At 72.4% G+C, this 115343-nt stretch carries 100 protein-coding genes, 5 tRNA genes and 1 riboswitch (2 of these 106 cut by a window edge); of the genes, 50 read left to right on the top strand and 55 right to left on the bottom strand.

Going from position 1 to position 115343, the window contains the following annotated elements; all coding sequences use genetic code 11:
• Positions 1-303 carry the 3' end of a glycoside hydrolase family 3 N-terminal domain-containing protein gene (locus AB0G79_RS06635; protein ID WP_360801138.1) on the top strand. 1509 nt of this gene lie to the left of the window's left edge, so 303 of the gene's 1812 nt are visible here — the last part of the coding sequence; the start codon falls outside the window, past its left edge; it ends in the stop codon at positions 301-303.
• A 72-nt stretch (positions 304-375) separates the two neighbouring features.
• On the opposite strand, the gene AB0G79_RS06630 is transcribed toward AB0G79_RS06635, so the two are convergent.
• From AB0G79_RS06630 to speB, 5 genes are all read right to left on the bottom strand, one after another.
• Complete coding sequence (locus AB0G79_RS06630; protein WP_360801135.1) at positions 376-1836, bottom strand: aminopeptidase; 1461 nt, start codon at positions 1834-1836, stop codon at positions 376-378.
• 99 nt (positions 1837-1935) lie between these two features.
• Positions 1936-2391, bottom strand: a complete 456-nt coding sequence (locus AB0G79_RS06625) for a hypothetical protein (RefSeq protein ID WP_360801132.1) — start codon at positions 2389-2391, stop codon at positions 1936-1938.
• A gap of 82 nt (positions 2392-2473) precedes the next feature.
• Positions 2474-6250, bottom strand: a complete 3777-nt coding sequence (locus tag AB0G79_RS06620) for an ABC transporter ATP-binding protein (RefSeq protein WP_360801129.1) — start codon at positions 6248-6250, stop codon at positions 2474-2476.
• Positions 6251-6380: 130 nt separating this feature from the next.
• Entirely contained in the window at positions 6381-8063 is a 1683-nt protein-coding gene (locus AB0G79_RS06615) for a thiamine pyrophosphate-binding protein (RefSeq protein WP_360801126.1), read from the bottom strand.
• 111 nt (positions 8064-8174) lie between these two features.
• Positions 8175-9158 (bottom strand): agmatinase, encoded by a 984-nt coding sequence (gene speB, locus AB0G79_RS06610; protein WP_360801123.1) that lies wholly within the window; start codon positions 9156-9158, stop codon positions 8175-8177.
• A 129-nt stretch (positions 9159-9287) separates the two neighbouring features.
• Here speB and AB0G79_RS06605 point away from each other — a divergent pair, with 129 nt between their 5' ends.
• Positions 9288-10769 carry a PucR family transcriptional regulator gene (locus tag AB0G79_RS06605; protein WP_360801120.1) on the top strand — a complete coding sequence of 494 codons (1482 nt, stop codon included), beginning with the start codon at positions 9288-9290 and terminating at the stop codon, positions 10767-10769.
• Here AB0G79_RS06605 and AB0G79_RS06600 read toward each other — a convergent pair.
• Complete coding sequence (locus AB0G79_RS06600; protein WP_360801118.1) at positions 10763-11368, bottom strand: hypothetical protein; 606 nt, start codon at positions 11366-11368, stop codon at positions 10763-10765. The genes AB0G79_RS06605 and AB0G79_RS06600 overlap by 7 nt on opposite strands.
• A 178-nt stretch (positions 11369-11546) precedes the next feature.
• On the opposite strand from AB0G79_RS06600, the gene AB0G79_RS06595 reads away from it, so the two are divergent.
• The 4 genes from AB0G79_RS06595 to AB0G79_RS06580 all read left to right on the top strand — a co-directional run bounded on the left by AB0G79_RS06595 (position 11547) and on the right by AB0G79_RS06580 (position 15749).
• The gene (locus AB0G79_RS06595; protein WP_360801115.1) at positions 11547-12641 is read left to right on the top strand and encodes a helix-turn-helix transcriptional regulator; all 1095 of its coding nucleotides are present in this window, start codon (positions 11547-11549) and stop codon (positions 12639-12641) included.
• Positions 12642-12723: 82 nt separating this feature from the next.
• Positions 12724-13881 (top strand): acyl-CoA dehydrogenase family protein, encoded by a 1158-nt coding sequence (locus tag AB0G79_RS06590; RefSeq protein ID WP_360801112.1) that lies wholly within the window; start codon positions 12724-12726, stop codon positions 13879-13881.
• On the top strand, positions 13882-14751 hold the full coding sequence (locus tag AB0G79_RS06585) for an acyl-CoA thioesterase II (RefSeq protein ID WP_360801109.1): 870 nt from the start codon (positions 13882-13884) through the stop codon (positions 14749-14751).
• 23 nt (positions 14752-14774) lie between these two features.
• Entirely contained in the window at positions 14775-15749 is a 975-nt protein-coding gene (locus tag AB0G79_RS06580) for a cation diffusion facilitator family transporter (RefSeq protein WP_360801106.1), read from the top strand.
• 29 nt (positions 15750-15778) lie between these two features.
• Here the strand turns inward: AB0G79_RS06580 and AB0G79_RS06575 are convergent, their stop codons facing one another.
• Both AB0G79_RS06575 and AB0G79_RS06570 read right to left on the bottom strand, forming a co-directional pair.
• Positions 15779-16552, bottom strand: a complete 774-nt coding sequence (locus AB0G79_RS06575; protein WP_360801103.1) for a phosphatase — start codon at positions 16550-16552, stop codon at positions 15779-15781.
• Positions 16553-16621: 69 nt separating this feature from the next.
• On the bottom strand, positions 16622-17206 hold the full coding sequence (locus tag AB0G79_RS06570) for a TetR/AcrR family transcriptional regulator (protein ID WP_360801100.1): 585 nt from the start codon (positions 17204-17206) through the stop codon (positions 16622-16624).
• Positions 17207-17320: 114 nt separating this feature from the next.
• Here AB0G79_RS06570 and AB0G79_RS06565 point away from each other — a divergent pair, with 114 nt between their 5' ends.
• The 11 genes from AB0G79_RS06565 to AB0G79_RS06515 all read left to right on the top strand — a co-directional run bounded on the left by AB0G79_RS06565 (position 17321) and on the right by AB0G79_RS06515 (position 31740).
• A complete protein-coding gene (locus AB0G79_RS06565) occupies positions 17321-18928 on the top strand; it encodes a carboxyl transferase domain-containing protein (protein WP_360801097.1) in 1608 nt (535 codons plus the stop codon).
• A 13-nt stretch (positions 18929-18941) separates the two neighbouring features.
• Positions 18942-20894 (top strand): biotin carboxylase N-terminal domain-containing protein, encoded by a 1953-nt coding sequence (locus AB0G79_RS06560; protein WP_360801094.1) that lies wholly within the window; start codon positions 18942-18944, stop codon positions 20892-20894.
• The gene (locus tag AB0G79_RS06555) at positions 20891-21820 is read left to right on the top strand and encodes a hydroxymethylglutaryl-CoA lyase (protein WP_360801091.1); all 930 of its coding nucleotides are present in this window, start codon (positions 20891-20893) and stop codon (positions 21818-21820) included. Before AB0G79_RS06560 ends, AB0G79_RS06555 begins: the two co-directional genes overlap by 4 nt.
• 8 nt (positions 21821-21828) lie before the next feature.
• Positions 21829-22989 (top strand): acyl-CoA dehydrogenase family protein, encoded by a 1161-nt coding sequence (locus tag AB0G79_RS06550; protein ID WP_360801088.1) that lies wholly within the window; start codon positions 21829-21831, stop codon positions 22987-22989.
• Positions 22990-23195: 206 nt separating this feature from the next.
• Entirely contained in the window at positions 23196-24260 is a 1065-nt protein-coding gene (locus tag AB0G79_RS06545) for an ABC transporter substrate-binding protein (RefSeq protein WP_360801086.1), read from the top strand.
• A 3-nt stretch (positions 24261-24263) separates the two neighbouring features.
• Positions 24264-25112: a siderophore-interacting protein gene (locus AB0G79_RS06540; RefSeq protein WP_360801083.1), complete on the top strand. Its 849-nt coding sequence runs from the start codon at positions 24264-24266 to the stop codon at positions 25110-25112.
• Positions 25113-25283: 171 nt separating this feature from the next.
• Positions 25284-26723, top strand: coding sequence for an aspartate aminotransferase family protein (locus AB0G79_RS06535; protein WP_360801080.1), 1440 nt, complete (start codon positions 25284-25286; stop codon positions 26721-26723).
• Positions 26710-28008: a SidA/IucD/PvdA family monooxygenase gene (locus AB0G79_RS06530; RefSeq protein WP_360801077.1), complete on the top strand. Its 1299-nt coding sequence runs from the start codon at positions 26710-26712 to the stop codon at positions 28006-28008. Before AB0G79_RS06535 ends, AB0G79_RS06530 begins: the two co-directional genes overlap by 14 nt.
• Entirely contained in the window at positions 28005-28553 is a 549-nt protein-coding gene (locus AB0G79_RS06525; protein WP_360801074.1) for a GNAT family N-acetyltransferase, read from the top strand. The genes AB0G79_RS06530 and AB0G79_RS06525 overlap by 4 nt, the downstream gene beginning before the upstream one ends.
• Entirely contained in the window at positions 28550-30343 is a 1794-nt protein-coding gene (locus AB0G79_RS06520) for an IucA/IucC family siderophore biosynthesis protein (RefSeq protein WP_360801071.1), read from the top strand. The genes AB0G79_RS06525 and AB0G79_RS06520 overlap by 4 nt, the downstream gene beginning before the upstream one ends.
• A 179-nt stretch (positions 30344-30522) precedes the next feature.
• Positions 30523-31740 carry an FG-GAP-like repeat-containing protein gene (locus AB0G79_RS06515; RefSeq protein ID WP_360801068.1) on the top strand — a complete coding sequence of 406 codons (1218 nt, stop codon included), beginning with the start codon at positions 30523-30525 and terminating at the stop codon, positions 31738-31740.
• Positions 31741-31753: 13 nt separating this feature from the next.
• Here the strand turns inward: AB0G79_RS06515 and AB0G79_RS06510 are convergent, their stop codons facing one another.
• Positions 31754-33379: a beta-N-acetylhexosaminidase gene (locus AB0G79_RS06510; protein ID WP_360801065.1), complete on the bottom strand. Its 1626-nt coding sequence runs from the start codon at positions 33377-33379 to the stop codon at positions 31754-31756.
• 186 nt (positions 33380-33565) lie between these two features.
• Between AB0G79_RS06510 and AB0G79_RS06505 the strand changes: the two genes are divergently transcribed.
• Together AB0G79_RS06505 and glmS are read left to right on the top strand one after the other, a co-directional pair.
• Positions 33566-33841 carry a hypothetical protein gene (locus tag AB0G79_RS06505; RefSeq protein WP_360801062.1) on the top strand — a complete coding sequence of 92 codons (276 nt, stop codon included), beginning with the start codon at positions 33566-33568 and terminating at the stop codon, positions 33839-33841.
• A 61-nt stretch (positions 33842-33902) separates the two neighbouring features.
• Positions 33903-35720 carry a glutamine--fructose-6-phosphate transaminase (isomerizing) gene (glmS, locus tag AB0G79_RS06500; RefSeq protein ID WP_360801059.1) on the top strand — a complete coding sequence of 606 codons (1818 nt, stop codon included), beginning with the start codon at positions 33903-33905 and terminating at the stop codon, positions 35718-35720.
• Positions 35721-35902: 182 nt separating this feature from the next.
• Here the strand turns inward: glmS and AB0G79_RS06495 are convergent, their stop codons facing one another.
• Together AB0G79_RS06495 and AB0G79_RS06490 are read right to left on the bottom strand one after the other, a co-directional pair.
• Positions 35903-36463 carry a GPR1/FUN34/YaaH family transporter gene (locus AB0G79_RS06495; protein ID WP_360801056.1) on the bottom strand — a complete coding sequence of 187 codons (561 nt, stop codon included), beginning with the start codon at positions 36461-36463 and terminating at the stop codon, positions 35903-35905.
• A 140-nt stretch (positions 36464-36603) separates the two neighbouring features.
• Positions 36604-37125, bottom strand: coding sequence for a universal stress protein (locus AB0G79_RS06490; protein ID WP_360801053.1), 522 nt, complete (start codon positions 37123-37125; stop codon positions 36604-36606).
• A gap of 403 nt (positions 37126-37528) precedes the next feature.
• Here AB0G79_RS06490 and AB0G79_RS06485 point away from each other — a divergent pair, with 403 nt between their 5' ends.
• From AB0G79_RS06485 to AB0G79_RS06440, 10 genes are all read left to right on the top strand, one after another.
• Positions 37529-37900 carry a hypothetical protein gene (locus AB0G79_RS06485; RefSeq protein WP_360801050.1) on the top strand — a complete coding sequence of 124 codons (372 nt, stop codon included), beginning with the start codon at positions 37529-37531 and terminating at the stop codon, positions 37898-37900.
• Positions 37901-38320: 420 nt separating this feature from the next.
• Positions 38321-39493, top strand: coding sequence for a helix-turn-helix domain-containing protein (locus AB0G79_RS06480; RefSeq protein WP_360801047.1), 1173 nt, complete (start codon positions 38321-38323; stop codon positions 39491-39493).
• Between the two features lie 131 nt (positions 39494-39624).
• Complete coding sequence (gene orn / locus AB0G79_RS06475; RefSeq protein WP_360801044.1) at positions 39625-40227, top strand: oligoribonuclease; 603 nt, start codon at positions 39625-39627, stop codon at positions 40225-40227.
• Between the two features lie 117 nt (positions 40228-40344).
• Positions 40345-40417, top strand: a tRNA-His gene (locus AB0G79_RS06470).
• A 346-nt stretch (positions 40418-40763) separates the two neighbouring features.
• Entirely contained in the window at positions 40764-42110 is a 1347-nt protein-coding gene (locus AB0G79_RS06465) for an extracellular solute-binding protein (protein ID WP_360801041.1), read from the top strand.
• Positions 42111-42132: 22 nt separating this feature from the next.
• Complete coding sequence (locus tag AB0G79_RS06460; protein WP_360801038.1) at positions 42133-43113, top strand: sugar ABC transporter permease; 981 nt, start codon at positions 42133-42135, stop codon at positions 43111-43113.
• A complete protein-coding gene (locus tag AB0G79_RS06455; protein ID WP_360801035.1) occupies positions 43113-43979 on the top strand; it encodes a carbohydrate ABC transporter permease in 867 nt (288 codons plus the stop codon). The genes AB0G79_RS06460 and AB0G79_RS06455 overlap by 1 nt, the downstream gene beginning before the upstream one ends.
• 160 nt (positions 43980-44139) lie before the next feature.
• Complete coding sequence (gene aspT, locus AB0G79_RS06450; RefSeq protein WP_360801032.1) at positions 44140-45822, top strand: aspartate-alanine antiporter; 1683 nt, start codon at positions 44140-44142, stop codon at positions 45820-45822.
• Positions 45823-45838: 16 nt separating this feature from the next.
• A complete protein-coding gene (gene aspT / locus AB0G79_RS06445; protein WP_360801029.1) occupies positions 45839-47542 on the top strand; it encodes an aspartate-alanine antiporter in 1704 nt (567 codons plus the stop codon).
• A gap of 57 nt (positions 47543-47599) precedes the next feature.
• Positions 47600-49249, top strand: coding sequence for a bifunctional aspartate transaminase/aspartate 4-decarboxylase (locus AB0G79_RS06440; RefSeq protein ID WP_360801026.1), 1650 nt, complete (start codon positions 47600-47602; stop codon positions 49247-49249).
• Between the two features lie 103 nt (positions 49250-49352).
• Here the strand turns inward: AB0G79_RS06440 and AB0G79_RS06435 are convergent, their stop codons facing one another.
• The 3 genes from AB0G79_RS06435 to AB0G79_RS06425 form a co-directional block, all read right to left on the bottom strand.
• Complete coding sequence (locus tag AB0G79_RS06435; protein WP_360801023.1) at positions 49353-50900, bottom strand: cellulose binding domain-containing protein; 1548 nt, start codon at positions 50898-50900, stop codon at positions 49353-49355.
• Positions 50901-51034: 134 nt separating this feature from the next.
• On the bottom strand, positions 51035-52435 hold the full coding sequence (locus tag AB0G79_RS06430; protein ID WP_360801020.1) for a HAMP domain-containing sensor histidine kinase: 1401 nt from the start codon (positions 52433-52435) through the stop codon (positions 51035-51037).
• Complete coding sequence (locus tag AB0G79_RS06425; protein ID WP_360801017.1) at positions 52432-53133, bottom strand: response regulator transcription factor; 702 nt, start codon at positions 53131-53133, stop codon at positions 52432-52434. The genes AB0G79_RS06430 and AB0G79_RS06425 overlap by 4 nt, the downstream gene beginning before the upstream one ends.
• A gap of 87 nt (positions 53134-53220) precedes the next feature.
• Between AB0G79_RS06425 and AB0G79_RS06420 the strand changes: the two genes are divergently transcribed.
• Positions 53221-53913, top strand: a complete 693-nt coding sequence (locus AB0G79_RS06420) for a hypothetical protein (protein WP_360801014.1) — start codon at positions 53221-53223, stop codon at positions 53911-53913.
• Between the two features lie 29 nt (positions 53914-53942).
• Here the strand turns inward: AB0G79_RS06420 and AB0G79_RS06415 are convergent, their stop codons facing one another.
• Positions 53943-54809 carry a fused MFS/spermidine synthase gene (locus AB0G79_RS06415; RefSeq protein ID WP_360801011.1) on the bottom strand — a complete coding sequence of 289 codons (867 nt, stop codon included), beginning with the start codon at positions 54807-54809 and terminating at the stop codon, positions 53943-53945.
• A gap of 34 nt (positions 54810-54843) precedes the next feature.
• Positions 54844-55239, bottom strand: coding sequence for a hypothetical protein (locus AB0G79_RS06410; protein ID WP_360801008.1), 396 nt, complete (start codon positions 55237-55239; stop codon positions 54844-54846).
• Between the two features lie 224 nt (positions 55240-55463).
• On the opposite strand from AB0G79_RS06410, the gene AB0G79_RS06405 reads away from it, so the two are divergent.
• Positions 55464-56750 carry a tetratricopeptide repeat protein gene (locus tag AB0G79_RS06405; protein ID WP_360801005.1) on the top strand — a complete coding sequence of 429 codons (1287 nt, stop codon included), beginning with the start codon at positions 55464-55466 and terminating at the stop codon, positions 56748-56750.
• A gap of 27 nt (positions 56751-56777) precedes the next feature.
• On the opposite strand, the gene AB0G79_RS06400 is transcribed toward AB0G79_RS06405, so the two are convergent.
• The gene (locus tag AB0G79_RS06400; protein WP_360801003.1) at positions 56778-57374 is read right to left on the bottom strand and encodes a histidine phosphatase family protein; all 597 of its coding nucleotides are present in this window, start codon (positions 57372-57374) and stop codon (positions 56778-56780) included.
• A gap of 98 nt (positions 57375-57472) precedes the next feature.
• Between AB0G79_RS06400 and AB0G79_RS06395 the strand changes: the two genes are divergently transcribed.
• The 6 genes from AB0G79_RS06395 (at position 57473) to AB0G79_RS06370 (ending at position 62890) form a co-directional block, all read left to right on the top strand.
• Positions 57473-58627, top strand: a complete 1155-nt coding sequence (locus tag AB0G79_RS06395; RefSeq protein WP_360801000.1) for a hypothetical protein — start codon at positions 57473-57475, stop codon at positions 58625-58627.
• Complete coding sequence (locus AB0G79_RS06390) at positions 58618-60204, top strand: hypothetical protein (protein WP_360800997.1); 1587 nt, start codon at positions 58618-58620, stop codon at positions 60202-60204. The genes AB0G79_RS06395 and AB0G79_RS06390 overlap by 10 nt, the downstream gene beginning before the upstream one ends.
• A complete protein-coding gene (locus AB0G79_RS06385) occupies positions 60201-61538 on the top strand; it encodes an AAA domain-containing protein (RefSeq protein WP_360800994.1) in 1338 nt (445 codons plus the stop codon). The genes AB0G79_RS06390 and AB0G79_RS06385 overlap by 4 nt, the downstream gene beginning before the upstream one ends.
• Positions 61539-61678: 140 nt before the next feature.
• Positions 61679-62035 (top strand): hypothetical protein, encoded by a 357-nt coding sequence (locus AB0G79_RS06380; RefSeq protein ID WP_360800991.1) that lies wholly within the window; start codon positions 61679-61681, stop codon positions 62033-62035.
• Positions 62036-62196: 161 nt separating this feature from the next.
• A complete protein-coding gene (locus AB0G79_RS06375; protein ID WP_360800988.1) occupies positions 62197-62826 on the top strand; it encodes a hypothetical protein in 630 nt (209 codons plus the stop codon).
• Positions 62817-62890 (top strand) — tRNA-Lys (locus AB0G79_RS06370). The genes AB0G79_RS06375 and AB0G79_RS06370 overlap by 10 nt, the downstream gene beginning before the upstream one ends.
• 64 nt (positions 62891-62954) lie before the next feature.
• Here AB0G79_RS06370 and AB0G79_RS06365 read toward each other — a convergent pair.
• A complete protein-coding gene (locus tag AB0G79_RS06365) occupies positions 62955-64238 on the bottom strand; it encodes a M6 family metalloprotease domain-containing protein (protein WP_360800985.1) in 1284 nt (427 codons plus the stop codon).
• 370 nt (positions 64239-64608) lie between these two features.
• Here AB0G79_RS06365 and AB0G79_RS06360 point away from each other — a divergent pair, with 370 nt between their 5' ends.
• Entirely contained in the window at positions 64609-66495 is a 1887-nt protein-coding gene (locus AB0G79_RS06360; protein ID WP_360801836.1) for an EAL domain-containing protein, read from the top strand.
• A 50-nt stretch (positions 66496-66545) separates the two neighbouring features.
• On the opposite strand, the gene AB0G79_RS06355 is transcribed toward AB0G79_RS06360, so the two are convergent.
• The 4 genes from AB0G79_RS06355 to AB0G79_RS06340 all read right to left on the bottom strand — a co-directional run bounded on the left by AB0G79_RS06355 (position 66546) and on the right by AB0G79_RS06340 (position 70901).
• Positions 66546-66734: a DUF397 domain-containing protein gene (locus tag AB0G79_RS06355; protein WP_360800983.1), complete on the bottom strand. Its 189-nt coding sequence runs from the start codon at positions 66732-66734 to the stop codon at positions 66546-66548.
• Positions 66731-67636, bottom strand: a complete 906-nt coding sequence (locus tag AB0G79_RS06350) for a helix-turn-helix transcriptional regulator (protein ID WP_360800980.1) — start codon at positions 67634-67636, stop codon at positions 66731-66733. The genes AB0G79_RS06355 and AB0G79_RS06350 overlap by 4 nt, the downstream gene beginning before the upstream one ends.
• Before the next feature lie 206 nt (positions 67637-67842).
• Positions 67843-69552, bottom strand: a complete 1710-nt coding sequence (locus tag AB0G79_RS06345) for a glycosyl hydrolase family 18 protein (protein ID WP_360800977.1) — start codon at positions 69550-69552, stop codon at positions 67843-67845.
• Positions 69553-69833: 281 nt separating this feature from the next.
• Entirely contained in the window at positions 69834-70901 is a 1068-nt protein-coding gene (locus tag AB0G79_RS06340; protein WP_360800974.1) for an LLM class flavin-dependent oxidoreductase, read from the bottom strand.
• 251 nt (positions 70902-71152) lie between these two features.
• On the opposite strand from AB0G79_RS06340, the gene AB0G79_RS06335 reads away from it, so the two are divergent.
• Positions 71153-71911 (top strand): IclR family transcriptional regulator C-terminal domain-containing protein, encoded by a 759-nt coding sequence (locus tag AB0G79_RS06335; protein ID WP_360800971.1) that lies wholly within the window; start codon positions 71153-71155, stop codon positions 71909-71911.
• 121 nt (positions 71912-72032) lie between these two features.
• Positions 72033-72106 (top strand) — tRNA-Lys (locus AB0G79_RS06330).
• A gap of 104 nt (positions 72107-72210) precedes the next feature.
• Here the strand turns inward: AB0G79_RS06330 and AB0G79_RS06325 are convergent.
• From AB0G79_RS06325 to AB0G79_RS06300, 6 genes are all read right to left on the bottom strand, one after another.
• Positions 72211-72873: a response regulator transcription factor gene (locus AB0G79_RS06325; RefSeq protein ID WP_360800968.1), complete on the bottom strand. Its 663-nt coding sequence runs from the start codon at positions 72871-72873 to the stop codon at positions 72211-72213.
• Positions 72816-74117: a sensor domain-containing protein gene (locus tag AB0G79_RS06320; RefSeq protein ID WP_360800965.1), complete on the bottom strand. Its 1302-nt coding sequence runs from the start codon at positions 74115-74117 to the stop codon at positions 72816-72818. Before AB0G79_RS06320 ends, AB0G79_RS06325 begins: the two co-directional genes overlap by 58 nt.
• A 107-nt stretch (positions 74118-74224) precedes the next feature.
• Positions 74225-75895, bottom strand: a complete 1671-nt coding sequence (locus AB0G79_RS06315) for an AMP-binding protein (protein WP_360800962.1) — start codon at positions 75893-75895, stop codon at positions 74225-74227.
• Between the two features lie 52 nt (positions 75896-75947).
• Positions 75948-76544 (bottom strand): lytic polysaccharide monooxygenase, encoded by a 597-nt coding sequence (locus tag AB0G79_RS06310; RefSeq protein WP_360800959.1) that lies wholly within the window; start codon positions 76542-76544, stop codon positions 75948-75950.
• Between the two features lie 208 nt (positions 76545-76752).
• Complete coding sequence (locus tag AB0G79_RS06305; RefSeq protein ID WP_360800956.1) at positions 76753-78762, bottom strand: SPFH domain-containing protein; 2010 nt, start codon at positions 78760-78762, stop codon at positions 76753-76755.
• A gap of 427 nt (positions 78763-79189) precedes the next feature.
• Positions 79190-80689 carry a peptidoglycan-binding protein gene (locus AB0G79_RS06300; protein WP_360800953.1) on the bottom strand — a complete coding sequence of 500 codons (1500 nt, stop codon included), beginning with the start codon at positions 80687-80689 and terminating at the stop codon, positions 79190-79192.
• A gap of 183 nt (positions 80690-80872) precedes the next feature.
• On the opposite strand from AB0G79_RS06300, the gene AB0G79_RS06295 reads away from it, so the two are divergent.
• A tRNA-Lys gene (locus tag AB0G79_RS06295) sits at positions 80873-80946 on the top strand.
• 52 nt (positions 80947-80998) lie between these two features.
• Here the strand turns inward: AB0G79_RS06295 and AB0G79_RS06290 are convergent.
• From AB0G79_RS06290 to AB0G79_RS06230, 13 genes are all read right to left on the bottom strand, one after another.
• On the bottom strand, positions 80999-81655 hold the full coding sequence (locus AB0G79_RS06290; RefSeq protein ID WP_360800950.1) for a class F sortase: 657 nt from the start codon (positions 81653-81655) through the stop codon (positions 80999-81001).
• A 1-nt stretch (position 81656) separates the two neighbouring features.
• Positions 81657-82229, bottom strand: a complete 573-nt coding sequence (locus AB0G79_RS06285) for a hypothetical protein (protein ID WP_360800947.1) — start codon at positions 82227-82229, stop codon at positions 81657-81659.
• Between the two features lie 82 nt (positions 82230-82311).
• The gene (locus AB0G79_RS06280; protein WP_055643299.1) at positions 82312-83091 is read right to left on the bottom strand and encodes an HAD-IIA family hydrolase; all 780 of its coding nucleotides are present in this window, start codon (positions 83089-83091) and stop codon (positions 82312-82314) included.
• Between the two features lie 91 nt (positions 83092-83182).
• Entirely contained in the window at positions 83183-84721 is a 1539-nt protein-coding gene (locus tag AB0G79_RS06275) for an alkaline phosphatase family protein (RefSeq protein WP_360800944.1), read from the bottom strand.
• Between the two features lie 29 nt (positions 84722-84750).
• Positions 84751-85809 (bottom strand): 2-aminoethylphosphonate ABC transporter substrate-binding protein, encoded by a 1059-nt coding sequence (locus AB0G79_RS06270; protein WP_360800941.1) that lies wholly within the window; start codon positions 85807-85809, stop codon positions 84751-84753.
• Positions 85810-85864: 55 nt separating this feature from the next.
• Complete coding sequence (locus AB0G79_RS06265) at positions 85865-86683, bottom strand: ABC transporter permease subunit (protein WP_360800939.1); 819 nt, start codon at positions 86681-86683, stop codon at positions 85865-85867.
• On the bottom strand, positions 86670-87560 hold the full coding sequence (locus AB0G79_RS06260; protein ID WP_360800936.1) for a 2-aminoethylphosphonate ABC transporter permease subunit: 891 nt from the start codon (positions 87558-87560) through the stop codon (positions 86670-86672). Before AB0G79_RS06260 ends, AB0G79_RS06265 begins: the two co-directional genes overlap by 14 nt.
• Complete coding sequence (locus AB0G79_RS06255; protein WP_360800933.1) at positions 87553-88614, bottom strand: ABC transporter ATP-binding protein; 1062 nt, start codon at positions 88612-88614, stop codon at positions 87553-87555. The genes AB0G79_RS06260 and AB0G79_RS06255 overlap by 8 nt, the downstream gene beginning before the upstream one ends.
• On the bottom strand, positions 88611-89300 hold the full coding sequence (locus AB0G79_RS06250; RefSeq protein ID WP_360800930.1) for a phosphonatase-like hydrolase: 690 nt from the start codon (positions 89298-89300) through the stop codon (positions 88611-88613). Before AB0G79_RS06250 ends, AB0G79_RS06255 begins: the two co-directional genes overlap by 4 nt.
• 5 nt (positions 89301-89305) lie before the next feature.
• Positions 89306-90442, bottom strand: a complete 1137-nt coding sequence (locus tag AB0G79_RS06245) for a TIGR03364 family FAD-dependent oxidoreductase (protein ID WP_360800927.1) — start codon at positions 90440-90442, stop codon at positions 89306-89308.
• A 135-nt stretch (positions 90443-90577) separates the two neighbouring features.
• The gene (locus AB0G79_RS06240; protein ID WP_360801833.1) at positions 90578-91336 is read right to left on the bottom strand and encodes a GntR family transcriptional regulator; all 759 of its coding nucleotides are present in this window, start codon (positions 91334-91336) and stop codon (positions 90578-90580) included.
• 72 nt (positions 91337-91408) lie between these two features.
• Positions 91409-92593: a hypothetical protein gene (locus AB0G79_RS06235; RefSeq protein WP_360800924.1), complete on the bottom strand. Its 1185-nt coding sequence runs from the start codon at positions 92591-92593 to the stop codon at positions 91409-91411.
• A gap of 125 nt (positions 92594-92718) precedes the next feature.
• Entirely contained in the window at positions 92719-93993 is a 1275-nt protein-coding gene (locus AB0G79_RS06230) for an ROK family transcriptional regulator (protein WP_360800921.1), read from the bottom strand.
• A 56-nt stretch (positions 93994-94049) separates the two neighbouring features.
• On the opposite strand from AB0G79_RS06230, the gene AB0G79_RS06225 reads away from it, so the two are divergent.
• On the top strand, positions 94050-95153 hold the full coding sequence (locus AB0G79_RS06225) for a Gfo/Idh/MocA family oxidoreductase (RefSeq protein ID WP_360800918.1): 1104 nt from the start codon (positions 94050-94052) through the stop codon (positions 95151-95153).
• A gap of 10 nt (positions 95154-95163) precedes the next feature.
• Here the strand turns inward: AB0G79_RS06225 and AB0G79_RS06220 are convergent, their stop codons facing one another.
• From AB0G79_RS06220 to AB0G79_RS06200, 5 genes are all read right to left on the bottom strand, one after another.
• Positions 95164-96705, bottom strand: a complete 1542-nt coding sequence (locus AB0G79_RS06220) for a choice-of-anchor A family protein (protein WP_360800915.1) — start codon at positions 96703-96705, stop codon at positions 95164-95166.
• Positions 96706-96874: 169 nt separating this feature from the next.
• Positions 96875-97732: a fumarylacetoacetate hydrolase family protein gene (locus AB0G79_RS06215; RefSeq protein WP_360800912.1), complete on the bottom strand. Its 858-nt coding sequence runs from the start codon at positions 97730-97732 to the stop codon at positions 96875-96877.
• Between the two features lie 137 nt (positions 97733-97869).
• The gene (gene yidC / locus AB0G79_RS06210; RefSeq protein WP_360800909.1) at positions 97870-98586 is read right to left on the bottom strand and encodes a membrane protein insertase YidC; all 717 of its coding nucleotides are present in this window, start codon (positions 98584-98586) and stop codon (positions 97870-97872) included.
• A 106-nt stretch (positions 98587-98692) separates the two neighbouring features.
• On the bottom strand, positions 98693-98986 hold the full coding sequence (locus tag AB0G79_RS06205) for a DUF1418 family protein (RefSeq protein ID WP_360800906.1): 294 nt from the start codon (positions 98984-98986) through the stop codon (positions 98693-98695).
• Between the two features lie 74 nt (positions 98987-99060).
• On the bottom strand, positions 99061-99852 hold the full coding sequence (locus AB0G79_RS06200) for a class E sortase (protein WP_360800903.1): 792 nt from the start codon (positions 99850-99852) through the stop codon (positions 99061-99063).
• 184 nt (positions 99853-100036) lie between these two features.
• On the opposite strand from AB0G79_RS06200, the gene AB0G79_RS06195 reads away from it, so the two are divergent.
• The 3 genes from AB0G79_RS06195 (at position 100037) to AB0G79_RS06185 (ending at position 104615) form a co-directional block, all read left to right on the top strand.
• Positions 100037-101053 carry an SEC-C metal-binding domain-containing protein gene (locus tag AB0G79_RS06195; RefSeq protein WP_360800900.1) on the top strand — a complete coding sequence of 339 codons (1017 nt, stop codon included), beginning with the start codon at positions 100037-100039 and terminating at the stop codon, positions 101051-101053.
• Between the two features lie 69 nt (positions 101054-101122).
• Complete coding sequence (locus AB0G79_RS06190; RefSeq protein ID WP_360800897.1) at positions 101123-104263, top strand: DUF3427 domain-containing protein; 3141 nt, start codon at positions 101123-101125, stop codon at positions 104261-104263.
• Positions 104264-104315: 52 nt separating this feature from the next.
• Positions 104316-104615 carry a hypothetical protein gene (locus AB0G79_RS06185; protein WP_360800894.1) on the top strand — a complete coding sequence of 100 codons (300 nt, stop codon included), beginning with the start codon at positions 104316-104318 and terminating at the stop codon, positions 104613-104615.
• 167 nt (positions 104616-104782) lie between these two features.
• Here AB0G79_RS06185 and AB0G79_RS06180 read toward each other — a convergent pair whose 3' ends face one another.
• The 4 genes from AB0G79_RS06180 to AB0G79_RS06165 all read right to left on the bottom strand — a co-directional run bounded on the left by AB0G79_RS06180 (position 104783) and on the right by AB0G79_RS06165 (position 108716).
• Positions 104783-106051 carry a DUF445 domain-containing protein gene (locus AB0G79_RS06180; RefSeq protein WP_360800891.1) on the bottom strand — a complete coding sequence of 423 codons (1269 nt, stop codon included), beginning with the start codon at positions 106049-106051 and terminating at the stop codon, positions 104783-104785.
• Positions 106045-107073, bottom strand: coding sequence for an ATP-binding cassette domain-containing protein (locus AB0G79_RS06175; protein ID WP_360800888.1), 1029 nt, complete (start codon positions 107071-107073; stop codon positions 106045-106047). The genes AB0G79_RS06180 and AB0G79_RS06175 overlap by 7 nt, the downstream gene beginning before the upstream one ends.
• Before the next feature lie 13 nt (positions 107074-107086).
• Positions 107087-107851, bottom strand: coding sequence for an ABC transporter permease (locus tag AB0G79_RS06170; RefSeq protein ID WP_360801830.1), 765 nt, complete (start codon positions 107849-107851; stop codon positions 107087-107089).
• A gap of 61 nt (positions 107852-107912) precedes the next feature.
• A complete protein-coding gene (locus tag AB0G79_RS06165; protein WP_360800885.1) occupies positions 107913-108716 on the bottom strand; it encodes an ABC-2 family transporter protein in 804 nt (267 codons plus the stop codon).
• Positions 108717-108851: 135 nt separating this feature from the next.
• Here AB0G79_RS06165 and AB0G79_RS06160 point away from each other — a divergent pair, with 135 nt between their 5' ends.
• Positions 108852-110978: a transglycosylase domain-containing protein gene (locus tag AB0G79_RS06160; RefSeq protein WP_360800882.1), complete on the top strand. Its 2127-nt coding sequence runs from the start codon at positions 108852-108854 to the stop codon at positions 110976-110978.
• Here the strand turns inward: AB0G79_RS06160 and AB0G79_RS06155 are convergent.
• From AB0G79_RS06155 to AB0G79_RS06145, 3 genes are all read right to left on the bottom strand, one after another.
• Positions 110972-111292, bottom strand: coding sequence for a multidrug efflux SMR transporter (locus AB0G79_RS06155; RefSeq protein WP_360800879.1), 321 nt, complete (start codon positions 111290-111292; stop codon positions 110972-110974). The two genes, AB0G79_RS06160 and AB0G79_RS06155, sit on opposite strands and share 7 nt — an antisense overlap.
• 35 nt (positions 111293-111327) lie before the next feature.
• A riboswitch (guanidine-III (ykkC-III) riboswitch) is annotated at positions 111328-111397 on the bottom strand.
• A gap of 50 nt (positions 111398-111447) precedes the next feature.
• Positions 111448-111786: a co-chaperone GroES gene (locus tag AB0G79_RS06150; protein ID WP_267043836.1), complete on the bottom strand. Its 339-nt coding sequence runs from the start codon at positions 111784-111786 to the stop codon at positions 111448-111450.
• A gap of 46 nt (positions 111787-111832) precedes the next feature.
• Positions 111833-112153 carry a DUF3618 domain-containing protein gene (locus AB0G79_RS06145; RefSeq protein WP_360800876.1) on the bottom strand — a complete coding sequence of 107 codons (321 nt, stop codon included), beginning with the start codon at positions 112151-112153 and terminating at the stop codon, positions 111833-111835.
• A 160-nt stretch (positions 112154-112313) separates the two neighbouring features.
• Here AB0G79_RS06145 and bcp point away from each other — a divergent pair, with 160 nt between their 5' ends.
• From bcp to AB0G79_RS06125, 4 genes are all read left to right on the top strand, one after another.
• Positions 112314-112781 (top strand): thioredoxin-dependent thiol peroxidase, encoded by a 468-nt coding sequence (bcp, locus tag AB0G79_RS06140; RefSeq protein ID WP_360800873.1) that lies wholly within the window; start codon positions 112314-112316, stop codon positions 112779-112781.
• Between the two features lie 153 nt (positions 112782-112934).
• Complete coding sequence (locus AB0G79_RS06135) at positions 112935-113576, top strand: HNH endonuclease signature motif containing protein (RefSeq protein WP_360800871.1); 642 nt, start codon at positions 112935-112937, stop codon at positions 113574-113576.
• The gene (locus AB0G79_RS06130; RefSeq protein WP_360800869.1) at positions 113573-114256 is read left to right on the top strand and encodes an HNH endonuclease signature motif containing protein; all 684 of its coding nucleotides are present in this window, start codon (positions 113573-113575) and stop codon (positions 114254-114256) included. Before AB0G79_RS06135 ends, AB0G79_RS06130 begins: the two co-directional genes overlap by 4 nt.
• Positions 114257-114265: 9 nt before the next feature.
• Positions 114266-114340 (top strand) — tRNA-Leu (locus AB0G79_RS06125).
• Between the two features lie 44 nt (positions 114341-114384).
• Here the strand turns inward: AB0G79_RS06125 and rdgB are convergent.
• On the bottom strand, positions 114385-114993 hold the full coding sequence (rdgB, locus tag AB0G79_RS06120; protein ID WP_360800866.1) for an RdgB/HAM1 family non-canonical purine NTP pyrophosphatase: 609 nt from the start codon (positions 114991-114993) through the stop codon (positions 114385-114387).
• Positions 114994-115030: 37 nt separating this feature from the next.
• Positions 115031-115343, bottom strand: the 3' portion of a protein-coding gene (locus AB0G79_RS06115) for a hypothetical protein (protein WP_360800863.1). It continues 71 nt past the right edge of the window; the window shows 313 of its 384 coding nt (coding positions 72-384); its start codon lies beyond the right edge, outside the window — the gene reads right to left on this strand; the stop codon is at positions 115031-115033.

The following is a 115343-nucleotide window of genomic DNA, read 5'->3' as shown; positions in this document are numbered from 1 at the left end:
GTCGTGGGCACGTACAACGTCTCCGCGACCAGCCCGCAGCGCACCCTCGTCGCCCGGCTCGTCGCCACCGGCGTGCCCGTCGTGACGATCGCCATCCGGAACCCGTACGACATCGCCCGGATCGGCGGCCAGCGGGCCACCCTCGCCAGCTACTCCTGGACCGACGTCGAACTCCGCGCCGCCGTCCGGGTCCTGGCCGGCCGCGCCCGGCCGCTCGGCAGCCTGCCGGTCCCGATACAGAGCGCGGACGACCCGGACCGGGTGCTCTACCCGGTGGGTCACGGCCTGTCGTACGACGAGTAGCGCGGCCGGGGGACGAAGGTGCCCGGCGTCGTCCTCACGGACGGCCGCCGGGCACCTGTCGTGCGGAAGGGGTTACGGCCGCAGGCCGTGGCCCCGCTCCACGTCCTCGTCGACCTTCTTGTCGATCCGGGCGTCGAAGCGCGCCAGCGGCTCCGCCGCCTGGACCGTCGGGGCGGACAGGCCGGCCCACTCCAGGATGCGGGCGGTGGCCGCGTCACGCTCGGCCGGGACGAGACCGGCGACGTTGGCGCCGTGGTTCATGCCCGGGGCGGTGTAGACGTAGCTGTCGCGCGCGCCCTTGTCGACGCGGAACGGCTCGGCGCCCCACGGGTCGTTCTGGCCGTAGACGAAGAGCATGTGGTGCGCGTTCTTGCGGACCCAGTCGTCGACGTCCCGCATGACCTGCGGCTGGAACTTCATCGGGATGTCGCCCGGGACGAAGTTGCGCGGCGGCTGGTAGCCGTAGCGGCTCAGGCCGTCCAGGTGCGGCTGCTGGATGGTGGGCGCGCCCAGCTGGGTGCCCGCCTGGTAGTAGTACGGCGTGTAGTACTCGAGGCCCTGGTCGGTGTAGGCGGACCAGCCGGAGTACGCGTCGATCGTGTCGTAGACGACGTCGTCGGTCGCGGTCGCCGCGTCCGGGATCTCGGAGCAGACGCTCTCGCCGTAGTACTGCCAGAAGCCCCACACGAAGTCGAGGACGACGGCCTCGTACGCGCGGTCGAGGGAGCCGATCGTGTTGAAGGTCGCGCCCTCGGACTCGGCCCACGCCTTGTACTTCTTCTCCAGCGGCTCGCGGCGGACGAGCGCCTCGCGCTGCATGGCGTTGAGCCGGTCGCGGCACTCCTCGGTGCCGACGTTCTCGAAGAACCGGTCGTAGGCCGAGTCCTCCTTGTTCACCACGTCGTTCGGGGCGACGTAGGCGACGACGCCGTCCATGTCACGCGGGTAGAAGCGCTCGTAGTACGTGGCGGTCATGCCGCCCTTCGAGCCGCCCGTGGACAGCCAGTTCTTGCCGTAGATCGTCTTCAGCGCCTGGTAGATGCGGTGCTGGTCGCTGGCCGCCTGCCAGATGTCGAGCTTCGACCAGTCGGCCGGCTGCGGGCGGGACGGCGTGAAGAAGCGGTACTCCATGGATATCTGGTTGCCGTCGACGATCCGCGTCGGCTCGGCGCGGCTGGGCGTGGTGCTCAGTCCGTAGCCGCTGGTGCGGAAGACGTTCGGGCGCCCGGTGTCCTTGTGCAGGACCGAGAGCCGCTGCTTGAACGTGCCCTGCCAGGGGCGCCGGTGGTCGATCGGCTGCTCGTACTCCAGGACGAAGAAGCGGTAACCGGCGTACGGCTTCTCCTCGATCAGGCTCATCCCGGGGATCGCCAGGATGCGGTCCTTGATGTCCGCGCTCTGCGCCTCCGCGGACTGCGCGTCGGCGACGGCCGTGGCGTCGGTCTCCGTGTCCGCGGCGGTGGCCACGCCCGTGGAGCCGACGGTGCCTATCAGCACCGAAAGCGACACCAGCCATCTGAGCGACTTGCGCATGCGTCCTCCCCTTGGTTCACAACGGTGACGCGAACCTAGCGGGGGCACCGTGCGGACCGCCAGAGCAAAACGCTCCTTACCTTTGGACTTTCCTGTGCTTCAGCAGAGGATCCAGACGGTGGACTTGCCCTTGCCGGAGACCGAACCGTACGCGCGGACGCAGCGGTTGAGCGCGTGGACCGTGACGGGGCCCGCCTGCCGGGTGAACTTGCCGGACCGAACGGCGGCCCGGCCGCCGCGCGGCTGGAGCGACACCGTCATGGGGCGGCGGGCGGCGGGACCCTTGGCGACGGTCGTGGCGCAGGCGTAGTGGCGGGTCCGGTAGAGGCGCAGCTCGCCGGTGGCGAAGGTGTACGTCCTGGCGGGGCGGCCCTGGCAGACGGAGGCGGCCTCGGCGGTGCCGGCTCCGGGGCCGATGCCGGCGGCGCCGCCGGAGCCGAGTCCGGGCAGCGGGACGAGGAGCAGGGCGAGGGCTGCGAGGAGGGGGCCGAGGACACGGGCGAGCAGCCGGCGGCGGAGGCGGTGCGGCGGTGCGTCAGGCGTGTCCTTGGGCATGGGCCCCTCCCGGGCGTGTCGATGCGTCGTACGGGCGTACGACGCACGAGCACCCGGAATGGTTGCCTCCGGGCCGGTGGGGTCAGACCCGCTCCGGCTCCGCCTCCTCGCTCCCGGTCTCCTCCGCCTCGCCGATGAACGTGCTCCACAGCGCCGCGTACCGCCCGCCCAGGGCGAGCAGCTCGTCGTGCGTGCCGTCCTCCGCGACCCGCCCGTGGTCCATGACCACGACCCGGTCCGCGCGCGAGGCCGTCGTCAGACGGTGGGCGACGACGAGGGTCGTACGACGGCCGGCGAGCCGCTCGGTGGCCTGGTTGACCTGCGCCTCGGTGGCGAGGTCGAGGGCCGCCGTGGCCTCGTCGAGGAGCAGGACGTCCGGGTCGACGAGCTCGGCGCGGGCGAGCGCGATGAGCTGCCGCTGACCGGCGGACAGGTTCCGGCCGCGCTCGGCGACCTCGTGGAGGTAGCCGCCGTCGAGGGTGGCGATCATGTCGTGGGCGCCGACCGCGCGGGCCGCCGCCTCCACCTCGGCGTCGCTCGCGCCCGGACGGCCGTACGCGATGGCGTCGCGGACCGTCCCGGGGAAGAGGTACGCCTCCTGGGGGACGACGCCGAGCCGGTGGCGGTAGGCGGTCAGGTCGAGCTCCCGCAGGTCGGTGCCGTCCGCGGTGACCCGGCCGCCGGTCGGGTCGTAGAAGCGGGCGACCAGCTTGACCAGGGTGGACTTGCCCGCGCCGGTCTCGCCGACGAAGGCGACGGTCTGCCCGGCGGGGATCCGCAGGTCGATCCCCGTCAGCGCCTCCTCCTCGTCGCCGTACGCGAACGACACGTCCTCGAAAGCGATCTCGCCGCGCAGCTCGCGGACGTCCCTCGGCTCGGCGGCCGGCGCCGTCGAGGTCGGCTCCTGGAGGAGCTCCTGCATGCGCGTGAGGGAGACGGCGGCCTGCTGGTAGCCGTCGAAGACCTGCGAGAGCTGCTGGACGGGGGAGAAGAAGAGGTCGATGTAGAGGAGGTAGGCGACGAGCGCGCCCGTGGTGAGGGTGCCGGCCTCGATGCGGTTCGCGCCGACGATCATCACGGCGGCCGCCGCGACCGAGGAGAGCAGGGTGACGAAGGGGAAGTAGACCGAGATCAGCCACTGGCCCCGGACGCGCGCCTCGCGGTACTCGGAGCTGCGCGTGCCGAACCGCTCCACGCCCGCCCGCTCGCGGCGGAACGCCTGCACGATGCGCAGGCCGGACACGGTCTCCTGGAGGTCGGCGTTGACGACGCCGATCCGCTCGCGCGCCAGCTCGTACGCCTTCACGCTCGACCGGCGGAAGAAGTACGTGGCGACGGCGAGGACCGGCAGGGTCGCGAAGACGACCAGGGCGAGCTGGAGGTCGAGCACGAGCAGCGCGACCATGATCCCGAAGAAGGTGACGACGGAGACGAACGCGGTGACCAGGCCCGTCTGCAGGAAGGTCGAGAGCGCGTCGACGTCGGTCGTCATCCGGGTCATGATCCGGCCGGTGAGCTCGCGCTCGTAGTAGTCGAGACCGAGCCGCTGGAGCTGGGCGAAGATCTTCAGGCGCAGGGCGTAGAGGACGCGCTCGCCGGTGCGGCCGGTCATCCGGATCTCGGCGGTCTGCGCCGCCCACTGGACGAGGACGGTGAGGAGCGCGAGCGCGGAGGCCGCCCAGACGGCGCCGAGCGCGAGCCGGTTCACGCCCTCGTCGATGCCGTGCCGGATCAGGACCGGCAGCAGGAGGCCCATGCCCGCGTCGAGGGCGACGAGGCCGAGGCTGATGAGCAGCGGGAGTCCGAAGCCGCTGAGGAGGCGGCGCAGGCCGTAGGTGTCCTCGGGGGAGACCGCGCGGACCTCGTCGACGTCGGGGGTGTCGGTGGCGGGCGGCAGCGCCTCGACGGCGGCCAGCAGCTCGGGCGTGGCTCCCGGGGCGTCGCTCTCGCGGTCGGCGGCGCCGTCCTCCCGTACCCAGAGGGCCGGGGTGATGCCCCGCTCGGCGTCGAACTCGGCGTCGAGCTCGGCGCGCAGGGCGGCGTCCTCGGCACCCTCGGGGCCGTCGGCCGGGAGCGCGTGGCCGGGCGAGACGGCGCCGAGCTCGTCGGGGTCGGTGAGGAGGCGGCGGTAGAGCGCGGAGCGGGCCTCCAGTTCCTCGTGGGTGCCGATGTCGGAGAGGCGTCCCCCGTCGAGGACGGCGATGCGGTCGGCGAGGCCGAGGGTGGAGCGGCGGTGGGCGATGAGCAGGGTCGTGCGGCCCGCCATGACCGACTTCAGGGCCTCGTGGATCTCGTGCTCGACCTTGGCGTCGATCGCGGAGGTCGCGTCGTCGAGGAGGAGGAGCCGGGGGTCGGAGAGGATCGCGCGGGCGAGGGCGACGCGCTGGCGCTGGCCACCGGAGAGGGTGAGGCCGTGTTCGCCGACCTTGGTGTCGTACCCCTCGGGGAGCTCGGCGATGAAACGGTCCGCCTGCGCGGCCCGCGCCGCCGCCTCGACCTGCTCCCGGGTGGCGTCCGGGACGCCGTACGCGATGTTGGCGCGGACCGTGTCGGAGAAGAGGAAGGAGTCCTCGGGGACGAGGCCGATCGCGGCGCGCAGGGAGTCGAGGGTGAGCTCGCGGACGTCGTGGCCGCCGACGAGGACGGCGCCGTGGCCGACGTCGTAGAAGCGGGGCAGGAGGAGGGAGACGGTCGACTTGCCGGAACCGGAGGCGCCGACGAGGGCGACGGTCTCGCCGGGCCGGATGGAGAGCGAGAACCCGTCGAGGACCGGGCTGGTCTTGCCGTTGGCCCCCTCGTACCCGAACGACACGTCGTCGAACTCGACCGTCGCGGGCGCGTCGGCCGGGAGCTCCTTCGTGCCGTCCTCGATGGCCGGCTCGGTGTCGACGAGGTCGAGGACCCGCTCCACGCCCGCGCGGGCCTGCTGGCCGACGGTGAGGACCACGGCGAGCATGCGGACCGGGCCGACGAGGGAGGCCAGGTAGGCGGAGAAGGCGACGAAGGTGCCGAGCGTGATCTGTCCGCGCTGGGCGAGCCAGCCGCCGAGCGCGAGGACGACGACCTGGCCGAGGGCGGGGACGGCCTGGAGGGCGGGGGTGTACTTCGCGTTCAGCCGGATCGTCCGCAGGCGCCCGGCGAAGAGCTTCCGCCCGGCCTCGCGGATCTTGCCGGTCTCCTGGTCCTCCTGGCCGAAGCCCTTGACGACCCGGACGCCGGTGACGGCCCCGTCGACGACGCCGGCGACGGCGGCCGCCTGCTGCTGGGCGTGCCAGGTGGCGGGGTGCAGGCGGGTACGGCTGCGCTTGGCGATGAACCAGAGGGCGGGGGCGACGGCGAGCGCGACCAGCGTCAGCGGGATCGACAGCCAGGCCATGACGGCGAGCGAGATGACGAAGAGCAGGATGTTCCCGATGGTCATCGGGAGCATGAAGAGGAGGCCCTGGATGAGCTGGAGGTCGCTGGTGGCGCGGCCGATGACCTGCCCGGTCGACAGCTCGTCCTGCCGCCGCCCGTCGAGCCGGGAGATGGTCCCGTACATGTCGGTGCGGAGGTCGTGCTGGACGTCGAGGGCCAGCTTGCCGCCGTAGTAGCGGCGGATGTACGTGAGCACGTAGACGAGGACGGCTGCGCCGATGAGGAGCCCGGTCCACAGGCCGAGGTCACGGGTCTTCGTCCCGATGACGTCGTCGATGATCACCTTGGTGACGAGCGGCACGAGCGCGAGCACGGCCATGCCGACGAGCGAGGACCCGAGGGCGAGGAGGGTGTTCGCCTTGTACCGCCACGCGTACCCCGTGAGCCTGCGCGCCCACCCCTGCTGCCGTTCCGCCGCCTGTTTCTGCCCCACCGCCGCCACGAGTGGCCTCCCGTCCGTCCTGCTCTACCGGAAGCCCCAACACGGCCGACGTGCCATTTCATCCCGCGTTCACAAAGATCGGGCCGTGGTCCTAGGACCACGGCCCGCCGCGCACCTCACGGATCGGAGGTCACAGGTGGGTCGGTTCGAACATCCTCAGGAGGGCCGGGAGGACGACGACCGACGGGCCGGGGGTGGCGAGGGACTTCGCGAGGTCGGCCGCCAGGGTCTCCGGGGTGGTGCGGACGGCGGGGACCGCGAAGGACTCGGCGAGGGCGACGAAGTCGGGGCGGGTCAGCTCGGTGCCCGTGGTCGCGCCGAAGGCGTCGGTCATGTACTCGCGGAGGATGCCGTAGCCGCCGTCGTCGACGATCAGCCACGTCACGTCGAGGCCGTACTGCCTCGCCGTCGCGAGCTCGGCGATCGAGTACATCGCGCCGCCGTCGCCGGAGACCGCGAGGACCGGCTGCGAGGGGTCGGCGACGGCCGCGCCGAGGGCGGCGGGGAAGGCGTAGCCGAGGCCGCCGGCGCCCTGGGCGGAGTGCATGGTGTTCGGGTGCCGGGCGTCGAAGGCCGACCAGGCCCAGTACGACAGGATCGTCATGTCCCAGAAGCTCGGCGCCCGGGCCGGGAGCGCCTCGCGGACGGCGGCGACGACCCGCTGTTCCAGGTCGAGGCCCTGGGCGTCGATCCGCTCCCCGACCTTGCCGAGGACGGCCGCGACCCGCTCGGGGGCGGTCGGGTCCTCGCGCGGACCGACCGTCTCCAGGAGCGCCTGGAGGGCGAGGCGGGCGTCGGCGTGGATGCCGAGGGCCGGGTAGTTGGACTCCAGCTTGCCCGAGTCTGCCTCGATCTGGATCACGCGGCCGCGCGGCGCGAACGTCCGGTAGTTCGAGGACATCTCCCCGAGGCCGGAGCCGACGACGAGGAGGACGTCGGCGTCTTCGAGGAAGTCGGTGGTGTGGCGGTCCTCCAGCCAGGACTGGAGCGACAGCGGGTGGTTCCAGGGGAAGGCGCCCTTGCCGCCGAAGGTCGTGACGACGGGGGCGGAGAGGCGTTCGGCGAGCTGCCGCAGCTTGCCGGAGGCGTCGGAGCGGACGACTCCGCCGCCCGCGATGATCGCCGGACGCTCGGCGTTCGTGAGCAGGTGGGCGGCGAGCGCCGTCAGCTCGGGGCGCGGCGCGGCCTCCTCGGGCGTCGCGTCGATCGCGGTGACGACCGGCAGGATCGTCTCGGCGAGGAGCACGTCCTGCGGGATCTCCACCCAGACCGGCCCGTGCGGGGCGGTCAGGGCCGACTCCCAGGCCGCCGCGATCGCCGAGGGGATCTGGGAGGGCGTACGGACGAGGTGGACGGACTTCACGACGTCCCGGAACGAGGCCTGCTGGTCGCGGAGCTCGTGCAGGTAGCCGTGGCGCCCGCCGCCGAGCCCGGCCTCCGGGATCTGGCTGCCGATCGCGAGGACCGGCGCGGAGGCGGCGGCCGCCTCCTGGAGCGCGGCGAGCGACATGAGCGCGCCGGGGCCGGTGGAGAGCAGCAGCGGGGCCGCCTCGCCGGTGATCCGGCCGTACGCGTCGGCCGCGAAGCCCGCGTTGTTCTCGACGCGCAGCCCCACGTACCGCAGCGACGAGCGGCGCAGCGCGTCGAACATGCCGAGGGCGTGCTGACCGGGCAGACCGAAGACGGTGGTCGCCCCGAGCCCGGCGAGGGTCTCGACGACGAGGTCGCCGCCGATGCGGCCGGGCGGCGGGTTCAGGGCCGCCTCGGTCTGGGCGGCGGTGGGCCGGAGCACCAGGTCGTGGTCGTGGGTCATGAGGTCCCTCGGGGCGTGGCTCGGCGGGCGGACGGGCGGGAGGGCCGGGTCCCTGTGCGGTGGGTCCCGGCCCTCCCGAGGCTACTTCGCGGCTCGCGCGGGGTGAGAGGCCTACTTCGCCTCGGCGGCGCGGCCCGCCGCGATCTGGCGGCTCATGATCGTCGTCAGCTCGTACGCGGTGTGCGAGGCGGCGACGGCGGTGATCTCGGCGTGGTCGTAGGCCGGGGCGACCTCGACGACGTCGGCGGAGACCAGGTTGCAGGAGGACAGGCCGCGCAGGATCTCCAGGAGCTCGCGCGAGGTCATGCCGCCGGCCTCGGGGGTGCCGGTGCCGGGCGCGTGGGCCGGGTCGAGGCAGTCGATGTCGATCGAGATGTACAGCGGGCGGTCGCCGATGCGCTGGCGCAGCTGGTCGGCGACCTCGTCGGCGCCGCGGCGGTAGATGTCGGCCGAGGTTACGATGCCGAAGCCCATCTTCTCGTCGTCGGTGAGGTCCTGCTTGCCGTACAGCGGGCCGCGCGTACCGACGTGGGAGAGCGCCTCGGTGTCGAGGATGCCCTCCTCGACGGCCCGGCGGAACGGCGTGCCGTGGGTGTACTCGGCGCCGAAGTAGGTGTCCCAGGTGTCGAGGTGCGCGTCGAAGTGGAGCAGGGCGACCGGGCCGTGCTTCTTGGCGACGGAGCGCAGCAGCGGCAGCGCGATGGTGTGGTCGCCGCCGAGGGTCATCATGCGGGCGCCGGTGCCGAGGATCTCGTCGGCGGCGGCCTCGACCGTCTCGACGGCCTCGTTGATGTTGAACGGGTTCGCGGCGATGTCACCGGCGTCGGCGACCTGCGCGAGGGCGAACGGGGAGGCGTCCTGCGCCGGGTTGTACGGGCGGAGCAGACGGGAGGCCTCGCGGATGGCGTTGCCGCCGAAGCGGGCGCCGGGGCGGTAGGAGACGCCGCTGTCGAAGGGGACGCCGACCACGGCGATGTCGGCGGTGCCGACCTCGTCGAGCCGCGGCAGACGGGCGAACGTCGCGGGACCGGCGTACCGCGGGACGCGGGACGAGTCGATCGGGCCGCGCGGGGTGTTCTGGTCGCTGCTGCTCATGGCCGGGGCCTCCTGGGGGTGGGTGGGGGTGTCCGAGGATCGCTTCGCGCTCGACGGTAAGTGCCACGAAAGGGGCGGAGAAGTGGACACTTCATCCACTGTACGAGCGAGGGGTGTACGAATGGACCCATGTCGACGTCCCCCACGGAACCGGCCGCCGCTCCCCCGGCGCCCCCGGTCCCCCTCTCCGCGCTCCTCCACCGCCCCGACCTCGGCCTCCGGCTGCTCGCCGGGCCCGAGGACGCGCCGCTGCACTGGGTGCACACCTCGGAGATGGCCGACCCGTACCCGTACCTCCTCGGCGGCGAGCTGCTCCTGACCGCCGGCGTGCAGCTCACCGAACCCGCTCGGTTCGTGGAGCGGGTGGTGGAGGCGGGAGCGGCGGCGCTCGGCTTCGGGGTGACGCCGGTGTACGACACGGTCCCGGCGGAGCTGGTCGAGGCGTGCGAGCGGCACGGCCTGCCGCTCGTGGAGGTACCGCCGCGGACCCCGTTCACGGCCGTGGCCCGCGCGCTGTGGCGGCTGATGGCCGAGGCCAGGACGCGCGAGCTGCGGCGGGTGACGGAGGCCCAGCAGGCCCTGGCTCGGGCGGCGGCCCGGCCCGCGCCGGTCCCGGCGGTGCTCGGCGCGCTCGCGTCCCGGCTCGGCGGGCGGGCGGTGCTCTTCGACCCGGACGGCGCGGTGTCCCTCGCGGCCGGCCGGGAGATCCCCGCCGAGGCGGCACGGGCCCTGCGCGACCTCGCGGGGGTCGTCGGCGAGGCCACGACGCGGGCGCCCGCGTCGGCGAGCGGCGACGGCGGCGGGCTGCGGCTCGCCGCGTACGCGCTCGGCGGCGGGGAGGGCCTCGCGCTCGGCGTGGCGACGGAGCGGCTCGCCCCCGGCGACCACACCGTCGCGGGCGTCGCGGTGGTCCTGCTCTCCCTGCTGACCGCCCCCCATCGGGGCGCGGACGCGACGGTACGGGAAGGGGCCCTGGTCCGGCTCCTCCTGGGCGCGCCCCCGGCGGAGGCCGCGGCCGCGCTCGGAGCCGGCCCGTGGACGGTGGTCCACGCCCGGGGCGGCGACGGCACCCCGTTCGCGGCGGCGAGCCTGGCGGCGGCGCTGGGGACGGCGCTGGTGGACACGGGCTCGGACGCCGCCGGCCGGGGCACGGGCCCCGTCGGCCCGGTCCTGCGGCTGTTGCTGGCCTCCGGCGGTGAGGTCGTCGCTCCGCCCGGCTGGACGCTCGGGGTCTCCGCACCCGTCGAGGCCGCCGAGCTGCCCGCCGCCGACGCGCAGGCCGGGCGGGCGCTGCGGCGGGCCGAGGCCACCCGGGTGCCCCTGGTCCGGCACCGGCCGGGCGGCCTCGACGCCCTGGTGGACGGGGACGAGGCCGCCGCGTACGCCCGTGCCCTCCTCGCCCCGCTCACCGAACCGCTCGCCGAGACCCTCCGGGTCTGGCTCTCGCTGCACGGCGGCTGGGACCGGACGGCGGCGGCGCTGGACGTCCACCGCAACACCGTCCGGCAGCGGATCGTCCGCTGCGCCTCGCTCCTCGACCGGGACCTCGACGACCCCGACGTACGGATGGAGCTGTGGTTCGCGCTGCGCCGGTGGGCAGCGCGTCAGTAGAGCTTGTTGACGGCCGTCTTCGTCGTCGTCCGGAAGGCGGTCAGCGGGGCGTCGGCGAGGTCGCCCATCTGGCCCCAGCGGACGAGGGTGACCGTGCGGCCGTCGCGGCCGACGGCGAAGAGGTGGATGTCGGTGTTGCCGATCTGCGGGTCGGCGGTGTCCAGGCTGTAGACCCAGGCGCCCTCCTCGACGGCGATGCTGCCGTGGGAGGCGCTGACGGCCTTCAGGCCCGGGTTCTGCTGCTCAAGGAGAGGACCGCAGCCGGCGAGGGCCTTGCGCAGGGTGTCGACCAGCTTCACCGCGTCGGCCTCGGTGCGGGCGACGGTGGTGACCTGGACGCCGTTGGTGTCGAGCTCGGTGCTGAACTCGCGGTAGCGGGTGTTCTGCGCCGGGATCTTGTACGGGGCGCAGAGGACGCCGCCGTTCTCCGGGACGCCGGCGAAGATCGCGGTGGCGGTCCACGGCGTCGACGACGGCGGCATCTGGGAGGCGGAGAGGAAGGCCGGCAGTGCGGCGGCCTGCGCCGGGGCGGTGGCGAGGGCCGCGAGGCCGAGGGCGGCGGCGGCCGCGGTGGCGAGTGCGGTGCGGAGCTTGTTCATGGTGGTGGATCCCCCGTGGGTCGTTCGGTCGGTGCGTCAGTGCGTCTGCGCTCCACCAGCGTCGGGCCGTCGTCCGCCCCCCGCAACGGTGACGCGCCCGCGCTCCGTCCCGGAACCATTCCACCCCTGCTGACGTGCAAGGACGTGAAGGGTGGGACGCCGGGCCGAGGGGGACGACATGCCGAAGGACGCCGCCGTCGAGGAGTTCGCGCGGCTCGTGCGCGCGCTGAAGGCGCGGGACGGGCGGAGTTACGAGGCGCTGGGCCGGCGCCTGGGCGTCAGCGCGTCCACCCTCCACCGCTACTGCTCCGGCGCGACCGTCCCGGAGGGGTTCGCCGTGGTCGACCGCCTCGCCGTGCTGTGCGGGGCGGACGCGGAGGAGCGGCGGGCCCTGGAGGCGGCCTGGACCCGCGCGGACGCCGCCCGCCGCCCTCCGGTGCCGGAATCGGCACCAGAACCGGCACCCGTGCACGCGCGCGTGCCGCGCCTCCCGTCCGCGTGGCGGAGGCTTCGTTGGGGCCGGGCGGGCCTGGTCGGCGGGGCGCTGGCGGTCGTGGGGGCGGTGACCCTCGGAGCCGTACTCCTGCCCGGGAAGACCCGGGAGCGGACCGCCGCACCGCCGCCGCCACCCCCACCGCCACTGACGTGGACGGTCTCCTCGTCCCTCTGGAAGTACGGGTGCGGGCACACCTACCTCGTGGAGCGGACGCCCCCTCCCCCGCCGGAGGCCGCCGACGCGCGGAGCTGGGCGACGGCGCAGGGGGCCGTGGACGGCGGGGAGACGCTGGTGCGGGTGTCGGTGCAGGGGAAGAGCGCGGCGGCCGTGGTGCTCCAGTCGCTGCACGTGCGCGTGGTGGAGCGGTCCGCGCCGCTGCCGTGGGCGGCGTACCGGACGGACGACGGGTGCGGCGGGGCAGTGACGCCGCGCCTCTTCGAGGTGGACCTGGACCGGCCGCGGCCCGTGGCGCGGGCGGTGGACGGCTACGACGCCTCCGGGGAGGAGGGCCGGACGCTCCCGGCGGTCTCCTTCCCGTACGTGGTCAACGCGGCCGAACCGGAGGAGCTGCTCGTGTCGGCGGGGGCGACGGGGTGCGACTGCCGCTGGTTCCTGGAGCTGGAGTGGAGCTCGGAGGGGCGTCGGGGCACGGTCCGGATCGGGGACGAGGACGGCCTCCCCTTCCGCACGAGCGGGGCGGGTGGGCGGCCCGTCCACCGGTACGACTCCGAGGGACGGGCCTGGATCACAGGCGAGGAGTCTGGACAGAGGGGTTGACCGGTCGGTAACTTCGTATCCACAACCCTGAGCAAGCGCTTAGACAATTTGGGCCCGCCCCGCACACCGGAGGAGTCGTACCGTGCGCCGTACCGTATTCAACGAGGACCACGAGGCGTTCCGGGAGACCATCCGCGCCTTCATCGAGGCCGAGGTCGTCCCCGTCTACGACGAGTGGTTCGCGGCGGGCCAGGCGCCCCGCGAGTTCTACGACAAGCTCGGCGAGCTGGGCATCTTCGGCATCAACGTGCCCGAGGAGTTCGGCGGCGCGGGCCTGGACACCCACAAGTTCGAGGCCGTCCTCTACGAGGAGACCTCGCGCGCGGGCGTCCAGTTCGGCGGCTCCGGCGTGCACGTGCTGCTCGCCCTCCCGTACATCAAGATGCTCGCCACCGACGACCAGAAGAAGCGCTTCCTGCCGAAGTTCGTCACCGGCGAGGAGATGTGGGCCCTCGCGATGACCGAGCCGGGCACCGGCTCCGACGTCGCGGGCATGAAGACCACCGCCAAGCTCTCCGAGGACGGCACGCACTACGTCCTCAACGGCGCCAAGACCTTCATCACCGGTGGCGTCCACGCCGACCGCGTGATCGTCTGCGCCCGCACCTCCGCCCCCTCGGCCGAGGACCGCCGCTTCGGCATCTCCCTCTTCGCCGTGGACACCAAGTCCGAGGGCTACTCGATCGGCCGCAAGCTCGACAAGCTCGGCCTGCGCACCTCCGACACCGCCGAGCTCGCGTTCGTCGACGTCAAGGTCCCCGTCGAGGACCTCCTCGGCGAGGAGGGCAAGGGCTTCTCGTACCTCGGCCACAACCTCGCCTCCGAGCGCTGGGGCATCGCCTTCGGCGCCTACGCGCAGGCCAAGGCCGCCGTCCGCTTCGCCCAGCAGTACGTCACGGACCGCACGGTCTTCGGCAAGCCGGTCGCCTCGTTCCAGAACACCAAGTTCGAGCTGGCCGCCTGCCAGGCCGAGGTGGACGCGGCCGAGGCCGTCGCCGACCGCGCCCTGGAGGCCCTCGACGCGGGCGAGCTGACCCCGGCCGAGGCCGCGAGCGCCAAGCTCTTCTGCACCGAGGTCGCGCACCGCGTCATCGACCGCTGCCTCCAGCTGCACGGCGGATACGGCTACATGAACGAGTACCCGATCGCCCGCCTGTACGCCGACAACCGCGTCAACCGCATCTACGGCGGCACCAGCGAGATCATGAAGTCGATCATCGCCAAGAGCATGGGCCTCTAAGTGCCCGCTGCACCTTCGGCACTGGATGACCTGCTCGACCTGCTCGACCTGGAGCGGATCGAGCAGGACATCTTCCGGGGCGCGTCCCGTGCCTCGATCGTCCCCCGCGTCTTCGGCGGCCAGGTGGCCGCCCAGGCGCTGGTGGCGGCCGGGCGCACGGTCCCGGAGGACCGGCTCGCGCACTCGCTCCACGCGTACTTCCTGCGGCCCGGGGACCCGGGCGCGCCGATCGTCTACACGGTCGACCGCATCCGCGACGGCCGTTCCTTCACCACCCGCCGGGTCGTCGCCGTCCAGCACGGCCACCCGATCTTCCACCTCTCCGCCTCCTTCCAGGCGTACGAGGAGGGGCTCGACCACCAGGTCGGCATGCCGTCCGCGCCGGACCCCGAGTCCCTGCCGACGGCCGCCGAGATGCTTCCCCGGCACCTGCCGAAGGAGGTCGCGAACCGTCTCGTCGAGGCGCGGGCCGCGGTCGACCTGCGGTACGCCGACACGCCGCCGTGGGGTTCGGTCGGGGAGCCGCGCGAGCCGCGGTCGCAGGTGTGGTTCCGCACCAACGGCAAGCTCGCCGACGAGCACCTGCTGCACGTCTGCCTGGCCACGTACGTCTCCGACATGACGCTGCTCGACTCCGTCCTTCTCGCGCACGGGCGCGGCGGCTGGGCCGTGGGGGACGTCGTCGGCGCCTCGCTCGACCACGCGATGTGGTTCCACCGGCCCTTCCGGGCCGACGAATGGCTCCTCTACGACCAGGAGTCGCCCTCCGCCTCCGCCGGGCGCGGCCTCGGCCAGGCCAGGATCTGGACGCAGGACGGGAAGCTCGCGATCTCCGTGATTCAGGAGGGTGTCGTTCGCGTGCCGCGCTGATGATCGGACATACCGTCCGATACATGGCGGAACACGGCGGCGCGGGCGCCCCCACGGAGAACAAGGGCAACAGCGAGAGCACCTTCACGGTGATCGTGGCGGCGGCGGCGAACCTCGGGATCGCCGTCGCCAAGGCCGTCGCCGGCGTCATCAGCGGATCGAGCGCGATGCTCTCCGAGGCCGCCCACTCGGTCGCCGACACGGTCACCGAGTTCATGCTGCTCACCGCGCTGAAGCGCAGCGAGAAGCCGGCCGACGAGGACCATCCCCTCGGGTACGGCGGCGAGCGGTACGTCTGGGCGATGCTCGCCGCGGTCGCGACCTTCGTCGGCGGCGCGGTCTTCGCCTTCTACGACGGCATCCACACGCTCGTCCACGGCGAGGAGCTCGGCGACCCCACGATCTCGTACGTCGTCCTCGGGATCTCGTTCCTCCTGGAGGGGTACTCCCTCCGGACCGCGGTCAGGCAGACCAGGGGCGAGGCCGAGCGGATGAAGGCCCCCTTCGCCACGTACCTCCGCCTCACCCCCGACACCACGACCAAGGCCGTCGTCATGGAGGACTCGGCGGCCCTCGCCGGCCTCATGCTCGCGGCCGGCGGCCTCCTCGGCGGGCAGATCACCGGCTCCGGCGTCTGGGACGGCGTCGCCTCGATCCTCATCGGCTGCCTGCTCGTCTACGTGGCCTGGGTCCTCGGCCGCTCCAACGCGCAGCTGCTCATCGGCCGCCCGCTGCCGAAGCCCCTGCGCCGGGCGGTCCGCGAGCAGCTGCTCACGGTCCCGCACGTGGTCGACGTCATGGAACTGACGACCCTCATCCAGGGGCCCGACGAGGTCCTCGTCGCCGCGAAGATCGACTTCCGGGACATGGCGTCGGCCGAGCAGATCGAGTGGGCCTGCGAGGATGCCGAGAAGCGGCTCCGCGAGCGGTTCCCGGCGGTCCGGCACGTCTACCTGGACCCGACGCCGGGCCTGACGCAGCGGCCGCCGGACCTGTGAGGGCCGGCTTCGCGAGCGCCCGCGAAGGCTCAGGCGAGGCCGGCCGCCGCCAGCGTGTACGCGGTCATCGGCTCGTAGAACCGGGGGTCGACGACGTGGTCGTCGAGCGGGACGGTGACCTGCATGGTCCCCTCCTGCTCGCCGATGAAGAGGGCGGGGTCGTTGCAGTCCGCGTACCCGACGGAGTCGATCCCGCGCTGCCCCGCGCGGCCCGCCCAGCCGTGGTCCGCGACGACGAGGTCCGGCCGCCCGTCCTCGCCGAGCGCGTCGAGGATCGCGTTCATCGGCTCCGGGGAGTGGGTGTGCCACAGGGTCGCGCCGCGCTCGAAGACGGCGACGTCGGCGAACTGGACGACGTACCCCTCGTCGGCGACGAGCCCGCCGGGGATCCTGACGACGTCGCAGCCCCGGGCGCGCAGCGCGCCGGCGATCCGGCTGTGGACGTCGACGAGGGAGCCCGGGTGGCCGGTCGCGAAGAGGACCCGCTCGCGGCCGGCGGCGGCCTTGCGGAGCCGGGCGGCGAGCCGGTCGAGGCCGTCGACGGTCAGCTCCGGGTCGATGGTGTCCTGGCCGACGCGGTGGGCGGGGTCGTCGACGACGCCGCAGCGCTCGGCCATGACGGCGAGGACGTCCTGCTCGTCGGTCCAGCGGTCGCCGAGCTCCAGGCCGAACCAGTAGTGCCGGTCGCCGTTGGCGAGCCTTCTGTAGTGCGCGAGGTTGTTGTCGCGCGGGGTGGCGACGTCTCCCGCGATCCGGGTGCGGACGAGGTGCTCGACGAGGGCGGCGCGGCTGAGTATCGGCATGGGGTTCATTCTGTCGGAGGGCCGGGCGGTACGGGGAACCCGTTCCGTCTGGCGGGACCGGCGCCCGGCTCAGGCCGAGGCGAGCGCGCCGAAGGCTCCGTGGGCGAGCCGTCGCAGCAGTTCCTCCATCTCGCGGCGGTCGAGCGCCGCGAGGTGCGGGGTCGAGTTCAGGAGGCCGAAGACCGCGTGGACGGCGGTCCGCGCCTCGTCCTCGGGCGAGGCCGGGTACAGCTCCCGCACGACCGTCACCCACAGCTCGGCGTACCGGCGCTGGAGCCGCCGGACCCGCTTGCGGTCCTCCTCCTTGAGCCGGTCGAGCTCGCGGTCGTGGAGGGTGATCAGCGGCCGGTCGTCGAGGGCGAAGTCGATGTGCCCGTCGACGAGGGAGGCGAGGACGGCCTCGGGGGCGCCGGAGGCCTTCTCGACCCGGACGCGTCCGCCGTCGAGGAGGCGCTCGCTGATGCCGACGAGGAGTTCGGCGAGCATCGCGTCCTTGCCGGCGAAGTGCCGGTAGAGCCCGGGGCCGCTGATCCCGACGGCCGCCCCGATCTCGTCGACGCCGACCCCGTGGAAGCCGCGCTCGGCGAACAGGCGGGCGGCCTCCTTGAGGATCTGCTCGCGTCGGGTCGGGGCGCTCGTGGGGCTCGTGGTCATGGATTCGATTCTAGACAACGCGGTTAGCGCTCGTTAACCTGGGCGCCGTACGTTAACGCTCATTAACCGAGTGGGCAGCGTAGACCGCACAGACCGAGCAAGGGAGCTCGACGGATGCAGCAGGCACCTGTGCTGACGAGCGCGGCTGATCCCGCGTCCGCGGCCTGGCAGGCCAACGAGGCCGCTCACCACGAGCTGGCCGCGACCCTGCGCGCCAAGCTCGCGCAGGCCGCGCTCGGCGGCGGCGAGAAGTCCCGGGCGCGCCACACGGCGCGCGGGAAGCTGCTGCCGCGCGACCGGGTGGACACCCTCCTCGACCCGGGCTCGCCCTTCCTGGAGCTGGCCCCGCTCGCGGCCAACGGGATGTACGGGGACCAGGCGCCGGCCGCCGGTGTGATCGCGGGCATCGGCCGGGTCAGCGGGCGCGAGTGCGTGATCGTCGCCAACGACGCGACCGTCAAGGGCGGCACGTACTACCCGATGACGGTGAAGAAGCACCTCCGGGCGCAGGAGGTGGCCCTGGAGAACCGTCTCCCCTGCCTCTACCTGGTCGACTCGGGCGGCGCGTTCCTGCCGATGCAGGACGAGGTCTTCCCCGACCGGGACCACTTCGGCCGGATCTTCTTCAACCAGGCCCGCATGTCCGGAGCCGGGATCCCGCAGATCGCGGCGGTCATGGGCTCGTGCACGGCCGGCGGCGCGTACGTCCCGGCGATGAGCGACGAGGCCGTGATCGTCCGGAACCAGGGCACGATCTTCCTCGGCGGACCGCCGCTGGTGAAGGCGGCGACGGGCGAGGTCGTGACGGCCGAGGAGCTCGGCGGCGGCGAGGTCCACTCGCGGATCTCCGGCGTCACCGACCACCTCGCCGAGGACGACGCCCACGCCCTGCGGATCGTCCGGAACATCGTGGCGACGCTCCCCGAGCGCGGCCCGCTCCCCTGGTCGGTCGAGCCGGCCGAGGAGCCGAAGGTCGACCCGGCCGGCCTGTACGGCGCGGTGCCGGTGGACTCCCGCACCCCGTACGACGTCCGCGAGGTCATCGCCCGGGTCGTCGACGGCTCCCGCTTCCAGGAGTTCAAGTCCGAGTACGGGCAGACGCTGGTCACCGGCTTCGCCCGGATCCACGGCCACCCGGTCGGCATCGTCGCCAACAACGGCATCCTGTTCGCCGAGTCCGCCCAGAAGGGCGCGCACTTCATCGAGCTGTGCGACCAGCGCGGCATCCCGCTGGTCTTCCTCCAGAACATCACCGGCTTCATGGTCGGCAAGGCGTACGAGCACGGCGGCATCGCGAAGCACGGCGCGAAGATGGTCACGGCCGTGGCGACCACCCGGGTCCCCAAGCTGACCGTGGTCGTGGGCGGTTCCTACGGCGCGGGCAACTACTCGATGTGCGGCCGGGCGTACTCCCCCCGCTTCCTGTGGATGTGGCCCAACGCCAAGATCTCCGTCATGGGCGGCGAGCAGGCCGCCTCGGTCCTCGCGACGGTCAAGCGCGACCAGCTCGGCGACGGGTGGAGCACGGAGGACGAGGAGGCGTTCAAGGCGCCGATCCGCGAGCAGTACGAGACCCAGGGCAGCGCCTACTACGCGAGCGCCCGGCTCTGGGACGACGGGGTCATCGACCCGACGGACACCCGTCAGGTACTCGGTCTCGCGCTGACCGCCTGTGCCAACGCGCCGCTGGGAGAACCCCAGTTCGGCGTCTTCCGGATGTAAGGGACCCCAGGAGATGCAGCAGATGTTCGACACGGTCCTCGTCGCCAACCGGGGCGAGATCGCGGTCCGCGTCATCCGCACCCTGCGGGCGCTCGGCGTCCGCTCGGTGGCCGTCCACAGCGACGCGGACGCGGACGCCCGGCACGTACGGGAGGCGGACACGGCGGTCCGGATCGGGCCGCCGCCGGCCTCGGAGTCGTACCTCTCCGTCCCGGCGCTCCTCGACGCGGCCCGCCGCACGGGCGCGCAGGCGGTCCACCCCGGCTACGGCTTCCTCGCGGAGAACGCGGGCTTCGCGCGCGCCTGCGCCGAGGCCGGTCTCGTCTTCATCGGCCCGTCGGCCGAGGCGATCTCGCTCATGGGCGACAAGATCCGCGCCAAGGAGACGGTGAAGAAGGCCGGCGTGCCCGTCGTCCCCGGCGCGGCCGACCCGGAGATCGAGGCCGCGGCGCGCGAACTCGGCGCGCCCGTCCTGCTCAAGCCGAGCGCGGGCGGCGGCGGCAAGGGCATGCGGCTCGTCCGCGACCTGTCCGTCCTCGGCGACGAGATCGCGGCGGCCCGCCGCGAGGCGCGCTCCTCCTTCGGCGACGACACGCTCCTCGTGGAGCGGTGGATCGACCGCCCCCGGCACATCGAGATCCAGGTCCTCGCGGACACCCACGGGAACGTGGTCCACCTCGGCGAGCGCGAGTGCTCCCTCCAGCGCCGCCACCAGAAGATCATCGAGGAGGCGCCGAGCGTCCTCCTGACCCCGGAGATCCGCGCCGCGATGGGCGCGGCGGCCGTCGAGGCGGCGCGCTCCTGCGGCTATGTCGGCGCGGGCACGGTCGAGTTCATCGTTCCGGGCGGCGACCCGTCCTCGTACTACTTCATGGAGATGAACACCCGCCTCCAGGTCGAGCACCCGGTGACGGAGCTGATCACGGGCGTGGACCTGGTGGAGTGGCAGCTGCGCGTCGCCGCCGGCGAGCCCCTCCCCTTCGCCCAGGACGACATCACCCTGACCGGCTGGGCGATCGAGGCCCGCATCTGCGCGGAGGACCCGTCCCGCGGCTTCCTCCCCTCCGGTGGCACGGTCCTCGCCCTGGACGAGCCGTCGGGGAACGGGGTCCGCACGGACTCGGGCCTGAGCGAGGGTACGGAGGTCTCCTCGCTCTACGACCCGATGCTCTCCAAGGTCATCGTCCACGCCGCCGACCGCCCGACGGCCCTGCGCAAGCTCCGCGCGGCCCTGGCCGACACGGTCACCCTCGGCGTCCCGACGAACGCGGGCTTCCTCCGCCGCCTGCTGGCCCACGAGGACGTGGTCGCGGGCGCCCTGGACACCGGCCTGGTCGAGCGCGACGCGGACGCCCTGATCCCGTCGGGCGTCCCGGAGGAGGTGTACGCGGCGGCGGCCGCCGTGCGCCGCGCCGGGCTGGCCCCGGCTCCCCGGGACGGCTGGACCGACCCGTTCGACGTGCCCAGCGGGTGGCGCGTCGGCGGCGTGCCGAAGCCGCTCGCGTTCCCGTTCCGGATCGCGGGCCACGAGCCGGTGACGGTGGAGGCCCCGGCCGACGGCCGGGTCACGGACACCCGGGTGACCGTGACGGTCGACGGCGTCTCCCAACACTTCCGCCGCGCGGGCGCCTGGCTCGGCCGGGACGGCGACTCCTGGCACGTGCAGGACCACGACCCGGTCGCCGCCGCCCTCACCGGCGCCCGGCACGGCGGTGCCGACACGCTCGCCGCGCCGATGCCCGGCACCGTCACCGTCGTGAAGGTGGCCGTCGGGGACGAGGTCGAGGCCGGGCAGAGCCTGCTCGTCGTCGAGGCGATGAAGATGGAGCACGTCATCTCCGCCCCGCACGCCGGCACCGTCACCGAGCTCGACGTCACCCCCGGCGCCACCGTCGCCATGGACCAGGTCCTCGCGGTCGTCACCCCGCGCGAGGACTCCGCGAAGGACGAGGAGGCGGCGGGATGAGCCTGCCCATGGCCGTGCCCGACCCCACGCTTCCGAAGCGGGTCCGCATCCACGAGGTCGGCCCGCGCGACGGTCTGCAGAACGAGAAGACGGCCGTCCCGACCGCCGTGAAGGCCGAGTTCGTCCGGCGGCTCGCCGCCGCGGGCCTGACGACGGTCGAGGCCACGAGCTTCGTGCACCCCAAGTGGGTGCCGCAGCTCGCCGACGCGGAGGAGCTGTTCCCCCTCGTCCGCGACCTGCCGGTCCGCCTCCCGGTCCTCGTGCCGAACGAGCGCGGCCTCGACCGCGCGCTCGCCCTCGGCGTCCGCGAGATCGCCGTGTTCGCCTCGGCGACCGAGTCCTTCGCGAAGGCCAACCTCAACCGCACCGTCGACGAGGCCCTCGCGCTCTTCGCCCCGACCGTCATCCGCGCCATAGAGGCCGGGCTCGGCGTCCGCGGCTACCTCTCGATGTGCTTCGGCGACCCCTGGGAGGGCGCCGTCCCGATCGAGCAGGTCGTCCGCGTCTCGAAGGCCCTCGTCGAGATGGGCTGCGACGAGCTGAGCCTCGGCGACACCATCGGCGTCGCGACCCCCGGCCACGTCCAGGCCCTCCTGACGGCGCTGGGCGACGCCGGGGTCCCCACCTCCCGTATCGCCGTGCACTTCCACGACACGTACGGACAGGCCCTGTCCAACACCCTGGCGGCCCTGCGCCACGGGGTGACCACGGTCGACGCCTCCGCGGGCGGCCTCGGCGGCTGCCCGTACGCGAAGAGCGCGACCGGCAATCTCGCCACCGAGGACCTCGTGTGGATGCTCGACGGCCTCGGCATCGAGACCGGGGTCGATCTGGCCGCCCTGACCGCCACGAGCGGATGGATGGCCGAGCAGTTGGGGCGGCCCAGCCCCTCCCGTACCGTCCGCGCCCTCTCCCACAAGGAGTGACACCGCCCATGTCCCTCGACCACCGGCTCTCCGAAGAGCACCAGGAACTCCGCCGCACCGTCGAGGCCTTCGCGCACGACGTCGTCGCCCCGAAGATCGGCGACTACTACGAGCGCCACGAGTTCCCGTACGAGATCGTCGCCGAGATGGGCCGCATGGGCCTGTTCGGCCTGCCGTTCCCCGAGGAGTACGGCGGCATGGGCGGCGACTACCTCGCCCTCGGCATCGCCCTGGAGGAGCTGGCCCGCGTCGACTCCTCCGTCGCCATCACCCTGGAGGCGGGCGTCTCGCTCGGCGCGATGCCGCTCTACCTCTTCGGCACCGAGGAGCAGAAGCGGACGTGGCTGCCGAAGCTGTGCGCGGGCGAGGTGCTCGGCGCGTTCGGCCTCACCGAGCCCGGTGCGGGCAGCGACGCCGGCGGCACCCGCACGACGGCCGTCCGGGACGGCGACGAGTGGGTCGTCAACGGCTCGAAGTGCTTCATCACCAACTCCGGTACGGACATCACGGGCCTGGTCACGGTCACGGCCGTGACGGGCCGCAAGCCCGACGGCCGTCCGCTGATCTCCTCGATCATCGTCCCGTCCGGCACCCCGGGCTTCACCGTCGCCGCCCCGTACTCGAAGGTCGGCTGGAACGCCTCGGACACGCGCGAGCTGTCCTTCTCCGACGTCCGCGTCCCGGTGGAGAACCTGGTCGGCGAGGAGGGCCGCGGCTACGCCCAGTTCCTCCGCATCCTCGACGAGGGCCGGGTCGCCATCGCCGCGCTCGCGACGGGCCTCGCCCAGGGCTGTGTGGACGAGTCGGTGAAGTACGCGAAGGAGCGGCAGGCCTTCGGGCGGCCGATCGCCGACAACCAGGCCATCCAGTTCAAGATCGCGGACATGGAGACGAAGGCGCACATGGCCCGCATCGGCTGGCGCGACGCGGCCTCGCGGCTCGTGCTCGGCGAGCCGTTCAAGAAGGAGGCGGCCATCGCGAAGCTGTACTCCTCCACGGTGGCCGTGGACAACGCCCGCGAGGCGACCCAGATCCACGGCGGCTACGGCTTCATGAACGAGTATCCGGTGGCCCGCATGTGGCGCGACTCGAAGATCCTGGAGATCGGCGAGGGCACGAGCGAGGTCCAGCGGATGCTGATCGCAAGGGAGTTGGGCCTGTCGGCCTGACGCCGCCGACCGCCCCAGGAGCCCGTCGTCCCGTCAGGGGGCGGCGGGCTCCGGCGTTTCCCGCGGCGCCCTCCGGGGGCACTCCGGACCCCCCTGTGACCCAGACCTCTCGCCCCCACCACTACCCCAGAAAATTTGGTTAGGCTAACCTACCTTCGACTTAGTCCGGCCGGCTGATACCGGCACGTACCGAAAGCGACTCCGCCATGCCCCGCAACGCCCGAGCCACCCTTCTCACCCGCCGCGGCCTGATCGCCGCCGGCAGCGTCCTCGGGCTCGGTGCCGCGCTGGCCGCCTGCGGCGGCGAGACCAAGGACTCCTCCTCCCCGAAGGGCTCCTCCTCCGCCACCGCCCCGGCGAAGTCCGGCGCCTGGGAGTTCAAGGACGACCGCGGCGTCGTCGCCAAGGCGAAGACCACCCCGAAGCGGATCGTCGCCTTCACCGGCACCGCCGCCGCCCTCAAGGACTTCGGCGTCGAGTCCGTCGGCGTCTTCGGCCCGACCTACGTCGAGGACCCGAAGACCAAGCAGCGCAAGCCGGACGTCCAGGCGGGCGACCTCGACATCAACAAGGTCGGCGTCATCGGCAACGTCTGGGGCGAGTTCAAGATCGAGGAGTACCTCAAGCTCCAGCCCGAGCTCCTCGTCACGGACATGTGGGAGAAGAACGACCTCTGGTACGTCCCGGCGGAGCAGAAGGAGAAGATCCTCAAGGTCGCCCCCAGCGTCGCCCTGTGGGCCGCGGACAACTCCATGCCGACCGTCCTCCAGCGCCACGCCGACCTGGCCGCCTCCCTCGGCGCCGACGTCGAGACCGCCCAGATCAAGGCGGACAAGGCCCGCTTCGAGGCCGCCGCCGAGCGCGTCCGCAAGGCCGCCCAGGGCAAGAAGGACATCAAGGTCCTCATCGGCTCGGGCTCCCCCGACCTGTTCTACGTCTCCACCCCGGTCCGCCCGACCGACACGCTCTTCTTCAAGGAGCTCGGCGTCAACCTCGTCGTCCCGAACAAGCTGGACGCGGGCGGCTGGTTCGAGGGTCTGAGCTGGGAGAACGTCGACAAGTACAAGGCCGACGTCATCATGCTCGACAACCGCACCGGCACCCTCCAGCCGGAGCAGCTCAAGTCGAAGCCGACCTGGGCCGCCCTGCCCGCCGTCAAGGCCGGCCAGGTCATCCCGCGCGTGACCGAGCCCATCTACTCGTACGCCAAGTGCGCCCCGCTCCTCGAGGACCTCGCGAAGGCCCTGGAGAACGCCAAGAAGGTGTCCTGACCCATGACGACCGCCGAGACCGCCCCGTTCCAGTTCTTCTCCCTCCAGGTCGACCGGACGCGGCGGCTCGGCCCGTCCCTGGTCCGCGTCACCTTCGTCGGCGAGGACCTCAAGCGCTTCGCCGCCGGGGGCCGCGACCAGTCGCTCTCCCTCTTCCTGCCGCACCCCGGCCAGGACGCCCCCGTCCTGCCGCCGCTGGACGACCCGGACATGTACGCGATCCTGGGCGCCTGGCGCGCGATGCCGCACGACGAGCGCGCGGTCATGCGCTCGTACACGGTCCGCGAGCAGCGCACGGACCCGAACGAGGTCGACATCGACTTCGCGATCCACGAGGACGGCGGTCCGGCCTGCCGCTGGGCCGGCCGCGCCAAGGCCGGTGACCGCGTGGTCGTCCTCGGCCCCGCCGTCGCCGCCAACACGGGCGTCCGCTTCCAGCTCCCCGAGGACGCCGACTCCGTCCTGATCTGGGCGGACGAGACCGCCCTCCCCGCCGCCTCCGCGATCCTGGAGTGGCTGCCGGCGGAGACCCGCGCCCGGGTCTTCCTCGAAGTGCCGTTCTCCGGCGACCGGATGGAGCTGCGGACCGAGGCGGACGCCACGGTCACCTGGCTCGTACGGGAGGAGGGCGCGCCCTCCGCGGTCGACGCGGTGCGCGAGGTGGAACTGCCCGGCGAGGCCCCGTACGTCTGGATCGCGGGCGAGTCCGGTGCCGTGAAGGCGCTGCGCCGTCATTTCGTACGCGATCGTGAACTCGACCGCAGGCGCGTGACGTTCGTCGGGTACTGGCGCAAGGGCCTCTCGGAGGACGCGCTGCGCGAGGTCCCTGACGAGACACAGGAAGAGGCATAGGCCCCACCCCTCACGGTCATCCATTGGCCCCCAACCCTTCATGGGCTGGGGGCCATTGCGATTCCAAATTAGGTTAGGCTAACCTTACTTAAAGCGAGCGGGCCCCTGCGGCGCGCGCTCGGCGCTCTTCACGCGTACCTCCCGGCATTCCCTTCCGAAAGGGCCCCCACAATGCGCTCCCACCTGCTCAACGACGCCACGGCGGAGAGCTACCGGCGCTCCGTCACCGAAGGAGTCGAGCGGGTGGCGGGGAAACTCGCCGCGACGCGCCGCCCGTTCACGGGCGTGACGCCCGCCGAGCTGGCCCCCGTCATCGACGCGGTCGACCTCGACCGCCCGCTCGGCGACGCCTCCGCGGCCCTCGACGAGCTGGAGGACGTCTACCTCCGGGACGCCGTCTACTTCCACCACCCGCGCTACCTGGGCCACTTGAACTGCCCGGTCGTCATCCCGGCCGTCCTCGGCGAGGCGGTCCTCTCGGCGGTCAACTCCTCGCTCGACACCTGGGACCAGAGCGCCGGCGGCACGCTCATCGAGCGGAAGATCATCGACTGGACCACCGCCCGGATCGGCCTCGGCCCGCTCGCCGACGGCGTGTTCACCAGCGGCGGCACCCAGTCCAACCTCCAGGCCCTGCTCCTCGCCCGCGAGGAGGCCGGCAGCCAGGACCTCTCCAAGCTCCGCATCTTCTCCTCCGAGTGCAGCCACTTCAGCGTCCAGAAGTCGGCCCAGCTCCTCGGTCTCGGCCGCGACGCCGTCATCGCCATCCCGGTCGACCGCGAGAAGCGCATGCAGTCCGTCGTCCTCGCCGCCGAGCTGGAGGCCTGCCGCGCCGAGGGCCTCGTCCCGATGGCGATCGTCGCCACCGCCGGCACCACCGACTTCGGCTCGATCGACCCGCTGCCCGAGATCGCCGCCCTCGCCGCCGAGTACGGCGCCTGGATGCACGTCGACGCCGCCTACGGCTGCGGACTGCTCGCCTCCACCACCCGCCGCCACCTCCTCGACGGCATCGAGAACGCCGACTCCGTCACCGTCGACTTCCACAAGTCCTTCTTCCAGCCGGTGAGTTCCTCCGCCGTCCTGGTCCGCGACGGCGCGACCCTGCGCCACGCGACCTACCACGCCGACTACCTCAACCCGCGCCGCACCGTCGCCGAGCAGATCCCGAACCAGGTCGACAAGTCCCTCCAGACGACCCGCCGGTTCGACGCGCTCAAGCTGTGGATGACCCTGCGCGTCATGGGCGCCGACGGCATCGGCGAACTCTTCGACGAGGTCTGCGCCCTGGCCCGCGAGGGACACGCCCTGCTCGCCGCCGACCCGCGCTACGACGTCGTGGTCGAGCCGCAGCTCTCCACCCTCGTCTACCGCTACGTCCCCGAGGCCGTCACCTCGCCGGCCGACATCGACCGCGCCAACCTCTACGCCCGCAAGGCGCTCTTCGCCTCCGGCGAGGCCGTGGTCGCGGGCACCAAGGTCGACGGCCGCCAGTACCTGAAGTTCACCCTGCTCAATCCCGAGACGACCGCGGCCGACATCGCCGCCGTCCTCGACCTGATCGCCGGCCACGCCGAGCAGTACCTGGGAGAGACCCTTGTCCACGCCTGAGAAGACCATCGAGAAGACCACGGAGAAGCTCGACTTCATCGGCATCGGCCTCGGTCCGTTCAACCTCGGTCTGGCCTGCCTCACGGAGCCCATCGACCACCTGGACGGCGTCTTCCTGGAGTCCAAGCCGGACTTCGAGTGGCACGCCGGCATGTTCCTCGAAGGCGCCCACCTCCAGACGCCGTTCATGTCGGACCTCGTCACGATGGCCGACCCGACGTCGAAGTTCTCCTTCCTCCAGTACCTGAAGGAGAAGGGCCGCCTGTACTCGTTCTACATCCGCGAGAACTTCTACCCCCTGCGGACCGAGTACAACGACTACTGCCGCTGGGCCGCCGCCAAGCTGACGTCCGTCCGCTGGTCGACCACGGTCACCGAGGTCACCTACGACGAGACCGCCGAGGTCTACGTCGTCACCACCGACACCGGAGAAACGTTCCGCTCCGCCCGCCTCGTCCTGGGCACCGGCACCCCGCCGTACGTCCCCGAGACCTGCCGCGGGCTCGGCGGCGACCTCATCCACAACTCGCGCTACCTCCCGAACAAGGAGGAGCTCCAGAAGAAGAAGTCGATCACCCTGGTCGGCAGCGGCCAGAGCGCGGCGGAGATCTACTACGACCTCCTGTCCGAGATCGACGTCCACGGCTACCAGCTCAACTGGGTCACCCGCTCCCCGCGCTTCTTCCCCCTGGAGTACACGAAGCTCACGCTGGAGATGACCTCCCCGGAGTACGTGGACTACTTCCGCGCCCTCCCCGAGCAGACCCGCTACCGCCTGGAGACCCAGCAGAAGGGCCTCTTCAAGGGCATCGACGGCGAGCTGATCAACGCCATCTTCGACCTGCTCTACCAGAAGAAGCTGGCCGGCCCCGTCCCCACCCGCCTCCTCACCAACTCCGCCCTCCACACCGCCGGCTACGACGAGTCGACGAGGACGTACGAACTCGGCTTCCGCCAGGAGGAGCAGGAGAAGGACTTCACGATCGAGACCGAGGGCCTGATCCTCGCCACCGGCTACAAGTACACCGTCCCCGCCTTCCTGGAGCCGGTCCGCGACCGCCTCAACTGGGACTCCCAGGGCCGCTTCGACGTGGCCCGCAACTACTCGGTCGACACCACCGGCCGCGGGGTCTTCCTCCAGAACGCCGCCGTGCACGCGCACTCGGTCACCTCGCCCGACCTGGGCATGGGGGCGTACCGCAACGCGTACATCATCGGGGAGATGCTGGGTTCCGAGTACTACCCCGTAGAGAAGACCATCGCGTTCCAGGAGTTCACCGCATGACCGCCCCCACCACCCCCGCCATCCGCTTCCGCCCGCTCGACCCCCTCAAGGACGCGGAGCTGCTCCACGGCTGGGTCACCCACCCCAAGGCCGCGTTCTGGATGATGCAGGACGCGAAGCTGGAGGACGTCGAGCGCGAGTACATGGCGATCACGGCGCACCCGCACCACGACGCCTTCGTCGGCGAGGTCGACGGGGAGCCCGCCATCCTGATGGAGAAGTACGACCCCTCGAAGCTGGAGCTGGTCGGCCTGTACGACCCGGAGCCCGGCGACGTCGGCATGCACTTCCTGGTGGCGCCGACGGACACCCCGGTCCACGGCTTCACCCGCGCGGTGATCACCGCCGTCATGGCCGAACTCTTCTCCGACCCTGCGACCGCCCGCGTCGTCGTGGAACCGGACGTCCGCAACAAGGCGGTCCACGCGCTCAACGAGGCCGTCGGCTTCGTGGCCGACCGCGAGATCCAGAAGCCCGAGAAGAAGGCGCTGCTGAGCTTCTGCACGCGCGCGCAGTTCGAGGCCGCAGTGGGAGCAGCGATATGACCACCACCCCCCTCACCCCGACCGACCCGGTGGCGCACCTCACCCCGGAGCGCTGGGCCGACGCCAACCGCGCGCTGATCCGCAAGGGTCTCGCCGAGTTCGCCCACGAGAGGCTGCTGCACCCGCAGGAGCTGGGCGAGTCCCGCTACAAGGTCCTCAGCGACGACGGCGAGACCGAGTACCGCTTCACGGCGGACCGCTTCGCCCTCGACCACTGGCAGGTCTACGCGGACTCGATCAGCCGCCACTGCGGCGACCAGCAGCTCCCGCTCGACGCGCTCCAGTTCATCACCGAGCTCCGCTCCTCCCTCGGCCTGAGCGACGAGATCCTCCCGGTGTACCTGGAGGAGATCTCCTCCACCCTGGCGGGCACGGCGTTCAAGTCCACGAAGGAGCCGGTCACCTCCGCCGAGCTGGCCCGCGCCGGCTTCCAGGCGATCGAGACGGGGATGACCGAGGGCCACCCCTGCTTCGTCGCGAACAACGGCCGTCTCGGCTTCGGCGTGGACGAGTTTCGCGCGTACGCCCCCGAGGCCGCGAGCGGCATCCACCTGATCTGGCTGGCGGCGCGCCGCGACCGCACGACGTTCACGGCGGGCGCGGACATCGAGTACGACGCGTTCATCCGCGCCGAGCTGGGCGACGGGACGGTGGACGGCTTCCACGCCACCCTGGCCGCCCGTGGCCTGGACCCGGCCGACTACCTGCTGATGCCGTGCCACCCCTGGCAGTGGTGGAACAAGCTGTCCGTCACCTTCGCGGCCGAGGTCGCGCAGCAGCGTCTCGTCTACCTCGGCGAGGGCGACGACACGTACCTGGCGCAGCAGTCGATCCGTACGTTCTTCAACACGAGCGACCCGTCGAAGCACTACGTGAAGACGGCCCTGTCGGTCCTCAACATGGGCTTCATGCGCGGCCTGTCCGCCGCGTACATGGAGGCGACCCCGGCGATCAACGACTGGCTGCACCAGCTGATCGAGTCGGACGCGACCTTCAAGTCGGCGGAGTTCTCGATCATCCGCGAGCGGGCGGCGGTCGGCTACCGGCACCTGGAGTACGAGGCGGCCACCGACCGCTACTCCCCCTACCGGAAGATGCTGGCCGCGCTCTGGCGCGAGTCCCCGGTCCCGACCCTCGCGGAGGGCGAGCGCCTGGCGACCATGGCGTCCCTGCTGCACGTGGACCACGAGGGCGCGTCCTTCGCGGGCGCCCTGATCCGGGAGTCCGGCGAGGCCCCCACGGCCTGGCTCCGCCGCTACCTGGACGCCTACCTGCTCCCGATCCTGCACAGCTTCTACGCGTACGACCTGGCGTTCATGCCGCACGGCGAGAACGTCATCCTGGTCCTCGACGAGCGCGGCAACGTGGCTCGCGCGATCTTCAAGGACATCGCCGAGGAGATCGTCGTCATGGACCCGACGGCGGTCCTCCCGCCGGCGGTGGAGCGCGTCCGCGCCGAGGTCCCGGAGGACATGAAGCTGCTGTCGGTCTTCACCGACGTCTTCGACTGCTTCTTCCGCTTCCTCGCGGCGAACCTGGCGACGGAGGGCGTCCTCGCGGAGGACGAGTTCTGGCGCACGGTCGCGGAGTGCGTCCGCGGCTACGAGCAGACGCACCCGGAACTGCAGGACCGCTTCACCGAGTACGACATGTTCGCGGAGACCTTCGCCCTGTCGGCCCTGAACCGCCTGCAGCTCCGCAACAACAAGCAGATGGTCGACCTGGCGGACCCGTCGGCGGCCCTCCAGCTGGTCGGCGACCTCACGAACCCGATCGCCCGCTTCGCGTAACCCACCCCCAGCAGACACGAGCCCCACCGGAGTACGGTCCTCCGGCGGGGCTCGCGTCGTGTCCGTCGCCCCCCGTCCGGGTCACCACCGCATGGACACCTGGTCCAGACCTCCCCCTCACCCCCTTAGAATCATTGGCCAAAGCTTTACTCTGACCTGGGGAACACGGGAACACCACCATGCGCAAGCCGACCAACCGAGCCCTGGCGTCACTGCTGGGTCTCGCCACCCTGGGGACCCTCGCCGTCGCCACCGCCTCGCCCGCCCAGGCCGCCGTGGGCGACTGCCCGCAGGGGTACTTCTGCGCCTGGACGCAGGAGGGCGCCAAGGGGGCGATGTTCAAGACGAAGACGGACATGAACACGACGGGCTCGGCGGGCACCGCGTTCCTCTCGTACATCAACCGGACCTCCGTCGTCGCCTGCCTGTACAACAGCCCGGGCTACAAGGCGTACGACGGGTACCGGTCCGAGAAGCCGTCCAGCAACGGGTCCTGGACCAGCTGGAGCCCGACCACGATCGCCTCGGTCAAGTTCGTCAGGACCGAGCGCGAGTGCTCGCAGGCCGCCTACCCCGAGTGGCGGTCGGTGCTGTCCCCCAAGGCAGCCGGGTTCGGTGACCTGAACGGGGACCGCAGGGCCGACGCCCTCGTACGGGACCTGGTGGGGCGGCTGTGGTTCCTGCCCGGCGACGGGACGGGCCGGATGGCCGGCTCCGGCGGCTGGAACGCCATGGACGCCTTCGCCCGGCACGGGGACTTCACCGGTGACGGCCGCGAGGATCTGATCGCTCGCGAGAAGGCCACCGGCACGCTGTGGCTGTACCCCGGGACCGGGACGGGCGCGCTCGGCAGCCGGAAGCAGATCGGTTCGGGCGGCTGGAACGGCATGAGCCGGATCGTCGGCGCCGGCGACCTCACCCGCGACGGCCGCGCCGACCTGCTCGCCGTCGAGAAGGCCACCGGCAAGCTGTGGTTGCACCCCGGCACGGGGACGGGCGCGCTCGGCGCGCGCAAGCTCGTCGGCTCGGGGTGGAACTCCATGAACGCCCTCGTCGGCGCCGGTGACACCAACGGCGACGGCCGGCCCGACCTGGTCGCCCGCGAGGCGTCCACGGGCAAGCTCTGGTTCTACCCTGGGACCGGGTCCGGCGGCTTCGGCGCCCGGAAGCTCATCGGCTCCGGCGGCTGGAACGCGATGGACACGTTCCTCGCAGTCGGCGACACGACCGGCGACGGCCGCCCCGACCTCTCGACCGTCACCAACGAGGGCTACGCCATCAACGGCTCCAAGGGGCACCCGGGGTGGCTCGTCGGCTACCGCGGTCTCGGCACCGGCGCGTACGCGGCCGGGCAGCTGACGGACGGCGAGTGGTGGGAGCTGAACGGCGTCTTCTGATCCGCGGCCGGGGCTACTCCCCCGCCCACGGCACCTCCGGTGAGCGGTAGTAGGTGACGCCCATCGCGTCGAAACGCGGGGCCTGTTCCGCGAGCCGGCCCCGGTAGTCGTCCCAGTCGTGGGTCGACGCCGGGGACCAGCCGAGCTCCGCGAGGCCCGGCAGGCGCGGGAAGGTCATGACGTCGAGGTCGGCGGTGGTGGCCAGGGTCTCCGTCCACAGCGGGGCCTCGACGCCGAGGACCGCCGACTCCGGGGCCCCCGGGAGGTACGTCGACGGGTTCCAGTCGTACGACCTGCGGACCTCGACCGTCCCGGCCCACGCCAGGCCGAGTTCCGTCTCCGGCGTGTACTTCATGTCGAGGTAGGAGCGGTCCGCCGGGGAGAGGATCAGCCCCGCGCCCCGCCGGGCCGCCGCCGCCACCCGCTCCTTCTCCGCCGCCGACGTGCGGTCGTGGCCCCAGTACTGGATCACCGCGCCCTCCGCCGGCGTCGCGCCGGTGAGCTGGTGCCAGCCGACGACGGTCTTGCCGTGCTTGGCGACGAGCGGCTGGACGCGGCCCATGAAGGTCGCGTAGTCCTCGTGGCTCGTCTTGTGGGCCTCGTCGCCGCCGATGTGGAGGTAGCGGCCGGGGGTGAGCGCCGCGATCTCGCGGATCACGTCGTCCGCGAAGTCGTACGTGACCTCCTTCGGCGCGCAGAGGGAGCTGAGGCCCACCTTGACGCCCGTGTAGAGGGGAGGGGCCACGCCGTCGCAGTTGAGCTCGGCGTACGAGGCGAGGGCCGCGAAGGTGTGGCCCGGCATGTCGATCTCGGGGATCACCTCCAGGTGGCGGGAGGCCGCGTACCGGACGATCTCCTTGTACTGCGCCTTCGTGTAGAAGCCGCCGGGGCCGCCGCCCACCTCCGTCGACCCGCCGTACTCGGCGAGCCTCGGCCAGGAGTCGACGGCGATCCGCCAGCCCTGGTCGTCGGTGAGGTGCAGGTGCAGGGTGTTGATCTTGTAGAGCGCCAGCTGGTCGACGAAGCGTTTCACCTCCTCGACCGTGAAGAAGTGGCGGGCGACGTCGAGCATCGCGCCCCGGTAGGCGAAGCGCGGGGTGTCGGTGAGGGTGCCGCCCGCGACCTTCCAGGGGCCGCCCTGGAGGGTCCGGCGCTCGACGGCCGCCGGGAGCTGCTGGCGGAGGGTCTGGACGCCGTGGAAGAGGCCGGCGGGTTCGCGGGCCGTGACGGTCAGGCCGTCCGGGGCGGAGTCCAGGCGGTAGCCCTCGGCGCCGAGTGCGGTCTCCTCGGGCGCGAGGAGGAGGCGGATGTCGCCGTCGGCCGCGTCCTCCTCGTCGACCACGGGGAGCGGGAAGCCGGTGGACGGGCGGAGCAGCCCGGCGAGGTAGCGGCCGACGGCCCTCGTCTCGCGGGAGGCCGGGTCGACGCCGATCCGGGTCGCGGCGGTGAGGGTGTACGGGTCCCCGTGCGGGGTGACGGACGCCGGTACGGGCACGATGCGGCCCAGGGGGCGTACCCCCGCTTCCGCCGTGCCGTCGCGTCTGTCGTCGGCGGCGGCCTCCCCGTACCCGGCGCCCGCCGCGGCGGTGACGAGGAGGAGCGAGCCGATCAGGCGGGGGAGGGTGCGGCGCTGGATCACGGGCGGGGCCTCTTTCACGTCGGTCCTCTGTTGTCTATATCCGGTGCACGCCACTCCGTACCTTTTCCGTTACTCCTCGTCAAGGTCTGGACCAATGAGCGGGTATTCGGCGTCGATCTTGCTCCCCCTGCCCGAATTCGGGCAGGATTCTTGCGTAAAACGGGAGCGACCCCTCAATATTCATGGGTGCTCGATCGCCGCCCGTCGCATGACGACCTCGTCGACCACCTGGTCCGCAGCACCGCGCTCCAACGCGGTGAGGCCGCCCGGGTGGTGTTCGACGTGCTGGCGTACTTCGACGAGTCGACCGAGGAGTTCGTCCGCCGCCGCCACCGCGAACTGCAGGCCGGCGGGTCCGTGAACGCCGAGATCTTCGAACGGATCGCGGCCGAACTCCCCCATCGCGCCGTGGCGCCGCCGGAGCTCTCGCTCCGCCAGCTGCGTCGCATCGTCTACGGCTGACGGTCCCGACCGACCGATCAGCAAGCAGCACCACCGTCTACCCGGAGGGGTTTCACCTTTTATGTGCGGAATTGTCGGTTACATCGGTAAGCGCGACGTCGCCCCCCTGCTCCTGGAGGGCCTCGCCCGCCTGGAGTACCGCGGCTACGACTCGGCCGGCATGGTCGTGACCAGCCCGAAGGCCGGCGGCCTGAAGATGGTCAAGGCCAAGGGCCGCGTCCGCGACCTCGAGGCCAAGGTCCCGAAGCGCTTCACCGGCACCACCGGCATCGCCCACACCCGCTGGGCCACCCACGGCGCGCCGAGCGACATCAACTCGCACCCGCACATGGACCCCGAGAACAAGGTCGCGGTCGTCCACAACGGCATCGTCGACAACGCCCAGGAGCTCCGCGCCAAGCTGGAGGCCGACGGCGTCGTCTTCGCCTCCGAGACGGACACCGAGGTCATCACCCACCTCATCGCGCGCTCCCAGGCCGCCACCCTCGAGGAGAAGGTCCGCGAGGCGCTCAAGGTCATCGAGGGCACCTACGGCATCGCCGTCATGCACGCGGACTTCAACGACCGCATCGTCGTCGCCCGCAACGGCTCGCCGGTCATCCTCGGCATCGGCGAGAAGGAGATGCTCGTCGCCTCGGACGTCGCCGCGCTGATCGCCCACACCCGCCAGGTCGTCACCCTCGACGACGGCGAGATGGCCACCCTCAAGGCCGACGACTTCCGCACCTACACGACCTCGGGCGCCTCCACCACGGCCACCCCCGAGACCGTCGAGTGGGAGGCCGCCTCCTACGACATGGGCGGCCACGACACGTTCATGCACAAGGAGATCTCCGAGCAGCCCGACGCGGTCGACCGCGTGCTGCGCGGCCGCATCGACGACCGCTTCTCCACCGTGCACCTGGGCGGCCTGAACCTCGACCCGCGCGAGGCCCGCACCATCCGCCGCATCAAGATCCTCGGCTGCGGCACCTCGTACCACGCCGGCCTCATCGGCGCCGGGCTCATCGAGTCCATGGCCCGCATCCCCGCCGACGCCGAGCCGGCCTCGGAGTTCCGCTACCGCAACCCGGTCGTGGACCCCGACACCCTCTACATCGCCGTCTCCCAGTCCGGTGAGACGTACGACGTGCTCGCCGCCGTCCAGGAGCTGAAGCGGAAGGGCGCCCGCGTCCTCGGCGTCGTCAACGTCGTCGGCTCGGCCATCGCCCGCGAGGCCGACGGCGGCGTGTACGTCCACGCCGGACCCGAGGTCTGCGTCGTCTCCACCAAGTGCTTCACCAACACCGTCACGGCCTTCGCGCTGCTCGCCCTGCACCTGGGCCGCATCCGCGACCTGTCCGTCACCGACGGCAAGCGGATCATCGAGGGCCTGCGCAAGCTGCCCGCGCAGATCCAGGAGATCCTCGAGTCCGAGGACGAGATCAAGAAGATCGCCGCGGAGTACGCCGGCGCCCAGTCGATGATGTTCATCGGCCGCGTCCGCGGCTACCCGGTCGCCCTGGAGGCCTCCCTCAAGCTGAAGGAGATCTCCTACATCCACGCCGAGGCGTACCCGGCCTCCGAGCTGAAGCACGGCCCGCTCGCCCTCATCGAGCCGGCGCTGCCGACGGTCGCGATCGTCCCCGACGACGACCTGCTGGAGAAGAACCGCGCCGCCCTGGAGGAGATCAAGGCCCGCTCCGGCCGCATCCTCGCGGTCGCGCACCAGCCGCAGGCCAAGGCCGACCACACCATCGTCGTGCCGAAGAACGAGGACGAGCTCGACCCCATCCTCATGGGCATCCCGCTCCAGCTCCTCGCGTACCACACGGCGCTCGCCATGGGCCGCGACATCGACAAGCCGCGCAACCTGGCCAAGTCCGTCACGGTCGAGTAGTCGCGAAGGCGCCGGAGCCTGTCACTCCGGCGCCGCCGTCGGGGCCTGTCCCCCCGACACCGCACCCGCCGGGCCTGTCCCCCGGCGGTTCGACCGGACACCCGAAGGGGCCCTCCCGCACACCCAGGTGCGGGAGGGCCCCTTCCCCTCTTTTCAGGGCTCGGCTTCGCCGGCCCCGCGGATCACCCCGCGGCCGGAGCGCTCGCCGCGCGCCGTACGGACGTCGGCCAGCCCGCGACCGCCGCCGTGGCCCCGTACCAGGCGACCAGGCCCGCCACGGCCGCCACCCAGCCGCCCGCCTCCGCGAGGCTGCCGGTGTCGGAGAGGGCGCCGATGCCGATCAGCAGCAGCGCGACGAACAGCAGGCCGTACACGCCCTGCCCGAACAGGCCGCTGCCCCCGGCGGCCAGCGTCAGCGTGAGCGCCAGGAGCGCCCACAGGAGCATGAAGACGCCCACGGCGTCCGCCGAGGCCCCGCCGCCGACGGCCGTGCCCCAGGTGAACCAGAAGGCGCCGAGCGCGGCGAATGCCGTGCCCTCGCCCTTGTCTCCCGCGCGCAGGGCGAGGAGGCCGACGAGGAAGAGCGCCACCCCGCCGACCCAGGTGGCGAGGCCCGCGGCATCCGCTGCCGCGACGTTGTCGACGAGACCCGTCCCGCCCAACCCGAAGGCCAGCAGGGTCAGTCCGAGTGCGAGGTTTCCGAGAGTGGAGGTGCTGTTTCCCGCGGCGACTTCGTTGTCCACGGCGGGCTCCCTTCAGGGGTGTGATCGTGTGACCTTTATCTACCCTTCACAAGCGCACAATTCACCTGAGGACGGCTGAATTTATGGCCGACGGGCGCCAGTTGACACCGAAGGGAGAGCGGGAGCCGCCGGGGAGACGGCTACGGGATCACGATCACGGGCCGCTGCGCGCGGCGCGCGAGGCGCCCGGCGACCGAGCCGAAGATCCGGCCGACGATCCCGTGCGTGGAGCCGACCACGATCGCGTCGGCCGAGTACTCCCGTCCGACCTCCTCCAGCTCGTGGCAGATGTCCCCACCGCGCTCGACGAGGATCCACGGCACCTCGGAGAGGTGGTCGGCGCAGGCCAGCTCGAGGCCGAGGACCTCGGTGCGGTGATCCGGCACGTCGACGAAGACCGGCGGCTCGCAGCCCGCCCACACCGTGGTGGGCAGCCGGTTGGCCACGTGCACGATGATCAGGCCGGAGCCGGAGCGGCGGGCCATGCCGATGGCGTACGCGAGGGCTCGCTCACTGGACGTGGAGCCGTCGAAGCCGACCACCACCCCGTGCCGGAAGGCCGGGTCGCAGGCGTGGCGTGGCTGTTCTACCGCGAGGGGGTCGACCGTGGAGTCGGCGACGCGCTTGCGGTCCGCGGGTTCGGAGAATTCGTGACCGGCCATCGATGTCTCGGCGAAGGGAGTCCTCGTGGGAAGGGGCGGGGACAGAGGGGGGAGAGAAGGACGGAAAGGGAGGGTGGCGCGAAGGGGTGGTACGAGGGGCGGAACCACGGGTCGCGGCAGGAGCCGTGTCCGGGAATCATCTTCCCCATCCCATACCCCCAAGGGTACGGCGACACTCCTCTCCTGCCCAGAGCCCGCCGTGTCACGCCCCGGCGTGCACGCCGCTCGCGCGCGGCGTCCCAGGGAGCATGCACGAGGGGTTCGGGATCTGGCAATGCCGCTCGTGCGCCGGGGCCCCCGAGGGGGCCGGGGCGAGGGGGCCAAACGGACGTCGCCCACAGTGACCGGAACGTTCCACTCCTCGTTGCCACAGGTCCAGCCCACCGTCGCAGGGAGCCCGCCCGTGCACGCACCATCGACGCCCGCCGCCGACCGGCCCTCCACCGCCCCCGTCCCGACTCCCCGCCCCTCCGGCCCTTCCCGGACCCTTCGCTCCGGCCGCTCCGGCCGCGGCCCCCGCTCCGGCGCGCTCCCCGAACCGACGACCGGCACCGCGGAGGGCACGGGCGGCGACCCGGCCGGCGACGTCGTCCGCTGGTCGGCGTTCTGCTGCGTGCTCGTCCCCGTGGTGCTCCTCGCCTACGGCACCTCGCTCGGCGGGGCCGCGGGCACCGCGTTCGGGCTCGTGTCGGTGACGGCGGCCTGCCGCGTCCTGCTCCGCCGCTCGGAGCGCGGACTGCACGCCGAATCCGGACGAACGAGGCGCCGGAACTGATCGCCGGGGCCTCCCCACGCCCCCCGGGAACCCTTCGAGTTGACAGGCTCGTACACCCGCACCCATATGTTTTCAGCCAACTTCTTTTTGTCGGCGCGTCCTTGGCGAAACGGTTGGCCAACCCCCCTGCCCACCCACCCCGAACCCCTGTGCCGAAGCCCCTGACCCTACGTCCACGGGATGTTCGCGCCACGACGCCTTCCTCCCGCGCTCTCCGGGTGAAAGGCTTCGCCAACGATCGCTTCACGCCAAGTGGCCTTGTCGACAATCCACCGGATGGAGAACTTGTCACGGCGGCGCCACGGGACACAGTAGATTCGATCATGGGTACCGAAGACTGGGGTTTCGTGCAAAACCGAGGGGAAACGTGCAGGTGCGACACGACCAGGGAGACGCGAACACCGAGGGGGGCTTAGCGTCATGAGCCAGGACTCCGCCGTAGTACCGGAGGTCGCGCGAAAGCTGTCCGGGCGCCGACGTCGCGAAGTCGTCGCGGTGCTGCTGTTCAGCGGCGGCCCCATCTTCGAGAGCTCCATCCCGCTCTCCGTTTTCGGCATCGACCGGCAGGACGCCGGCGTGCCGCGTTACCGGCTGCTCGTCTGCGCCGGCGAGGACGGCCCGCTGCGGACCACCGGCGGCCTCGAACTCACCGCGCCGTACGGCCTGGAGGCGATCAGCAGGGCGGGCACCGTCGTCGTGCCCGCCTGGCGGTCGATCACCTCGCCGCCGCCGCCGGAAGCGCTCGAAGCGCTCCGCCGGGCACACGAGGAGGGCGCGCGGATCGTCGGTCTGTGCACCGGCGCCTTCGTCCTCGCCGCCGCCGGCCTGCTCGACGGCCGCCCGGCGACCACCCACTGGATGTACGCGCCGACGCTCGCCAAGCGCTACCCCTCGGTCCACGTGGACCCGCGGGAGCTCTTCGTCGACGACGGCGACGTCCTCACCTCCGCCGGGACCGCGGCCGGAATCGACCTGTGTCTGCACATCGTGCGGACCGACCACGGCACCGAGGCCGCGGGCGCGCTGGCGCGCCGGCTGGTCGTCCCGCCGCGGCGCAGCGGCGGTCAGGAGCGCTACCTCGACAGGTCTTTACCGGAGGAGATCGGCGCCGACCCGCTGGCCGAGGTCGTCGCCTGGGCGCTGGAGCACCTCCACGAGCAGTTCGACGTGGAGACCCTGGCCGCGCGCGCGTACATGTCACGGCGGACCTTCGACCGCCGGTTCCGCTCGCTGACGGGCTCCGCCCCGCTCCAGTGGCTGATCACGCAGCGGGTGCTCCAGGCGCAGCGGCTGCTCGAGACCTCCGACTACTCGGTCGACGAGGTCGCGGGCAGGTGCGGCTTCCGGTCCCCCGTGGCGCTGCGCGGCCACTTCCGGCGGCAGCTCGGCTCCTCGCCGGCGGCCTACCGTGCCGCGTACCGCGCCCGTCGCCCGCAGGGCGAGGGGAGTACGGCGGTGCTCGACCCGGTCGTGCCCGTCCAGGTCTCGGCAGGCGTCAGGCGGCCGTCCGCCGCGCTGGAGCCGGGGAAACCGCACGCTGACGTCTTCGTTCCCGGCCGCCCCTCCCTGCCGGGCCAGCGCAGCGCGCAGTAAGTCACCACCGACCCGCGGGGCCACAAGCCGCGCAACGCAGGAACGACGGGCGTCCGGGGACACCTCCCCGGGCGCCCGTCGGCCGTTTCCCCCACGGGGTCGAGGAAGTCGAGAACCCCTAAGGTGGACGCATGAACGATCGCATGGTGTGGATCGACTGCGAGATGACCGGGCTCTCGCTGACGGACGACGCACTCATCGAGGTGGCCGCACTGGTCACCGACTCGGAACTGAACGTGCTCGGCGACGGGGTGGACATCGTGATCCGCCCGCCGGACGCGGCCCTGGAGACCATGCCGGAGATCGTGCGCCAGATGCACACGAGCTCGGGCCTGCTCGACGCCCTCGCCGACGGCACGACGCTCGCCGACGCGGAGGCCCAGGTCCTCGCGTACATCCGCGAGCACGTGAAGGAGCCGGGCAAGGCGCCGCTCTGCGGGAACTCGGTCTCCACGGACCGCGGCTTCCTCGCGCGGGACATGCCCGCCCTGGAGAGCCACCTGCACTACCGGATCGTCGATGTGTCCTCGGTCAAGGAGCTGGCCCGCCGCTGGTACCCGAGGGCGTACTTCAACAGTCCGGAGAAGAACGGCAACCACCGCGCGCTCGCGGACATCCGCGAGTCCATCGCGGAGCTGCGGTACTACCGCGAGGCCGTCTTCGTCCCGCAGCCGGGACCGGACTCGGAGACCGCCAAGCGGATCGCCGCGCGCCACGTCCTGCCCGCCGAATAGAGCCTTCCGGAGGGGGTCGCTCGCCCCCGGCGCGAATGCGGGCGCGAGCACCCCCCGAGACCCTGTAGACTTCTTCTCGGCCGGTCAGGGAAACCTTCGGGAAAACCGCCGGTCATGGTGGGTATAGCTCAGCTGGTAGAGCACCTGGTTGTGGTCCAGGATGTCGCGGGTTCGAGTCCCGTTACTCACCCTGATGGACTCAGGCCCCGGTTCGGAAGAACCGGGGCCTGAGTCGTTCTCATGTGCCGGATGCCCCCTACCGGTCGCCCATGTGACGGAGCGCACACCGGAATCGCCCTGGGCCGGTGAGGTGAGTCCGGGGTGTCGCGGCGACCCGGCCGGAACGGACGTGGCTACGGTCCGAGGCCATGGGCTGGCGACGGGGTGGGCGGTGCGGACGGGGCCGCTGTGCGACGGCCGTGCCCTCAAACGCCGGGCGGGCTGGATTTCCGCCCGCAGGGCGGGAAATCCAGCCCCGCCGGCGCTTGAGGCGCGGGGGTCCGGGGGCAGCGCCCCCGGTTTCGGGAAGGGGCGGGGTGGGGTACGGCCCCGCGCAGCGGCCCTCCGCGCCCCGCCGGGTCCCGCCCCTCGTCCTCCTGCTCACGGCCATCGCCCTCGTCGCGGGCTGCGCCACCGACCCGCCCGAGCCCCGTCCGTACACACCGCGCGCCCCCGCCGACGCGGCCGCCCGTCGCACCACCCTCACCGTCGGCGTCTTCGGCACCTTCGGCATGCAGGAGGCCGGCCTGTACGACGCGTACATGCGGCTGCACCCGGACATCGCGATCCGGCAGACGTCCCTCACCCGGAACGACGTCTACTACCCGCAGCTGCTCACCCACCTGACCGCCGGCTCGGGCCTCGCGGACGTGCAGGCGGTGGAGGTGGGGAACATCGCGGAGGTCCTGGAGACCCAGGGCGACCGGCTGGTCGAGCTGGGGTCCGCGCCGGGCGTCGACCCGTCCGCCTTCCTCCCCTGGAAGTGGGCGCAGGGCACGGCGGCGGACGGCCGGACGCTCGCGTTGGGCACGGACATCGGGCCGCAGGCGGTCTGCTACCGCAGGGACCTCTTCGCGCGGGCGGGGCTGCCGACGGACCGGGACGAGGTGGGCCGTCTGTGGGCGGGCGACTGGCGGAAGTACCTGGCGGCGGGTCTGTCCTACCGTCGGCGGCTGCCGTCGGGACCGGCGTTCACGGACTCGGCCTCCGGGGTGCTCTCGGCGGTCACGGGCAGCGCGGCGCTGCGCTACTACGACGAGCGGGGCCGGCTGATCGTGGCGGAGAACCCGGCGGTACGGGAGGCCTGGGACCTCGCGGCGACGTTCGCCCGGCAGGGGCTGACGGCCAGGCTCCAGCAGTTCACGCCCGGCTGGGACCAGGCCTTCGCGAACGGCGCGTTCGCCACGGTGGCCTGTCCCGCCTGGATGCTCGGCTACATCCGGGACAAGGCGGGCCCGGCCGGGCGGGGCCTGTGGGACGTGGCGGCGGCGCCGAGGCCGGGCAGCTGGGGAGGCTCGTTCCTGGTGGTCCCCTCGGCGGGCCGCCACCGCCAGGAGGCAGCGGCCCTCGCGGCCTGGCTGACCGCCCCCGCCCAGCAGGCGGTGCTCTTCGCGCGCCGCGGCAGCTTCCCGAGCGCGGTGGCCTCGTACACCCTCCCGACGGTGGCGGACGCCCGCAGCCCGTACTTCGCCGACGCCCCGGTGGGCCGCGTCTTCGCCTCGGCTGCCCGGGGCGTGCCCCGGGCCCCCGTCGGCCCGAAGGACGCCCTCGTCTCGCAGACCCTCTCCGACGTCGGCATGCTCCAGGTCGACCAGACGGGCCGCTCCCCCGAGTCGGCCTGGAACGAGTCGATGCGGGCGATCGACAACGCGCTGGACCGATGAGGACGGGGGCGAGCAGGAGAAGATGACGGAGACGCGCGTGAACCGCCCGGCGCCGCGGGAACCGGCGGAGCCATCGGCCCGGCCCCGGGTCGGACGGGCCGTACGGGTCCGTCCCACCCCCATCGGTTCCCCCTGGGCTCCCTACGCGCTCCTCGCGCCCTTCTTCCTCCTCTTCGCCGCCTTCGGCGTCTTCCCCCTGCTCGCCACCGGCTGGGACTCCTTCCACCGGGTCGAACTCACCGCGCCCGCCGACCGCGAGTGGGTCGGGCTGCACAACTACGCGCGGCTGCTCGACGACGGCTTCTTCTGGAACGCGCTGTCCAACACCGTCGTCATCGGGGTCCTCTCGACCGTCCCGCAGCTCCTCCTCGCCCTCGGGGTCGCGCACCTCCTCGACGTACGGATCCGGGGGCGCGGCTTCTTCCGGGTCGTGGCGCTCGCGCCGTACGCCACCTCCGTGGCCGCCGCGACGCTCGTGTTCGCGCTGTTCTACGGGCGGGACCACGGGATGGCCAACTGGGCGCTCGGGCTCCTCGGCGTCGGGCCCGTCGACTGGCAGAACGGGGCGTGGGCCTCGAAGTTCGCCGTGTCCTCGATCGTCGTCTGGCGCTGGACCGGGTACAACGCGCTGATCTACCTCGCGGCGATGCAGACCGTCCCCCGCGAGCTGTACGAGGCCGCCGCGCTCGACGGGGCCTCGCGGTGGCGGCAGTTCGTGCACGTCACGCTGCCGGGGGTGCGGCCGGCGATCGCGTTCACGCTGCTCGTGTCGACCATCGGCGCCGTGCAGCTCTTCGGCGAGCCGCTGCTCTTCGGCAGCGGCGCCGGTGCGACGGGCGGTGCGGACCACCAGTACCAGACCCTGGGGCTCTACCTGTACGAGCAGGGCTGGGTGAACCTCCACCTCGGCCGCGCCGCCGCCCTCGCCTGGGTCATGCTCCTCGGCCTCGCCGTCGCCTTCGCCTGCGTCCGGGGCGTGCGCCGGGCGCGCGGGGCGCTCTGATGCGGGCCTCCCGGCCCCGCCGGGGCACGGACCGGCCCCGCCGGGGCACGCGCCGGCCCCGTTGGGGCACGTACCTCCTGCTCGTGCTGTTCACCGCCGTGTCGCTGTTCCCGCTGCTCTGGACCGCGATCGCCGCCTCCCGTACGAGCACCCGCCTCGCCGCCACCCCGCCGCCCTTCCGCTTCGGCCGGAACCTGCCCCGGAACCTGGGGATCGCCTGGACCGACGCCCGGCTCGGCGACGCCCTCGCCAACACCGCCGTGGTGGCGGGCGCCGTCGCCGTCGGCACCGTGCTCTTCTCGACGCTCGCCGGTTTCGCCTTCGCCAAGCTGCGGTTCCGGCTGCGCGGGCCGCTGCTCCTGCTCGTCGGCGCGACCCTCCTCGTACCGCCTCAACTCGGCGTCGTCCCGCTGTACCTGCTGATCGCCCGGCTGCGGTGGACGGACGAGCTCCAGGCGGTGGTCCTGCCCGCGCTGGTCTCGGCCTTCGGGGTGTTCTTCATGCGGCAGCACCTGGACCGCGCCCTGCCGACGGAGGTGCTCGAAGCGGCCCGGGTGGACGGCGCGGGGACGGCGCGGACGGTGTGGCACCTGGTCTTCCCCGCCGCGCGCCCGGCGATGGCGGTGCTCGGGATGCTGTCGTTCGTCGCCGCCTGGAACGACTTCTTCTGGCCGGTCCTCGCGCTGTCGCAGACGGGCAGTCCGACCGTGCAGGTGGCGCTCACGGGACTGGGCCGCGGCACCGTGCCCGACCAGTCGGTGGTGATGGCGGGCGCGCTCCTCGGGACCCTGCCGCTGCTGCTCGTGCTCGCCCTGTTCGGGCGGCACATCGTGGGCGGGGTGATGCGCGGCGCGGTGAAGGGCTGAGAGGCGGAGCCGAGTTCACTCGCACGAGGGACGTTCACTCGAACGGATGCACCTCACTCGTTCGGGCGAGGCGAAGATCCGCTTGATCCTGCCCCCTGTTAACTTCCCCTTATGTCCGAGATTCTCACTTTTCCTCCCCACATGGGCGAGGTGACGGCCGATGGGAGTCCTGCGTGACCATCCCGAACTCGCCCTGTTCCTCTGCCTTGCCGCCGGCTATCTCGTGGGCAAGCTGCGGATCGGCCCCATCACCCTCGGCGGCATCTGCGGCACCCTGATCGTCTCGCTGCTGCTCGGCGCCTGGGCGAAGGTCACCGTCTCCGACGACGTGAAGACGATCTTCTTCGCGCTCTTCATCTTCTCCCTCGGCTACATGGCGGGCCCGCAGTTCTTCGCCAACCTCAACCGGAAGAGCCTGCGCTTCTTCACCCTCTGCATCATCGAGGTCGTCTGCGTCGTCGGCATCGCCCTCGGTCTCGCGGAGGCCTTCGACCTCGACGTCGGCACCGCCGCCGGCATCCTCGCCGGCGCCGCCACCGAGTCGGCGGTCGTCGGTACGGCCACCGAGGCCATCGGCAACCTCACGACCCTGACGCAGGAGCAGATCACCCAGTACCAGGGCCACGTGGCCACCGCGTACACGGTCTGCTACCTCTTCGGCCTCGTCACGATCGTCATCTACACCAGCCAGATCATGCCGATGATGCTGCGGATCAACCTCCGCGACGCCTCGCGCGAGCTCTGGGAGAGGATGCGGGGCGGCGGCAGCAGCCTGGAGTCGGACGAGCGCGAAGCCCTCCCGGGCATGGTCGGCCGGACGTACCTCGTCACGCTCGCGGACGGCGCCAAGGTCGGCGAGCTGGAGCGGCGCCTGGGCGGCCGGGTCACGGTCGAGGCGGTGAAGCGGGGCAGCGAGATCCTCACCCCGCCCCCGCCGGACTTCGAACTGACCCTCTCGGACCTGGTCCTGACCGTCGGGCGACGGGCCAACATCATCGAGGCGGGGCGGGTCATCGGCCCCGAGACCCCGGCGGTCCCCGGACTCGACACCCCGCTCGCCACCACGGCGATCTCGCTCACGGACAAGTCGGCCGTCGGCAAGTCCCTCGACGACCTGGCGAGGGAGCACCCGGAGTTCACCTCCGGCGGGGTCTACGTGACGGACGTGCTGCGCAACGAGCAGCACCTGCCGGCCACCCCCGAGACCGTCGTCCACCGCGGCGACGTGCTCACCCTGGTCGGCGCCCGCTCGGGCCTCGGCAAACTGGCGGGGAAGATCGGCGCGGTCGTGAAGAACGACGCGACCGACTTCATCTACCTCGGACTCGGCATCGTCGCGGGCTCGCTCCTCGGACAGGTCGTCGTGACCTTCGGCGACGTCCCGATGTCCCTGGGCACCGGCGGCGGCTGCCTCATCTCGGGCCTGCTCTTCGGCTGGTTCCGCTCGCGGACCCAGACCTTCGGAGCCTTCCCGCCCCAGGCCGCGACGACGCTCAAGGACATGGGCCTGGCGATCTTCATCGCGTGCACGGGCCTGGTCTCCGGCCCGCAGGCCGGTCCGCTCCTCAAGGAGTACGGCGCGCTGCTCCCGTTCGCCGGCATCGCCATGGTCCTGGTCCCGGCGACCATCTCCCTGATCGTCGGACGCAAGCTGCTGAAGATCGAGAAACCGATCCTCATCGGCGCCATCGCGGGCCAGCAGTGCTCGACCCCCGCGATCACCTCGGTCACCCAGGTGGCCCAGAGCTCGGTCCCGATGCTCGGCTACACGATCACGTACACACTCTCGAACTTCCTGCTCCCCCTGACCGGGCCACTGCTCGTCGGCATCCTCGGAGCGTGAGAGGACCCATGACCTCATGATCGACTTCCTCAACAGGAACATCTTCCAGCCCCATCCGGAGCTGTTGGTGTTCATCACGGTGGCGCTGGGCTTCCTCTTCGGGAAGCTCCGCTACAAGGCCATCGCGCTCGGCGCCGTCACCGGCTGCCTCGTCGCCGGGCTTCTGCTCGGCGCGCAGTTCAAGGTCACCATCGACGGCACCGTGAAGAGCCTGTTCTTCACGATGTTCCTCTTCGCCCTCGGCTACAAGGTCGGCCCCCAGTTCTTCCGCGGCCTGAAGAAGGACGGCCTGCCGCAGGTCGTCAACGCGATCGTGGTCTGCGTGACCGGTCTGCTCGTCTGCTGGGGCTTCGCCTCGATGCTCGGGTACGGCCCCGGCCTCTCGGCCGGGCTCCTCGGCGGCGCGCTCACCCAGTCCGCCGTCATCGGTGTCGCGCAGGACGCCATCGCCAACCTGCCCGGCTACACCTCGGACCAGCTGAAGAACGAGGAGAACCTCGTCGCGATCGGCTACGCGGTCACCTACCCGCTCGGCACGATCCTCTGCGCGATCCTCCTCGCCAACATCCTCCCCAAGATCTACAAGCGCGACCTGGCCGCCGAGTCCGCGCAGATCGCCAAGGAGATGGACTCCCCCAGCGACAACCCGGACCTCGCCGAGGGCTACTACGAGGTCGTGCTCCGCGCGTACCGGATCGAGCGCCCGGACCTCGTCGGCCGCACCATCGACGACTTCGAGAACCAGCAGCAGGCCCTCGGCCACCGCATCTACATCACCCGGGTGCGGCGCGACGGGGAGGTCCTCGACCACGACCAGCAGACCGTGCTCCGGCAGGACGACATCGTGGCCGTCAGCGCCCTGCGCGGCTCGCTCGTCGACTTCGACGCCCGCACGCACGTCGGCGCGGAGACGGACGACGTCGAGCTCCTCGGCTACCAGACCGAGTCGCTGCACGTCGTCGCCTCGAACAAGGAGCAGCTCGGCAAGACGGTCGCCGAGCTGCGCCGCGAGCCGTTCATGGTCGGCGTGTACATCGACAAGATCTACCGCTCGGGCGCGGAGTTCCCGTACCGGCTGGGCACGAAGCTGGAGCGCGGCGACACGGTGGTCCTGACCGGTCCGAAGCGGCTGGTGGACCCGGCGGGCAAGGCCATCGGCAAGCCGGTCCCGACGTCCTTCGCCACCGACATGCTCTGGGTGGGTCTCGGCATCTTCCTCGGCGGCTGCATCGGCATCCCGGCCCTGACCGTCTCGGGCGTCCCGATCTCGCTGTCCACCTCCGGCGGCGCGCTGATCATGGGTCTGGTCTTCGGCTGGATCCGCGGCAAGTACCCCACGTACGGCAACGTGCCGCCCGGCGCCCAGTGGTTCATGGACACCTTCGGTCTCTGCGCCTTCGTCGCGGTCGTCGGCATCAACGCCGGTCCGAGCTTCACCAGCGGCCTGTCCGAGGCGGGCTGGGGCCTCCTCCTGTGGGGCGCGGTGGCGACGCTGATCCCGCTGCTCGTGGGCTTCCTCGTCGGCCACTACATCCAGAAGATCCGCTTCCCGATCCTCATGGGCGTCCTGGCGGGCGGCCAGACGACGACGGCGGCGATCGGCGCCATCAACGAGCAGTCCAAGTCCCAGGTCCCGGTGCTCGGCTACACGATCCCCTACGCGGTGGGCAACGTCCTGCTGACCATCTGGGGCGCCGTGATCGTCATCCTCAACCACTGACACCCCCACCTCCGCGAACACGCTCCGCGCACATCCCCGCGAACCAAAGGACGCACCGTGCCCAAGACCTCGTTCTCCCGCGAGGAGATCCAGTCCTTCGCCCAGCTCTCGCCGTTCGAGCTGAAGGACAAGTTCATCCAGATCGCGCAGGCCGCCCAGGCCGACAAGCCCGGTCAGAAGGACAAGTCGCAGACGCAGATGCTCAACGCGGGCCGCGGCAACCCGAACTGGGTCGCGACCGGCCCCCGCGAGGCCTTCTACGCCCTCGGCTACTTCTCGCTCGCGGAGTCCCGCCGGGTGTGGACCGCCGACAACCTCGGCGGCATGCCGGAGGCCGCCGGCTCCGGAGCCCGCTTCGACACCTTCGTCCGCCAGCACCCGGACCTGCCCGGCATCGACCTCCTGAAGGACTGCGTCGAGTACGCCGTCGAGCGCTTCGGCTTCGACAAGGACGCGTTCGTCCACGAGCTGACCGACAGCACGATCGGCGACAACTACCCGGTGCCGGACCGGATCCTGACCCACACCGAGCAGATCGTCCGCGGCTACGTCGCCGACGAGATGTTCGACAAGCGCCCGCCGGCCGGGAACGTCTCGTACTTCGCGACCGAGGGCGGCACCGCCGCCATGTGCTACATCTTCGACTCGCTCATGAAGAACGGGATCCTGAAGAAGGGCGACAAGATCGCCCTCATGGTCCCGGTGTTCACCCCGTACATCGAGATCCCCGAGCTCGACACGTACGAGTTCGACGTCGTCACCGTCAACGCCAGCATGATGGCCGAGACCGGCGTCCGCGAATGGCGCTACCCGACCGAGGAGGTCGAGAAGCTCGCCGACCCGTCGGTGAAGCTGGTCTGCGTGGTGAACCCCTCGAACCCGCCCTCCCTGGCGATGAGCGAGCGGGTCACGAACCAGATCAAGGACATCGTCGCGACGAGGAACCCGAACCTGCTGATCGTCACCGACGACGTCTACGGCACCTTCGTCGAGGGCTTCCGCTCGCTGGCCGCCGACCTGCCGCACAACACGCTGCTCGTGTACTCGTACTCGAAGCACTACGGCTGCACCGGCCACCGCCTCGGCGTCATCGGCCTCCACGACGACAACGTCATCGACACGATGATCGCGAACCTGCCCCAGTCGGAGAAGGACCGCCTGAACAAGCGGTACGGGTCCCTCACCCTGGAGCCCGAGAAGATCCGCTTCATCGACCGCCTCGTCGCCGACTCCCGGCAGGTGGCCCTCAACCACACCGCGGGCCTGTCACTGCCGCAGCAGGTGCAGATGTCGCTGTTCTCGCTCTTCGACATGCTGGAGGAGGGCCAGGCGTACAAGCGCAAGATCCGCGCGATCGTCCGCCAGCGCCTCGACCTGCTCCTCGAAGGCGCGCAGATGAAGATCGCCGACGACGACAAGCGGGCCGGCTACTACATCGAGCTCGACCTGCTCGCCGAGGCCGAGCGCGTCCACGGCAAGGACTTCGCCGCCTTCCTGGAGAAGAACTACGAGCCCGTCGACCCGCTGTTCCGCCTCGCCGAGCAGACCAGCGTCGTCCTGCTCAACGGCGGCGGCTTCGACGGCCCCGAGTGGTCCGTCCGCGTCTCCCTCGCCAACCTCGACGACCTCGACTACCTGAAGATCGGCCACCACCTGCGGGCGATCTTCAACGACTACGCGGAGGAGTGGAAGGCCTCGCGCGCCTGACGGCGAGCGGGACGGGACACAGGGGCGCGCCCCGGCCGGTGGTGGGGTTCACCGGTCGGGGCGCGCGTCTGTGGGGGGGGGCTCTTCGGTGGGGGCGCCGGGGCTACTTGTAGGCGGCGAACGCCTTCGTGAAGGCCAGCGGCTGCTGGAGGATCGAGGAGCAGGTGGCGTCCGCGTAGTTCACGGCACCGGCGGCGCACTGCTTGTCGCGGGTCGAGGACCACATGGCGAGCCAGCCGATCCCCTTGGACTTCGCGAAGTCGACCAGCTGGGTGGCGTCCTCGACCCGGAAGACCTCACTGGTCACGTCGTTCACGCCGATCATGGGGGTGACGGCGACGGCCTTCCACGCGGCGGCGTCGGAGAGCCCGAGGACGCCCTTGATCTGCGCCTGGGTCGCGGTGGCGGCCTGGATCGCGTACGTCCCCATGTCCGCGCTGTACGCCGGCCCGTAGTCCATCGCCATGATGTTGACGGCGTCGACGCGGACCCCGTTCTTCTTCGCGTCGGAGAGCAGGGCCACGCCCGGCTGGGTCAGGCCTTCGGGCATGACGGGCAGCGTGAAGGAGACGTCCAGGCCGGGGTGGGACTTCTGGAGCTGGGCGATCGCCTGCGAGCGGCGGGTGTTGGCGGCCGTGTCGGGCAGGGCCGCGCCCTCCACGTCGAAGTCGACCTTGGTCAGCTTGTACTGGTCGATGACCTTGCCGTACGCGGAGGCGAGCGCCGAGGCGGAGGAGCAGTTCAGGGCCAGCTCGTGCCCGGCGGCGCCGCCGAAGGAGACCCGGACGTCCCCGCCCTTGGCGCGCAGGGCGCCGATCTGGGAGGCGACCCGGTCGCTCACGAGGTCGGTGACGCCGCCCCAGAGCGGGGCGCAGGAGCCGCCGGAGGTGATGAAGGCGAGGGTGAAGTCCTTGACGCCGGTGGCGTCGGCGGTCGCGAGGAGGTCGTACGTCGGGTAGAGCGAGGTGTCGACGTAGGGCGCGAACTTGGCGGCGGCGACCGGGGCGGGGGCGGTCGAGGTGGGGGTGGGAACGGGGGTGGCCGTGGTGGGGGCCGTGGTCGGCGTGGGCTTCGCGGTGGCGGTGGCGGTGGCCGTCGCGGTGGCGGTCGGTGTGGGCTTCACCGTGGCCGTGGCGGAGGGGGCCGCCGTCGTGGAGGGGGTCGCCGTCGCCGTCGGCTGCTCCGTCGGGCGGCCGCTCGGGGTGGGCGCCGGGCCCCCCGCCGAGCAGGCGGCCTTGTTGATGAGGCAGTCGGCCGGGTCCCCGGCCGCGCCCGACGCCGAGGTCACGAAGCCGACGGTGACCGACTGGCCGGGCGCGAGCTGCCGGTTCCAGCTCGCGGGCTTCACGGTGACGTGCCGGCCGGAGACGGTGTGCTCGCCGTTCCAGAGGGAGCCGAGGGTCGTCCCGGTGGGGAGGTCGAACTCCAGGGTCCAGTCCGTCTGGGTGGTGGAGCCCGCGTTGGTGACGACGTACTGGCCGGTGTAGCCGCCGGTCCAGGCGCTGGTCCTGGTGTACGCGGCGCCGACGCCGGCCGCCTGGGCCGTACCGGCGAGAGCGAAGGCGGCACCGCCGACGACGGCCGCCGCGACGACCCCTCCGATGACCTTGGTCCGGGTTTTCGCCGTGCGCCGGTGCGAACTGGTGCCCATCGCGGTGCCTGCCTCTGTGGGGGGGTCGGGAACGGCAGCACGCTAGCGAGCGGAGAAGGGACAAAAGGCGCGTCGGGGGCGGGGGTGGGGATCCTTAGGATCCGCTTAAGGAAGGCATCGGAGCCACGAAAGGTTCAGCTCCTCCTGGCGCCCCCGCGCCTCCGCCCGGCCGGGCGCCTGCCCCGGCGGCCCGCGCCGCCCGCGCGCTCCGCGCGGCCGCCGTCGAGGGCGATCCAGACGCGGACCTCGGTCCCGCCGAGGACGGAGTGCCCGATGCGGACGTCTCCGCCGGTGGCCTCCGCCATCCGCCGCACGATGTCGAGGCCGAGGCCGGTCGAGCCGTCCCGGCCGCCGCTGTTGCCGCGCGCGAGGGCGGCGGCGGGGTCGGCGATGCCGCCGCCCGCGTCGGAGACGAGGACGATGACGGCGTCGTCGCCGTTGTGGACGTCGATGGAGAAGGCCGTGCCCTCGGGGGTGTGCCGGAAGACGTTGCCGAGCAGGGCGTCGAGGGCGGCGACGAGTTCGGGGCGGGCGACCGGGATGCGGACCGGCCGCTCGACGCCCGCGACCCGCACCCGGCGGCCCTCGTCCTCGGCGAGCGCGGACCAGAAGTCCATGCGCTCGCGCACCACTTCGGCGGCGTCGCAGCCCGCTCCCGGGCCGGTCGTCTGGGTCTGCGGCTTGGCCTCCCGGGCCGTACGGATGATGGTGTCGACCTCCCGTTCCAGCTGCTCGACGGCGGCGCGGGTCTGCTCGGCGGCGGGGCCCGAGCCGAGCGAGGCCGCGTTGAGCCGGAGGACGGTGAGCGGGGTGCGGAGCCGGTGGGAGAGGTCGGCGGCGAGCTCGCGTTCGTTGGCGAGGAGCTGGACGACCTGGTCGGCCATGGCATTGAAGGCGACGGCGGCGGAGCGGAGTTCGGGCGGCCCCTCCTCGGGGACGCGGGCCCCGAGCCTGCCCTCGCCGAGGTCGTGGGCGGCGCCCGCGAGCCGCTGGGCGGGGCGGACCATGCGGACGCCGAGCCGGTCGGCGACGGCGAGGGAGCCGACGACGAGGGCGACGCCGACGCCCGCGAGGACGAGCCAGGCGGTGGCGACGCCGTTGGTGACCTCGGCCTCGGGGACGAAGAGTTCGACGACGGCGACCTCGCCGCTGCTGAGGGCGGTGGGCTGGAGCAGCGCGAAGCCGCCGGGGACCTCGGCTATGGAGGCGCGGCCGAGCCGGCGGGTGGCCGCGAGCTCCTCCGCGCCGGCCCTGCGCGTGCCGATCTCCAGGTCCGTGCCGCCGGGTTCGCCGGCGGGCACGTGGACGGCGAGCCGTCCGGCGGCGCCGTCCTCGGTGGTGGCGACGGCCTTGTCGAGCTCCTCGCGGTCGGTGGTGATCGCGAGGACGGGCGCGAGTCCCGCGGCCCGGCGTTCGGCGTTGGAGAAGGCCCGGTCCCTGGCCATCTCCTTGACGACGAGCCCGAGGGGGACGGCGAAGGCGATGACGACCATCGCGGTGACGGCGAGCGAGACCTTGACAAGCGCCCATCTCACGGCTGCGGCTCCCGGGGCGGTTCCAGCTTCACGCCGACCCCGCGCAGGGTGTGCAGGTAGCGGGGGCGCGCCGCCGTTTCACCCAGTTTCCGCCGCAGCCATGACAAATGTACGTCGATGGTCTGGTCGTCCCCGTACGACTGCTGCCAGACCTCGGCGAGCAGTTCCTTGCGCGGGACGACCACGCCGGGCCGCCCGGCGAGGAAGGCGAGCAGGTCGAACTCGCGCCGGGTGAGGTCCAACGGCACGCCGTCGAGCTCGGCCTGACGGCGCAGCGGGTCGACGCTGAGCCCGCCGACCCGGATCACCGGCGTGGGCGGCGCCTCGCCGGCGGCGGACCGCGCGCGGCGCAGGACGGCGGCCATGCGGGCCGAGAGGTGGTCCACCGAGAAGGGCTTCACGAGGTAGTCGTCGGCCCCGGCGTGGAGGAGCCGGACGATCTCGGCCTCGTCGTCCCGCGCGGTCGCGATGATCACCGGCACGTCGGTGATCCCGCGCAGCATCTTGAGCGCCTCCGACCCGTCGAGGTCGGGCAGACCGAGGTCCAGGATCACGACGTCGAAGCGGAAATGGGCGACCTCGCGCAGCGCCTCCAGGGCCGTGCCGACGCTCCGTACCGTGTGGGAGGCGTCCGACAGCTGCCGGATGAGGGCGGAGCGCACGAACTGGTCGTCCTCGACCACGAGCACACTTGCCATGGGCGGCACCGTACGCCATTCGGGTGATGACCATGGCAATGTCCACCCTGCGGCCCGCACCCCTCCGGGGTGGTGCAGTATGAGCCGGTGCGAAGAGGACTCGTTCACGCCCTGGCCTGGTCGCTCGCCACCGGCGCGGCGGTCACCCTGTCCTGGTGGGGGGTGCACTCGGTGCTGTCCGGCACGGTCTACGACCCCCCGCGCGCCCTGCCGCTCCCGGTCGGCACGACCGACGACGCACCGGCGCTCGCGGGCGGCGATCCGCTGAACCCGCTGACGTCCTCGACGCGGAACCCGGAGACCTCCGGCCCGCCGTCCGGAACCCCCGGCGGTGCGGCCTCCGCCCGCCCGGAGACGACCGAGAGCCCCGACCGCGCTCCCGTCGGCACCGCGTCCACGGCTCCGGCCGACCCGGCGGCGACGGGGACGCCGGGGGCGACGGATCCCGCCCCCGCCTCGCCCGCCGGCCCGGCGCCCACCACGGACGCTCCGGCCGCCACCACCGCCGCGGCCCCCGGGACGAGCTCCGCCGCTCCCGCCCCGGCGTCCGACAGCGGCGTGAAGACCTTCACGGTCGACGGCGGACGGGTGACCTTCGACCTGGGCGAGTCCTCGGCGGAGCTCGTCGCGGCGACGCCGGCCTCCGGCTGGCAGATGCAGGTGTGGAAGGACCCGTCCTGGATCCGGGTCACCTTCACCGGCGACGGCCGCGAGATCTCGGTCTTCTGCCTGTGGCACGACGGCCCGCCCCACGTGCAGGTCGAGGAACGGAAGCTGTGAGGCCGAAGGGGTGCGAGGCACCCCCGGCGTCACCGGAAGACGGACGCCGGCGGTACGGGTGAGGGCTTGGCGCTCGCGTCGGTGACCGGCTGCGCTCCCCCGGCGAAGTCGGCGAGCGCCTTGCCGTGCTCCACGCGTCCCGGGTGCGGGTCGGTGGCGACCCTGCGGGTCAGCTCGGCGACCGGCAGTTCTCGGTCGGAGGCGAGCAGCACCGCGTTCCCGAAGCGGCGGCCGCGCAGGACCGTCGGGTCGGCGGTGAGGGCGAGCTCGGGGAAGACGGTGGCGGCCGTGGCGATCTGGCCGCGCAGGTGGGCGAGCGGCGGGCCGTCGGCGAGGTTCGCCGCGTAGAAGCCGCCGGGCCGCAGCACCCTCCGCACGTCGGCGAGGAACTCGGTGCTGGTCAGGTGGGCCGGGGTGCGGGCCCCGCCGAACACGTCGGCGATGACGAGGTCCGCCCAGCCGTCCTGCACCTTGGCGAGCCCGTCGCGGGCGTCGGTGGAGCGGACGCGGACGCGGGCTCCGGCGTCGAGCGGGAGCTCCCGGCGGACGAACTGCACGAGCCGCCCGTCGAGCTCCACGATCTGCTGCGTGGAGCGGGGCCTGGTCGCGGCGACGTACCGGGCGAGGGTGAAGGCGCCGCCGCCGAGGTGCACGACCTGGAGCGGCCGGTTCGGCGGGGCGACGAGGTCGGCGATGTGGCCGAGGCGCCGCTGGTACTCGAAGGAGAGGTGTGCCGGATCGTCCAGGTCCACGTGGGACTGGGGGGCGCCGTCGATGAGGAGGGTCCAGCCGCGCGGGCGTTCCCTGTCGGGTATGAGCTGGGCGAGACCGCCGTCGACGGTCTCCTCGACGGTGGCGGCGGACGCCGCCCGGTCCCGCTGTCTGTTCCTGGCCACGGGTCCATTATCCGGGGGCGGCCGCGGGGCGGCCTCAGTGGCAGCCGTCGGCCGCCTCGATGAGGCGGGCCGCCTCGCCGAGCGCCTGGCGCAGGACGGCGGGGTCGGTGACGGGCTCGGACTCCCCCGGCGGCAGCAGCCAGCCGGCCGGGCGCGGGGTGTCCCCCGTGGGCTCGGGGAGTTCGGGCAGCTCGGGAAGGCGGAGACCGCGCCCCGAGGTCCTCGTACACGCGCTGCCGGGTACGTCCCAGGCGGCGGCGGTGCCGGGGGGCACGAGGAAGCCGAGGGTGTCGCAGGTGCCGTCGTGGACGACGGGTCCGACGGTGGGGCCGCCGCCGCGGCGGAGGATGTCGACGGCCTCCAGGCCCTGCCGGACGGGCACGGTCACCAGGTCCCAGGGCTCCGCCGACTGCGATCCGATCTCCGACATGGACCCCTCCTCGCTCCAGAGGAGACACGTTCCGTCTCTCCCATAGGGTTCAACGTCCGTCCGCGTCAACAGCTACGGCGCCATGCCGCCGCAAAGGATGGCAGTTCATGGCAGATCGTAGGCGAGATATCCGATTTGTAGCCAAACTCCGCGTAGGCATCCGGTCACAGCAGGTACGTTCTTGCCGCCGGACACCCCGGCAGCACCAGGAGAGGGCTCGGGCCATGACGATGTCACGGGCAGTTCCCAATCTCGCCTTCCGCCGGCTGCGCGGACAGCTCTCGCCGGCGGAGTTCGCCGCGGCGGTCCGCAGGGCGGCGCGGGAGATCGGCGAACAGGTCGCGTGCGACGCCCGCTACATCGGTCGCGTGGAAGCGGGCGAGATCCGCTGCCCCAACTACGCGTACGAGCGGGTCTTCCTGCACATGTTCCCCGGGCTCGGCCTCTGCGACCTGGGGTTCTCCGCGCGGGAGGCGGTACGCGGACGGCGGCAGGCAGCCCCGGTCGCGGTCCCGGCTCCCGGCGCCATCCCGACCCGGAACGATGAGGAGAGCGACGTGCTGCGTCGCGCATTCATTGCGAGCGGCTCCGCCACCCTGGCGGCCGCCTCGCTGGGACTCGGCGGCCCCGCCGTCGCGATTCCCGCCCCCCGCGGCACCCACCGGATCGGCGAGACCGAGGTCCGGGCCGTGGAGGAGGCGGTACGGCAGATCCGTACGCTCGACGACCGGCACGGCGCCGACGGGCTCTACAAGATCGCCGCCCAACCGCTCCGTACCGCCTACGCCCTGCTCGACGCGGGCACCGCGAGCCGCCGCTCCACCGAGGACCGGCTGCACGCGGGCGCGGGCGAGCTGTCCCTCTCCGTGGGCTGGCTGGCCCACGACTCCGGCCGCCACGAGGACGCCCGCTCCCACTACGCGGAGGCGCTCGCCACCGCGCGGGTGTCCGGGAACGCGGCCCTGGAGGCGCACGCCTTCTGCAACACCTCGTTCCTCGCCCGCGACACCGGCCGCCACCGCGAGGCGGTCCGGGCGGCCCAGGCGGGGCTGCGGGCCGCGCAGCCGCTCGACTCGCACCGGCTGCTCTCGCTGCTCTCCCTGCGGGAGGCCGGGGCGTGGGCCGAGCTCGGCGACCGCCGCGCCTGCGAGCAGGCGCTCGGCCGGGCCCACGCGCACTTCGAGCGGGGCGCGTCCGACGGCGACCCCGAGTGGATGTCGTTCTTCGGGGAGCCGGAGCGGGAGGCCCTGGAGGCGCAGTGCTGGTCGGCGCTGGGGGACTGGGGCCGGGCCGTCCGCCACGCCCAGCGGGCGACCGTCCTGCAGAATCCGTACTTCGCCCGGAACCTCGCGCTCTACCGGGCCCACCTGGCGCGGGACCTGGCCCACGCCCGGCGGCCCGATGAGGCGGCGGCGGAGGCGCGGCGGGTCGTCGACTCGCTGGACGGCATCGCCTCCGCGCGGATCAGCGGGATGCTGGCGGAGACGAGCCGGGTCCTGTCGACGTACTGATCCCGCCCGGTCTTCCCGTACCGCTCGCTACTGCTCCAGGTGGCCGGTGTCGTTCCACCGCTCGATCGCCGGCGCTCCGTAGGCCCAGCCGAGGACCGAGAGGCTCGTCGGGTCGAGGCGGATGCGGGAGGCGAAGGAGACGTCCTCGCCGAGCCAGCGCGCGCCGATCGAGCGCAGGATGTGGCCGTGGGCGAAGACGAGGACGTCGCGGTCGGCGGAGCGGGCCCAGTTCACGACCTCGTCGGCGCGGGCGGAGAGCTCGGCCAGGGTCTCGCCGTCCGGGACGGCGTCGCGCCAGATGAACCAGCCGGGGCGGATGTCCTGGATCTGCGCCGGGGTCAGCCCCTCGTACGCCCCGTAGTCCCATTCCATGAGCGCGTCCCAGGGCTCGGCGCGGTCCCCGAACCCGGCGATCTCGCAGGTCTCGCTCGCGCGGACCAGCGGGCTCGTGCGCACCTCGACGCCGGGCAGGCCCTGCCAGGGGCCCCGGTGGAGCCGCTCGCCGAGCAGCTTCGCGCCGCGCCGGCCCTCGTCGAGGAGGGGGATGTCGGTCCTGCCGGTGTGTCGGCCGAGCAGCGACCATTCGGTCTGGCCGTGCCGGGCGAGCAGGATGCGCGGTGCCATGGGAAGCGTTCTCCAAGGGGTCACGTGGGGGCTCGGGTGTGGGGTCGTGCCTCTCCCATCATCGCCGAAGCGGGGGGAAGGACCGGGATGTCCCCCCGTTGTCAGTGGCGGGTGCGAGACTTCGGCGGGTGAGCGCTTCCCTTCGTCATCAACTGGCCGAGCTGCGCGGACCGAGTACGGCTCCGCGTGCCCTCGACGCGCGGGCGCTCGCGGCGCTCGCCGCGAATCCGGGCTGCAGACGGCGGGCGCTGCTCGACGGCGCCGGGGTCGACAAGGCGGCGCTCGCCGCGAAGCTGGGCTCGCCCGCGCCCTTCGGGCAGTCGCAGTTCGCGATCGTGCGGGGCAACTCCTTCGAGGCGAAGGTCAAGGCGGACGGCGGCCGTGAGCTGCTGCGGCTGCTGGGGGTCGGGGAGCCCGGCGCGGTGCTGCTGCCGGACCTGTCGGCGTCCGGTCCGCAGGGCCGGACGGCCCGTACGGCGCTCGCGCTGCGCGAGGCGACGGCGGCGGGCGCGTGGTCGCTGCTCGACCACCCGCTCCTCGCCCTGGAGGTGGCCGGGTCCCCGGTGTACCTGGAGCCGGATGCGGTGGTCGTCGGCCCCGACGGGCGGTGGACGGTCGTCGAGATCAAGTCCTTCCCGATGATCGACGGCGCGGCCGACGCCTCGAAGGTGGGCGCGGCGGCCCGCCAGTCGGCGGTGTACGTGCTCGCGCTCGAACGGACGGCGGCGCTGACGGAGGGCGCGACGGTCGCGCAGTCGGTCCTCCTCGTCTGCCCGAAGGACTTCTCGAACGTGCCGACGGCCTCGGTCGTGGACGTGCGCAAGCAGCGCTCGGTCACCTTGCGGCAGCTCGGCCGGCTGACCCGGATCGAGGAGATCGCGGACGCCCTGCCGGAGGGCACGAGCTTCGACGTGGCGGAGCGCTCGCCGGCGGAGCTCGCCGAGGCCGTCGAGTGCGTCCCCCACGCGTACGCCCCCGAGTGCCTGGCCGCCTGCGAGCTGGCCTTCCACTGCCGGGCGCGCGCCCGCGCGGCGGGCGCGGTGGAGACCCTGGGCCGGGCGGTACGGGGCGAGCTGGGCGGCCTGACGACGATCGGGGCGGTCCTGTCGGCGTCCCGGGGTGAGACCGGCGATCCGGAGGACCCGGCGGTCGCGGCCCTCCGCCGCGCCCGCGCCCTGCGCCAGGAGGCCCTGTCGACGGCCCCCGGCCGCGTCCGTACCGCACCGTCCGCGGAGGAGACCGCATGTCGTTGATTTCCGCGTTGGCGCGGATGGAGGCCGTCGAGGCGGGGCGGGCGCAGCCGGTGGCGACCGTGCGGCACCGGCGGCTGTCGGAGCGGCCGCTCGTGTTCGTACCGCTGACGACCGCCGGTGAGGCGGGGGCGCCGCTGGGGGCGCTGGTCGGGACCGATCCCGGGGAGCCGCGGCTGCTCGTGGTGCCGCAGCCGCGGGACCGGGACCTGCGGTTCGGCTTCCTGGCGGACCTGGCCGAGGAGGTCCTGCCGTACGTCGACTCGTTCACGGGCGTCGTCGAGGCGGCGGAGAAGAGCGAGGTCGACCCGGAGACCGGCAAGAAGGTGAAGGTCGAGGTCGAGCTGTGCGCCGACGCGCCGCAGCTGATCGTGCCGAGCCGGGCCGGTGTGGAGTACGTACGGCTCCTGGGGCGGTCCACGCGGTTCCGGCGGACGGCCGAGCAGGACCCGGAGACGCCGTTCCCGGCGCCGCCGCGCGTCCCGCTGCTCGGGCGGTGGCTGACGCACTACGCCGACCGGGCCCTCGTCCCCGGCTCCTCGCTGCTGCTCGCGGCGACCGACCTGCTCAACCGGCACTGGGTCACCGGCCAGTCCTCCCTGGAGGACCAGCACCTGGGCGCGCTGCTCGCCTGGATCGATCCGGCCGACGGGGAGTCCGCCCCGGAGGCGGCGCTGCGGGCCGAGGTCGGGCGGGACTCCCGGGGGCAGCTGCTGTGCCCGCCGGCCGGTCCCGCGACCGACCCGGCCTTCGACAACAAGCTGCTCGCGCCCGCGATCGAGCGGTACGACAGGGCCCGGCAGGCGGTCGGCGCGGCCGAGGACGGCGAGGCCGCCGACGCGGGCCTCGGCGAGCTACACGCGGCCGAGCGGGAGCTCCGCCGGCTCGTCGTGTCGCAGCTGCGGCCCACGTGGGACGCGGTCTGGCGGGCGATCGGGCTGCTGCGGGAGCTGCCGGAGGGGGCGCGGGTCGAGGACCGCTGGACCCGCGACCGCTGGTCGTTCACCGCCCACCGCGACCGGGTCGCCTCGGGCGAGCCGCCGCAGCCGCGCAAGGACGACGTGATCGCGGCCGCGGCGAAGCTCGCGGGCCGCGAGCGGGCGCAGGGGCAGTTGGAGGCGCAGGAGGCGCTCGACGACCCGCTGGTCCTGGCGGGGCGGCGGCTCGCGGGCGAGGCGTTCGCCGCCGAGGTCGTCGAGGTGACGCCGGCGACCACGGACAAGGGTCGCCCTCGTCCCCTCCTCACGGTCCGCACGGACGACCTGCCGCACCTGGGCGAGCGGGCGAAGGTCTACCGCTCGCTCGACGGGAAGCCGCAGACCGCGGAGTTCGTGCGGTACGAGGAGGACGGGTCGCTGCTGCTCAGGGTCCTGGACCGGATGGGCCGGTCGAAGGAGCCCGCGGAGGGTTCGGTGCCGGAGAAGGGCGAGCGGACCGTCTGGACGCTGTTCGAGCACGACCAGCGGGTCGGGCCGGGGCTGCCGGACCCGGAGGCGACGCCGTGGACGCACGGCGGCTCCCCGGGCGCCGAGCCCGTCGTCGAGCTGCCCGATGCCGTCACCCCGGAGGACGTGCTGTGACCGCGCCCGTTTTCGATCCTTCCGCCGAGGCCGCCCGCGCGACCGACGGGATCCTCGCGGACACCCTGCACGGGACCGCCCGGGGCGTCGTCGTGGACTCGCCTCCCGGGGCGGGGAAGTCGACGCTCGTCGTGCGGGCCGCGCTGGAGCTGGCCTCCGCCGGGCGCCCCCTCATGGTCGTCGCGCAGACGAACGCGCAGGTCGACGACCTGGTCCTGCGGCTCGCCGAGAAGGAGCCCGGCCTGGAGGTGGGGCGGCTGCACTCCAGCGACGCGGACGCCTACGACAGGGCGCTCGACGACCTGGCGAACGTACGGAAGTCGGCGAAGCCCGGCGACCTGGCGGGGCTTCCCGTCGTCCTGTCGACGTCGGCCAAGTGGGCGCACGTGAAGAACGCCGAACCCTGGGCGCACGCGATCGTCGACGAGGCCTACCAGATGCGTTCGGACGCGCTGCTGTCCGTGGCGGGCCTCTTCGAGCGGGCGCTGTTCGTGGGCGACCCGGGGCAGCTGGACCCGTTCTCGGTGGTCGGCGCGGAGCAGTGGGCGGGGCTCGCCTACGACCCGTCGGCCTCGGCCGTCGCCACGCTCCTCGCGTACAACCCGGACCTTCCGCAGCACCGGCTGCCGGTGTCCTGGCGGCTGCCCGCCTCGGCGGCGCCGCTGGTGTCGGACGCCTTCTACCCGTACACGCCGTTCCGCAGCGGTACGGGGGCCGGCGACCGGAAGCTCTCCTTCGCGCTCGCCTCGGACGGCTCGGGGCCCGACCGGGTCCTCGACGAGGCGGCGGAGTCGGGCTGGGGCCTGCTGGAACTCCCCGCCCGGCACACGCCGCGCACCGACCCGGAGGCCGTCGGCGCGGTCGCCCTCGTCGTGCGGCGGCTGCTCGACCGGGGCGGCGCCGCCGTCTCGGAGCGCTCCGAGACCCCCGTGCCGCTCACGCCGGACCGGATCGCGGTCGGGACGGCCCACCGGGACCAGGCGGCGGCGGTCCGGGCGGCGCTCGCGGGGCTCGGGGTGACGGGCGTGACCGTGGACACCGCGAACCGGCTCCAGGGGCGCGAGTACGACGTGACGGTCGTCCTGCACCCGCTCTCCGGGCGCCCGGACGCGACCGCGTTCCATCTGGAGACCGGGCGGCTGTGCGTGCTCGCCTCGCGGCACCGGCACGCGTGCGTGGTGGTGTGCCGGGCGGGCGTGGCGGAGCTCCTCGACGAGCATCCGTCGGCGGATCCCGTCCAGCTGGGCGCGCCGGTGTCGTTCCCCGACGGCTGGGAGGCGAACCACGCGGTCCTCGCGCACCTGGCGCAGCACCGGGTGGCCTGGACCCCGTAGAACCCGCCCGGCCGCGTCCCAAACCGGGGCTCGGGAGCAGGTCGGGGGCGTGCGCGGGGAGCCACACGCTCTTGCGCGGCGCGGGACAATGGAAGCGGCCCGGGATCCCGGGCCGTGCCTGTGCGAGGAGGAGAAGGACGATGGCGGAACCCGCGGAGCGGAGCGGACAGCGGCGGCTCCGGCCGGCCTCGCTGATCTTCGAGCCTGCCGAGGCGACCGCCGAAGCGGAGCACTTCTTCGACCTGGAGTCGATAGAGGACCCGCGCGAGCTGCTCACCCGGGCCACGGAGCTGACGCTCGCGTTCCGCGCGGCGACGGACCGGGCGACGGAGTTCCAGGCCATCGCGGCGGCGCAGCTGGCGGATCCGCGCCGGTTCGACCGGCTGACGGTGGCGGACGTGGCCGAGCGGGCGCAGTGGACCGAGGACTACGCGCTGAAGATGATCGAGTTCGGCCGGGGCCTGATCCTGTCGAACGGCCGCGCCTCGGAGGAGTGACCCGGGCAGCCGGACCCCGCCGGGGTCGCCCCGGGGCAGCCGGACCCCGCCGGGGTCTCTCCTGGCATATGCGTCGCGCACGATACTCCTCCGGCACCCCGCGTGTCCGGGATTCCGTGACCTTCGGATACCGCGCGGTCACACCCGGTAGATCTGGTCATATGACGACCTGGCTGCGCGACGACACCCCGCACGACATCTTCCGGTTCCTGACGGAGGGCGACGAGGGACGGCACCACACGGCCCGGGTGACCGCCGACGGGGCCGCCTGGCTGGCCTCGGCCGCCGGCGGGCGCCCGGGGGCCGCCCTGACCCGCTGGGAGTCCCGCCCGGACTCCCCGGCGGCGCTCCCCTGCGGGACGGTCTTCGACGTCGTCAGCGTGGACCCGGTCTTCGGCCGCCGGATGCTGGACCGGCTGTGGGAGGAGGGCCCGGGCTCCGGGCCCGTCGCGACGCACCGGGGCCGGATGCTGCTCTTCGCCGCGCCCGGGACGGCCCAGCGGCTGCCCGCGCTGCTCGACTGGGAGGAGTGGGGAGAGGGCGTGCCCCGGCCGCTCTGCCACGGCGTCGGGGACGCGGTGACCGTGCCGCCGCTCACCCCGTCCGGCTCGTCGGGCCCGCGCTGGCTCGTGGCGCCCGACACGCGGAACCCGTGGCTGCCCGGCCCCGAGGTCGTCCTCTGGGCCTGTGTGCGGGCCGTTCGGATGGCCTCCGCGCCCGACGTGCGGGTATCGATTTTTCCTCCGGCCGATCCGGGTGCTAATGTCTACGACGTCAGCAGGCGCCGCTAGCTCAGTTGGTTAGAGCAGCTGACTCTTAATCAGCGGGTCCGGGGTTCGAGTCCCTGGCGGCGCACAGACAGGGAAGGCCCCCTCACTTCGGTGAGGGGGCCTTCTTCGTGTTCGGCCGGCGACCGGGGTCAGCCCACGACCGGCGGGGCGATCTTCACCGTCCAGCTGCCGCCCTCCGTGCGGTCCGTCACCTCGACCCGCACGCCCGTGCCGGGCACGGTGATGGTCTCGCCGACCTCCAGGGGCGCGTCGGCGAGCGGCGGATAGACGGAGCGGTCCCAGCAGGCCTCGGTGTCCGGGTGGGCGTCGACGACCTCGACGGGGCCGTCGCCGGAGGCGGCGCCGTTGCGCACCCGGTAGACGAGGACGCCCTCGGTGCAGGTCTCGGCGTCGTTCCCGGCCGCGCTGCGGGCCTCGATCGCGAGGACGCTGTCGGGGCCGGTCCTGACGACCGCGAGCCGGGTGCCGAGGCCCCCGTACTCCGGTGGCGGCGCGTCGGTCGGCTCCAGGCTGACGACCTGGGGCTCGGAGCCCTGGACGCAGCTGACCTGGGCGCGGGAGAGCCAGCCGAGCTTCCACTTGTGCCAGCCGAAGAGGTCGGGGGCGAGGCCGAACTGGCTGCCCATGACGTCCCAGTCGCCCACGTGGGTGTCCCAGTCCCCCTTGCCGTCCTCCGGGCGGTGGTAGAGGTCGGCCAGGTCGAAGACGTGGCCGGTCTCGTGGGCGAGGACGTTGCGGTCGGGCGGGTGGCGCTCGAAGACGGTGACGACCCGCTTGATCTCGGTGCCGTCGACCTCCAGCGGGCGGTCGAGGTTGACGACCTTCGTCGCGTCCGAGTCCACGCCGGGCGCGTCCGGGTCGGCGACCAGGTACACGATGTCGTACCGGGAGAAGTCCACGTCCTCGTCGGCGGCGGCGACGGCGTCGCGCAGGTAGGCCGAGCGGTTCCCCGAGTCCCAGTCCCGCCGTATGCCGTACGAGGTCGAGTCGCGCGGCATCTCGACCCACTCGCTCCGGGGGTGGGCGCGCAGGTCGAAGCGGCCGTAGGAGGCGCGGGTGAAGTACTCGCTGGTGGCCGGGAAGTGGTCGGCGGCGAGCTCGGCGGGGGTGGTGAGCGGCTCGGCGTCCGGGAAGGACAGGAAGACCATGACGGCGTCGAGGGCCCGGGTGGGGCGCGCGTAGGAGCCGTTCCAGGTGTCGAGGCCGAGCGAGTGGTGGGCACTCGTCCGGGGCAGCGCGCAGGGGTTCGCGACGGTCGCGCCGACGGCGGGGCCCGCGACGAGGCCGGTGGCGGCCAGGGCGGCGAGCGCGGTGAAGGCCGCCGCGCCGGCACGCAGCCGCGGGCGCTCCACTCCTCCGGGTGGCTGCTGACCCCTCACGTGGACCTCCGGATCGGTTGTGCGGGACACCATGTCCACCTTGTGGTGTTTTGCGGCGTTTCGCATGTTTCCGCTGCCCCGGTCGAGTGAGGAACGGCCCGCGCGTCGACGCGACACGAGCGGTCATCAGCTCACGGAAAGTCACATTCGGTCAGGTCAGCGCCGACCCGTGTCAGATCCGTGCAGAAACGATCGGCCGAGGCGGCCGACGGGGTTCTCCCCGCACGCCGGCGCCGCCGGAAACCGCATCGGAGCTGGAACGCTCCCCCGGCCTGGCTCTATGATCGGCTCACTTTTCCTTGGCCGACCATCCCGACCACAAGTGACCGGCCCGACTGCACTACGGGAGCGAGCGGTGAGCGGAACCCCCGAAGGACCGGTGCACCCAGAGCCGCCGGAGACGATGCCGGACGAGTCGCTCCTCACGGAGCGTCACGTCAGGGCCTGCGCCGAGCGCGACTACCGCGCCGCTTTCGCCGTCGCCCAGCTCCCCATGGCCGTCGTCGACGAGGACGGCGTCGTCGTCGACGCCAACGACTCCCTCGGCACCCTCCTCGGGACCCCGCCGGCCGAGCTCCGCGAGCGGCCCGCCGCCGACCTCGTCGACCTCGCCTCCGACGGCCGCACCTGGCACGCGTACCGCGAGGTCCTCCGCGGCGGCCGCTCCCGGTTCCGCTGCACCCGCCGCCTCAAGCACCCCGACGGCCGCACCCTCTGGGCCGAGGTCACCGTCTCCCCCGTACCCGACAGCCAACGCGTGCTGCTCTCGATCGCGGACATCAGCGCCCGCCGCGAACTCCAGGCCCGGGTGCGCCACCTCCAGATGCACGACCCGGTGACCCGGCTCCCCAACAGGACCCTGTTCTTCGAGCGCCTGGCGACGGCCCTGGAGGCGGCGGAGTCGACCACGTCCCGCGCGGTCGACCCGTCCCGCACGGCCGACCGGTCCGACACGGACGACCGGTCGCACGAGACCGCCCAGTCGTACGAGACCGGCCAGTCGTACGAGACCGACCGGTCCAATGAGTCCGACGAGTCCGACGAGTCGTACGGGTATGGCAGAACAGGGCGGATCGGCCTCTGCTACCTCGACCTCGACGGCTTCAAGGCCGTCAACGACACCCACGGCCACCGCGTCGGCGACCGCCTCCTCGCCGCCGTCGCCGACCGGCTCACCGCTTGCGCGGGGAACGGCGACCACCTCGTCGCCCGGCTCGGCGGCGACGAGTTCGCGATCCTCATCGAGGACTCCACCGGCACGGAGCAACTGGCCGACCTGGCCCGCTCGGTGCTGAGCGCCGTCGAGCGCCCCTTCGACCTCGGCGGCCGACGGCTCTCGGTCTCCGCGTCGATCGGCGTCGTCGAGCGCCTCGCCCGCGGGACGACGGCGACCTCCCTCGTCCAGGCCGCCGACACCACGCTGTACTGGGCCAAGGCCGACGGCAAGGCCCGCTGGACCTTCTTCGACCCGGAGCGCAACGCCCACCGGATGACCCGGCAGGCACTCTCCTCCTCCCTGCGCCCGGCCCTGGAGCGCGGCGAGTTCGCCCTGGAGTACCAGCCGCTCGTGAAGCTGGCGGACGGCGCGGTGCGCGGGGTGGAGGCCCTGGTGCGCTGGCACCACCCGCAGTTCGGCTCGCTCGCGCCGAATCGGTTCATCGGGATCGCCGAGGAGGACGGCTCCATCGTCGAGCTCGGGAGGTGGGTGCTGCGGACCGCCTGCCGGCAGGCCCGGCAGTGGCAGCGGGACCATCCGCGCGAGCGCCCGCTCTTCGTCAGCGTCAACGTGGCGGTCCGTCAGCTCTGGGACTCCGACCTGGTCGCGGACGTGGCCGGGATCCTCGCGGAGACCGGGCTCGCCCCGCACCTGCTCCAGCTGGAGCTGACCGAGTCCGCCGTCATGGGCTCGGCCGGACGGCCGCTCCAAGTGCTCCAGGCGCTCAGCGACATGGGCGTGTGCATCGCCATCGACGACTTCGGCACCGGCTACTCGAACCTGGCCTACCTGAGCCGGCTGCCGGTCTCCGTCCTCAAGCTGGACGGCTCGTTCGTCCGCGGCTTCCAGGACGAGGAGCACGCCAACCCGGCGGACGAGCTCATCGTGGAGGCGCTCGTGCAGCTCGCGCACCGGCTGGGGATCACGGTCACCGCCGAGTGCGTCGAGACGACCGGCCAGGCGAGCAGGCTCCGCCGGATCGGCTGTGACACGGGCCAGGGCTGGCTGTACTCGCGGGCGGTGGCGCCGGAGCGCATCGCCGAACTGATCGGCGCGCGCCCGCTGCGGGTGTGACGAAGGGGCCTGCCCGTCCGGTCGTCCGGACGGGCAGGCCCCCCTCTCGACTACTCGGCCGAGGCGAGCCCGAGGAATCCCGCCCAGGCGGCGGGAGAGACCCGGAAGGACGGACGGGTCGTGTCCTTCGAGTCACGGACGTGCACAGCTCCCGCGCCCGCCGCGACCTCCACGCACTGGCCGCCGTCGCCACCGCTGTAGCTGCTCTTGAACCAGGCGAGGGACTCGGTGCTGTTCATAGCTCTCCCAACAACTTCTCGATGAACGCCAGCGACTCCCGGGGACTGAGAGCCTGTGACCGGATAATTCCATAGCGGGCTGCGGCGAGAACGGTCTGCTTGGGGTCGGTCACCAGGGCACTCGCGCCCTGGGCCTCCGCGTACACGAACCTCTTGCCGTCCTCGCGGGTGATGACGGTGAACGGCCCTTCCAGGCCCGCGTTCTCAACACCGTCGAGGGGCATCACCTGGATCTGGACGTGCGCCCGCTGGCCCATGAGGATCAGGTGCTCCAGCTGCCCGCGCAGCACGTCCCGCCCGCAGAACTCCCGGCGGAGCACCGACTCGCACATGACGAAACTCGTCAGCGGTTCGGGGCGGCGATCGAAGATCGCCTGTCGGGCCAGTCGTGCACTCACCCGCTGTTCGATCACCTCCGCGTCGACCGACGGGCGCCGGTTGCCGAGCACCGCCCGCATGTACTCCTCGGTCTGCAACAGACCGTTGACCACCAGCGTGTCGTACGCCAGCAGCTCAGCCGCCACCTTCTCCAGCTGTGCCATCCCCTGGAAGAACGCGGGGTACTGCGCCGCCTCCAGCTCTTCCTTCCACACCTTCAACAAGCCTTCCGCGCCGACCTCTTGATCCGCCTGGTCGACCGCGCGCGGCGGTGGGATCCTCCGCCCCTGTTCGAACGAGGCGATCGTGGAGGCCGAGTACCCGAGCAGCTTGCCCAGGGCCTCCCGGTCGATCCCCGCCCGCGTCCGGAGCGTCTTCAGGCTCCGTCCGAAGGCCACCGCCACCCCCGAGACGGGCGGCCTGCCTCCCGGCGACGCGGAGTCCTCCTCCCGCCCCGACTCCAGGACCCCGTCGCTCTGTTCTTCCGTCATCGCACCCCACACCCTCTCGTGCTGTGCAGTCACCGCTCGTCACGCTAAGCCACCGCGGCATGCACGGAGGGTCCGATCGGAAAAGTACGAAGAACGAGAGGACGGGGACATGGGACTGCCCCCGGCCGGAGGGACAGTCCGGGCGGGGGCAGCGTTCATGAGGGTGGTGCGGGCGGTGCGGGCGGTGCGGGCGGTGCGGGCGGTGACTGGGGGATCACCGCCCCGGGCCGGTCAGCCACTCAGCAGGCGCCGAGGTCCTGCCACACGCCCCACTCGCCGGTGGTGCCGGGGGTCTCGTTCTGGGTCCACCACTTGGCCTTGTACTTGCGGCCGTTGTAGGAGACCTCGTTGCCCGAGTTGTAGACCGTGCCCGCGACGTACGCCGGGACCGTGCCGCAGCCCGAGGTGGGCGGGGTGGTGGTCGGAGGCGTCGTGGTCGGCGGGGTGGTGGTGGGCGGCGTCGTCGGCGCGGTGGTCGGCGGCGTCGTGGTGGGCGGGGTGGTGGGGGCGCCGAGCGCGGTGTTGATCTGCTTCAGCAGGGTGGCGTTCTCGTCCAGGCCGAGGAGCGAGTACATCATCGCGCCGCCGAGACCGCGCTGCTTCGAGTAGTCCACGCGGGCCTGGATGGACTTCTGGTTGAGGCCGGTGAAGAACTCGCCGTCCTTGTAGAAGTACGAGGCCTTCGCCTGGTCGTCCCAGAAGGTCGTCGACGCGTTGTCGACGATGCCGCCGAGCTCCTTGTAGTGCGCGATGCCGGCCTGCTGCGAGAGCGGGCGGACGTTGGAGCCGCCGGTGGCGGTCTGGGCGAGGCCGTTGGTGGTGCCGGCCGGGACGCCCTTCCAGCCGCGGTAGTAGAACTCGTAGCCCAGGGTCAGCTTGTTGGCCGGGAAGCCGCCGGTGATCCCGTAGGTCGGGTTGCCGTCGATCCAGGAGTCGATGGCGGCGTCGATGCTGTACTTCTCGTTGCCCGGCGCGATGACGTCGGTCGGGTCGTTCGAGCCGGAGTAGAGCGGGGACTGGTGGTACGTCGGCCCGTCGCCGTCCCAGGCGCCGTGCATGTCGTACGTCATGATGTTCGCGTAGTCGAGGTACGCGCCGATCTTGTCCGTCTCGATGTACTTGATCTTGTCCTGGCCGGCCGGGAGGGCCGCCGTCAGCATGTACTTCTTGCCGCCGTTGGCCGCGCCGTACTCGTCGAGCTGCTTGCGGAACTCGGCGAGGAGGAGCGTGAAGTTCTGCTTGTCCTCGGGGGCGTAGTGGTTGCCCAGGTGGCCGCCGGAGGAGCCCGGGTACTCCCAGTCGATGTCGATGCCGTCGAAGATGCCGGCCGCCGTGCCCGCGCCGCCGAAGCCGCCCTCGACCGGCAGGTTGCCCTTGATGTACTGGTCGATGCAGGAGGCCACGAACTTCTTGCGGCTCGCGTCCGTCTTGGCCGCGTCGCTGAAGTACTTGGAGTAGGTCCAGCCGCCGAGCGAGATGTTGATCTTCAGGTGGGGGTACTTCGCCTTCAGCTCCTTGAACTGGTTGAAGACGCCCACGATCGGCTGGTCCCACTTGTCGGCGATGCCGTCGACGCTGTCCGCCGCGCTGAAGGACTTCTGGTAGTCGGCGTACGAGTCGCCCGCACCGTCACCCGCGTTGGGGTTGTTGTCGTCACCGGCGGCCTTGTTGGCCTCGAAACAGGTGAGGTTGGTGGGGTGGATGTTGCCGAACGAGTAGTTGATGACGTCCAGGTTGCTCGCGATGCCCCGGGTGTCGAGGTGCTTGGGGTAGAACGCGTTGCCGTAGACGCTCCACTGGTCGTAGTACGCGATGCGCACGTTGCCCGCAGAGGCGCTGGTCGAGGTGTCGGCCGCCTGGGCGGAGCCGATACCGACAGTGGCGGCGAGAGCGCCGGCGGCGAGAGCCGAGCTGAGGAGCGCGGCGATCAAGGGCTTACGGGGGTGCACGTGCGGCCTCCGAATGGGGGGTACTGGGTGGTGCCGTACAGGAGCTGAGGAAGTGATAACCGGCGCGTGAACGGCGCGTCAATGGTCTGAACCAGATTGAGGACTAGACCAATTTGCCGAAGAAACCCCTTGTCAGGGGGGTGCAGCACAAAGCAGAACCGCCCGCCACCATCGGTGACGAGCGGTTTAAGGTTCACTTATGGGTCGGGCGGAGGCGGCGTGGGAAGGAACCAGCCACTCCGGAAATCCCGGGGTACGGGGGTGCCAGGGGCCCGAAGGGGCTACGGCAGCTCCGGGAAGTCGTACGCGTCCGCGATGAGTTCGAAGCTGCGGAGCTGCGCCTCCCCGCCGTGCCCCCGGCCGTTGATCATCAGCTCGTCCGCGCCCGTCCGCTTCCGCAGGTCGTCGAGGCCGACCCGTACCTCCTCGGAGGTGCCGTACACGACGTCGGCCATCCAGCTTTCCACGAACTCCCGCTCGGCGGGGCTGTAGTCGTACGCCTCCGCCTCCTCGGGCGAGGGCAGCAGCCCCGGCCGCCCCCGCCGGAGCTGGAGCATCGCGAGGGCGCCGGCCAGGGTGTGGCGGCGGGCCTCGGCCGCCTCGTCGGCGGCGAACGCGGAGACGGCGATCAGCGCGTACGGGCTGTCCAGGACCTCCGAGGGCCGGAACGACTCGCGGTAGAGGTCGAGCGCCGGGATCGTGTTCCGGGCCGAGAAGTGATGGGCGAAGGCGAACGGCAGGCCGAGCAGGCCGGCGAGCCGGGCGCTGAAGCCGGAGGAGCCGAGCAGCCAGATCGGCGGGCGGCCCGTCGGACCCTGGACGGGGCCGGGCACGGCGTGGATGCGGGAGTACGGGTGCCCGTCGGGGAAGTCGTCGTCCAGGAAGCGGGTCAGCTCGGCCAGCTGCTCGGGAAAGTCGTCGGCGCCCTCGTTGAGGGTGGCCGTCCGGCGCAGGGCGGCGGCGGTGGCGCCGTCGGTGCCGGGCGCGCGGCCGAGTCCGAGGTCGACGCGGCCCGGCGCGAGGGCCTCCAGCGTGCCGAACTGCTCGGCGATGACGAGCGGGGCGTGGTTGGGCAGCATGACGCCGCCCGAGCCGAGCCGGATGCGGCGGGTGTGGGCGGCGAGGTGGGCCAGGATCACGGCCGGGGAGGAGGAGGCGACCCCGGGCATGGAGTGGTGCTCGGCCACCCAGTGCCGGTGGAAGCCGCGCCGCTCGGCGAGCCTGCTCAGCCCGACGCTGGTGGCGAGCGCCTGGGTCGCGGTGCGCCCGCTGCCGACGGTCACCAGGTCCAGCACGGACAGCGGTACGGGCGCGGTGCCCCGCACCTCTCCTCGAATTGCGTCGGTCACCGTCGGACCCTCTCCTCGACACGCTTGCGCGCTTCCTCAGGGTGCGAACAGGAGGGCGTCTCCGCTTATTCCCGGCCCCTCGGCGAAGGGACTCATGGCACGGCTCATGACATGGGCATATGCCGTGGTCGCTCCGCCCAGCGTGCAGCCCGAAAGCGGCCCCTGATTCTCGTCAACAGCCCCCCTGCAAAAGCTTCTTGGCGGCTATCGTGAGGAGAAAGCATGCGGTCACAACCTGGTAGGGGGAAACCGTGGCGCTGAAGCCCGAGCCCACCGCGCCGTTCCACTCGGTGCAGTACGCCCTGCGCGTGCTCGAGACGGTCTCACGGCACGGCGGCGGAGTGTCGGACGTCCAGATCGCCCGCGAGACCGGACTCCCCGTAGCCCACCTCGCTCCCCTGCTCCTCATGCTCCGCCGCGAGGGGTACGTCGAGCAGGTCGCCGTCGGCGCGTACGCGATCGGGGACTCGCTCGCCCTCCTCGGCTCCGGCCTGACCCGCCGCGAGGCCCTGGAGGTCAAGCTCCAGGAAGCCCTGACCGAACTGCGCGACTCCGTCGGCGCGGCGATCTACGTCAGCCGGTACGTCGACGGCGAGGTGCGGATCACGGCGGTCGCCGACGGCCCGCGGACGCCCGCGGTCAACGAGTGGGTGGACTTCCGGTCCGCGGCGCACGCGAGCGCCGTCGGCAAGTGCCTGCTCGCCCAGCTCGACGTGAACGGCCGGAAGGACCACCTCTCCCGCCACAAGGCGGCCCGGCTGACCTCCCGGACGATCACCGACGAACGGGTCCTCCTCGCCCGGCTCGCCGCCCAGCCGGCGACGGTCCCCTTCCTCGACCTCCAGGAGTACGCGGTCGGCACGGTCTGCGCGGCGGTCCCGCTGACGGCGGGCTCCACGGCCGGCTGCCTGGCGCTCTCCCTCCCGGTCGAGCAGGCCCACCGGCTGCGGGAGGCGGCGGACACGCTGAACCGGCGGGCGGCGCCGGTGGCGCTGTCGCTGGCGCTCTGAGCGAAACCGGGGCCTCCGCCCCGGACCCCGCGCCTCACACGCCGGCGGTGCTGGATTTCCAGCCCGACCGGCGTGGTCACGAGCACCCCTCGGGACCAGGTAGTATTTTCTCTGTCAGCAGGCGCCGCTAGCTCAGTTGGTTAGAGCAGCTGACTCTTAATCAGCGGGTCCGGGGTTCGAGTCCCTGGCGGCGCACAGACAGAGAAAGCCCCTCACCTCGGTGAGGGGCTTTCTTGTCGTTCCCGTCACGCCCGTCACGCCCGTCACGCCCGTCACGCCCGTCACGCCCGTCACGCCCGTCACGCCCGCAGGTACGTGAGGACCGCGAGGACCCGGCGGTGGGTGTCCTCGGCCGGAGGCAGGTCCAGCTTCGCCAGGATGTTGCCGATGTGCTTGCCGACGGCGGCCTCCGTCACCACGAGCCGGCGGGCGACGGCACCGTTCGAATGCCCCTCCGCCACCAGGCCCAGGACCTCCCGCTCGCGCGGGGTCAGCGCCTCCAGCGGGTCGCGGTGGCGCCGCAGGAGCTGCCGTACGACCTCCGGGTCGACGACCGTGCCGCCGTCGGCGACCCGGGCGAGGGCCTCGGCGAACTCCTCCACCTGCCCGACCCGGTCCTTCAGGAGGTAGCCGACGCCGGTGCCGTCGCCCGCGTCGAGGAGGTCGGCGGCGTAGCTGCGCTGCACGTACTGGCTGAGGACGAGGACCGGCAGGCCGGGCCGCTCGGCGCGGAGCGCGACGGCGGCGCGCAGTCCCTCGTCCTGGAAGCCGGGCGGCATGCGGACGTCGGTGACGACCACGTCCGGGTCGTGGGCGGCGACCGCCTCACGCAGGGCGTCGGCGTCGCCGACGGCGGCGACGACCTCGTGCCCGAAGCGGGCGAGCAGCCCGATCAGTCCCTCCCTCAGGAGGACGCTGTCCTCGGCGAGCACGACACGGAGCTTGCGGACGCTGGGCTGCACGGGATCTCCACTCGGAGGAGGGTGGGCCCGCCCGGCGGGCTCATGATCGTCAGTGTGCCATCGAGGACGGCGATCCGGTCGGCGAGCCCGGTGAGGCCGGTGCCGCGTGCGGGGTCGGCGGCACCCCGGCCGTCGTCCTCGACGTCGATCCGCAGGACCCCGTCCGCGTGGCGCGCGGCGACGCGGGCCCGGTCGGCGCCGCTGTGCCTGCCGACGTTGGCGAGGGCCTCGCGGACGGCGAAGTACGCGGCGCTCTCGACGGCGGGCGGCAGCCGGGGCAGGTCGTCGTCGACGTCCCCGGTGGCGACGGGGACGGCGGACCGGTCGGCGGCGTCGGTGAGGGCGGCGGCGAGGCCGTAGTCGGCGAGGACCTGGGGGTGGATGCCGTGGATCAGCTCGCGCAGCTCGGTCAGCACCTGCCCGGCCTCCGCGTGGGCCTTCGCCAGCTGCTCGGCGAGGGGGCCGCCGGGCGGAGCGTCGAGCCGGGCGAGGCCGAGGGCCATGGTGAGCGCGACCAGGCGCTGCTGGGCCCCGTCGTGGAGGTCGCGCTCGATGCGGCGGCGCTCGGCCTCGAAGGCGTCGACGAGGCGGGCGCGGGAGGCGATGACCTCGCCGATCGCGCCCGGCGCGGCGGTCTCGCGGGGCGCGAGGAGGGCCCGGGCGAGGGCGGCGCGGGCGCCGGCGACGGCGGCGAGCGGGTAGGCGAGGGCGACGAGGAGGGCGGCGCCGAGCAGGGCGGTGGCGAGGGCCTCGGGGTAGGTGGTGACCAGGTAGGCCTTGACGACCTTGGCCTCGTGGCCGTCGGCGGCGAGCTGGACGGGCGCGGCGAGGAGGGCGACGGGCAGGCCGACGCAGGCCGCGAGCGCGAGGAGGTCGAGCGGGCCCAGGACGGCGGCGAGCAGCAGCGCGTACCCGAACTCCCGCCACGTCGCCTGCTCCCCGACCCGCAGCCGCAGCCAGGCGGCGAGGCCGGGGGTGGCGGGGGTGCGGTGGGGGTCGGGGGCGGTGTCGAGATCGACGAGCCGGAGGCGGCGGCGTTCGAGGGCGGCGAGGACGGGGCCGGAGAGGAGGAGCAGCGGCAGACCGACGAGGAACAGGGAGAACGCGCCGAGCACGATCAGCCCGAGGGCGGCGATCCCCCCGACGAGCGCCCCCGTGGCGAGGTACGCGCCCGCGCGCCACGGCCAGGACCCGAGCGGGAACCGTCGCCGGGCGAGCGCCTGCCATGCGGTACGGGGTTCCATGCCGGCCCACGCTATGCGGGCCCCGCGGACGGGGCCACCCTTCACCCCGGAACGGCGCCCCTGCCGGGCCTGGGCTCCGCGCCTGCCCCCGGCCCCGCGGGACGAGGTCAGGGGGTCGGGGTGCGACCGTGGGCGGTGTAGTGGGTGGTGAGGGCCGCGGTGGCTTCGAGGGTGAGGGGTTCGTACGGGGATCCGGGGGTGGGGCGCCACCACACCGGGTCGGTCGTCAGGAAGGACGCCTGGCGGAGGGCCGCCCGGTGGATCTTGTTCGTCGCCGTGAGGGGAAGCTCGGCCATCACGCGCACGAAGCGCGGCGGCATCTTCGTGCCCAGGTCCGGCTGCGCGGCCAGGAAGGCCGCGAAGGCCGCGGGGTCGAAGGCCTCGCCCTCGCGCAGGGCGATCGCCGCCATCACCTGGTCGCCCGCGACCGGGTCCGGTATCGCGTACACGGCCACCCCCGCCGCCCGGTCCCACCGCGCGAGGATCCCCTCGATCATCGCCGCCGCGAGGTTCTCGCTGTCGACCCGCAGCCGGTCGTCCGTGCGTCCCGCGAAGTAGAGGAAGCCGGTCGCGTCGCGGTAGAAGAGGTCGCCCGTCCAGTACCAGCCGCCGCGCAGCCGCGCCGCCTCCGCCTCCGGGTTGCGCCAGTACCCCTCGAAGGGCGAGCGGCCCCGGTTGACCAGTTCGCCGACGGCCTCGGACGCGTTGAGGAGCCGGCCCTCGGGCGAGAAGCGGGCGGGTGCGCACTCCTTGCCGGTCTCCGGGTCGAGGACGGCCAGGTCGTCCGAGGGCGCGGCCCGCCCGATCGCGCCCGTCGGCGTGTCCGGGGTCCGCTGGATCGCCGCGCCGCCCTCGGAGGAGCCGTACCCCTCGACGAGCGGCACCCCGAACCGCTCCCGGAAGCGTGCCGCGTCCACCGCACCCGCCTCCGTGCCGAAGCCGAGGCGGAGGGAGTGCGCGCGGTCGTCGGGGCCGGGCGGGGTGGCGAGCAGGTACTGCACGGCCCGCCCCACGTAGGTGAAGTACGTCGCCCCGTACCGCCGTACGTCGGGGAGGAACCGGGAGGCCGAGAAACGGGCCCGGAGCGCCACGCCCGCCCCGGCGACCATCGCCGGCGCCCAGTCGGCGATCACCGCGTTGCCGTGGAACATCGGCATGCAGACGTAGTGGACGTCGTCGGGGCGGACCGAGAAGTGCGAGGCCAGGGAGGCACCGGCGGCGGCGAGACGGCCCTGGCTGCACAGGGCGGCCTTCGGCGCTCCCGTCGACCCCGAGGTGAAGGAGAGGAGGAAGCGGCTGTCGGGCCGTACGGGCCCGAGGCTCGCGTCGCCGGGGCGGGCGTCGGCGTACGGGGCGAGGAGCTCCTCGTACGCGGTGGTGTCCGTGACCAGGATCCGTACGCCGGGCAGGTCGAGGCCGTCGAGCAGCGGCAGGTGCGCGCGCTGGGTGACGACGATCCGGCAGGCCGTGTGCCGGATGTCCCGGGCGAGTTCGGCGCCGCGCCGGGTCGGGTTGATCCCGGCGACGGCGGCCCCGGCGAGGGCCGCCGCGCCCAGCCAGAGCGGGTACTCCGGCGTGTTGTCGAGCAGGATGCCGAGGTGCGGCTCGCGCCCCGGCAGGGGTGGCATCAGTTCCACCAGCAGCGCGGCCCGCGCGGCGGCGCCCGCGGCGACCTGGTGGTGGGTGAGGGTGTGGTGCTCGTCCCTCAGGCCGATCCGGTGGTCGCCCCACTGACGTCGTACGAGCTCCGCGACGGTGTCCGCGCTGCTGCTCCTCATGGGCCGGACTGTAACTGACGGCCCATCAGAACTGAACGCCCGGAATCGGCCGTCAGAACTTCACGTCCGAGCAGGCGTAGAACGCGTTCGCCGTGTCCGCGATCGTCCACACCGCCAGGATCAGGTGGCGGCCCGTCTTCCCCGCCGGGATCGTCCCGGAGTGCGAGAGCGTCGACGGCGGCTGCTGGTTGTTGTACGGGACCGTCAGGAACGGCTGCGGGTCGAGCGCGGCCCGCGTCAGCTTCTGCGTCGGGTCCCAGCCGTTCCTGGTGATGTAGTACTTGAAGTCCGTGGTGCGGTGCCGGGCCGTGAACTGCCAGCGGAAGCTGTAGCTCTGGCCCGAGACGAGGCTCGTCGCCGGCCAGGCGCCGCCCCGGGGGTCGTCGAGCTGGGCGAACTGCGAGAGCCCGGCCGAGCAGATCTTGCCGTCGGCGGGGCCGGCGGCCGGGAAGCCCTTGAGCCCCTCGACCGACTGCGGCTCCCACTGGATGGGGCCGCAGTTGGTCACGGTGCCGTTGGCGCAGAGCTTCTGTCGGCTGATCGGCGCGTCGGTGTAGCCGTGGCTGCCGGCGCTGCCGGTGGCGAGCAGGGAGGCGCCGGCGACGCCGAGCGCCACCACCGCCGCCCCGACGGTCGTTCTTTTGCGCATGCTGTCACTCCAGGAGAACGTGGGGAGTTCTGTGGGGTCGTGCCGCACGCGTGCGTGGTGATACGTGACTCTCTTTGGTCTGGACCAAGTACCAAGGTATGGACCTGACTTGAACATGTCCATCCCCTCGGCGCATGCCGGCGGGGATGACCCACCGGGCGCCGAGGGGATGGCCGGCCGAAGGCCGGGGAGGCGGCTCGCCGGATGCTCAGGCGCCCTCGTTCTGCGACGTCCTTCCCGTGTAGAACGCCACCGTCAGGTCCTTGACCAGCGCCTTGCGCTCGTAGTCGTCGAGCTCCACCAGACCACGACTGGTCAGCCGGTGGACCACGTCGTCCACCGCGTCCACGACCGACGTCAGCACGCTGTCCCGGTGCTTCGCGTCGATCGCCGCGATACGGCGCCGCTGCATCGCCGCGGCGACCTCGGGGGCGTACTCGATCCGGGTCGGCTGCGCCGAGAACACGTCGACGCCGACCGGCACGCAGTCCGCCGACAGCATCCGCGTCAGCGCCTCGCCGACCGCCTCCGCGTCCCGGAGCGTCGGGGCGTCCTCGTGGAAGGCGTCCGCCGGGAGCTGGGACAGCACCCGGGCCATCGCCGCCTCGACCTGCTCGCGCAGGTACTCCTCGTGGCCGTCGACGCCGAGCGCGGCGCGGACCGTGTCCCGGACCCGCCAGACGACCAGCACCACGACGTCGAGGGCCGTGCCCTTGGCGTCGACCGCCGGCAGCGGCTCGCTGCGCCAGTGCCGGAGCCGGACGTCGACGCGGCGGCGGAGCAGGAGCGGGCTCATCCACACCAGACCGGTCCTGCGGACCGTGCCCCGGTAGTCGCCGAACAGGGTCAGGACCCAGGCGTAGCCGACCCGGCCGCGGCCCAGGCCGCCCAGCGCGAAGAGCGTGACGACGACGCCGAGGGCGAGGACCGCCCACTCGCTGATCCGGATGCCGTCGTACGGCCGTGCCGGCAGCCGCAGCAACCTCGTGACCTCGGCCGGCACCACGCCGACCCACCACAGGACCGCCGCGCAGCCCGCCAGCGAGAACAGCGCGCCGACCACACCGACCCAGCCCGGCAGCACCTTGCCGGGCCGCTCGACGAGGCCCGGGTCGGCGGTGGGGGCGGGGCGCGCCTTGGAGGCGTGGGGGCGCTGCGGGTGGACGGTGGCCTGCGGCTTCGCCTGCGGGCCGGCCGGAGACTTCGCGCCCTTCCCCGTCTTCGCGGGAGCGGGGATGGCGGCCTTGTCGCCGCGCGGCGGGGCCTCGGTCGCCGCCATGGCCACGGTGTCGGGACCGCCGTCGTCCCCGGTGGCGTGGATCGCGCCGGTCGCGTCCGGCTCGTCACGGAAGAGCAGGTGGACGGGGATGGAGCCGGTGGTCTCGGAACCGATCACGTTCTTCCGCCGCCCGACGCGGACGACTCCGGCGACGGGCACGGCGAGCGAGCCGATCCTCGCGCCGGCGATCTGCCCGAAGTCGGGAACGTCGACCGGCTCCTTGACGACGGCGACCTTGCCGGTGGCGGTGGGACGCGGCGCCGGTGCGGCGGAGGCGCCACCCGCCACGGCAGCGGCGGCGTCCCCCTCGGGGACAAACCCGACGGTCCGCACCTCGGCACCCCGCTGGACGTCGGCCCGGTCCGGCTGGGCGGCGGCGACGGGACCCGGCTGGGCGGCCGAGACGGCACCCGGCTGGGCGGCGGTTACTGGACCCGTCGACGGAGACGCCGCCGACGGGAGGGCGGAAACCCGACCCGGCGGGGTGGCTGAGGTCGTACCCGGCGGGGTCGCGGAGCCCGTACCCGGTGCGTCCCGCCGGACCTCGGCGCCGGGCGCCGCGGCAGCGGTCCCGACCGCCTGGGCGGCGGGCACGGCACCCCCTGGCGTCGTCGCCGTCGCCGTCCGGGCCTCGCCGGACCGGCCCACCGGGGCAGCGGAGCCCGTACCCGCCGGAACGGACCCGTCCCGCCGAACCTCGGCGACCGCCCCGGTCGGGCGGTCGCCGGCGACGCCGTCGGCGACCCGCGCCGACGCGGGAACAGCCGTACCGGCGCCGGGCGCAGTCGCCCGTACCGCCTCGGCGGCAGGTACGACCGTGCGGACCTCGACGGGCCTGCTCGGCTGGACCGTTGCCGCCGTGGCCGCCGCCGGAGCGCCGACCTTGCGGACGTGGGCGGCCGGGTCCTCCAGGACGATGCCGCTCGGGCGCGCGGCCACCGGGTTCTGGGGTTGGGGTTGGGGGTCGGGCTGTGTCTGGTTCTGGGGCTGGGGTTGGGGCTGGGGCTGGGGACCAATGGGGGCGGCCGGAGGCGGGGGCGTGACCGGATCCGTACCCACGCCGGCGCCCACGCCGGCGCCCGTCACCTCACCCGTGCCCGCACCCGCACCCCTGCCCGCACCCGCACCCGCGTCCCCGCCCAATCCGCTCTCCGGCGTCTCGGGAACCTCCCGCGCCTCGGGCGCCTCGGGCGTCGGCGCGGGCGGAGGCGCCCCCTGGCCCGTGCCCTGGGGTGGGGACGTGCGCGGGAGGGTACCGTCCGTCAGACGTCTGGCCGTGCGGGCCGCGTCTCGCGAGGCCGCCGCGCCGGAGTCCGCGGGGTTCGGGTTCGATGCCGTCATTCAGGTCCACCTCATGCTCTCGGGGTCATCGGAACAAGCGCCGCCAGGTCTCCGGGCCCGGGTAGCCGTCGGCCGCTCCGCCGCTCCAGCCCTGGGCCCGCTGGAACGCCTCGACGTTGCGGCGGTCCGCTTCCGTCCACCGCGGACCGGGTCCCGACAGGTAGTGCTTGCCGAAGCCCCGCTTCACCAGTTGCTTGCCCAGCTTCTCCACATATGCGTTGGACTGGCCCGGACGGAAGGAGCCACGCCCGGGATACCCCGGCGTTTCCGCGCTGGGGCCGCCCGAACCACCCGAACCGCCGATGCTCCTGCCCTTGCCGGTGACGAGGAGCTTCCACGTCTCGGGGCCGGGCAGGCCGTCCGCTTCCTTGCCCTTCCAGCCCTGCGCCAGCTGGAACGCCTGGGTCGCGCGCCGGTCCGCCTCGCCCCACCTCGGACCGGGGCCCTGGCTGTAGTACTTCCGGCCGCCGCGCTCGACGAGCAGCTGACCGAGCTGGGTGACGTACTTGTTGTTGGCGCCGGGGCCGAACTTGTCGGCGCCGGGGTAGGCGGTGGACGGGGACGTCGGGTTCGTCGGGTTCGTCGGCTTGTCCGGGTTGGAGCCGCCGCCGGTCGTCCCGCTGACCACGCCCTTGTAGCGGTAGGCCACGTACCGGTCGGAGTTCTCCCAGTACGCCATGGGTGTCGCCTGCTTGCGGGTGCGCGGCCGCGTCTGCTCGTACGCGATGTACGAGGTGTGGGTGTAGTCGGTCCAGCCGCCGAACAGGGTGACGTGGGAGCCGCGCGTCGGGCTCGTGGGGTTGTGGAAGAGGAGGATGTCGCCGGGCTGGAGGTCCTCGCGGTCGATGCGGTCGGCGTAGCGGTCGAGGCTGCCGGTCCACTCGTTGCCGCGGAGGTTCCAGGCCATGGAGATGTAGCCGGAGCAGTCCTGGCGGTAGCCGTCGGACCAGTACTTGTCCATGGAGTACGGGACTTGGGCGGCCACCCACAGCTTGGCGCGGTTGATGATCTCGGCGCGGGTGGTCTTCCGCAGCGTGTCGGTCGCGGTCTGGGTGACCGGGGTCACGCCGGTGCCCGTGTTCGTGTTCGTGTTCGTCGTGGTCGCGGGTGGCTTCGGGGCCGAGGACGGGGGGCCCGGCGTGCCGTGCAGCGGGCCCCGGCCGCCCTGCGGGGTCTCGGGGCCCGGCCAGGGAGTGACGGGGCCGGCGGCGCGGTCGGCCGGGGCCGGGACCTGGAGGTCGGCCGTCGTCACGCGGGTGCCGTCGCCGACGCCGGGCGTCTCGTCGGTCGCCGGCGCCGGCGGGCCCGCCGGGCGGGACAGGGCCGAGGCCACTCCCGTGCCTCCCCCGCCCAGGACCACGCCCGCGGCCGTCACCAGGACCAGCGCGCGACGGGCGCCGTGCGCCGCCGGGTGGCCTCCCGCGCGGACGGGCAGCCCCAGGGCGAGATCACGGCGCTGCTGCGCGCAGCCCGGGCAGCCGCAGTCGGCCGCGGGCTCGAACTCCTCGAAGACCGGCACGCTCATGCGCTTCCCCTCCACACTCGTCAAGATCTTTTGACCCTGGTTTCGGGCGCCAGTGTCTCAACTGTCTGGACAAGTCGCATTTTGACGGATCGAAGGCCTCATACGACCATCCGACAGGCCGGGACCGACGGGTATTGGTCAGGAGCACACCTCCAGGTCGGGTAGAGTTATCTCTGTCAGCAGGCGCCGCTAGCTCAGTTGGTTAGAGCAGCTGACTCTTAATCAGCGGGTCCGGGGTTCGAGTCCCTGGCGGCGCACAGACAGACTGAAGCCCCTCACCATCGGTGAGGGGCTTCAGTCATGTACGCCTCAGGCCGCGCCCGTCAGGTACGCCGACACCACCACGTTCGCCGAGTACGTTCCCGCCGCGCGGTCGAAGGTGCCGCCGCAGGTGATCAGGCGGAGCTCGGCCCGGTGGGGGTGGTGCTGGCCGTAGGCCCGGGACGGGTCGAAGGCGGTGCGGGGCAGGACCTGGACGTCGTCGATCGTGAACTCGGCGACCGTGCCGTCCGTCCGGGTGACGCGGACCTTCTCGCCGGGGCGGGCCGCGCTCAGGCCGTAGAAGACGGCCGGGCGGGTCTCCGTGTCGACGTGGCCGACCAGGAGCGCGGCGCCGTCCGCGCCCGGCTGGGTGCCCGGACCGAACCAGCCGACCGTCTGGGGCATCTCGAAGGGCGGCGGGTCGATCGCGCCGTCCGCGTCCAGGCCCCGCGCCACGACCGGCGCGGCGATGCCGAGGGACGGGATCTCCACCCGCCGGGGTTCGGCGGCGCGGGTCAGCGGCGCGTGGGCCGGAGGCAGGGCCACCCCGAGGGGGCGGCCCACGGCGGCGATGTCGCCGTGGGTCGGCGCCGAGCTGCCGCCCGGGCCCTCGGTGGCCTCGCGGCCCCAGAGCCAGAGCCCGAGGAGCAGCAGCGCCCAGGCCACGCCGGTGACGAGTCGCCCGTGGCCCGACGTCGTCGCCACGTCAGCCCGAGCGGCGTCGGGCGCTGCGGAAGGCGACCGCGACGGCCGCGACGGCGGCCATGCCGAGGCCGAGCAGCGTGTAGGGCGTGCCGAGGCCGCTGTCGCTCGTCGTCTGGGCGACCCCGGGCGCGGCCGGGGCCGCGAAGGCCGCCGTGCCGCCGCCGCCGGCGCGGACCGGGGCGACCGGGACGGGTCGCCGGGTCGGCTCGTGCGTGGGCTGGTGGTGCCGGACCTGCACGGTGCCGACGTCCGGGTGGTCGTGGCCGTCGCAGGTCACGCTGACCTTGTACGTACCGTCTTCGAGTCCGGACTTGACCGTGGTGTCGCCGGCCAGCGGGTAGTCCCCGTCGCGGCCGGTGAGCTCCGCGTCGGCGACGAACGCCTGGGACTTCGCGGCACCGGTGGTGCCCTTGCAGCCCTTGACGCGGACGTCGACGTCGGCGCCGGGCGAGGCGGTGGACGGGGTGACGGCGACCTTCACCCCGTCGTGGGCGTACGCGCTACCGGCCGTGGGTGCCAGTACGAGTACCAGAGCCGCCCCCGCGACACGGAGAGCGATGGGACCTGAACGCATGGTGACCTCCTGGTACTGGCAGGGTCACCCGAATCCGCTCGCTTCGCATCCGCAGGGGCGGATCATGAGGCGTACCGACAGGTCAGACCCGGTCGACGATGTCCGCGATCGAGTCGACGATCTTCGACGGGCGGAACGGGAAGCGGTCGATCTCCGCCTGGCTGGTCAGGCCGGTGAGGACGAGGAAGGTCTGCATGCCCGCCTCCAGGCCCGCCAGGATGTCCGTGTCCATGCGGTCGCCGATCATCGCGCTCGACTCCGAGTGCGCGCCGATCGCGTTGAGGCCGGTCCGCATCATCAGCGGGTTGGGCTTGCCCGCGAAGTACGGCTCCTTGCCCGTCGCCTTGGTGATGAGCGCCGCCACCGAACCGGTCGCCGGGAGGGGGCCCTCCAGGGACGGTCCGGTCTCGTCGGGGTTGGTGCAGATGAAGCGGGCGCCCGCGTTGATCAGGCGGACGGCCTTCGTCATCGCCTCGAAGGAGTACGTCCGGGTCTCGCCGAGCACCACGTAGTCCGGGTCGTGGTCCGTCAGGACGTACCCGATGTCGTGGAGGGCGGTGGTCAGGCCGGCCTCGCCGATGACGTACGCGGTGCCGCCGGGGCGCTGGTCGTCGAGGAACTTCGCGGTCGCGAGGGCCGAGGTCCAGATGTTCTCGACGGGGACTTCGAGGCCCATGCGGGCGAGGCGCGCGTGCAGGTCGCGGGCGGTGTAGATCGAGTTGTTCGTGAGGACCAGGAACGGCTTCCCGGTCTCCCGCAGCTTCTTGATGAACGCGTCGGCGCCGGGGATCGGGACGCCCTCGTGGATGAGGACGCCGTCCATGTCGGTGAGCCAGGATTCGATCGGCTTGCGCTCTGCCATGGGTGCGGGACTCCTGCCGTACAGACGTGCGGTGTTCTGGGGGCGCCGCGACAGCGCTGTGGCGACGCCCCCAGGGTAGGCCCTGGCCGGATCAGGATGCGGTGACCTTTACCCCGTCGACGGTCCAGTACCAGTTGTTGGACCCGGTGTAGCGGAAGCGGAAGCTCACGGTGGAGGCGCCGGAGGGGACGGCGACCGTGAGGGACTGCGGCTGGGAGACGACGTCGGCGGTGTACGAGCGGACGACGGTCGGCGTGCCCCCGTTGAAGCTCGCGAGGACCTGGGCGGTCTGGGCGCCCTCCTGGCGGTAGAAGGTGGTGAAGTCGAGGGTCACCGCGGACGCCCCGGAGACGGCGTGTGCCGGGGTGACCAGCGTGGAGTCGTACGTCCCCGAGAAGGACTTGTCCGCCCACTCGTCGGAGTCGGCGACGGCGAAGACGCCCCGCGCGCGGACGTTGAGTTCGCGGGACTGGTCGCGCTGGGTGCGGGACCAGAACTCGTCGGTCGCGAACGACCAGCCGCGCCACTCGCTGACGCCGCCCGTGCCCATGGCGCTGTTGACGACCGACCAGCCGGAGGGCGCGGTGTGTGTGAAGCCGAGGACGCCGGCGGGGATGCCGGTCTCGTCGACGCGGCCGGACAGCGAGCCGTACAGCGCGTCGAAGGGGTCCGTCGAGCGCTGCTGGACCGGCTTGCCGTCGAGGCCCCAGGACGCGTCGGGGACGATGCCGAGCTGCTGGAAGACGGTCGCGGCGACGTCGACGAGCCGGGTGTCGATCGGGCGGGCGCCGGCGGCGATGCCGGGGCCCTGGGCGAGGACGAAGGTGCGGCGCTCCTCGATGCTGGAGCCGCCGTGGCCGCCGGCGTCGGTGTGGCCGTGGTCGGTGGCGACGATGACCGTCCAGCGCTCGGAGGCGTACGTGGGGCGGGCCTTGATCGCGGCGAGGAGGCGCCCGAGGTAGGCGTCCTGGACGTCGATGGCGTCGAGGTACTCGGCGGAGGCGGCACCGTGGTTGTGGCCGATCTCGTCGGTCTCGCCGAAGTACACGAAGAGGACGTCGGGGTTCTGGTTGCGGAGGATGTCCTCGGTCGCCTCGGTGATGACGAGGTCGTTGACCGCGTAGTTGTTGTTGTGGACGAGCTTGGCGTCGGCGCCGGGGGTGACGGTGCCGTGGGTGTCGAGCTCCGGCCAGTCGACGGCGGCGAAGAGCGACAGCTCGGGGCGGACCTGGTGGAGGCGGGCGAGGAAGCCGGGGTACCTGGCGTAGTTCTTGCCGGTGAAGGTGTTGTCCTTCACGCCGTGCTTGTCGGGCCAGACGCCGGTGGAGATCGTGGACCAGCCCGGGCCGGAGGAGGTCGCGGCCATCGGGTTGGCGTAGAGCAGCGAGCGGCCGTACGTGCCGTTCGCCATCAGGGACTTGAGGTGCGGGGCCTTGGCGGCGTCGATCCGGTCGTACCGCAGACCGTCCATGCCGACGACGAGCACCTTGTCCGCGCTGGTGCCGTTGGGGAGGGTGGGGGCGGCGGTGGCCGCGTGGGCGGGGGGGACGGTGGTGACGAGGGCCGTCGCGGCGGTGGCACCCGCGGCGGCGAGCAGGGTGCGTCGGGGGATGCCGGGGACCGTCGGCATGTCGGAGCCTCTCTTTCCCTTGCGTGGGATCAGTTGCCGGTCGCGGACTTCCAGGCGTCCACGTACGTCGTCAGGTTCTTGTCGATGTCCGCCCAGTCCGGCTGGAACACCTCGACCCCTTCCATGAGCCGCGCGAGGGCGATCGCGTTCGCGTCCGTCGGCTTGACGTCCTTGCGGGCCGGGAAGCCGCCGCCGATGGCGCTGACCTCGCGCTGCGCCTTCTCGCTCAGCAGGTAGTCGAGGAGCTTCTTGCCGTTCTCGCCGTGCGGGGCCTTGTCGACCAGCCCGGCCGCGTACGGCAGGGCGAAGGTCGTGGGCTTCCCCGCGCCCTTCGCGGGGAACCAGATGCCGAGGTTCGGCATGGAGCGGGCCTGGGCGTAGTTCATCTGGACGTCGCCGTTGGCGACGAGCAGCTCGCCCTTGTCGACCTTCGGGGCGAGCTTCGAGGTCGAGGAGGACGGGCCGACGTTGTTGGCCTGGAGCTTCTTCAGGTAGGCGAGGGCCGTCTCCTGCCCGCCGAAGTCGTGCATCGCCTTGATGAGGACGGCGGTGCCGTCGCCCGCGACGCCGGGGGTCGAGTACTGGATCCGGTTCTTGTACGTCGCGTCGAGCAGCTCCTCCCAGCTCTTGGGGGCGGAGGGGAGCTCCTTCTTGTTGTGGACGAACCCGAAGTAGTTGTTGACGACCGAGGTCCACTTGCCGTCGGACGCCTTGTCGCCGCCGGCGACCTGGTCGGCGCCCCGGGGCGCGTACGCCTGGAGGAGTCCCTTGGAGTCGGCCTGCTGGATGAACGGCGGCAGCGTGACGAGCACGTCGGCCTGGGTGTTGGTCTTCTCGCGCAGCGCGCGCTGCACCATCTCGCCGGAGCCGCCCTCGACGTACTCGACCTTGATGCCGGTCTCCTTCTCGAAGTCGGCGAAGACCGTGTCGTACCAGCCGTCGCCCTTCTCGCCCTTGAGGCCGTCGGCGCTGTAGACGGTGACGACCTTCTCGTCGGAGGCGGCGGACGCGCCGCCGCAGGCGGTGAGGGTGGCGGCGAGGACGAGCGCGCCGGTGACGGCGGCGACCGGCTTGGCGTACGTAAGCATGGCGTTGTTCTCTCCAGACGGGTGAGGGACGGACGAGGGACGGGCGAGGGACGGATCAGCGGTAGGACGCTTTGGTGCGGACGCGGGAGACGGCGAGCAGGGCGAGCAGGGTCGCCGTCATGAGGACCACGGCGAGCGCCGAGCCGGTGAAGAGCGAACCCCGGTCGGTAGCCGTGAAGATGAGGACCGGCAGGGGCAGCCAGTCCGGCGGGTAGAGCATCATCGTGGCGCTCAGCTCGCCCATGGAGAGGGCGAAGCAGAGCCCGGCCGCCGCCGTGAGGGACGGCAGCAGGAGCGGGAGTTTCACCCGGAGCAGGACGTACGCGGGGCGGGCGCCGAGTCCGGCCGCCGCCTGCTCGTACATCGGGTCGAGGCGCCGGATCGCGGCCGAGACCGACTGGTGGGCGAAGGCGGTGACGAGGACGGTGTGGGCGAGGATGACGATCCAGCGCGTGCCGTTGAGGAGGACCGGCGGCTGCGAGAAGGCGACGAGGACGGCGAGGCCGACGACCACGGACGGGACGGCGACGGGCAGCATGAACAGCGCGTCGACGGTCCGCCTGAGGGCCCGGTTGCCGCGTCCGCCCGCCCGGGCGAGGGCGTCCCCGGCGAGCGCCGCCCAGGTGCCGACAGTCAGGGCGACGAGGCTCGCGGTGACGGCCGTGACCAGGCTGGTGGTGAGGGCCTGCAGGGATTCCCCGCGGACGGCCGCCGTGTAGTGGGCGGTGGTGGGTCCGGAGGGGAAGGCGCCCGACCAGTGGGTGGCGAAGGACGCGGCGACGATGACGAGCAGGGGCAGGGCGAAGAGCGGGACGAAGAGGACCGCGAACAGCGTCCACGCCGTCCACCTGCCCGTACGGCTATGCACCAGCACGGCGGCTGACCCCCCGGTAGAGGACGTAGAGGCCCACGGAGAGCACCACGTTGACGACGGCGACGACGCAGGCGGCGGCGTAGTCGGATTCGAGGATCGCCTTGCCGTAGACGAGCATCGGGAGCGTCGTGACGCCCTTGGCGCCGGTGAAGAGGACGATCCCGAACTCGTTGAGGCAGAGGACGAGGACGAGGCTGCCGCCGGCGGCGAGCGCGGGCAGCGCCTCGGGGAGGATCACCTGCCGGACGATCCGCAGGGGCCGGGCGCCGAGCGAGGACGCCACCTCCAGCTGGGCGGTCTCCATCTGGGAGAAGGCCGCGAGGAGCGGGCGCATCACGAAGGGCGTGAAGTAGGTGATCTCGGCGAGGAGGACGCCCCAGGGGGTGGTCAGGAACCGGAAGGGGCCGCTCGTCGGGTCGCCGCCGGTGAGGTCCGTCCAGACGCCGTTGGCCATGCCCACCGTCCCGTAGACGAAGAGGAGGGCGAGCGTGACGAGGAAGGAGGGGAAGGAGAGGAAGACGTCGACGAACTTCGCCACCGCCTTCCCGCCGGGGAACGGCACGAACGCGATGACGAGCGCGAGGACGAAGCCGAGGACGAGACAGCCGGCGGTGGCGGCGACGGCGATCCAGACGGTGGTGAACAGCGCGTCGCGGAAGGAGGCGGAGGCGAGGACCCGGGTGTACGCGCCGGGGGCCAGGGACTCCTGGACGACGAGGGCCAGCGGGTAGAGGAAGACCAGTGCGAGGACGGCGACCGGGGGCAGCGCCCAGAGCCAGACCGTCGACCGCCCGCGCGCGGCGGGCGCGGCGGGGCGGGCGGGCGCGGCCGCCGGTGCCGGGCGTTCCTGGACGAGGCCGGCGGTCCCGCTACTCACCGTTCACCCCCGCGGCGAGCAGCACCGCGTCCTCGGGCGCGAAGTGCAGCGTGACCCGCGTGCCGAGCGGCGGGGTCTCCCGCAGCTCCCGCACGTCGGCCTTGACGCGGTGGCCGTCGACGTCGACGTACAGGCGGTGGGTGGAGCCCCTCCACTGGACCTCGGTGACGCGGCCCCGGAGGGCGTTCGGTCCCTCGCCGAGGCCGACGAGGTGGGGCCGTACGCAGAGGGTCGCGGCGGAGCCGGGCGCGACGCCCGTCGTGGGGAGGGCGAGCGCGGTGTCCCCGAGGGTCACGCCGTGGGTGTCGACCTTCACCGGGAGGAGATTGGCGTTGCCGACGAACGAGGCCGTGAACTCCGTACGGGGGCGGCGGTAGAGGTCCTGCGGGGTGCCGCAGTCCTGGAGCCGGGCCTTGTCCATGACGGCGATCCGGTCGGCGAGGGTGAGGGCCTCGACCTGGTCGTGGGTGACGTACAGGATGGAGACGTCCGGCAACTCCCGGTGGAGTCGGGCGAGTTCGGCGAGCATGCCGGATCGGAGCTGGGCGTCGAGGGCGGAGAGCGGCTCGTCGAGGAGGAGGACGTCCGGGCGGATCGCGAGGGCGCGGGCGATGGCGACGCGCTGCTGCTGGCCGCCGGAGAGCTCGCGGGGGTAGCGGCGGGCGTACGCGGTCATGCCCGTCATCTCCAGGGCCTCGGCGACCCGGGCGGGGATCTCCGTCTTGGGGGTCCTGGGCTCCTTGCGGGCCTTGAGGCCGAAGGCCACGTTGGCGTCGACGCGCAGGTGCGGGAAGAGGGCGTACTGCTGGACGACCATGCCGATGCCCCGCTTGTACGGCGGGAGGCCGGTGACGTCCCGGCCGCCGATGTACACGCGGCCGGAGGAGGGGGTGACGAATCCGGCGACGGCCCGCAGCGCGGTCGTCTTGCCGGAGCCGGAGGGTCCGAGGAGGGCCATGACCTCGCCGGGTTCGACGGTGAGGTCGAGGCGGTCGAGGACGGTCGTGCCGCCGTACGCGACGGAGACGCCGTCGAAGCGGATGCCGCTGCTCATGCCTCCGACTCCCCTATCAGGGACGGAAGTCCGGCGACCGAGGCGAGGACGTGGGTGGCGCCGTGCCTCCGGAGGGCCGGTTCGTCGTGGGCGCCGGTGAGGACGCCCGCGACGATCCCGGCGCCCGCGCGGGAGCCGCTGAGCATGTCGTACGAGGTGTCGCCCGCGACCACGATCCGGCGGACGTCGTCCACGGCTGCGGTCCGGAGGAGGGCCGCGAGCACCATGTCCGGGTAGGGGCGGCCCCGGCCGCCGGCGTCCGCCGGGCAGAGGGTCGGTCCGACGAGGTCGCGCCAGCCGAGGGCGTCGAGGATGGCGTCCTGGGTGACGCGGGCGAAGCCGGTGGTGAGGACGACCGTGCGGCCCTGCTCGCGGAGGGTGGCGATCGCCTCGGCCGCGCCGGGGACCGGCGCGATCCGGCCGCCGGCGACCAGCTCCCCGTACGCCTCCTCGAAGGCGAGGTTGGCCTGTCGGGCGCGGGTCTCGTCGCCGCCGAAGAGGTGGCGGAAGACGGTGATCTTGGACTCGCCCATGGTGGCGCGGACGTAGTCGATCATCGTGGCCGGGTCCTCGCCGAGGCGCTCGGCGGCGGCGGTGAAGGCCTGTTCGACGAGGCCGCCGTCGGCGACGGTGGTGCCGGCCATGTCGAGGACGACGAGGTCGTGCTTCTTGTTCTTCTCGGTCATCGGTGTCACCAGCCCAGTTCGTTCGCGGTCGTCTCGGCGATGGCGGGCGAGCAGGTCATGCCGCGCCCGCCGGGCCCGGTCACCAGCCACACGCCGTCGTCGACCCGCTGCCGGTGCACGACCCGGCGGGTGTCGACGCACTGCGCGTACACCCCGGCCCAGCGGCGCCGGATCTTCGGCAGGGGGCGGCCGAGGAAGGACTCGACGACGCGGGTGAGGTGCTCGTAGGGGTCTTCGAGGGTGTCGAAGGCGAAGGGGTGCTCGTACTCGTGGGTGTCGCCGATCGTCAGCCCGCCGTCGAGCCGCTGGACCATGAGCAGCTGCATCTTGTGGGCGGCGGCGGTCGGGTCCTGCGGCTGCCCGGCGTTGAGGGCGTCGAGGGCCGGGGACGCGTACGCCGGGTAGTAGCGGAAGGAGTCGGCGTCGGCGACGGAGGTGGTGAGGGCCTCGCCGAGCGGTTCGGTCTGCATCATCTGGAGCCGGACGCGGCGGACCGGGATCTCTCCGGCGATCTCGCGGACGAGGCCGGAGAGCCAGGCGCCGGTGCACAGGACGACGGCGTCGCCGGTGTGGGTCTCGCCGCGGTCGTCGCGGACGCCGGGCCCGCCGGCGGCGGTGCCTCCGACGACGTCCCGGACCTCGCGGCCGGGGAGGAAGGTGTAGCGGCCGGTGGCCAGGAGGGCTTCGCGGAGGGCGAGTTGGGCGAGGCGCGGCTCGACGGCGGCGTCCCGCTCGCACCAGAGGGCGGCCTCGAAGTCGCCCCGCAGGGCAGGGTTGACCGCGCGGGCCTCGTCGGCCGTGAGCAGCTCGTAGCCGCGGGCGGCGGCGTCGGGGCGGGCCAGGGCGGCCTCGGCGACGGCGCGTTCGAGGTCGTTCCGGACCGGTGTGAGGGAGCCGATGGCCCGGAAGCCGAGGCCGGGGACGCGGGCGCCGATGCCCTCCCACAGCTCGCGGGCGCGCAGGGCGGTGTCGAGCTCCTCTCCCCCGGCGCGGCCGCTGACCCAGATCTGGCCGAAGTTGCGGAGGGAGGCTCCGCGCGCCTCGGTCTCGCGCTCGATGTGTACGACCTCGTGGCCGCGGTCCACTGCGTGCCAGGCGTGCATGGTTCCCACCACGCCGGCTCCTACGACGATCACCTTCATGGCCGAAACGGTCGTGGCGGTGGGTGGCTTGGGCGGATCGGGCGGGCGACGGGATGATGAACGGCCCACCAAGCTTGGACCAGACCCGTTACCTTCTTGTGACATGAAGACCCCGGCGTCGGACCCTCCCGCATGTCAGACCTGGCGGCCCAGGTGGACGGTGAAACTGAACCGGTCGCCCCGGTAGAGGGTCCTCACCCGCTCCAGGGGCAGCCCGGCCGTGTCCCGCGAGACGCGGTGGAGCAGCAGCATCGGGAGGGCCGGCGGGGTGCCGATCAGGAGGGCCTCGCGCGGGGTCGCGAGGACGGTCTCGATGCGCTCGTCGGCGTCGCCGAAGCCCACGCCGAGGCGGTCGCGGAGGTAGGCGTAGAAGGAGGAGTCCGGGTCGAACTCGACGTCGAGGCGCGGGGCCCGGGCCTCGGAGACGTACGTGCTCTCCAGGCCGACCCGTTCGTCGTCGGCGAGCAGCACCCGCTCCATGTGCCAGACGGGCTCGCCGACCCGGGCCCCGATCTCGGGCGCGAGGGCCTCGGGGCAGGGGAAGCGGTCGAGGGAGATGAGGCTGCGGCCCGGGCGACGGCCCTGGCGGCGGACGCCCTCGGTGTAACTGGCCAACGACAGGGGCTGTTCGAGCTTGGGGCCCGCGACGACCGTGCCCCGGCCCCGGCGGCGCAGCCGCCCCTCCAGGAGGAGTTCGCGCAGCGCCTGCCGGAGGGTCTCGCGGGACACCTCGTACCGCACGGCGAGGTCGCGCTCGGTGGGCAGCGGCTCCCCCTCCCCCAACTCGTCGACGAGGAGGGAGAGACGGGACTTCACCGCGTAGTACTTGGGGACCCGGCCGTGCTCGGGGACACCGGAGCGGACGGGGCCACCGGGGCGGGTGGGGTGGTTCACGGAGTTCACCGCCGGATCGTCCCAGACGGGGATGAACGGGAAGGTGTACGGGGCATGGCCCTCAGGTGCCGCTCACAGGGGCCGGGTGCCGGCGGTACGTCTCCGGTGGCGGCGGGCGGTCCGGACGAGCCCCGCGCCGACGAGGATCAGGGCGGTGGAGAAGGGGGCGAGGGCCAGGGCCGCGTCCTCGCCCGACTCCGCTCCGGTGTGGGCGAGTTCGGGCCGGTCGGCGGCGGCTCCGGGCCCGCGCGGCCGCTCCTTTCCGGGAGGGGCGGCGGGGTCGCGGGGGCCCGCGGGAGCGGTCGTGGCGCCAGGCTCCTCGGACGTACCGGATCCGCCGTCCTCCTCGGCGGGGCCGACGGTCAGGCGGTAGCCGCCGGTCGCGCCGGAATCCCCGATCCAGTCGCCGTCGGCGCCGCGGCGCTGGACCGCCGCCGCCGTCACGACGACCTCGTCGGGGTCGGCGTCGGCGCGGAAGCCGAGGCGCACGGGGACGGTGAGGGTGCGGCCGGGGAGGACGGTGAACCCGCCGAAGCCGCCGGACTCGGTGAACGCGCCGACGTTCTCGGCCTCCTGGGTCGCCTCGAAGGCGACCGGGCGCCAGCGGGACGCCCCGCCGTCGTAGAACTCCAGGCGGATCTGGTCGGGCCGGAGCTCGGCCGCCCGGTCCTGGTCGGCGAGGACGAGGACGGGGTGGACGCCGACGCAGGAGGCGTCGGTGGTGTTGGTGAGGTCGAGCGTCAGGTCCTGGAGGGCCCCGCCGGCGGGGTACGTGCCGCCGTCCGGGCCGCCGTGGATCCGGATGCCGAGGGGGAACTCGGCGGCGGTGCCGCCGGAGCCCGAGCCGCCGCCGGCACAGGTGCCGGCGGGCGGGTCGGGGGCGGGGGCGGAGAGCCCGGCGGGGGTGGCGGACGCCGACGCGGCGGCCGGGGTGTCGGCGGGCGCGTCGGGCTCCACCGCGGCGGGGGCGGAGGCGCCGGACGCCGTCGCCGCGCGGGCGGGAGCGGCGGGGGTGGCGGCGACCGTGACGGTGGAGACGGCGGCGGCCGCCGCGGCCATCGCCACGACCCTGGCCGCGGTCCGCGTCGCCGTCCTCGCGGCCACCCGGGCCACGCGCGCGACCCGCGCCACGCGCGCCGCTCTGGCCGCGCGCGCCGCCCGCGACGTTCTGGCCGCCTTGGTCCCCTTCGCGGCGGGGGCGGTCACCCGGGTGGACCGGGCGGAGGTCTTGCGCTGACGCAGGGGGGCGGGGGCCATGGCGTGGCTGCCTTTGGTGGTCGCGGGCGTAGGGGGTCGGCCGCGACGCTGCCATGCCCGCGGGGGCGGGCGCGGGAGCGACACCGCGGGAGGTCCCGGTCGGCCCGAGAATCCGCCCGATCAGACTATTGTCCGAAGATCGGAGCGAGGACGAGCCAGGCCGCCCCCACCGCGACGGCCTGCGGGGCGGCCGCCACGGCGACGGCGGCCGGGAGGCCGAGCCCGGCGAGAACGCTCCGTACGCCGTCCTCGAACACCTCCGGGGCGCCGAGCACGATCCGCCCGCCCAGGAGCACCTGGTCGACGTCGAGGAGCCGTACGAGGGTGACGGCACCCGCACCGAGGACGCGCGCCGCCTCGGGGAGGTCGCCGCGCGCGACGGCGGCGAGGCAGAGGACCTCCAGGCAGCCCCGGCCGCCGCAGACGCACGGAGGCCCGTCGAACAGGACGGTCTGGTGGCCGAGCTCGCCCGCGCCGGTGCGCTCCCCGCGCAGCGGCGCACCGCCGAGCACGAGCCCGGCGCCGAGCCCCGTGCCGAGGTGCACGTAGGCGAAGGAGGCGGGGGCGTCGGGGCGCAGGGTGAGGCCGAGGGCCGCGGCGTTCGTGTCCTTGTCGAGCACGACGGGCAGCCCGAGCCTCCGCGCCAGCTCCTCCCGCAGGGGATACCCGTCCCACTCGGGGAACCCGGTCACCCGCCCCGGCCGGCCGGCCGCGTGGTCGAGCGGGCCGGGCATGGCGACACCGACACCGAGGAGGGGGGCGGGGGACTCGGACGCGGGGGTGGGGGTGGGGGACTCGGGCGAGAGGGCGGGGGACTCGGGCGCGGGCGGCTCGGGCGGGGCCTCCCGGTGGGGGTCGGGGGAGGGGACGGAACCCGGTGGGGCGGGGGGAGGGAGGGCCCGGCTCGAAGGCGTGGGGTGCGGGCGCGGAGCTCGTACACCTTCCTGGTGGTGGTGGGGCGGGGCGTCGGCGAGGAGGGCGGCGACCTCCGTCGCCACCGCGTCGAGGACGCGTTCGGCGCCCGCGCCGAGGTGCAGGGGGCGGCGGCGGGAGGCCACCACCGTGCCGGCCAGGTCCGTCAGGACCGTCGTCAGCTCGTCGCGGTCGAGGTGCACCCCGACCGCGTACCCCGCCCCTGGCACGAGCCGCAGGACCGTACGGGGCTTGCCGCCCGTCGACGCCCGGTGCCCCGCCTCCGCCGCGAGCCCCTCCGCCCGCAGCCGCGCGGTGATCTTGCTGACGGCCTGCGGCGTCAGCCCCGTCCGCTCCGCCAGCTCCAGACGGCTGATTCCCGCCTCCCCCGCCGTCCGCAGCAGATCGAGCACGAGCGCCGCGTTGTGGCTGCGCAGCGCCGGCACGTTCACTCCACCGGGCCCCAGGTCCCTCGTCACTCCCGTCACGCCCCCATTGTCGCCCTCGCTTGCACTTTGGCAACAGCGTTGCTTAAGTGAACGGCATGACCCCGAGCCGCCCCCTCCCCCCCGCCCAGCCCCTCCGCGTCGGACTCGTCGGCTACGGCCTCGCGGGCTCCGTCTTCCACGCCCCCCTGATCGCCGCCTCCGAGGGCCTCTTCCTCACCGCCGTCACCACCGGCAACGCGGAGCGCGCCGCCGAGGCCAAGACCGCCTACCCCGGCGTCCGCGTCGTGGCCACCTCCGAGGAGCTCTGGGAGCGGGGCGCGGCCGGCGAACTCGACCTGGTCGTCGTCGCCTCCCCCAACAAGACGCACGTCCCCGTCGCCACCGCCGCCCTCGAAGCCGGCCTCCACGTCGTCGTCGACAAGCCCCTCGCCGCCACCGCCGCCGAGGCCCGCGAACTCGCCGCCCTCGCCGAGGACCGGGGCCTCGTCCTCTCCGTCTTCCAGAACCGGCGCTGGGACAACGACTTCCTCACCCTCCGCGGCCTCCTCGCCGACGACGCCCTCGGCGAGGTCCAGCGCTTCGAGTCCCGCTTCGAGCGCTGGCGCCCGCAGCTCAAGGGCGGCTGGCGCGAGTCCGGCGCGCCCGAGGAGGTCGGCGGCCTCCTCTACGACCTCGGCAGCCACGTCGTCGACCAGGCCCTCGTCCTCTTCGGCCCGGCCGCCTCCGTCTACGCCGAGACGGACGTCCGCCGCCCCGGCGCCGCCGCCGACGACGACACGTTCATCGCGATCACCCACGCCGGCGGCGTCCGCTCGCACCTGTACGTCAGCGCCACCACCGCCCAGCTCGGCCCGCGCTTCCGCGTCCTCGGGCAGCGCGCGGGCTTCGTGAAGTACGGGCTCGACCCCCAGGAGGCCGCCCTCCGCGAGGGCCTGCGGCCGGTCCCCGGCTCCCCCTGGGGCGAGGAGCCGGAGCGGCTGTGGGGCCGCCTCGGCTCCGGGGAGTCCCCGGCGACCGGCGGCGGCGTCCCGGTCCCGTCGGTGGCGGGCGACTACCCGGCGTACTACGCGGCCGTCGCCGCCGCCGTGCGCGGCACCGGCCCGAACCCGGTCACGGCCGACGAGGCCGCCGCCGCGCTCGACGTCCTGGAGGCGGCGCGGCGGTCGGCGCGCGAGGGGGCCGTGGTCGCCCTCGGCTGAGGGCCTCCGGTCAGCGGTGCCCGGTACGGCGCCGGCGGCGGCTGAGGGCGACGAGGGCCGTGCCGCCGAGGGCGAGGCCGACGGCGGTGACGCCCATGACGGTCTTGCCGGTGCCGGAGCCGGTGTCGGGGAGTTCGCCGCCGCCGTCCGGTCCGTGGTTCCCGCCGGTGCTACCGGAACCGCCCGAGCTGCCCGATCCGCCGGAACCGCTCGAACCGCCCGATCCGCTGGAACCGCCGGTCCAGCCGCCTGACGTGGACTCCGTGGGAGTCGGGGTCGGCGTCGTCTCGGTGGGAGTCGGGGTCGGCGTCGTGTCCGTCGGCGTGGGAGTCGGGGTCGTCTCCGTCGGGGTCGGGGTCGGCGTCGTATCCGTCGGGGTCGGGGTCGGCGTCGTCTCCGTGGGAGTCGGGGTCGGCGTCGTGTCGGTGGGGGTGGGGGTCGGCGTCGTGTCGGTGGGAGTCGGGGTCGGGGTCGTGGGGGTCGGGGTCGGCTCCGTGCACGACGGCAGATCACCGTTGAACGGGTACGCATGGATCTCCTGCCCGCCGCCCCCGCCGGTCTCCGACGCGTGCGTCAGGTTCCCGGTGGTGAAGAAGCGTCCGTTCATGCCGGGCAGGGTGATCGTCGTCGAACTGGCCTGGTTGCCGACGAGCACGCTGCCCGCGAACTGGGCCGTCCCCTCGAACTTGACCGTCGTCGCGTCCGGGAAGTTCCACAGCACCCGGTCGCGCAGGCCGTCCGGCAGGCCCGCGATGTAGGTGTCGACGGTGCGGTTGGCGCCGAGGACGTTGACGAGAACGGTCGCGTCGGCGGGGATCTGCGCGAAGACGATGCCCTGCTGGCCCTTGCTGGCCGACTCCAGGTCGAAGTTCACGTTGAAGACCTGGAGCGCCGAGGTGCCGTCACCCGTGAAGACGGTCTCGGTGTTGTTGTTGACGGCGGTGCCGGTGGGGGTGCGGGAGGCCCCGTTCACGTACGCGTAGCACTGACTGGCGTCGGTGAGCTGGTCGCGCAGGGCGGTGTACGGGTCGGCCGCGTCGGCTTCGTGCACGGCGGCCGGGGTCACGGTGCCGGAGAGCGTGCCCCCGTACACCGTCCTGCCCTTGACGGAGCCCTCCTCGGTGAGGAGGCTCTGCCCGGCGGCGACCGTGAGGTCCTTGCCGACGGTGAGGAAGTCGGTGTCGTTGGAGGGCGGGACGCGCGAACCGACGCCCGCGACGCCGACGTTGTAGATGCCCGAGACGCCGGCGCGCTTGTTCTGGTCGAACGCGCCGAGGACGACGACCTTGCCCTCGGCCTCGGCCGCCGCCTCGCGGACGAGGAAGTCGCCGCCGACGAAGACGTTGATGTTGTCGTCGCGGAAGACGACGGTCCCGTTGCCGATGTCGGGGTAGCCCGATGGGGGGCAGTTGCCCGGCTTGCAGGGGCCGAGCCCGCCGGGCAGGGGATCGGCGAAGCCCGTGACGGCGAGCGTGCCGACGAGGGCGGTGGCGCCGACGGTGGTGGCGGCGATGAGGGCGAGACGACGACGGCCGAGCGCAGTACGTTCCATATCCGGAAATATGCAAAAACCGTACGAAAATGGCGACACTCCACGCGGAGCGTCGCCGTTTTCGTTCCCGGACCGACATCACTTCCCGGCACCGGACCGGCATCACTCGACCCCGGACCGGGATCACTCGACCCCGGACCGGGATCACTCGACCCCGGACCGGGATCACTCAGGCGCTTTTGAGCTCCTGCCGCTGGCGCCCGAGCCCGTCGATCTCCAGCTCGACGACGTCACCGGGGCGCAGGTACGGCTTGGGGTCCGGCTGCCCCATGGCGACGCCGCCGGGCGTGCCGGTGTTGATGATGTCGCCGGGGTAGAGGGTCATGAACCGGCTGACGTAGCGGACGACTTCGGCGACCGGGAAGATCTGGTCGGAGGTGTGGCCGTCCTGCTTGAGCTCGCCGTTGACCCAGAGCCGCAGGCCGAGGCCCTGCGGGTCGGGGACCTCGTCGGCGGTGACCAGCCACGGGCCGAGCGGGTTGAAGGTCTCGCAGTTCTTGCCCTTGTCCCAGGTGCCGCCGCGCTCGATCTGGAACTCGCGTTCCGAGACGTCGTGGGCGAGCGCGTACCCCGCGACGTGCGCGAGGGCCTCCTCGTCGGTCTCCAGGTAGCGGGCGGTGCGGCCGATGACGATGGCGAGCTCCACCTCCCAGTCGGTCTTCACCGAACCGCGCGGCACGAGCACGGTGTCGTCGGGGCCGACGACCGTGTCGGCGGCCTTCAGGAAGACGACAGGCTCCTGGGGGATCGGGGCCCCGATCTCCGCGGCGTGACCGTGGTAGTTCAGCCCGATGCACACGACCTTGCCGATCCGGCCGAGCGGCGGACCGACGCGCAGCCCGGTCGCGTCGAGCGGGGGCAGCACTCCGGCGCCGGCGGCGGCCCGTATCCGGTCGAGGGCGGAGGCGTCGGCGAGGAGACTGCCGTCGATGTCGTCGACGAGGGCGGACAGGTCGCGAAGCGTTCCGTCCTGGTCGAGCAGGGCGGGACGCTCGGCTCCCGGCGGGCCGACACGCAGCAGCTTCATGGTCTTGCTCCCTGTGGTCGAGGTGGGCCCGGACGGGCCCTGAGGTGCCCCGGCCGATGGAGTGCGGCCATCGGAGGATTGTTCGATCCTCCAAGAGATCGGTTCACTCTGCAAGACCCCGTTCACACCCTGGACCCTTACGCGTGAGTAGCCGGCTCGCTCTCGCGGAAGAGGAGGGCCCGCTCGACGGCGCTCCAGGTGGTGCTGGTGACGACGTAGAGCGCGGCGGCGAGGGGGACGACGGCGACGGTGACGAGGGTGGCGAAGGACATGAGCGGCATGATCCGCGTGATCGCCCCGGCCCCCGGCACCGCCCCTTCACCGGCCCCCGTGTCGAGCGGCTGGGCGGCGAGCTGCCGCTTCGTACGGCGGTAGGTGAAGGTGGCCACGACGGCGACGACCGCGAAGAGGGCGAGGTAGACCAGCCCCGCCGGCCCGAAGGCGCCCCCGCGGGCCAGCGCGTCGGCCCAGTGGTCACCGAGAGGTGCGGCGAAGAGCGCGTGCCCGGCCATGCGGTCGCCGGAGAACAGGTGGTAGAGGACGAAGAACGCGGGTGCCTGGAGCAGGCTCGGCAGGATGCCGGCGAAGGGCGAGACCTTCTCCCTGGCGTGCAGTTCCTGGATCTCCTTCCTGAGCTTCTCGGGGTTCTTGGCGTGCTTCCTGCGCAGCGCGGCGAGCTGCGGGGCGATCCGGGTGCGGGCCTTCTGGCCGCGCGCGGACGCCCGGGAGAGGGGGTGGATGGCGAGCCGCACGAGCATCGTGACGAGGACGATCGCGGCGGCGGTGGCGGTGGTCGCGAAGAGCGGCTGGAGCAGCTCGGCGAGCTGCTCGACCAGGGAAGCGATGACGGACAAGGGAGCCCTCCGTGGGGTCTCGTCGTGCCGGGAGAGAAGCGGGGCGTTTTCTCGGCATGACGGATCCGCGAGGGAACTGTCCGAAGCGCGTGCTCGGGTCGACTCCCTATGCGGCCGTCGGGAGGGGACGGCCGGGAGCTCGGGGTCTGCGACGACCGGCGGCGTCGGGGTCGCGCTGGGGCAGGAAGGCGGTGCGCCGCTCCCGCTCGCGTATCGCCGTGCGGACGGCGGCGGGGACGATCGGGGCCACGCGGGCACCGATCAGGGCACAGACGACGGTGGCCGCGGCGAGCGCGACGGCGGCGGGGACGCCGGCGCCGTCGGAGAGGAGAAGGTTGGCGAGGGCGAGAAGGAAGAGGAGCGGAGTGAGCACGCGCAGCAGAACCCCCTGCCGGTCCACACCCACCACCTCCTTCCCTGACCCGTGCACTGGCCTGACCCAATGTCACTCACAGTGAGGACGCACGGCCTCGCTCAGGAGTTCCCGCTCCCAGAAGAATCTTCGAGCTTCGCCCAGACGACGAGCCGGTAGGCGCTGCTGAACTCGGGGGTGCAGGTGGTGAGGGTCAGATAGGAGCCGGGAGCGGCGTACCCGTACGAAGGCTTGACGACGGACCGCGGGACGTCGCGGATGACCCCGACGTCACGGGGAGCGGTGCGCGGGAGGATCTGGTCGACGCGGTAGGTGTACGTGCGCTGCCGGGTCCGCACGACGATGCGGTCCCCGGGGACGAGCCGGTTGATGTACCGGAAGGGCTCGCCGTGGGTGTTGCGGTGCCCGGCGAGCGCGAAGTTCCCGGCCTGCCCGGCCCCGGCGGTGCCGGGGTAGTGCCCTACGTACCCCTTGTCGAGGACGGACCGCTTGGAGATCCCGGCGGCGACGGGCGCGGTCAGCCCGATGCGGGGGATGCGGATGACGGCGAAGGCACGGGAGGAGTACCGGGCGGAGGAAGGGGGACGGGAGGCGGAAGCGGAGGAAGCACCCCTCGCGGCGGAACCCGCGACGCCCTCGCCGCCTTCTCCCGACTCCCCGACCGCGTCCCCCGAACCCCCCGGGTCCCCCGGTTCCCCCAACCCCCCAGCTCCGCCCCCCTCCCCTCCCTCCCCGACGTCTCCTACGTCCTCTACGTCCTCTACGTCCCCTTCGAGCCCGGTCGGCGGAGCCTGCCACTCCCGCTCCAGGACGCTCACCTGCTCGAGGGCTTCGGCGCGAGCCTCGCGGTTGGTCCACCAGAGCTGGTGGACGACGAGAAGGAGGACGAGCACCCCGCAGGTGACGACGGTCTCGGCCCCGACCCACAGGACACGCGCGCGTACGGCCCCGCCCTCGCCCCTGGACGACGACCGGCACCCGTTCCCGACCACTGTTCCGCGCCCTGTCCCGCACGCGGGGCACGATAGGTGCTGAGGTGCCAACTCTCCAGGCCCGTACAGCAGTACGGTGGAGAACATGCGCCCCGACACCCCTGCCGCCCACACCACCGAAGCCGAGCGTCTCCTGCGTACGGCAGCGCAGTACCCCGGAGACCGGGAACCCCTCTACCTCCAGGCCGCGGCCCACCGGGAACTGGCGGGCGACCGCGAAGGCGCGACGGCCCTGTACGACGAACTCCTGACGGGCTCCCCCGCCAACCCCCACCTCATCAGGGCGCTGAAGGCGGCGAACCTGTGGGAGTACGGCCACGAGGCGGAGGCGAGGGCGATCATCGCCGGCATCCGGCAGGCGACACCGACGGACGCGGCGGCGTGGGAGACGACGGCGGAGACGCTGGAGGCCCACGACGAACTGGAAGCGGCGGAGGAGATCCTCACCGAGGCGGCGGCCCACCTCCTGCCGTCTTCTCCTCCGGACGAGGACCTCCCCCACCCCACCCACTCGCTGATCACGACCCGCCACAGGATCCGCAGGATGCTGGCGCTCCCGCACGACGCCTGGGACACCCTGGCGGACCGCCTCCACCCGGCGGCGGTCCCCCTCGACGAACTCCACGACCCGAAACGCCTCTGGTCCCTCGGCTCGGAGGACCCCGCGGAGCTCCAGGCCGAGATCACCCGCCTCCGCTCGGAACTGGGCACCTACCGCACGGCCCTCTCCCGCCCCTTCCCGGTGGCGGTCCTGCACTGGCCGGAGCGCGAACTTGACGAGCTTCTGGCCGCGTACCCGGAACTCGAAGCCGAGTACCCCACCTACCGGGCCCACCTCACGGACATCGAGGCCTCCCTCCGCGAACTGTTCGAGGCCGGCACCCGCAACCTGGGCATCGTCCGCGCCACGGTCCCCTCCTACGAAGCCTTCGCGGCCTCGGAATCCACCCCGCCCTCCACCCCCGCCCTCCTCCCCCAATACGCCACCACCCTCGCCGCCCGAGCCCGAGCCACCCCGTGGCCCCCGCCCCACGACGCCCCGTGCTGGTGCGGCTCGGAGAGGACGTACGGGGAGTGCCACGGGCGTCCAACCTCTCCCTGATCAAGGAGAGTCAACAGGCGTGTCCCGAGCAGCTGATACCAATGGGAGGCCGATCACGAAGGGAAGACGATGAGCGAGCTGTCCCGCACGAGCGAGCCGACCTCCGGTCTTTACGAGCAGCTGATGACCCTTCGGCTGGAAGCTCAGCTCAAGACGCTCACGGACCGCGGATGGCATGCGATCGCGGGGGACGTCGGTCCTGAATCCTCCCCCCGCGTTCTTGCTCAGCACGTGTCGAACACCGTGCGGCGCATCCTCACTGGGCTGCCGGCAGCAGACCGGGTGCACGCGGCCAACCACATCCTCGAGTCGATGAACACCATCGAGGGCGCCCGCGAGTGGGTCGATCTGGTCGCCGAAGGCCCCCGGCAGCTCCTCGCCATCGCGGAGCAGGAGGCCCCGGGCGCGTATCACATCCGCCCTGCCACCCCCCTCGCGGAAGCGTCACTCATCACGAACGCCCCTGAGGACCCCAGCCTTGGCTTCGAGCTGCGCGCGGAGCTCGCGACCGCTGACCGGGTGGATCTCCTGTGTGCCTTTGTGAAGTGGCACGGGCTTCGCGTCATCGAATCGTCGCTGGAGGCAATCCATGCGAGGGGCGTCCCCATCCGGGTCATCACGACGACGTACATCGGTGCGACGGAGCGGCACGCGCTCGACCGACTCGTCCAGCGCTTCAACGCAGAGGTGAAGGTCAACTACGAGCTCCGCTCCACCCGCCTACACGCGAAGGCCTGGCTCTTCCGACGGAACAGCGGCTACGACACCGCTTACGTCGGAAGTTCCAACCTCTCGAAGGCGGCGCTTCTCGAGGGCCTTGAGTGGAACGTCCGCCTGTCTTCCGTCGCAACCCCCGAGGTCATCAGGAAGTTCGAGGCCACCTTCGATTCCTACTGGAGTGACCGATCCTTCGAAACGTACGACCCTGATCGCGATGCTGCACGCCTCAGCGAGGCTCTTTTCACCGCCGGCCGCGGCAACGGAGCTGGGAAGGACCAGCGCATCACCTTGTCGGGGCTTGAGGTGCGACCGTACCCGCACCAGCGGGACATGCTGGAGCGCCTCCAGGTGGAGCGGGAGGTGCACGATCGTCACCGCAACCTTCTGGTGGCCGCGACCGGCACGGGCAAGACGGTGATGGCAGCACTCGACTACAAGCGTCTCCGGCAGGAGTACGGATCCAAGGCGCGGCTGCTGTTCGTCGCCCACCGACAAGAGATCCTTCGCCAGTCGCTGCGGACTTATCAGGACGTTCTCGTCGACGCCAACTTCGGCGAGGAGTTGCACAGCAGCATCGTCCCGGCTGAGTGGAACCACGTTTTCGCAAGCGTGCAGTCACTCAACACCCGCACGTTGGAGCGACTCGCTCCTGATCACTTCGACGTGATCGTCATCGATGAGTTCCACCATGGCGTATCTCCCACCTATCGAAAGATCATCGACCACTTCACGCCACGCGAGCTCCTCGGCCTCACGGCCACTCCGGAGCGGATGGACGGCCGGAACGTCCAGGATGAGTTCTTCGGTGGCCGCATCGCAGCAGAGATGCGCCTCTGGGAGGCCTTGGAGAACGACCTCCTCAGCCCGTTCCACTACTTCGGTGTCACCGACAACACTGACATGAGCGCCCTCGCATGGAAGCGCGGATCGTACGACGCCGCCGCCCTGAGCAATCTGTTCACGGGTAACGACGCTCGCGCCCGACTCGTCGTTCAAGCAGTGATGGACAAGATCGCTGACCCACGGGCCATGCGCGCGCTGGGGTTCTGCGTCTCCGTTGCGCACGCCCGCTTCATGGCTGAGGTCTTCTGTCGTGCCGGGCTCAAGGCCGTAGCGCTGTCCGGGGATACACCGCGCAACGATCGCAAGGACGCCCTTGCGGCCCTGAGCTCGGGAGAGCTTCAAGCGATTTTCTCGGTCGACCTCTTCAACGAGGGGCTCGACATTCCCGACGTCGACACCCTCCTCTTGTTGCGCCCGACGTCAAGCGCCACGGTCTTCCTGCAGCAGCTGGGGCGCGGCCTTCGGCGAAGCGAGGGGAAGGCAGTCCTGACCGTTCTCGACTTCATCGGCCAGCACCGCAAGGAGTTCCGCTTCGAAGAGCAGTTCCGCGCGCTGACCAACCTGACGCGCAATCGACTGCTTACCAACATCGAGCAGGACTTCCCGCAGCTTCCCTCCGGCTGTCAAATCATCCTTGAGTCCAAGGCCAAGGACCTGATCATCGACAACATTCGCAGCCAGATCAGCGTGAACGTCACGCAGCTTGCCCGAGAGGTCGGCCAGTATGGCGAATCCCGGCTCGCTACCTACCTCGAGGAGAGCGGCCGCGAGCTCAAGGAGCTCTACCGCGGCAATGGCAACTCATGGACGGGCCTGCTTCGCCGCTCGGGCCTACTGCCTAGTTCCGGCCCCGAGGGCGAGCCGGCTCTCCTCAAGCGGGTTTCCGCGTTCCTCCACGTCGACGACCCCGTGCGCGTCAAGACGTACACGAAGCTCCTCACAGACGACGCCCCTCCGTACAGCGAGCTCAGCGAGATCGAGCAGGCCTACGCCCGCATGCTCTTCTTCTCTCTGTGGCCGCTGGGTGGCGACTTCTCGGATTACCAAGAGGCTCTGGACTCACTCCGTCCACACGCCGCCTTCCGCGACGAGCTCCGCCAGGTCCTGGCCCACAACCTCGACCGGACGGACCACGTCCCGATCCCCCTCGCCCACTTTTCCACAAACCTCCCCCTGACGGTCCACGCCTCCTACAGTCGGGAAGAAATCCTGCCGGCCCTGGGCCAGTCCTCGATCGGCGGTTTCATGCCGGGCCACTTCCGCGAGGGAGTGAAATGGTGCGAGGACATCCAGACGGATGCCCTCCTCATCACCTTGGAGAAGGACGAGAAGGACTTCTCTCCCCAGACCCGCTACCGGGACTACGCCCTCAACGACACCCTCTTCCACTGGGAGTCTCAGAACCAAGCATCGGATACCTCTCCGACTGGTATCCGATACCAGACCCACAAGGAGAAGGGCTCAAACGTTCTCCTCTTCGTGCGCCGCTACAAGAAGACGGACATCGGTGGCCCCCAGCCCTGGATGCTCCTCGGCCCGGCCGAATACGTGGAACACAAGGGCAGCAAGCCCATGGGCATCACGTGGCAGCTCCATCACGAAATCCCCGCCGATGTGTGGGCCTATACGGCCGCCGTCTCGGGCTAGCCAGTTCGTTACGCTCGTCGTGTCGAGCCACCACGGACGAAAGGCGCCCGCCATGCCCCGCATCCCCACCCCCGCCATAGCCGCCGCAGGCCTCGTGGGCGGCTATGCCGCCGCACGGTGGACCAAGAAGCGGCCGGTCGGTGGGGTGGTGCTGGCTGTGGCCGGTGGGGTCGCCGCCAAGGAGTGGCGGCGGGTTGGCGGGGGCGCGACCGCCGTGGGGCTGACCGCCGGGTACGTCGCCGCCTTTGCCGGGTCTCACCCGCTCGCCAAGAAGATCGGTGCCTGGCCCGCCGTGTTCTCCGTGGCCGGCGGGATGGCGGGGCTCTCCTGGGCCGTCACCCGGGGGAAGTAGGAGGCGCGGCTCCCCGGGCCGGCACCCGGGGGAAGTAGGAGGCGCGGCTCCCCCGGGCCGGTACCCCCGCGGCGAGCAGGGGCCACGCCTCCGGGCCGTGACCCGCGGGAAGTAGCGGTTCCCGGTCTCGGATAGGGCCTGTCCGGCGGATCGGGGTCGGACAGGGTCTAGCCGCCCACCGCGTGGCTCACCGTGTAGATCAGGAGGCCCGCCAGGGCGCCCACCACCGTGCCGTTGATGCGGATGAACTGGAGGTCGCGGCCGATGTTGGCCTCGATCTTCTTCGAGGTCTGGGTGGCGTCCCAGCCGGCGACCGTGTCGGTGATCAGGGAGGTGATCTCGTTGCGGTACGTGGTGACCACGTAGGTGACGGCGTCTTCCGCCCAGCCGTCGACCTTCTCCTGGAGGCGGGAGTCCGTCGCCAGGCGGTTGCCCAGGGAGATCAGGGAGGCGCGGGCGCGGAGGCGGAGCTGGCTGCGGTCGTCGTCGGCGGCGGCGATGATCAGGGAGCGGATCGAGGACCAGGCCGAGGCGATGATGTCCTGGATCTCGGGGCGGGCGAGGAGCTCCGCCTTCAGGCGCTCCACGCGCGCGCGGGTGTCCGTGTCCGCCTGGAGGTCGGCCGCGAAGTCCGTGAGGAAGCGGTCGATGGCGCCCCGCGCCGGGTGGGACGGCATGTCCCGCATCTCCGTGACGAAGCGCAGCAGTTCCTTGTAGACCTTCTCACCGATGCGCCGGTCCACGAAGCGGGGGGTCCAGCCCGGCGCCCCGCCCTGGACCGCGTCCATGACCGAGTCGCCGTGCGTGACCAGCCAGTCGTGGGCCCGGGTGCAGACCAGGTCGACCGCCCGGTGGTGGGCACCGTCCGTGACGATTCTCTCCAGGGTCTTGCCGAGGCCCGGGGCGATCTCCACCGCCTCCGCGCGGCGGGTGATGGCCTCGCCCACCACCGCCTGCACGTCCGAGTCCCGCAGGACCGTGAGCGCGCCCCGCAGGGCGGTCGACGCCTCCGCCGTCACCCGGTCCGCGTGGGCCGGGTCCGCGAGCCACGCCCCGAGCCGGCCGCCGATCCCGAAGGTCCGCAGCCTGCCCCGTACGACGTCGGCCGAGAGGAAGTTCTCGCCCACGAAGGCGCCGAGGGACGCGCCCAGCTGGTCCTTCTTGGTGGGGATGATCGCGGTGTGCGGGATGGGCAGGCCCAGGGGGCGGCGGAAGAGCGCCGTCACCGCGAACCAGTCCGCCAGCGCGCCGACCATGCCGGCCTCCGCCGCCGCGGCGACGTACCCGGCCCACTCCCCCGCGCCCGCGTTCCGCGCCCAGGTCGCCAGGCCGTAGACCACGGCCACGGCGACGAGCAGCGACGTCGCCAGCGTCTTCATGCGCCGGACGCCTCTGCTCTTCTCCTCGTCCGCCGCCGTGTACGAGAAACTCACCATCTGTGCTCGACCTCCTGTCTCAGGGACTCCCGGCGCTCTCCCTGAGTTCCCCCGTACATCTTCGCGATCACCGCCTCGATGTCCGGCTCCCGCACCGACAGGTCGACGAGCGGGTAGCGGGAGGCCACTTCCGACACCACCGGGGCCGCCGAGGCCGTGGCCGGGAAGGCGAGCCACTGGCGCGGGCCTTCCGCCCGGACGAAGCGGGCTCCCGGGATGTCGGTGATCGGGGGGTGGGCGCGCGCCAGGTCCACGACCAGCTGCCGTTCGCTCTCGCCCCTCGCGTGCAGGCCCGCCAGTTCACCGTCGTACATCAGCCGGCCGTGGTCGATCACCATCACCCGGGAGCAGAGGTGCTCGATGTCCGTGAGGTCGTGGGTCGTCAACAGCACGGTGGTGGCCCGCGTCGCGTTGAGGGTCTTCAGGAAGTCGCGCACCTTCGCCTTCGACACCACGTCCAGGCCGATCGTCGGCTCGTCCAGGTACAGCACGTCGGGGTCGTGCAGCAGGGCCGCCGCGATGTCCCCGCGCATCCGCTGGCCGAGCGAGAGCTGTCGTACGGGGACGTCGAGGAGGTCGCCCAGGTCGAGGAGGTCCACGCAGCGGGCCAGGTTCTCCGCGTAGCGGGCGTCGGGGATGCGGTACATGCGGTGCATCAGGCGGTACGAGTCCCTCAGCGGCAGGTCCCACCACAGCGTCGTCCGCTGGCCGAAGACCACGCCCATCCGCCGGGCGAGCCGCACCCGCTCCCGCACCGGGTCGATGCCACCGACCCGTACGCTGCCGCCGCTCGGCGTCAGGATGCCCGTCAGCATCTTGATCGTCGTCGACTTCCCCGCGCCGTTCGGCCCGATGTAGCCGACCATCTCGCCCCGGCCCACCCGGAAGCCGATGCCGTCGACCGCCTTCACCTCGTGGCGGGAGCGGCGCAGGCCGCGGCCGCGGCCCTTCTCCGGTCTCCTGCGGACCGTGAAGGTCTTCTCCAGGGACTCCACCTCGATGAACGGTTCCTCGGACGGCATGTGCGCTCACCTCTCAGCTTCCCGTCGATCTGTACGCTCTCGTCCCCGCCCGCCACACCAGCCCCGCCGCCCCGCAGCACACCGCCGCGACCAGCGGCGACGCGAACACCGCCCAGTCCGGCACCCCGTCCGGCACCGGTCGGCCCAGGATGTGCAGCGCGGGCAACCAGTTCACGAACGCCAGCGGCAGCACGTACACCACGCCCCGCACCAGCTCCTGCGAGAAGACCGTCGGCGGGTACTGGAGCAGCGTGTTCCCGCCGTACGTGAACGAGTTCGTGACCTCCGCCGCGTCCTGGAGCCAGAACTGCACCGCCGCCCCCGCCACCATCACCGCGCCGAACAGCAGCGCCCCGCACACCACCGCCACCGGCAGCAGCACCGCCTTGACCGGCGTCCAGGCGACGTCGAGGCGGAACACCGCCCAGCCGATCACGAGGAGCGCCTGCGCGATCCGGCCGAACCTGCGCAGCGCGAAGTGGTCCGCCGCCACCTGGGCGAGGAGCGAGGCCGGACGGAGCAGGAACACGTCGAGCGAGCCGTCCCGCACCCGCCGCCCCACCCGGTGCACCGGGCCGACCAGCAGGTCCGCGAGCCCGAACGACACGCCCGTCATCCCGTACAGCAGCGCCACCTCGGCGAACGAGAAGCCGCCGAGCCCCTTCACCTGGCCGAACATCAGCATGATCACGACGAAGTCGAAGAAGGTGATCAGGAAGCCGGTGGCCAGGGTCAGGGCGAAGGACGCCCGGTAGGCGAGGGTGGAGCGGATCCACATCCCCGCCAGGAGGCGGTACGTGCGGCACGCGTCCCGGACGGCGGGAAACGCCACGGGCCCCCTACCCACCCTGCACCACCACCTTGCGCTCCGCCGCCGCCTGTACGGCCCTGCCCGCGCCGAACAGGACGAGCGCCCAGCACCCCTGGAAGGCGTAGGCCCGCGTCAGGCCCCATCCGTCCCCGTACTTCCCCAGGTAGACGTCGGCCGGGACCTGGAGCAGCGACGCCCACGGCAGCGCCCGCGCCAGCTCCCCGAGGCCGCCGGGGAAGACGTTCAGCGGGAGCAGCATCCCCGAGAAGAACATCCCGCTGAGCCACGCCATCTGGACGACCCCCTGCCCGTCGAGCAGCCAGAACGCGCTGAGCCCCACGAGGTACCAGAGCGCGAAGCCCACGACCGAGCCGAGCGCCACCGACACGAGGAAGGCGAGCCAGCCGCCCGGGCCGGCGGGGAGGGTGAAGCCGAAGGCGAGGGCGCCGATCGCCATCGGGACGATGCCGCGGCCGAGGAAGAGGTAGGCGGAGCGGCCGACGTGGCCCGCGAACCACCAGGCCTGGAGGTCGGCGGGGCGGTACAGGTCGACGGCGATGTCGCCCGTCCTGATCCGTTCCATCAGCTCGTCCTCGAAGCCGCCGCCCATCAGGCCGCAGACGGCGATCAGGCCCTGTCCGATCCACACGTACGCGAGGGCGTCGTCCATCGAGTAGCCGCCGAGGTGCGGCCGTTCGTCCCACAGGGCGATGTACGTGTACGACAGGACGAATCCGAAGACGGTGTTGGTGAACAACCCCGCCATCGTCGCCACGCGGTACGTGGCATGGCGTCGGAAGCCGCCCGCGGCCACCGTCATGTAGAGCCGCACACCATCGCTCCTCCGCTGGGCGCAACCGGGAAACCCACGACCCTAGCGACGCCCCGCGCCGCCCCGCGACCCGATTTTCCGTCACCTTCGGGAAGAACGGAAAGAAAGGGACGATATGAGGCAGTATCAGGTGTCATGCCCCCTTCCTCCGGTAGCTCCTCCGGTAACTGGGAGCCGAGGGACCCCACCCTCGACGCTCCGCCACCCCCCGCGAAGAAGCGCCGTCCCCGGCGCGTCCTGCGGACCCTCGCCGGCCTCGCCCTCCTCGGCGCGCTGCTCCTCGGCGGCGCCTTCGTCGCCGGCTACCTCCTCGTCGAGATCCCGCCCGCGAACGCCGCCGCCCTCGCCCAGTCGAACGTCTACCTCTATCGCGACGGGACCCCGATCGCCCGCGACGGCGAGGTCAACCGCGAGAACGTGCGGCTCGAACAGATCCCCCTCGCGGTCCGCCAGGCCGTCCTCGCCGCCGAGGACCGCGACTTCCACACCTCGCGCGCCGTCGACCCCAAGGCGATGGTCCGCGCCGCCTGGAACACCGTCACCGGGAAGGGCCGCCAGTCCGGCTCCACCATCACCCAGCAGTACGTGAAGAACTACTACCTCGGCCAGGAACAGACCCTCTCCCGCAAGGCCAAGGAGTTCTTCATCGCGATCAAGCTGGAGCGCGAGACCACGAAGGACGACATCTTCGAGGGCTACCTCAACACCAGCTACTTCGGCCGGAACGCGTACGGCGTCCAGGCCGCCGCCCGCGCCTACTACGGCAAGGACGTGGAGCGGCTCGACACCGCCGAAGGCGCGTACCTCGCCTCGCTCCTCAAGGCCCCCAGCGCCTACGACGTCACCACCCACCCCGAGAACCGGGCCAAGGCCGTCGCCCGCTGGAACTACGTCCTGGACGGCATGGTCGGCGAGGGCTGGCTCGGCCGGACCGCCCGCGCCACCGCCCGCTTCCCCGTCCCGCAGACCACCCGCGCCGCCACCGGCCTCTCCGGCCAGCGCGGCTACCTCGTGCAGGCCGTCGAGGAGTACCTGACCGGCCACGGCATCGTCGACGAGGCGACCCTCGCGGGCGGCGGATTCCGCATCACCACCACGCTCGACCGCGCCAAGCAGGAGACCCTCGTGCAGGCCGTCGAGGACCGGGTCGTCTCGCGGCTCGACCCGGCCCGCTCCCCCGCCGACCGGTACGTCCGCGTCGGCGCCGCCGCCGTCGACCCCGCCACCGGCAAGGTCCTCGCCCTCTACGGCGGCGTCGACTACACGCAGCAGTACGTCAACAACGCCACCCGCCGCGACTACCAGGTCGGCTCCACCTTCAAGCCCTTCGTCTTCACCGCCGCCGTGCAGTCCGGCGCCCAGACCCAGCAGGGCGCGCCCATCACCCCGTACACGCTGTACGACGGGACCAACCGCCGTCCCGTGGAAGGCTGGAACGGCGGCGCGTACGACCCCGCCAACGAGGACGACGCCAGTTACGGCGAGATCGCCGTCGGCGAGGCCACCGACCTGTCGGTCAACGCCGTCTACGCCCAGATGGCGGTCGACGTCGGCCCCGCCCACGTACGCCGCACGGCCGTCGCCCTCGGCCTGCCCGCCTCCACCCCCGACCTCACCGCCTCCCCGTCCATCGCGCTCGGCCCCGCCACCGCCAGCGTCCTCGACATGGCCTCCGCGTACGCGACCCTCGCCGCGCACGGCCGGCACGGGACGCCCGGCCTCGTCGAGGCGGTCACGAAGGGCGGCCGGAGCGTGGACCTGCCGTCCCGGCCGTCCCGGCAGGCCGTCACCCGCGAGGCCGCCGACACGACCACCTCGATCCTCAGGAGCGTCGTCGAGGCCGGCACGGGCACGGCGGCACAGGCCGCCGGACGGCCGGCGGCGGGCAAGACGGGGACGGCGGAGGACGACAAGGCGGCCTGGTTCGCCGGCTACACGCCCGAGCTCGCCACCGTGGTCGCGCTCATGGGCCAGGACCCCGAGTCGGGACGGCAGGAACCCCTCTACGGGGCCCTCGGCCTGCCCCGGATCAACGGCGGCGGCGCCCCCGCCGAGGTCTGGGCGCAGTTCACCCGCGAGGCCCTGGCCGGGGCGGCACCGCGCGCCTTCGACCTCCAGCTGATGCCGGGGGCGGAGCAGATGTCGGCGGTGCCGCCGGTGCCGGACGGGCCAGAGACCGAGGGCCCGTGGACCGGCGAGGCCGGGCCGAAGTCCTCGGTCACCGGCAAGAAGAAGCGGGACCGGAAAAGCCGGGGTCAGTGACCCGAGGTCGCCTTGAGGCCCACCACGGCGACGAGCAGCAGGCAGACGAAGAAGATCCGGGCGGCGGTCGCCGGCTCCCCGAGCACCACCATGCCGAGCACCGCCGCACCGGCCGCGCCGATGCCGACCCACACGCCGTACGCGGTGCCGATCGGCAGCGTCTTGGCGGCCTGCGACAGCAGCACCATCGAGGCGACGATCCCGAGACCGGTGAACACGCTGGGCCAGAGACGGGTGAAGCCCTCGGTGTACTTCATGCCGATCGACCAGCCGACTTCGAGCAGACCGGCGACGATGAGAAGGACCCAGGCCATGACGACGAACCTCCGCGAGACGGAACGGAAACAGGGGTGCGTCGTCTTGTCGTCATCCCGGTACGGCGCGTCTCGTCGGGTGTCTCCAGCGTAGCAAAGAAAAGACAAAAGCCCTGGTGACAGTGGTCACCAGGGCCTTTATAGAGACCTCTCGCCTACAGGTACAGGCCCGTCGAGTCCGACGTGCCCTGGAAACGGTCCGCGGCCACCGCGTGCAGGTCGCGCTCGCGCATGAGGACGTACGCGGTGCCGCGCACCTCGACCTCGGCCCGGTCCTCGGGGTCGTACAGGACCCGGTCGCCGATCTCGACGGTCCGGACGTTCTGACCGACCGCGACGACCTCGGCCCAGGACAGGCGACGGCCGACGGCGGCGGTCGCCGGGATCAGGATGCCGCCGCCGGAGCGGCGCTCGCCCTCGGGAGAGTCCGTGCGGACCAGGACCCGGTCGTGGAGCATCCGGATGGGCAGCTTGTCGTGGGTGTTCTCGCTCACGGGGTGAACCTACCCGCCCCGGCGTGTCGGCCGTAGCCGGGAGGGGTCACGCCTTGCCCTTGCGGGACGCGGAGACGACCAGCCCGATGACGGCGACGGCCACGACCGCCGCCGGAACCACGCGCTCCATGCGGGGGGCGCCGTCCTCGTACGTGAAGCGGGCCTTCACGTCCGAGACGACGCGGTTGACGGCGACGAAGGCGCGGCCGGCGGTCTCGTCGACCGTCGAGGCGACCTTGGCCTTGGCGTCCCCGATGATCGTCTTGGGGTGCACCCGAATGCCGATCTCGTCGAGAGTGACGGCGAGCTGCTCGCGCCGGCGGACGATGTCCGCCTCGATCTGCGCAGGGGTCCTGACGTCCGACACCGCGCTGCCTCCGTAGTCGTGATCTCGTGATCCGGTCGTTGACGGACAGTCTGTCAGCTCGGTCGCCGTTGGGCCGCCCCCGACCCCCATTAGGCTCTGATCCCGTACGCGAAGTACTCGTACGCGACCACTCCCGAGGAAGACCGAGGAAGAGCGAGCCATGAGCGAGCGACTGCAGCCCGGCGACACCGCCCCCGCCTTCACCCTGCCCGACGCGGACGGCAACGAGGTCTCCCTCGCGGACCACAAGGGCCGCAAGGTCATCGTCTACTTCTACCCGGCCGCGCTCACCCCCGGCTGCACGAAGCAGGCCTGCGACTTCACCGACAACCTCGACGTCCTGGCGGCGGCGGGCTACGACGTCATCGGCGTCTCCCCCGACAAGCCGGAGAAGCTCGCGAAGTTCCGCGAGAAGGAGAACCTGAAGGTCACCCTGGTCGGCGACCCGTCGAAGGAGACCCTGGAGGCGTACGGCGCCTTCGGCGAGAAGAAGCTGTACGGCAAGGTCGTGACGGGCGTCATCCGCTCGACGGTCGTCGTCGACGAGGACGGCAAGGTCGAGCACGCCTTCTACAACGTGAAGGCGACCGGCCACGTCGCGAAGATCATCCGCGACCTGGGCGTCTGAGACCCCGAGCCCTCCGGCCCGAACGGCCCGCACCCCCGAAAGGGACGGTGCGGGCCGTTCCGCTTTTCGTGTCGCGACAGTACGCGATATGGCGTAACCGTCCGATATTCGGCTCGTTGATCCGTGCGAGATCCGCACTGGGGAGGGGATTCGATGGGGACGAGCCCGTACACGAAGGAACGGCTGGACGCGGCGGCACGGGGGGCGCGGACGCTGACGGAGGCGCTGGAGCGGTTGGGGGTGGATCCGAGGAGCGGCTCGCGACGCTATCTCCACGACCGCATGAGGAAGCTGGGGGTGGACACGTCGCACTTCGAAGCAGAGGGGACCCGATGGACGCGCGACGTCCTTGCGCAGGCCGTGGCGGCTTCGACGAACATGTGCGAGGTGCTGCGGCGGCTCGGGGTGGAGGTCGTGGGCGGGCAGCACACGCACATCAGCCGCCGCGTGAAGGCGTACGGCATCGACACCTCGCACTTTCACGCGCCGTCCCGGCGGGGTGAGCCCCGGCGCTCCCGAACGCCTGAGGGGCTCCTCGTCGAGCAGACGGGCTCATGGAGCCGACGGATCCCGAGTGATCGCCTCACGTGGGCGATGAGCCAGTCGGGGCTGCGGAGGCAGTGTGGGGCGTGCGGCAATGAGGGTGTGTGGCGAGGTCGACCACTGCCTCTGGAGGTCGACCACATCGACGGCGACTGGCGCAACAACCGCATCGAGAACCTGCGGTTCCTCTGCCCCAACTGCCACTCGGCCACCGACAACTACCGCGGGCGCGGCAGGCGGCGGACCTCGTGACCAGCGGCCCGCGCTACACCCGCGAGCGACTGGCCGAAGCCGCCGCACGGTGCTCAGACATGGACGAGGTCGCCTCCTTCTTCGGCTCACCGCCATGCAACAAACTCCGCGGCTACTTGCTGAGACGCTTCGACCACTACGAAATCGACGTCTCACACCTCACGCGCCGGAGACGACGCGGTGGACAGCCTCCTCGTCCGACGCCGAGCGAGTTGAGGCAAGCCGTCGACCAGGCCATCTCCGTGTCCGGAGCCCTACGCGCATTGGAGAGGCCCTGCACCGGTCAGATGCGCGCGCTGTTCCGGCAATGGGTCGAGGACGACGGCCTCAGTACGTCCCACTTCCTGGGGCAAGCGCACCAGCGGGGCAAGCCGGGGCCCACTCCGGTCAAGCGGCCCGAGAACATTCTCGTGCGCCACGACGGGGCCCGCCGGACCAGAAGCCACCTGCTCCGCCGAGCACTCCGCGAATCCGGTGTTCCCGAGCAGTGCGCCGAGTGCGGCATCGGCACCGAGTGGCTCGGCAGGCCCATCACTCTGGAGGTCGATCACATCAGCGGCGACTGGTCCGACGACCGACGCGAGAACCTACGACTTCTGTGCCCCAACTGCCATGCGACAACCGACACCTGGTGCCGGGGAGGCAAGCGTTCCCCCACTTCTGAGGGGGCAGTAAGGTAGTCGGCGTCTGGGCCCGTATCCCAGCTGGTTAGAGGACGCCGTTTTAGAGGCGGTGCGTCGTGGGTTCGAGTCCCACCGGGCCTACACCGCAGGCGCGGCACCCCAGGGTGCCGCGCCTTTCACACGCCTCAGCCCACCAGCTCCCGCACCACCGGTACCAGCGCCCGGAACGCCTTGCCCCTGTGGCTGATCGCGTTCTTCTGCTCGGGGGACAGCTGCGCGCACGTCACCTCGTGGCCCTCCGGCTGGAGGATCGGGTCGTAGCCGAAGCCGTTCGTGCCGACCGGGGCGTGGCGGAGGGTGCCTTCCATGCGGCCTTCGACCACCCGCTCCGTGCCGTCGGGCAGGGCGAGCGCCGCCGCGCAGGCGAAGTAGGCGCCCCGGTGCTCGTCCGCGATGTCGGCGAGCTGGGCGAGCAGCAGGTCCAGGTTGGCGCGGTCGTCGCCGTGGGTGCCGGACCAGCGGGCGGAGAAGATGCCGGGGGCGCCGTTCAGGACGTCGACGCAGAGGCCGGAGTCGTCGGCGATCGCCGGGAGGCCCGTGGCACGGGCCAGGGCGTGGGCCTTGAGGAGCGCGTTCTCCGCGAAGGTGACGCCGGTTTCCTTGACGTCGGGGACCTCGGGGTACGCGTCCGCGCCGACGAGTTCGAGGTCGAGGCCCGCGTCGGCGAGGATCGCGTGGAGTTCGGTGATCTTGCCCGCGTTGCGGGTGGCGAGGATCAGTCGCTGTCGGGTCATGCCCCCGATTATCCGGGGGCGGGCCCGGGGCTCCCGGTCAGCCCGGGGTGCAGACCTTGGCGACCTCGCCGGCGGCGTCCGTGATCGGCTGGATGTCCGGGGTGCTGTCGCCGTTCTTCACGGCGGTGCGGACGGTCTCGACGCCCTTGGTGAGATCGTCGACGGCCTTGGAGAGGTCGGCGTTGTCCGTCGTGTCCTTGAGGTTGCCGAGCTCGGTGCTGATCGAGTTGAGGGACTCCTCGATCTGCGTCGGGTCGTTCGTGGCGTTGGAGGCGGCCTGCTGGAGCTTGTCGACCGACGTGGCTATCGCGTCGGCGGTCTTGACGCAGTCCATGGCGGTGTCGAGGGCT

This window comes from Streptomyces sp. NPDC020807, from assembly GCF_040641575.1.
Lineage (GTDB): Bacteria > Actinomycetota > Actinomycetes > Streptomycetales > Streptomycetaceae > Streptomyces.
The sequence above is the reverse complement of the archived record's forward strand: the minus strand, read 5'-3'. Positions and strand labels throughout refer to the sequence as shown.

Coding starts and splice junctions, on each gene's coding strand:
- AB0G79_RS06545 (WP_360801086.1), top strand. CDS start 23,196: ATGCCCCGCAACGCCCGAGCCACCCTTCTCACCCGCCGCGGCCTGATC.
- AB0G79_RS06365 (WP_360800985.1), bottom strand. CDS start 64,238: ATGGTGTCCCGCACAACCGATCCGGAGGTCCACGTGAGGGGTCAGCAG.
- AB0G79_RS06380 (WP_360800991.1), top strand. CDS start 61,679: ATGGCGGAACCCGCGGAGCGGAGCGGACAGCGGCGGCTCCGGCCGGCC.
- AB0G79_RS06550 (WP_360801088.1), top strand. CDS start 21,829: ATGTCCCTCGACCACCGGCTCTCCGAAGAGCACCAGGAACTCCGCCGC.
- AB0G79_RS06400 (WP_360801003.1), bottom strand. CDS start 57,374: ATGGCACCGCGCATCCTGCTCGCCCGGCACGGCCAGACCGAATGGTCG.
- AB0G79_RS06480 (WP_360801047.1), top strand. CDS start 38,321: ATGAGCCAGGACTCCGCCGTAGTACCGGAGGTCGCGCGAAAGCTGTCC.
- AB0G79_RS06225 (WP_360800918.1), top strand. CDS start 94,050: ATGACCCCGAGCCGCCCCCTCCCCCCCGCCCAGCCCCTCCGCGTCGGA.
- aspT (WP_360801032.1), top strand. CDS start 44,140: ATGGGAGTCCTGCGTGACCATCCCGAACTCGCCCTGTTCCTCTGCCTT.
- AB0G79_RS06255 (WP_360800933.1), bottom strand. CDS start 88,614: ATGAGCAGCGGCATCCGCTTCGACGGCGTCTCCGTCGCGTACGGCGGC.
- AB0G79_RS06535 (WP_360801080.1), top strand. CDS start 25,284: ATGCGCTCCCACCTGCTCAACGACGCCACGGCGGAGAGCTACCGGCGC.
- AB0G79_RS06320 (WP_360800965.1), bottom strand. CDS start 74,117: ATGGAACCCCGTACCGCATGGCAGGCGCTCGCCCGGCGACGGTTCCCG.
- AB0G79_RS06180 (WP_360800891.1), bottom strand. CDS start 106,051: ATGGTGAGTTTCTCGTACACGGCGGCGGACGAGGAGAAGAGCAGAGGC.
- AB0G79_RS06600 (WP_360801118.1), bottom strand. CDS start 11,368: ATGAACAAGCTCCGCACCGCACTCGCCACCGCGGCCGCCGCCGCCCTC.
- AB0G79_RS06170 (WP_360801830.1), bottom strand. CDS start 107,851: ATGTGGATCCGCTCCACCCTCGCCTACCGGGCGTCCTTCGCCCTGACC.
- AB0G79_RS06580 (WP_360801106.1), top strand. CDS start 14,775: ATGGCGGAACACGGCGGCGCGGGCGCCCCCACGGAGAACAAGGGCAAC.
- speB (WP_360801123.1), bottom strand. CDS start 9,158: ATGAGCAGCAGCGACCAGAACACCCCGCGCGGCCCGATCGACTCGTCC.
- AB0G79_RS06215 (WP_360800912.1), bottom strand. CDS start 97,732: ATGAAGCTGCTGCGTGTCGGCCCGCCGGGAGCCGAGCGTCCCGCCCTG.
- AB0G79_RS06250 (WP_360800930.1), bottom strand. CDS start 89,300: ATGACCGAGAAGAACAAGAAGCACGACCTCGTCGTCCTCGACATGGCC.
- AB0G79_RS06160 (WP_360800882.1), top strand. CDS start 108,852: ATGCCCCCTTCCTCCGGTAGCTCCTCCGGTAACTGGGAGCCGAGGGAC.
- AB0G79_RS06560 (WP_360801094.1), top strand. CDS start 18,942: ATGCAGCAGATGTTCGACACGGTCCTCGTCGCCAACCGGGGCGAGATC.
- AB0G79_RS06300 (WP_360800953.1), bottom strand. CDS start 80,689: ATGAGCGTGCCGGTCTTCGAGGAGTTCGAGCCCGCGGCCGACTGCGGC.
- AB0G79_RS06525 (WP_360801074.1), top strand. CDS start 28,005: ATGACCGCCCCCACCACCCCCGCCATCCGCTTCCGCCCGCTCGACCCC.
- AB0G79_RS06355 (WP_360800983.1), bottom strand. CDS start 66,734: ATGAACAGCACCGAGTCCCTCGCCTGGTTCAAGAGCAGCTACAGCGGT.
- AB0G79_RS06435 (WP_360801023.1), bottom strand. CDS start 50,900: ATGGGCACCAGTTCGCACCGGCGCACGGCGAAAACCCGGACCAAGGTC.
- orn (WP_360801044.1), top strand. CDS start 39,625: ATGAACGATCGCATGGTGTGGATCGACTGCGAGATGACCGGGCTCTCG.
- aspT (WP_360801029.1), top strand. CDS start 45,839: ATGATCGACTTCCTCAACAGGAACATCTTCCAGCCCCATCCGGAGCTG.
- AB0G79_RS06540 (WP_360801083.1), top strand. CDS start 24,264: ATGACGACCGCCGAGACCGCCCCGTTCCAGTTCTTCTCCCTCCAGGTC.
- AB0G79_RS06135 (WP_360800871.1), top strand. CDS start 112,935: ATGGGGACGAGCCCGTACACGAAGGAACGGCTGGACGCGGCGGCACGG.
- AB0G79_RS06575 (WP_360801103.1), bottom strand. CDS start 16,552: ATGCCGATACTCAGCCGCGCCGCCCTCGTCGAGCACCTCGTCCGCACC.
- AB0G79_RS06245 (WP_360800927.1), bottom strand. CDS start 90,442: ATGAAGGTGATCGTCGTAGGAGCCGGCGTGGTGGGAACCATGCACGCC.
- AB0G79_RS06270 (WP_360800941.1), bottom strand. CDS start 85,809: ATGCTTACGTACGCCAAGCCGGTCGCCGCCGTCACCGGCGCGCTCGTC.
- AB0G79_RS06315 (WP_360800962.1), bottom strand. CDS start 75,895: ATGAGGAGCAGCAGCGCGGACACCGTCGCGGAGCTCGTACGACGTCAG.
- AB0G79_RS06360 (WP_360801836.1), top strand. CDS start 64,609: ATGCCGGACGAGTCGCTCCTCACGGAGCGTCACGTCAGGGCCTGCGCC.
- rdgB (WP_360800866.1), bottom strand. CDS start 114,993: ATGACCCGACAGCGACTGATCCTCGCCACCCGCAACGCGGGCAAGATC.
- AB0G79_RS06310 (WP_360800959.1), bottom strand. CDS start 76,544: ATGCGCAAAAGAACGACCGTCGGGGCGGCGGTGGTGGCGCTCGGCGTC.
- AB0G79_RS06460 (WP_360801038.1), top strand. CDS start 42,133: ATGACGGAGACGCGCGTGAACCGCCCGGCGCCGCGGGAACCGGCGGAG.
- AB0G79_RS06175 (WP_360800888.1), bottom strand. CDS start 107,073: ATGCCGTCCGAGGAACCGTTCATCGAGGTGGAGTCCCTGGAGAAGACC.
- AB0G79_RS06220 (WP_360800915.1), bottom strand. CDS start 96,705: ATGGAACGTACTGCGCTCGGCCGTCGTCGTCTCGCCCTCATCGCCGCC.
- AB0G79_RS06280 (WP_055643299.1), bottom strand. CDS start 83,091: ATGGCAGAGCGCAAGCCGATCGAATCCTGGCTCACCGACATGGACGGC.
- AB0G79_RS06275 (WP_360800944.1), bottom strand. CDS start 84,721: ATGCCGACGGTCCCCGGCATCCCCCGACGCACCCTGCTCGCCGCCGCG.
- AB0G79_RS06565 (WP_360801097.1), top strand. CDS start 17,321: ATGCAGCAGGCACCTGTGCTGACGAGCGCGGCTGATCCCGCGTCCGCG.
- AB0G79_RS06515 (WP_360801068.1), top strand. CDS start 30,523: ATGCGCAAGCCGACCAACCGAGCCCTGGCGTCACTGCTGGGTCTCGCC.
- AB0G79_RS06595 (WP_360801115.1), top strand. CDS start 11,547: ATGCCGAAGGACGCCGCCGTCGAGGAGTTCGCGCGGCTCGTGCGCGCG.
- AB0G79_RS06615 (WP_360801126.1), bottom strand. CDS start 8,063: ATGACCCACGACCACGACCTGGTGCTCCGGCCCACCGCCGCCCAGACC.
- AB0G79_RS06570 (WP_360801100.1), bottom strand. CDS start 17,206: ATGACCACGAGCCCCACGAGCGCCCCGACCCGACGCGAGCAGATCCTC.
- bcp (WP_360800873.1), top strand. CDS start 112,314: ATGAGCGAGCGACTGCAGCCCGGCGACACCGCCCCCGCCTTCACCCTG.
- AB0G79_RS06185 (WP_360800894.1), top strand. CDS start 104,316: ATGCCCCGCATCCCCACCCCCGCCATAGCCGCCGCAGGCCTCGTGGGC.
- AB0G79_RS06285 (WP_360800947.1), bottom strand. CDS start 82,229: ATGCGTTCAGGTCCCATCGCTCTCCGTGTCGCGGGGGCGGCTCTGGTA.
- AB0G79_RS06155 (WP_360800879.1), bottom strand. CDS start 111,292: ATGGCCTGGGTCCTTCTCATCGTCGCCGGTCTGCTCGAAGTCGGCTGG.
- AB0G79_RS06235 (WP_360800924.1), bottom strand. CDS start 92,593: ATGGCCCCCGCCCCCCTGCGTCAGCGCAAGACCTCCGCCCGGTCCACC.
- AB0G79_RS06455 (WP_360801035.1), top strand. CDS start 43,113: ATGCGGGCCTCCCGGCCCCGCCGGGGCACGGACCGGCCCCGCCGGGGC.
- AB0G79_RS06195 (WP_360800900.1), top strand. CDS start 100,037: ATGCGCCCCGACACCCCTGCCGCCCACACCACCGAAGCCGAGCGTCTC.
- AB0G79_RS06190 (WP_360800897.1), top strand. CDS start 101,123: ATGAGCGAGCTGTCCCGCACGAGCGAGCCGACCTCCGGTCTTTACGAG.
- AB0G79_RS06375 (WP_360800988.1), top strand. CDS start 62,197: ATGACGACCTGGCTGCGCGACGACACCCCGCACGACATCTTCCGGTTC.
- AB0G79_RS06405 (WP_360801005.1), top strand. CDS start 55,464: ATGACGATGTCACGGGCAGTTCCCAATCTCGCCTTCCGCCGGCTGCGC.
- AB0G79_RS06520 (WP_360801071.1), top strand. CDS start 28,550: ATGACCACCACCCCCCTCACCCCGACCGACCCGGTGGCGCACCTCACC.
- AB0G79_RS06630 (WP_360801135.1), bottom strand. CDS start 1,836: ATGCGCAAGTCGCTCAGATGGCTGGTGTCGCTTTCGGTGCTGATAGGC.
- AB0G79_RS06625 (WP_360801132.1), bottom strand. CDS start 2,391: ATGCCCAAGGACACGCCTGACGCACCGCCGCACCGCCTCCGCCGCCGG.
- AB0G79_RS06390 (WP_360800997.1), top strand. CDS start 58,618: ATGTCGTTGATTTCCGCGTTGGCGCGGATGGAGGCCGTCGAGGCGGGG.
- AB0G79_RS06605 (WP_360801120.1), top strand. CDS start 9,288: ATGTCGACGTCCCCCACGGAACCGGCCGCCGCTCCCCCGGCGCCCCCG.
- AB0G79_RS06410 (WP_360801008.1), bottom strand. CDS start 55,239: ATGTCGGAGATCGGATCGCAGTCGGCGGAGCCCTGGGACCTGGTGACC.
- glmS (WP_360801059.1), top strand. CDS start 33,903: ATGTGCGGAATTGTCGGTTACATCGGTAAGCGCGACGTCGCCCCCCTG.
- AB0G79_RS06490 (WP_360801053.1), bottom strand. CDS start 37,125: ATGGCCGGTCACGAATTCTCCGAACCCGCGGACCGCAAGCGCGTCGCC.
- AB0G79_RS06425 (WP_360801017.1), bottom strand. CDS start 53,133: ATGGCAAGTGTGCTCGTGGTCGAGGACGACCAGTTCGTGCGCTCCGCC.
- AB0G79_RS06555 (WP_360801091.1), top strand. CDS start 20,891: ATGAGCCTGCCCATGGCCGTGCCCGACCCCACGCTTCCGAAGCGGGTC.